This is a genomic window from Streptomyces sp. Ag109_O5-10, from assembly GCF_900105755.1.
Lineage (GTDB): Bacteria > Actinomycetota > Actinomycetes > Streptomycetales > Streptomycetaceae > Streptomyces.
This window is the reverse complement of record NZ_FNTQ01000001.1, coordinates 8,102,491-8,217,833: the sequence shown is the minus strand read 5'-3', so window position 1 is coordinate 8,217,833 and position 115,343 is coordinate 8,102,491. Positions and strand designations below refer to the sequence as shown.

General features: G+C 72.4%; 93 protein-coding genes, 1 tRNA gene, 2 pseudogenes and 1 riboswitch (2 of these 97 only partly in view). Of the genes and pseudogenes, 34 read left to right on the top strand and 62 right to left on the bottom strand.

Annotated elements, in window-relative coordinates; translation table 11 throughout:
* The 3 genes in view from BLW82_RS37410 to BLW82_RS37400 are tightly spaced (each overlapping or abutting the next) and all read right to left on the bottom strand, a layout consistent with a single transcriptional unit that may run on beyond the window.
* On the bottom strand, positions 1-457 hold the 5' end (the start) of the coding sequence (locus BLW82_RS37410) for an ABC transporter permease (protein WP_093506109.1). Its footprint begins 569 nt before the window's first position; only the first 457 of its 1,026 coding nucleotides appear in the window; it begins with the start codon at positions 455-457; its stop codon lies off the left edge, out of view.
* Entirely contained in the window at positions 450-1,964 is a 1,515-nt protein-coding gene (locus BLW82_RS37405) for a sugar ABC transporter ATP-binding protein (protein ID WP_093506107.1), read from the bottom strand. Before BLW82_RS37405 ends, BLW82_RS37410 begins: the two co-directional genes overlap by 8 nt.
* Entirely contained in the window at positions 1,961-3,031 is a 1,071-nt protein-coding gene (locus BLW82_RS37400; protein ID WP_093506105.1) for a sugar ABC transporter substrate-binding protein, read from the bottom strand. The genes BLW82_RS37405 and BLW82_RS37400 overlap by 4 nt, the downstream gene beginning before the upstream one ends.
* A gap of 175 nt (positions 3,032-3,206) precedes the next feature.
* Between BLW82_RS37400 and BLW82_RS37395 the strand changes: the two genes are divergently transcribed.
* Complete coding sequence (locus BLW82_RS37395; RefSeq protein ID WP_093506104.1) at positions 3,207-3,908, top strand: FadR/GntR family transcriptional regulator; 702 nt, start codon at positions 3,207-3,209, stop codon at positions 3,906-3,908.
* Between the two features lie 83 nt (positions 3,909-3,991).
* Here the strand turns inward: BLW82_RS37395 and BLW82_RS37390 are convergent, their stop codons facing one another.
* From BLW82_RS37390 to BLW82_RS37365, 6 genes are read right to left on the bottom strand one after another with little or no spacing between them, the layout of a single operon-like run.
* Positions 3,992-7,000, bottom strand: a complete 3,009-nt coding sequence (locus tag BLW82_RS37390) for an alpha-mannosidase (protein ID WP_093506102.1) — start codon at positions 6,998-7,000, stop codon at positions 3,992-3,994.
* A gap of 28 nt (positions 7,001-7,028) precedes the next feature.
* Complete coding sequence (locus BLW82_RS37385; protein ID WP_093506100.1) at positions 7,029-9,038, bottom strand: endo-beta-N-acetylglucosaminidase; 2,010 nt, start codon at positions 9,036-9,038, stop codon at positions 7,029-7,031.
* Positions 9,035-10,282 carry a glycoside hydrolase 5 family protein gene (locus BLW82_RS37380; RefSeq protein WP_093506099.1) on the bottom strand — a complete coding sequence of 416 codons (1,248 nt, stop codon included), beginning with the start codon at positions 10,280-10,282 and terminating at the stop codon, positions 9,035-9,037. Before BLW82_RS37380 ends, BLW82_RS37385 begins: the two co-directional genes overlap by 4 nt.
* 29 nt (positions 10,283-10,311) lie before the next feature.
* Positions 10,312-11,211, bottom strand: coding sequence for a carbohydrate ABC transporter permease (locus BLW82_RS37375; protein WP_093506097.1), 900 nt, complete (start codon positions 11,209-11,211; stop codon positions 10,312-10,314).
* Positions 11,208-12,095, bottom strand: coding sequence for a carbohydrate ABC transporter permease (locus BLW82_RS37370; protein WP_093506095.1), 888 nt, complete (start codon positions 12,093-12,095; stop codon positions 11,208-11,210). Before BLW82_RS37370 ends, BLW82_RS37375 begins: the two co-directional genes overlap by 4 nt.
* A 7-nt stretch (positions 12,096-12,102) precedes the next feature.
* Complete coding sequence (locus BLW82_RS37365; protein ID WP_093506093.1) at positions 12,103-13,395, bottom strand: ABC transporter substrate-binding protein; 1,293 nt, start codon at positions 13,393-13,395, stop codon at positions 12,103-12,105.
* Between the two features lie 263 nt (positions 13,396-13,658).
* Here BLW82_RS37365 and BLW82_RS37360 point away from each other — a divergent pair, with 263 nt between their 5' ends.
* Positions 13,659-14,666, top strand: coding sequence for a LacI family DNA-binding transcriptional regulator (locus tag BLW82_RS37360; RefSeq protein ID WP_093506091.1), 1,008 nt, complete (start codon positions 13,659-13,661; stop codon positions 14,664-14,666).
* Positions 14,667-14,694: 28 nt separating this feature from the next.
* On the opposite strand, the gene BLW82_RS37355 is transcribed toward BLW82_RS37360, so the two are convergent.
* A complete protein-coding gene (locus BLW82_RS37355) occupies positions 14,695-17,058 on the bottom strand; it encodes an alpha-L-fucosidase (protein ID WP_093508475.1) in 2,364 nt (787 codons plus the stop codon).
* 257 nt (positions 17,059-17,315) lie between these two features.
* Here BLW82_RS37355 and BLW82_RS37350 point away from each other — a divergent pair, with 257 nt between their 5' ends.
* A complete protein-coding gene (locus BLW82_RS37350; protein ID WP_093506089.1) occupies positions 17,316-18,659 on the top strand; it encodes an amidase in 1,344 nt (447 codons plus the stop codon).
* 108 nt (positions 18,660-18,767) lie between these two features.
* Here BLW82_RS37350 and BLW82_RS37345 read toward each other — a convergent pair whose 3' ends face one another.
* Positions 18,768-19,349, bottom strand: coding sequence for a TetR/AcrR family transcriptional regulator (locus BLW82_RS37345; RefSeq protein WP_093508474.1), 582 nt, complete (start codon positions 19,347-19,349; stop codon positions 18,768-18,770).
* Positions 19,350-19,573: 224 nt separating this feature from the next.
* On the opposite strand from BLW82_RS37345, the pseudogene BLW82_RS37340 reads away from it, so the two are divergent.
* Together BLW82_RS37340 and BLW82_RS37335 are read left to right on the top strand one after the other, a co-directional pair.
* Positions 19,574-19,876 (top strand): annotated as a pseudogene (locus tag BLW82_RS37340) (aldo/keto reductase); the annotation flags it as partial.
* 62 nt (positions 19,877-19,938) lie between these two features.
* Positions 19,939-20,892 carry an SDR family NAD(P)-dependent oxidoreductase gene (locus BLW82_RS37335; RefSeq protein ID WP_093506087.1) on the top strand — a complete coding sequence of 318 codons (954 nt, stop codon included), beginning with the start codon at positions 19,939-19,941 and terminating at the stop codon, positions 20,890-20,892.
* 211 nt (positions 20,893-21,103) lie between these two features.
* Here the strand turns inward: BLW82_RS37335 and BLW82_RS37330 are convergent, their stop codons facing one another.
* Together BLW82_RS37330 and BLW82_RS43615 are read right to left on the bottom strand one after the other, a co-directional pair.
* Positions 21,104-21,586: a GNAT family N-acetyltransferase gene (locus tag BLW82_RS37330; RefSeq protein ID WP_093506085.1), complete on the bottom strand. Its 483-nt coding sequence runs from the start codon at positions 21,584-21,586 to the stop codon at positions 21,104-21,106.
* 58 nt (positions 21,587-21,644) lie between these two features.
* Complete coding sequence (locus tag BLW82_RS43615; protein ID WP_107408591.1) at positions 21,645-21,818, bottom strand: hypothetical protein; 174 nt, start codon at positions 21,816-21,818, stop codon at positions 21,645-21,647.
* A gap of 510 nt (positions 21,819-22,328) precedes the next feature.
* Here BLW82_RS43615 and BLW82_RS37325 point away from each other — a divergent pair.
* Both BLW82_RS37325 and BLW82_RS37320 read left to right on the top strand, forming a co-directional pair.
* Positions 22,329-22,706, top strand: coding sequence for a hypothetical protein (locus BLW82_RS37325; protein ID WP_093506083.1), 378 nt, complete (start codon positions 22,329-22,331; stop codon positions 22,704-22,706).
* A 25-nt stretch (positions 22,707-22,731) separates the two neighbouring features.
* Positions 22,732-23,502 carry an SDR family oxidoreductase gene (locus BLW82_RS37320; protein ID WP_093506081.1) on the top strand — a complete coding sequence of 257 codons (771 nt, stop codon included), beginning with the start codon at positions 22,732-22,734 and terminating at the stop codon, positions 23,500-23,502.
* A 63-nt stretch (positions 23,503-23,565) separates the two neighbouring features.
* Here BLW82_RS37320 and BLW82_RS37315 read toward each other — a convergent pair whose 3' ends face one another.
* From BLW82_RS37315 to BLW82_RS37290, 6 genes are all read right to left on the bottom strand, one after another.
* Entirely contained in the window at positions 23,566-25,092 is a 1,527-nt protein-coding gene (locus BLW82_RS37315; RefSeq protein WP_093506079.1) for an SDR family NAD(P)-dependent oxidoreductase, read from the bottom strand.
* A gap of 103 nt (positions 25,093-25,195) precedes the next feature.
* Positions 25,196-26,527, bottom strand: coding sequence for a wax ester/triacylglycerol synthase family O-acyltransferase (locus tag BLW82_RS37310; RefSeq protein WP_093506077.1), 1,332 nt, complete (start codon positions 26,525-26,527; stop codon positions 25,196-25,198).
* A 149-nt stretch (positions 26,528-26,676) separates the two neighbouring features.
* Positions 26,677-29,010, bottom strand: a complete 2,334-nt coding sequence (locus BLW82_RS37305) for a GH92 family glycosyl hydrolase (protein WP_093506075.1) — start codon at positions 29,008-29,010, stop codon at positions 26,677-26,679.
* Between the two features lie 150 nt (positions 29,011-29,160).
* A complete protein-coding gene (glgC, locus tag BLW82_RS37300; RefSeq protein ID WP_093506073.1) occupies positions 29,161-30,381 on the bottom strand; it encodes a glucose-1-phosphate adenylyltransferase in 1,221 nt (406 codons plus the stop codon).
* 103 nt (positions 30,382-30,484) lie between these two features.
* Entirely contained in the window at positions 30,485-31,636 is a 1,152-nt protein-coding gene (gene glgA, locus BLW82_RS37295; protein WP_093508473.1) for a glycogen synthase, read from the bottom strand.
* Between the two features lie 38 nt (positions 31,637-31,674).
* The gene (locus BLW82_RS37290) at positions 31,675-32,484 is read right to left on the bottom strand and encodes a (2Fe-2S)-binding protein (protein WP_256216253.1); all 810 of its coding nucleotides are present in this window, start codon (positions 32,482-32,484) and stop codon (positions 31,675-31,677) included.
* Between the two features lie 211 nt (positions 32,485-32,695).
* On the opposite strand from BLW82_RS37290, the gene BLW82_RS37285 reads away from it, so the two are divergent.
* Positions 32,696-33,820, top strand: a complete 1,125-nt coding sequence (locus BLW82_RS37285; RefSeq protein WP_093506069.1) for a DMT family transporter — start codon at positions 32,696-32,698, stop codon at positions 33,818-33,820.
* Here BLW82_RS37285 and BLW82_RS37280 read toward each other — a convergent pair.
* Positions 33,810-35,009, bottom strand: coding sequence for a transglycosylase family protein (locus BLW82_RS37280; RefSeq protein WP_093506067.1), 1,200 nt, complete (start codon positions 35,007-35,009; stop codon positions 33,810-33,812). The two genes, BLW82_RS37285 and BLW82_RS37280, sit on opposite strands and share 11 nt — an antisense overlap.
* Positions 35,010-35,362: 353 nt before the next feature.
* Between BLW82_RS37280 and gndA the strand changes: the two genes are divergently transcribed.
* Positions 35,363-36,802 (top strand): NADP-dependent phosphogluconate dehydrogenase, encoded by a 1,440-nt coding sequence (gene gndA, locus BLW82_RS37275; RefSeq protein WP_093506065.1) that lies wholly within the window; start codon positions 35,363-35,365, stop codon positions 36,800-36,802.
* Positions 36,803-37,414: 612 nt separating this feature from the next.
* On the opposite strand, the gene BLW82_RS37270 is transcribed toward gndA, so the two are convergent.
* The 5 genes from BLW82_RS37270 to BLW82_RS37250 all read right to left on the bottom strand — a co-directional run bounded on the left by BLW82_RS37270 (position 37,415) and on the right by BLW82_RS37250 (position 40,265).
* A complete protein-coding gene (locus tag BLW82_RS37270) occupies positions 37,415-38,062 on the bottom strand; it encodes an aspartate/glutamate racemase family protein (protein WP_093506063.1) in 648 nt (215 codons plus the stop codon).
* 15 nt (positions 38,063-38,077) lie between these two features.
* Complete coding sequence (locus BLW82_RS37265; RefSeq protein ID WP_093506061.1) at positions 38,078-38,422, bottom strand: GNAT family N-acetyltransferase; 345 nt, start codon at positions 38,420-38,422, stop codon at positions 38,078-38,080.
* A gap of 21 nt (positions 38,423-38,443) precedes the next feature.
* Positions 38,444-38,863 carry an aspartate 1-decarboxylase gene (panD, locus tag BLW82_RS37260; RefSeq protein WP_093506059.1) on the bottom strand — a complete coding sequence of 140 codons (420 nt, stop codon included), beginning with the start codon at positions 38,861-38,863 and terminating at the stop codon, positions 38,444-38,446.
* A gap of 84 nt (positions 38,864-38,947) precedes the next feature.
* Positions 38,948-39,307 (bottom strand): STAS domain-containing protein, encoded by a 360-nt coding sequence (locus BLW82_RS37255; protein WP_093506057.1) that lies wholly within the window; start codon positions 39,305-39,307, stop codon positions 38,948-38,950.
* 523 nt (positions 39,308-39,830) lie between these two features.
* A complete protein-coding gene (locus tag BLW82_RS37250) occupies positions 39,831-40,265 on the bottom strand; it encodes a MarR family transcriptional regulator (RefSeq protein WP_093506055.1) in 435 nt (144 codons plus the stop codon).
* Between the two features lie 200 nt (positions 40,266-40,465).
* Here BLW82_RS37250 and BLW82_RS37245 point away from each other — a divergent pair, with 200 nt between their 5' ends.
* Complete coding sequence (locus BLW82_RS37245) at positions 40,466-41,638, top strand: PP2C family protein-serine/threonine phosphatase (RefSeq protein WP_093506053.1); 1,173 nt, start codon at positions 40,466-40,468, stop codon at positions 41,636-41,638.
* 99 nt (positions 41,639-41,737) lie between these two features.
* Here BLW82_RS37245 and BLW82_RS37240 read toward each other — a convergent pair whose 3' ends face one another.
* The 3 genes from BLW82_RS37240 to BLW82_RS37230 all read right to left on the bottom strand — a co-directional run bounded on the left by BLW82_RS37240 (position 41,738) and on the right by BLW82_RS37230 (position 43,219).
* Positions 41,738-42,226 (bottom strand): MarR family winged helix-turn-helix transcriptional regulator, encoded by a 489-nt coding sequence (locus tag BLW82_RS37240; protein WP_093506051.1) that lies wholly within the window; start codon positions 42,224-42,226, stop codon positions 41,738-41,740.
* Between the two features lie 159 nt (positions 42,227-42,385).
* Positions 42,386-42,613, bottom strand: a complete 228-nt coding sequence (locus BLW82_RS37235; protein WP_093506049.1) for a DUF5133 domain-containing protein — start codon at positions 42,611-42,613, stop codon at positions 42,386-42,388.
* 138 nt (positions 42,614-42,751) lie between these two features.
* On the bottom strand, positions 42,752-43,219 hold the full coding sequence (locus tag BLW82_RS37230) for an ATP-binding protein (protein ID WP_256216078.1): 468 nt from the start codon (positions 43,217-43,219) through the stop codon (positions 42,752-42,754).
* Positions 43,220-43,427: 208 nt separating this feature from the next.
* Between BLW82_RS37230 and BLW82_RS37225 the strand changes: the two genes are divergently transcribed.
* From BLW82_RS37225 to BLW82_RS37200, 7 genes are all read left to right on the top strand, one after another.
* Positions 43,428-43,793: an STAS domain-containing protein gene (locus tag BLW82_RS37225; RefSeq protein WP_256216077.1), complete on the top strand. Its 366-nt coding sequence runs from the start codon at positions 43,428-43,430 to the stop codon at positions 43,791-43,793.
* A gap of 327 nt (positions 43,794-44,120) precedes the next feature.
* Positions 44,121-48,386, top strand: a complete 4,266-nt coding sequence (locus tag BLW82_RS37220; RefSeq protein WP_371131520.1) for a HAMP domain-containing protein — start codon at positions 44,121-44,123, stop codon at positions 48,384-48,386.
* Positions 48,387-48,526: 140 nt separating this feature from the next.
* On the top strand, positions 48,527-51,094 hold the full coding sequence (locus BLW82_RS37215) for a SpoIIE family protein phosphatase (RefSeq protein WP_256216076.1): 2,568 nt from the start codon (positions 48,527-48,529) through the stop codon (positions 51,092-51,094).
* A 43-nt stretch (positions 51,095-51,137) separates the two neighbouring features.
* The gene (locus tag BLW82_RS37210; RefSeq protein ID WP_093506041.1) at positions 51,138-51,494 is read left to right on the top strand and encodes a PRC-barrel domain-containing protein; all 357 of its coding nucleotides are present in this window, start codon (positions 51,138-51,140) and stop codon (positions 51,492-51,494) included.
* Between the two features lie 25 nt (positions 51,495-51,519).
* Positions 51,520-51,693 carry a hypothetical protein gene (locus BLW82_RS44720; protein WP_177233189.1) on the top strand — a complete coding sequence of 58 codons (174 nt, stop codon included), beginning with the start codon at positions 51,520-51,522 and terminating at the stop codon, positions 51,691-51,693.
* Between the two features lie 61 nt (positions 51,694-51,754).
* Complete coding sequence (locus tag BLW82_RS37205) at positions 51,755-52,222, top strand: MarR family winged helix-turn-helix transcriptional regulator (protein ID WP_177233188.1); 468 nt, start codon at positions 51,755-51,757, stop codon at positions 52,220-52,222.
* 116 nt (positions 52,223-52,338) lie between these two features.
* The gene (locus tag BLW82_RS37200; protein WP_371131519.1) at positions 52,339-53,976 is read left to right on the top strand and encodes an MFS transporter; all 1,638 of its coding nucleotides are present in this window, start codon (positions 52,339-52,341) and stop codon (positions 53,974-53,976) included.
* Here BLW82_RS37200 and BLW82_RS37195 read toward each other — a convergent pair.
* The 6 genes from BLW82_RS37195 to BLW82_RS37170 all read right to left on the bottom strand — a co-directional run bounded on the left by BLW82_RS37195 (position 53,954) and on the right by BLW82_RS37170 (position 63,389).
* A complete protein-coding gene (locus BLW82_RS37195) occupies positions 53,954-56,041 on the bottom strand; it encodes a xanthine dehydrogenase family protein molybdopterin-binding subunit (RefSeq protein WP_093506039.1) in 2,088 nt (695 codons plus the stop codon). The genes BLW82_RS37200 and BLW82_RS37195 overlap by 23 nt on opposite strands.
* Positions 56,042-56,076: 35 nt before the next feature.
* On the bottom strand, positions 56,077-57,072 hold the full coding sequence (locus BLW82_RS37190; protein WP_093506037.1) for an FAD binding domain-containing protein: 996 nt from the start codon (positions 57,070-57,072) through the stop codon (positions 56,077-56,079).
* Entirely contained in the window at positions 57,069-57,599 is a 531-nt protein-coding gene (locus BLW82_RS37185; RefSeq protein WP_177233348.1) for a (2Fe-2S)-binding protein, read from the bottom strand. Before BLW82_RS37185 ends, BLW82_RS37190 begins: the two co-directional genes overlap by 4 nt.
* A gap of 146 nt (positions 57,600-57,745) precedes the next feature.
* Positions 57,746-59,932, bottom strand: coding sequence for an RICIN domain-containing protein (locus tag BLW82_RS37180; protein WP_093506033.1), 2,187 nt, complete (start codon positions 59,930-59,932; stop codon positions 57,746-57,748).
* Positions 59,933-59,964: 32 nt separating this feature from the next.
* A complete protein-coding gene (locus BLW82_RS37175) occupies positions 59,965-61,329 on the bottom strand; it encodes a chitinase (RefSeq protein ID WP_093506031.1) in 1,365 nt (454 codons plus the stop codon).
* Positions 61,330-61,523: 194 nt separating this feature from the next.
* Entirely contained in the window at positions 61,524-63,389 is a 1,866-nt protein-coding gene (locus tag BLW82_RS37170) for an ABC transporter ATP-binding protein (protein ID WP_093506029.1), read from the bottom strand.
* A 225-nt stretch (positions 63,390-63,614) separates the two neighbouring features.
* On the opposite strand from BLW82_RS37170, the gene BLW82_RS37165 reads away from it, so the two are divergent.
* On the top strand, positions 63,615-64,598 hold the full coding sequence (locus BLW82_RS37165; protein WP_256216074.1) for a lysylphosphatidylglycerol synthase transmembrane domain-containing protein: 984 nt from the start codon (positions 63,615-63,617) through the stop codon (positions 64,596-64,598).
* A gap of 22 nt (positions 64,599-64,620) precedes the next feature.
* On the top strand, positions 64,621-65,385 hold the full coding sequence (locus BLW82_RS37160) for a crotonase/enoyl-CoA hydratase family protein (RefSeq protein WP_093506025.1): 765 nt from the start codon (positions 64,621-64,623) through the stop codon (positions 65,383-65,385).
* Positions 65,386-65,568: 183 nt separating this feature from the next.
* Here the strand turns inward: BLW82_RS37160 and BLW82_RS46100 are convergent, their stop codons facing one another.
* Positions 65,569-65,694: a hypothetical protein gene (locus tag BLW82_RS46100; protein ID WP_305729062.1), complete on the bottom strand. Its 126-nt coding sequence runs from the start codon at positions 65,692-65,694 to the stop codon at positions 65,569-65,571.
* 317 nt (positions 65,695-66,011) lie between these two features.
* Here BLW82_RS46100 and BLW82_RS37150 point away from each other — a divergent pair, with 317 nt between their 5' ends.
* The gene (locus BLW82_RS37150; protein ID WP_093506023.1) at positions 66,012-67,088 is read left to right on the top strand and encodes a mechanosensitive ion channel family protein; all 1,077 of its coding nucleotides are present in this window, start codon (positions 66,012-66,014) and stop codon (positions 67,086-67,088) included.
* A gap of 234 nt (positions 67,089-67,322) precedes the next feature.
* Here the strand turns inward: BLW82_RS37150 and BLW82_RS37145 are convergent, their stop codons facing one another.
* Positions 67,323-68,906 carry a M1 family metallopeptidase gene (locus BLW82_RS37145; RefSeq protein WP_093506021.1) on the bottom strand — a complete coding sequence of 528 codons (1,584 nt, stop codon included), beginning with the start codon at positions 68,904-68,906 and terminating at the stop codon, positions 67,323-67,325.
* A gap of 214 nt (positions 68,907-69,120) precedes the next feature.
* Here BLW82_RS37145 and BLW82_RS37140 point away from each other — a divergent pair, with 214 nt between their 5' ends.
* On the top strand, positions 69,121-71,337 hold the full coding sequence (locus BLW82_RS37140; RefSeq protein WP_093506019.1) for an NADP-dependent isocitrate dehydrogenase: 2,217 nt from the start codon (positions 69,121-69,123) through the stop codon (positions 71,335-71,337).
* Positions 71,338-71,363: 26 nt separating this feature from the next.
* Here the strand turns inward: BLW82_RS37140 and BLW82_RS44060 are convergent, their stop codons facing one another.
* A complete protein-coding gene (locus tag BLW82_RS44060) occupies positions 71,364-71,669 on the bottom strand; it encodes a hypothetical protein (protein ID WP_143063734.1) in 306 nt (101 codons plus the stop codon).
* Between the two features lie 103 nt (positions 71,670-71,772).
* On the opposite strand from BLW82_RS44060, the gene BLW82_RS37130 reads away from it, so the two are divergent.
* Both BLW82_RS37130 and BLW82_RS37125 read left to right on the top strand, forming a co-directional pair.
* The gene (locus tag BLW82_RS37130; RefSeq protein ID WP_093506015.1) at positions 71,773-72,627 is read left to right on the top strand and encodes an N-formylglutamate amidohydrolase; all 855 of its coding nucleotides are present in this window, start codon (positions 71,773-71,775) and stop codon (positions 72,625-72,627) included.
* The gene (locus BLW82_RS37125; protein ID WP_093506013.1) at positions 72,624-73,901 is read left to right on the top strand and encodes a cytochrome P450; all 1,278 of its coding nucleotides are present in this window, start codon (positions 72,624-72,626) and stop codon (positions 73,899-73,901) included. The genes BLW82_RS37130 and BLW82_RS37125 overlap by 4 nt, the downstream gene beginning before the upstream one ends.
* Before the next feature lie 4 nt (positions 73,902-73,905).
* Here the strand turns inward: BLW82_RS37125 and BLW82_RS37120 are convergent, their stop codons facing one another.
* The 3 genes from BLW82_RS37120 to BLW82_RS37110 are packed head-to-tail and all read right to left on the bottom strand — an operon-like array spanning position 73,906 to position 76,471.
* Positions 73,906-74,397 (bottom strand): hypothetical protein, encoded by a 492-nt coding sequence (locus tag BLW82_RS37120; protein ID WP_093506011.1) that lies wholly within the window; start codon positions 74,395-74,397, stop codon positions 73,906-73,908.
* Complete coding sequence (locus BLW82_RS37115) at positions 74,394-74,993, bottom strand: RNA polymerase sigma factor (RefSeq protein ID WP_371131443.1); 600 nt, start codon at positions 74,991-74,993, stop codon at positions 74,394-74,396. Before BLW82_RS37115 ends, BLW82_RS37120 begins: the two co-directional genes overlap by 4 nt.
* A 35-nt stretch (positions 74,994-75,028) precedes the next feature.
* Positions 75,029-76,471, bottom strand: a complete 1,443-nt coding sequence (locus BLW82_RS37110) for a S8/S53 family peptidase (protein WP_093506009.1) — start codon at positions 76,469-76,471, stop codon at positions 75,029-75,031.
* Between the two features lie 112 nt (positions 76,472-76,583).
* On the opposite strand from BLW82_RS37110, the gene BLW82_RS37105 reads away from it, so the two are divergent.
* Together BLW82_RS37105 and BLW82_RS45840 are read left to right on the top strand one after the other, a co-directional pair.
* Complete coding sequence (locus BLW82_RS37105) at positions 76,584-79,187, top strand: CHAT domain-containing protein (protein ID WP_093506007.1); 2,604 nt, start codon at positions 76,584-76,586, stop codon at positions 79,185-79,187.
* A 2-nt stretch (positions 79,188-79,189) separates the two neighbouring features.
* Positions 79,190-79,503: pseudogene (locus tag BLW82_RS45840) on the top strand (MFS transporter); the annotation flags it as partial.
* A 123-nt stretch (positions 79,504-79,626) separates the two neighbouring features.
* Here the strand turns inward: BLW82_RS45840 and BLW82_RS37095 are convergent.
* Complete coding sequence (locus tag BLW82_RS37095) at positions 79,627-81,363, bottom strand: LuxR family transcriptional regulator AbsR2 (RefSeq protein ID WP_093506005.1); 1,737 nt, start codon at positions 81,361-81,363, stop codon at positions 79,627-79,629.
* Between the two features lie 94 nt (positions 81,364-81,457).
* Between BLW82_RS37095 and BLW82_RS37090 the strand changes: the two genes are divergently transcribed.
* Positions 81,458-82,537, top strand: a complete 1,080-nt coding sequence (locus tag BLW82_RS37090) for a beta-glucuronidase AbsR1 (protein ID WP_093506003.1) — start codon at positions 81,458-81,460, stop codon at positions 82,535-82,537.
* A 467-nt stretch (positions 82,538-83,004) separates the two neighbouring features.
* On the opposite strand, the gene BLW82_RS37080 is transcribed toward BLW82_RS37090, so the two are convergent.
* The 11 genes from BLW82_RS37080 to BLW82_RS45835 all read right to left on the bottom strand — a co-directional run bounded on the left by BLW82_RS37080 (position 83,005) and on the right by BLW82_RS45835 (position 93,394).
* Positions 83,005-84,129, bottom strand: a complete 1,125-nt coding sequence (locus tag BLW82_RS37080) for an LLM class flavin-dependent oxidoreductase (protein ID WP_093505999.1) — start codon at positions 84,127-84,129, stop codon at positions 83,005-83,007.
* Positions 84,122-85,204, bottom strand: a complete 1,083-nt coding sequence (locus BLW82_RS37075) for an LLM class flavin-dependent oxidoreductase (protein ID WP_093505997.1) — start codon at positions 85,202-85,204, stop codon at positions 84,122-84,124. Before BLW82_RS37075 ends, BLW82_RS37080 begins: the two co-directional genes overlap by 8 nt.
* Positions 85,201-86,574 (bottom strand): NtaA/DmoA family FMN-dependent monooxygenase, encoded by a 1,374-nt coding sequence (locus BLW82_RS37070; protein WP_093505995.1) that lies wholly within the window; start codon positions 86,572-86,574, stop codon positions 85,201-85,203. The genes BLW82_RS37075 and BLW82_RS37070 overlap by 4 nt, the downstream gene beginning before the upstream one ends.
* A gap of 22 nt (positions 86,575-86,596) precedes the next feature.
* Entirely contained in the window at positions 86,597-87,814 is a 1,218-nt protein-coding gene (locus BLW82_RS37065; RefSeq protein WP_093505993.1) for an LLM class flavin-dependent oxidoreductase, read from the bottom strand.
* Between the two features lie 66 nt (positions 87,815-87,880).
* Positions 87,881-87,976: a putative leader peptide gene (locus tag BLW82_RS46395; protein ID WP_350785419.1), complete on the bottom strand. Its 96-nt coding sequence runs from the start codon at positions 87,974-87,976 to the stop codon at positions 87,881-87,883.
* 43 nt (positions 87,977-88,019) lie between these two features.
* Positions 88,020-88,766: a GNAT family N-acetyltransferase gene (locus tag BLW82_RS37060; RefSeq protein WP_093505991.1), complete on the bottom strand. Its 747-nt coding sequence runs from the start codon at positions 88,764-88,766 to the stop codon at positions 88,020-88,022.
* Between the two features lie 48 nt (positions 88,767-88,814).
* On the bottom strand, positions 88,815-89,840 hold the full coding sequence (locus BLW82_RS37055) for an ABC transporter substrate-binding protein (RefSeq protein WP_093505989.1): 1,026 nt from the start codon (positions 89,838-89,840) through the stop codon (positions 88,815-88,817).
* A 63-nt stretch (positions 89,841-89,903) separates the two neighbouring features.
* Positions 89,904-90,692 (bottom strand): amino acid ABC transporter ATP-binding protein, encoded by a 789-nt coding sequence (locus BLW82_RS37050; RefSeq protein WP_093505987.1) that lies wholly within the window; start codon positions 90,690-90,692, stop codon positions 89,904-89,906.
* A complete protein-coding gene (locus BLW82_RS37045) occupies positions 90,689-91,672 on the bottom strand; it encodes an amino acid ABC transporter permease (protein WP_093505985.1) in 984 nt (327 codons plus the stop codon). The genes BLW82_RS37050 and BLW82_RS37045 overlap by 4 nt, the downstream gene beginning before the upstream one ends.
* A gap of 390 nt (positions 91,673-92,062) precedes the next feature.
* Positions 92,063-92,186: riboswitch (SAM riboswitch) on the bottom strand.
* 77 nt (positions 92,187-92,263) lie between these two features.
* Entirely contained in the window at positions 92,264-93,136 is an 873-nt protein-coding gene (locus BLW82_RS37040) for a glutathione S-transferase C-terminal domain-containing protein (RefSeq protein ID WP_093505983.1), read from the bottom strand.
* Between the two features lie 126 nt (positions 93,137-93,262).
* Positions 93,263-93,394, bottom strand: coding sequence for a hypothetical protein (locus tag BLW82_RS45835; protein ID WP_256216073.1), 132 nt, complete (start codon positions 93,392-93,394; stop codon positions 93,263-93,265).
* Between the two features lie 160 nt (positions 93,395-93,554).
* Between BLW82_RS45835 and BLW82_RS37035 the strand changes: the two genes are divergently transcribed.
* Both BLW82_RS37035 and BLW82_RS37030 read left to right on the top strand, forming a co-directional pair.
* A complete protein-coding gene (locus BLW82_RS37035) occupies positions 93,555-93,809 on the top strand; it encodes a hypothetical protein (protein WP_177233187.1) in 255 nt (84 codons plus the stop codon).
* Positions 93,810-93,967: 158 nt separating this feature from the next.
* Positions 93,968-94,777: a hypothetical protein gene (locus BLW82_RS37030; protein WP_093505981.1), complete on the top strand. Its 810-nt coding sequence runs from the start codon at positions 93,968-93,970 to the stop codon at positions 94,775-94,777.
* Positions 94,778-94,935: 158 nt separating this feature from the next.
* Here the strand turns inward: BLW82_RS37030 and BLW82_RS37025 are convergent, their stop codons facing one another.
* The 5 genes from BLW82_RS37025 to BLW82_RS37010 form a co-directional block, all read right to left on the bottom strand.
* On the bottom strand, positions 94,936-95,841 hold the full coding sequence (locus tag BLW82_RS37025) for a hypothetical protein (RefSeq protein ID WP_093505979.1): 906 nt from the start codon (positions 95,839-95,841) through the stop codon (positions 94,936-94,938).
* 74 nt (positions 95,842-95,915) lie between these two features.
* On the bottom strand, positions 95,916-96,053 hold the full coding sequence (locus tag BLW82_RS44715) for a hypothetical protein (RefSeq protein ID WP_177233186.1): 138 nt from the start codon (positions 96,051-96,053) through the stop codon (positions 95,916-95,918).
* Between the two features lie 255 nt (positions 96,054-96,308).
* Complete coding sequence (locus BLW82_RS37020; protein WP_093505977.1) at positions 96,309-97,574, bottom strand: SGNH/GDSL hydrolase family protein; 1,266 nt, start codon at positions 97,572-97,574, stop codon at positions 96,309-96,311.
* A gap of 71 nt (positions 97,575-97,645) precedes the next feature.
* On the bottom strand, positions 97,646-100,048 hold the full coding sequence (locus BLW82_RS37015; RefSeq protein WP_093505975.1) for a right-handed parallel beta-helix repeat-containing protein: 2,403 nt from the start codon (positions 100,046-100,048) through the stop codon (positions 97,646-97,648).
* 449 nt (positions 100,049-100,497) lie between these two features.
* The gene (locus BLW82_RS37010; RefSeq protein ID WP_256216072.1) at positions 100,498-104,259 is read right to left on the bottom strand and encodes a S8 family serine peptidase; all 3,762 of its coding nucleotides are present in this window, start codon (positions 104,257-104,259) and stop codon (positions 100,498-100,500) included.
* A gap of 244 nt (positions 104,260-104,503) precedes the next feature.
* On the opposite strand from BLW82_RS37010, the gene BLW82_RS37005 reads away from it, so the two are divergent.
* Positions 104,504-105,472, top strand: coding sequence for a helix-turn-helix domain-containing protein (locus tag BLW82_RS37005; RefSeq protein ID WP_093505973.1), 969 nt, complete (start codon positions 104,504-104,506; stop codon positions 105,470-105,472).
* Between the two features lie 205 nt (positions 105,473-105,677).
* On the opposite strand, the gene BLW82_RS45830 is transcribed toward BLW82_RS37005, so the two are convergent.
* Both BLW82_RS45830 and BLW82_RS45825 read right to left on the bottom strand, forming a co-directional pair.
* Positions 105,678-106,154: an enoyl-CoA hydratase/isomerase family protein gene (locus BLW82_RS45830; RefSeq protein WP_256216071.1), complete on the bottom strand. Its 477-nt coding sequence runs from the start codon at positions 106,152-106,154 to the stop codon at positions 105,678-105,680.
* A gap of 14 nt (positions 106,155-106,168) precedes the next feature.
* A complete protein-coding gene (locus tag BLW82_RS45825; RefSeq protein ID WP_256216070.1) occupies positions 106,169-106,516 on the bottom strand; it encodes a hypothetical protein in 348 nt (115 codons plus the stop codon).
* Between the two features lie 346 nt (positions 106,517-106,862).
* Here BLW82_RS45825 and BLW82_RS36995 point away from each other — a divergent pair, with 346 nt between their 5' ends.
* Positions 106,863-107,216 carry a hypothetical protein gene (locus BLW82_RS36995; protein ID WP_256216069.1) on the top strand — a complete coding sequence of 118 codons (354 nt, stop codon included), beginning with the start codon at positions 106,863-106,865 and terminating at the stop codon, positions 107,214-107,216.
* A gap of 107 nt (positions 107,217-107,323) precedes the next feature.
* On the opposite strand, the gene BLW82_RS36990 is transcribed toward BLW82_RS36995, so the two are convergent.
* Positions 107,324-107,397 (bottom strand) — tRNA-Pro (locus BLW82_RS36990).
* Positions 107,398-107,442: 45 nt separating this feature from the next.
* A complete protein-coding gene (locus BLW82_RS36985; protein ID WP_093508467.1) occupies positions 107,443-108,870 on the bottom strand; it encodes an MFS transporter in 1,428 nt (475 codons plus the stop codon).
* Between the two features lie 231 nt (positions 108,871-109,101).
* Between BLW82_RS36985 and BLW82_RS36980 the strand changes: the two genes are divergently transcribed.
* Positions 109,102-109,680, top strand: coding sequence for a TetR/AcrR family transcriptional regulator (locus tag BLW82_RS36980; RefSeq protein WP_093505971.1), 579 nt, complete (start codon positions 109,102-109,104; stop codon positions 109,678-109,680).
* Positions 109,681-109,712: 32 nt separating this feature from the next.
* Here the strand turns inward: BLW82_RS36980 and BLW82_RS36975 are convergent, their stop codons facing one another.
* The gene (locus BLW82_RS36975) at positions 109,713-110,963 is read right to left on the bottom strand and encodes a PP2C family protein-serine/threonine phosphatase (protein WP_093505969.1); all 1,251 of its coding nucleotides are present in this window, start codon (positions 110,961-110,963) and stop codon (positions 109,713-109,715) included.
* Positions 110,964-111,144: 181 nt separating this feature from the next.
* On the opposite strand from BLW82_RS36975, the gene BLW82_RS36970 reads away from it, so the two are divergent.
* The 3 genes from BLW82_RS36970 to BLW82_RS36960 form a co-directional block, all read left to right on the top strand.
* Entirely contained in the window at positions 111,145-112,113 is a 969-nt protein-coding gene (locus BLW82_RS36970; RefSeq protein WP_093505967.1) for a cyclase family protein, read from the top strand.
* A 138-nt stretch (positions 112,114-112,251) separates the two neighbouring features.
* The gene (locus tag BLW82_RS36965; protein WP_093505965.1) at positions 112,252-115,128 is read left to right on the top strand and encodes a SpoIIE family protein phosphatase; all 2,877 of its coding nucleotides are present in this window, start codon (positions 112,252-112,254) and stop codon (positions 115,126-115,128) included.
* A 101-nt stretch (positions 115,129-115,229) separates the two neighbouring features.
* On the top strand, positions 115,230-115,343 hold the 5' end (the start) of the coding sequence (locus tag BLW82_RS36960; RefSeq protein WP_093505963.1) for a sugar ABC transporter ATP-binding protein. 1,506 nt of this gene lie beyond the right edge of the window; the window shows 114 of its 1,620 coding nt (coding positions 1-114); the start codon lies at positions 115,230-115,232; its stop codon lies beyond the right edge, outside the window.

Below are 115,343 nucleotides of genomic sequence, written 5' to 3'. Positions count from 1 at the left end.
GCATCGCGAGCGTCACGATGAAGGCGTTGAGCTTGAACTTGACGACCAGGATGCCGTTGAAGGCGCCGACGGCCGCGCCGACGACCAGGATCGCGACCATGGCGAGGGCGGCTGGGAACTCCGTGCCCCAGCCGGACTCGGCCGACGGCAGCACCAGGAGGGCGCCGACGGCGGGCGCGATGCCGACGACCGACTCCAGGGAGAGGTCGAACTTCCCGGTGATCAGGACCAGCGACTCGGCGAGCACCACCATCGCGAGGGCGGCGGAGGCGCCGAGGATGGAGATCAGGTTGCGCTCGGTGAGGAACGAGTCGTTGACCACCGCGCCCAGCACCATGAGCAGCAACAGGGCCGGGACGAGGGCGAGTTCACGGGCCCGGCGCAGGATGACCGTGCGGGCCGCGCGCGGGTCGGGGGAGCGCACCGGGGTGAGCGGCGGGGCCTTGGTCTCAGCCATGGTCCACTCCTTCGGGCATGGAGTCCACTCCTTCTATGGAGGCGATCAGCTCGTGGTCGTGCCAGCCGGCCGGGTGTTCGGCGACGGTCCGGCCGTGGAAGAGGACGAGGACGCGGTCGCAGCGGCGCAGGTCGTCGAGTTCGTCGGAGACGACCAGCACGGCGGTGCCGTCCTCACGGGCGCTGTCCACGCGGGCCAGCAGCGACTCCTTCGACTTCACGTCGACGCCCGCGGTGGGGTTGACCAGGACCAGCAGCCGCGGCCGCGAGGCGAGGGCGCGGGCCATGACGACCTTCTGCGCGTTGCCGCCGGACAGGTCGGAGACGGGCTGGTCGGGGCCCTCGGCGTGGATGTCGAGGCGCTCGATCAGCCCGGCGGCGAAACTCCGTTTGCGGTCGGTGCCGACGAACCCGCCCCGGCCGAGCCGGTCGAGGACGGTCAGGGTGGCGTTGTCACCGATGCTCATGCCGGCCACGAGTCCCTGGTCGTGCCGGTCCCGGGGCACGAAGCCGACGCCCGCCCGGAGCGCGGCCCGCACGTCCCCGAACGGCAGCCCCCTGCCTTCCAGTTGCGCGGTCCCGGCGGTGGGGGTGCGCAGCCCGGCGATGGTCTCGGCGAGTTCGATCTTGCCGCTGCCGCTGGTGCCGGCCAGGCCGACGACCTCTCCGCTGCGGACGGCGAGGTCGATGCCGTCGTACGACTCCGACGTGAGCCCGCTGGTGCTGAGGACGACGGGTGCCTCGGCGGCCACCGCGTCCCGTGCCGTCTGCTCCTGCCGGGTCACGGCCTCCCCGGCCATCGCCTCCACCAGGGCGGCCCTGGGCAGGTCGGCGACAGGGGCGGTGACGATCCAGCGGGCGTCGCGGAGCACGGTGACGGTCTGGCAGACCTCGTAGACCTCCTGGAGGTGGTGCGAGATGAACAGGAAGGTCACGCCCGAGTCCTGGAGCGCCCGCATCCGGCTGAACAGCCGCTCGATCTCCCGGTTGTCGAGCTGGGCGGTCGGCTCGTCGAGGACGATGAACCGGGCGCCGAAGCTCAGCGCCCGGGCGATCTCGACCATCTGCCGGTCCTCGACCTTGAGGTCGGCGGTGCGCGCCTCGGGGTCGACGCGGACGTCCCAGGTGTCGAGGAGCGCGGCGGCTTCCCTGCGGAGCCGCCGCCAGCTGATGAAACCCCGGTGCAGGGGCTGCCGGTTGATGAAGAGGTTCTCGGCGACCGTCAGCTCCGGCACGACGGTCGGCTTCTGGTAGACGCAGGCCACCTTGCGCCGCCAGGCGTCCCGGTCGGCGAGCGCGGGCGCGGGTTCGCCGTCGAAGCGGACGGTGCCCTCGTCCGGAGCCTGGAGGCCGGTGAGGACGTTGACCAGGGTGGACTTGCCGGCGCCGTTGCGGCCGACGAGGGCGTGGGACTCGCCCGGCAGGACGGTGAGCCTGCCGTCGGCGAGGGCGACGGTGGGGCCGTACCGCTTGACGATGTCCCGGGCCTCAACGAGTGGCGTGATCATTTGACCGTGTTGCCCCACAGCTTCGGGTCGTCCACGTTGTCCTTCGTGACCAAGGGCGCCGGGAGCTGGTCCTCCAGGATCCCGCTGGGCAGCTTGACGATCGTGGAGTCGTGGTCGGTCGGGCCGGGCTTGAACGTCTTCCCCTCCATCGCCGCCTTGATGTAGTACATGCCGTACTTGGCGTAGGCGTCGGCGGGCTGGGAGACGGTCGCGTCGATCTCGCCCTTGCGGATGGCGTCGAACTCCTGCGGGATGCCGTCGTTGGAGACGATCACGATGTGCCCGCTCTGCCCGGCCGTCTTGAGCATGCCCTTGGACTTCAGGGTCTGCAGGGTCGGCGCCAGGTAGACGCCGCCGGCCTGCATGTAGATGCCCTTGATGTCGGGGTTGGCGTTGAGCAGCGTGCCCAGCTGGGAGGCGGCCGTGTCGGACTCCCACTTGGCGGGGATCTCCAGGACCTTGAGCTTCGGGTACTTCTTCTTCACGCAGGAGCGGAACGCCTCGGAGCGGTCCCGGCCGTTGACCGAGGCCAGGTCGCCCATGATCTGCACGACCTTGCCGCTGGTGACCTGCCGGCCGAGGTAGTCGCAGGCCTTCTCGCCGTAGGCGACGTTGTCGGCCCGGACCACCATGGCGACCTTGCCCTTGTCCGGCGCGACGTCCACGGCGACCACCGGCACGCCCTTGCGCTCGGCCTGGTCGAGTCCCGCCTCGATGGCGGCACTGTCCAGCGGGGCGACGACCAGCCCCTTCACGCCCTGGTTCAGCTCGTTGTTGATGTCGGTGATCTGCTGCGAGGGGTCACTGTTGGAGTTGACCGTCTTCAGCGCGTCCACGCCCTCGGACGTCGCCATCTTGGGCACGTAGTCGTTGTACGACTGCCAGAACGGCGAGGTCAGCAGGGGCAGGATCACCCCCACCTTGCCGGTGCCACCGCCTCCGGCGCTGCCGCTGCCGGTGTCCTTGGTGCTGCCGCAGGCGGCGAGCACGAGCGAGGCTCCGACGGCGACGGCCGTCGCGCCGATGATCCGGGACCTGTTCCGCTTCCTCAGTGTTCTGCCGGGCATCTTGGCAGCTCCTCATCGAGCGTGTTCGAGCAGATGCCCGCATACTTATCAGACCACTCGGCGGATTCAACACCCCGCGAACGCTTATTTTCCGTCGATGAGCCGTCGAACGAGCCGTAGTGGTCGGACCACCTCGCTGGTTAGACTTCGGCGCACCGGCGACGGGAGGAGCGGTGTGGACGAGACGACGCCACAGAAGGGCACGGTGACGCAGCGCGCCATCGAGCGGATCAAGGCGATGATCGCGGAGGGCCGCCTGGAGCCGGGCCAGCGGCTGCCGACGGAACGCGACCTCGCCGCCCAGCTGGGCATGTCGCGCAGCTCCATGCGCGAGGCGATCCGCGCGCTGACGGTCCTCGGCGTCCTCGATGCCCGGCACGGCTCCGGGATCTACGTCACCCAGCTGGAGGCGGGTGACCTGCTGGAGACGTTCGGTGTGGTCGCCGACCTGTCACGCGGGCCGCGGCTGGTGGAGCTGCTGGAGGTGCGGCGGGTCCTCGAATCGACGGCGACGGCGCTGGCCGCCGCGCGGATCACGGCCGACCAGTTGGCCGAGGTGGAGAAGCACCTCGCGGCGATGAACGCGACGGACGATCCCGAGGAGATCCTCGCGCACGACCTCGCCTTCCACCGGGTGATCGCGGGGGCCGCCGGGAACGACACGATGGCCGCGATCCTGGAGGGCCTGTCCTCGCGGACGTTCCGGGCTCGGGTGTGGCGGGGGTACGAGGAGGAGGGGGCGTTCGACCGGACGCGGCGGGAGCATGCGGCGATCCACCGCGCCCTCGTCGCCCGGGATCCGGAGGCGGCGAGGGCCGCGGCGGCTGCGCATGTCGGTGAGGTCGAGGAGTGGCTGCGCGCACAGCTCGGCACCTGAGCGGTCCCGGCGAAGTCCGCCGCGGTTCGGCAGCGGCCCGTCAGGGGCGCTGGGGGTACCCCCAGCGCCCCTGACGGGGCCGCTCAGGCTCGGCGGAGTCGCAAGGTCATCAACTCGAAGGGGCGCAGGCGCAGTCCGACGCTGTTGCCGACGTGCTCCGGTGCGTCGGGGAGCGGGCGCTCCAAGAGGTCGGTCGCCGTGACATCCGCGACCTCGAAGCCCGCGGTCAACGTAGCGCGGGCCCTGCCGCCGTGCGCCTCGTGGAAGCGGACCACCACGTCGCCGCTGCCGTCGTCGGCCAGTTTCACCGCCGTGATCACCACCGCCTCGTTGTCGACCGTGACCAGCGGAGCGACGTCGTTCGCTCCCGTCACCCGGCGCTCCGCCAGGTTGATCCGCCAGCCCTCGCGGACCGCGTCCGCGATGGCCGCGCCCGGCACCAGGGCGTGCCGGAAGCGGTGGATGCCCTGGTCGGTCTCGGGGTCGGGGAAGCGGGGGGCGCGCAGCAGTGAGGCGCGGACCGTGATCGTCGTTCCCTTGTCGCCGTCCGTGCGGACGCTGCGGGTCACGTCGTGGCCGTAGGTCGAGTCGTTGACGATCGCCACGCCCCAGCCCGGCTCCTCCAGGTGGACGAAGCGGTGGTTGCAGGCCTCGAACTTCGCCGCCTCCCACGAGGTGTTGGTGTGGGTCGGGCGGTGGAAGTGACCGAACTGGGTCTCCGACGCGTATCGTTCGGCGTGCATGTCCAGGGGAAAGGCCAGTTTCAGGAACTTCTCCGTCTCGTGCCAGTCGACCTCCGTGTCGATCAGCAGCCGACGCTCCCCCGGTGGCAGGGACAGCACCTGGGTGACCCGGGACGAGCCGAAGGACCGTACGATCCGGACGCCCTCCGCACCGGCCGTCAGCTCGTCGGTCTCGGTGAGGTCCGTGACCGCGTTGCGGTAGAAGGCGTCGACGTCCCAGGCGTCCCACATGTTCGGGAAGTCCGGGTGGAGCTGGAGCAGGTTGGCGGCCGTGCCGGGCGCGACGGTCTCGCGGTCGGCGTCGAGGTCGTACGCGGACACGACGAGGCCGCGGGCGTCGATCTCGACGCGCAGGAGGCCGTTGGCGAGGACGTGTCCGCCCCCGGGCCGGTCCGACACGGTCACCTCGCCGGACGGCTGCTCCCGCGCCGCACCGCCGGCGGGGACTCCGCCCCGGCTGTGCGGTGCCGCGTTGAACAGCAGCGGCCGGTCGCCCTGCCCCGCCAGGGACCGCTGGGCCGCGTCGATGATCGCGGTGAGTTCGGCCGTGAGCCGCTGGTAGGTCGCCCTCGCCTCCCGGTGCACCCAGGCGATCGAGGAACCCGGCAGGATGTCGTGGAACTGGTGCAGCAGGACCGTCTTCCAGATCCGGTCCAAGTCCGCGTAGGGGTAGGGGAATCCGGTGCGTACGGCCGCCGTCGCCGCCCACAGTTCGGCCTCCCGCAGGAGGTGCTCGCTGCGCCGGTTGCCCTGCTTGGTCTTCGCCTGGCTGGTGAGGGTGGCGCGGTGCAGTTCGAGGTAGAGCTCGCCGACCCAGACGGGCGCGTCGGGGTACTCGGTCTCGGCCTTGGCGAAGAACTGCTCCGGCGTCTCCCAGACGACCGTCGGTGAGCCCTCCAGGTTCCGTACCCGGGCCGACTTGGCGACCATCTCACGGGTCGTGCCGCCGCCTCCGTCGCCCCACCCGGTGGGTGCGAGGGAGTGCCGGGCGCGGCCCTTGTCCTTGAAGTTGCGTGCCGCGTGGGCGAGTTCACTGCCCTTCATGGAGCAGTTGTAGGTGTCGACGGGCGGGAAGTGGGTGAAGATCCGGGTGCCGTCGATGCCCTCCCAGTGGAAGGTGTGGTGCGGGAACTTGTTCGTCTGGGACCAGGAGATCTTCTGGGTGAGGAGGCGGGTCGAGCCCGCCGCCCTGATGATCTGCGGAAGTCCGGCGGCGAAGCCGAAGGTGTCGGGCAGCCACGCCTCGTCGTTCTCGATCCCGAACTCCTCGAGGAAGAACCGTTTGCCGTGCACGAACTGACGGGCCATCGCCTCCGAACCCGGCATGTTGGTGTCCGACTCCACCCACATCCCGCCGGCCGGCACGAACCGCCCCTCCGCGACCGCCTTCTTCACCCGCGCCCACACCTCGGGCCGGTGCTCCTTCACCCAGGCCCACTGCTGGGCCTGGGACATGGCGAACACGAAGTCGGGTTCGTCCTCGGCGAGGGCGGTCATGTTGGCGGTGGTGCGGGCGACCTTGCGGACGGTCTCGCGCAGCGGCCACAGCCACGCCGAGTCGATATGGGCGTGCCCGACCGCGCTGATCCGGTGCGCGGAGGGTACGGCGGGGGCGGCGAGGACCTCGGCGAGACGGGCACGGGCCTCGGCCGCCGTGCCGTTCACGTCCTGCAGGTCGACCGCGTCCAGCGCCCGCTCGACCGCGCGCAGGATCTCGTGGCGGCGCTGCCCGTCGGCCGGCAGCTCGGCCATCAGCTCGCCGAGCACCTCCAGGTCGATGACGAGCTGCCACACGGTCTCGTCGAAGACGGCGAGGTCCATCCGGGTGAGCGTGTACTGCGGTTCGTGTCCGGCGGTGTCCTTGTCGCCGAGCCAGGTGGGCCGGAACGGGTGGTAGTCGAGGATGACGGGATTGGAGGCGGCCTCGATGTGCAGCCTGACCTGTTCGCCGCCCTCGGCGGGGGCGCCGACGCGGACCCACTGGTTGCGCGGGTTGAGGCCCTTCACCGGGGTGCCGTCGGGGCGGTAGACCAGGCCCTCGCACTGGAAGCCGGGCATGTTCTCGTCGAAGCCGAGGTCGAGGAGGGCCTCCACGGTCCGGCCGGCCCACTCCTCGGGGACGGTTCCGGTCACCCGGAACCAGCTGGTGCCCCACGGAGCACCCCACCGGGTGCCCACCGCGATCGGCTCGGGCTCGGCCGCGAGCCCCTCGTCGACCGGTACGGGCTCGCCGGGCGCGTGCCACACCGCGACGTCGAGCGGCACGGACTCGGGATACACGGCGGGGCGGATGCGCTCGTCGAGGACCCGCCTCAGGCGGGCTTCGACCAGGCTGCGGTCGTCATGCATGCGGGGTGCTCCGTTTGTTGGTTACCGGTTACCAGGTGTGCGAGACGGTGACGGGATCCGACGAGGTGTACAGCTCCCCTACGGCACGCACTTCGAACCGTCCCGTCGTCTCTCCCTGCTCCGGCTGCAGGCCGGTCAGGAAACAGGCGCGCTGGCCGGTGGCGCCGAGGAAGCGCCGGGTGCCGTCGGGGAGAAGGCGGTGCAGGGTGTACTGCCGTACGGCGCCGGGTGCCGCGTCCCAGGCGAGGCGCAGGGTTCCGCCGTCGGCCGCGGTGATCCGCGGGTCGGCGGGAGCTGCCGGGGTGTCCGCTCCCTGCCGTACGGCGATTGCGCCGAGCCGCCACCGGACCGGACCTTCGGTCGCCGTGAGGCGGACGCCGAGGGCGTGGACGGTGCCGGAGAGTCCGGTGAGCGGGACGGTCGCGGTCGACCAGCCGTCGCCGGAGTCCACCGGCACATAGGTGTACGGCGGTGCCGTGCCGGCGCTGCCCGGCTCGGCGGTGGCGACGGCCAGTTCGACGTCCACGCTCCCAGCGTCGGTCCGGTACGTCAGCTCGACAACCGTCTGTGCCGTGATCGGCAGCCGGGTCGCGTAGAGGTCGAGGACGACGGGCCGGTCCAGGGCGCCGTCCACCAGCACGCTGCTGCCGCCCCGCCAGGCGGCCGCGAAGTCGAAGGTCACGGCCGGCCGGGTGCCGGACGTCCGGACCGCCCAGCGCCGGGACGGAAGCCGGTCCTGGAGGCCGAGGTGGTTCCAGGGCGTGTCCGAGGCGACCTCGCCGTCCTCGTACCAGCGCAGCCCGTGCCCGGTGTTGAAGACGCTCGCGAACGGCACCGCCGTCACCGTCGAACGGTCCGCCACCGACACGGCCGGCGCCCGCCAGGGGTCGGTGCCGTCCGGCCGGGACGGGTCCAGTGAGCGCCCGGTCCAGAACCGGTCGTCGGCGGCGTGGAAGTCGCCGGGGGTGCGGCTCGCGGGCAGGTGGTTGCGGGTCCACTCGGGCCGGTAGAAGCCGACGGACGTGATGTGCGCCGCACCGCTCGGGACCATCGCGTCCCAGTTCACGGAGGTGTTCGAGCCGTTGGACTCGACGTCGACCCCGGCCCACAGCTCGTAGCGGCTGCGACCGAGCCGGACCGCCTTCGTGCCCGAGGAGGCGAGGGTCGAGGCGCTCCACCGGAAGTCGACGAACATGTCGTCGGCGGCCTGGAAGAAGGCCTGGTTCTGGCCGTTCAGCGCGCCCTGCCAGCTGACCGTGCCGCCCACGGTCATCGCGTCGTACCAGGTGACTCGCTGGCCCTGGGCCGCGGCCAGGGACTTGAGTTCGGTGACGAAGCCGAGCATGGCGGTGCCGAGGGCGGTGTTCCCGCCGCCGGTCTCGGCGTTCACGAACCAGCCGTCGAAGCCGTAGGCGGCGGCCAGGGCGACGAGCTGAGCCGCCAGGGGGTAGTGCCCGGCGGCGTCGGTCTGGACCAGGTCGCGGGTCCACTGGAGCTGGCCGCCGTAGGCGGTGGGCGGCAGGAAGATGTTGCCGAGGACGGGCACGCCGTGCCGGTGGGCCGCGTCGACGATCGGCGCGTTCGGGGCGAGGATCAGCCCCTCTCCCGCCGAACCGCCCCAGAAGACCAGTTCGTCGAGGTAGGCCCAGTGGGTGAGGGCGTAGTAGTCGGCGGTGGCCGAGCCCTGGGAGGGGTTGCCGGAGGTCGGTCCGAAGGACACCAGTGACTGGATGCGGGCCTGGCCGGAGCGGGCGGTGGTGTTGGCGGGGGTCGGGGTGAAGCGGGTGGCGAGCGGCACGGAGGCCGCGTTGAAGGCGAGGTCGGGGTCGCCGGCCGCCGTCCAGGTCTTCAGGCTGCGCCAGGTGATGCCGGTGCCGGGGCTGCCGGAGGGGAAGGAGTCCGGGTAGAAGTAGGCGGCGTAGGGCGGGGTGGCCGTGGCGGTGGCCGGGGTGGCCTTCCGGGTGGCGGCCGTGGCGGGGGTGGGTAAGAAGGCGGCCGCGGTGGCGGCGATGAGGACGGTGCGTCTGCTGGGGTTCACGGGCGGGTGCCTCCTTGTGGGGTGGGGAGTACCTGGTCGGGTGTGACGACCTCGGTGATGCCGCGCGCGGTGAGATGGTCCAAGTCAGCCGCGCGGGTGTCGAGGACGGTGGTGGGGCGGGCGCCGTCGGCGGCGAGCCGGAACCAGGCGTCGAAGACGGGGCCGCCGGGGGCGTTGCGGGAGCGCAGGGCCGGGTCGGCGGGCACGACGAGCGCCGTGGAGCGCCGCCGTGCCGCCGCGGGCTCGGCCGCCGCGAGCACGTGGGCGATGTCCTTGGGCTTGCGGTCGTTGGTCAGCAGGCCGAGCCCGTACTCGAGTTCGGGGAAGTCGGCGAGGCCCCGGCTGACGTCGTGGGAGCACCACCAGGTGACGCCCCACAGGTCGGGGCAGTCCAGGACGGCGCTGATCGTCGCCTCGGCGAAGGCGGCGGCGTGTTCGGCGGGGATCAGCGGCGCGGGCGCGCCCACCTCCTGGAGCCAGACGGGCCGGTGCGCGTCCTCGGCCCAGGCCTTGCTCAACTCGACGAGATAGGCGCCGTGTTCCTCGGTCTGCCGGGCGGCGCGGCCGTACCGCTGGGCGGTGCCGTCGAACACCCAGGAGTGCACGGCGGTGACCGCGCCGAGGCGGGCCGAGTGGGCGGGGGTGAAGGGCTGGTCGTCCTGGTACCAGGCGGCGTCGTACGAGGCGTGCACGTGCAGCCCGCCGGGGGCGCCCTCGGCGCAGGCGGCCAGCAGCCGGACGAGCCACCTCTCCGCGTCGGCCGCGCCGATCCGGTCGGGATCGGGGTGCGGTGCGGCGGCGAACTGGTTGACCTCGTTGCCGACGGTCATCCCGATGAAGTTGGGCCGGTCCGCGAGGGCCGCGGCGAGGGTGCGCAGGTAGGCTGCCTCGCCCTCGACGACCTGCGGGTCGGTGAAGAGGTTGCGCCGGTGCCAGGTGCGGGTCCAGGCGGGCAGGAAGTCGAAGCTGCTCAGGTGCCCCTGCAGGCCGTCGACGTTGACGTCCAGGCCGCGCTCCGCCGCGGCGTCGGCGAGGGCGACGAGCTGTTCCACCGCACGGGGGCGGATCAGGGTGCGGTCGGGCTGGAAGTAGGGCCACAGGGGGAAGACCCGGATGTGGTCCAGCCCCAGCGCGGCGATCGAGTCGAGGTCGGCGCGCACCGAGTCCAGGTCGAAGTCGAGCCAGTGGTGGAACCAACCTTCGCTGGGGGTGTAGTTGACGCCGAAGCGCACGGCAGGAGGCATGCGTATCCCTTGCTGGCGATTGACGGGGGTCAGCCCTTGACGGCTCCCTCGCCCACGCCCCGGAAGAAGTACCGCTGGAGGCAGGCGAACAGGGCGATGAGCGGGGCGACGGCGATGACGGTGCCGGCGGCGACGAGGCGTTCGTCGTTGGCGAAGGTGCCGTGCAGGTAGTTGAGGCCGATCGTGAGCGTGAACCGGGAAGGGTCGCTGAGCACGATGAGGGGCCACAGGAAGTCGTCCCAGGCGCCCATGAAGGCGAAGATCGCGACGACGGCGACGGTGCCCCTGACCGACGGCAGGGCGATCCGCAGGAACCGCTGCCAGACGTTGGCGCCGTCCACGTAGGCCGCCTCCTCGATCTCGTAGGGCAGGTTGAGGAAGGCGTTGCGCATCAGCAGCACGTTCATGGCGCCGATCGAGCCGGGCAGCACGACACCGATCAGGGTGTTGTTGAGGCCGAGTTCACGCATGGTGGTGAACTGGGCGATGATGATGCCCTCCACCGGCACGAGCATCGCGAGGACGAACACCAGGGTGGCGATCCGGCGGCCCCGGTAGCGCAGCCGGGCCAGGGCGTACCCGGCGAGTGCCGAGCCCACGCAGTTGGTGACCACGCTCGCGCTCGCGACCTTCAGGGAGTTGAGGGCGTAGTCCCAGACGGGGATGGTGTCGGCGACCCGCCGGTAGTTGTGCAGCGTGGGGTGTTCCGGCACGAAGCCGGGCGGCGAGCTGAAGATGTCCTCGGTCGGGCCCTTGAGCGAGGTGGACAGCTGCCACAGGAACGGGCCGACGGTGACGGCCAGGACGAACAGCAGCAGGGCGTAGCGCAGGACGAGTTCGCCTACCCGGATGCGGCGGCCGTGTTCGTCGGTGACGCGCGCCTCCTTCGCCGCGGGCACGGTCCGCACGCGTTCCTCGGTGACGGTCATGTCCGCTCCCTCCGGTCGGCGCGCAGCACGAGGAGCATCAGCACCACCGTCACCACGAAGACGACGACGGAGAGCGCCGAGGCGTAGCCGACCCGGCCGGTCAGTCCGGTGCCGGTCCGCTGGACGAGCATCACGAGGGTGGTGTCCTCGCCGGCCGGGCCGCCGTCCGGGCCCGCCAGCAGGTAGACCTCGGAGAACGTCTTGAAGGCGGCGACCGAGGAGAGCGCCGCGACCAGCACCACGGTGGAGCGTACGGCGGGCACGGTGACGGTGAGGAAGCGGCGGACCGCTCCGGCGCCGTCCACGGACGCGGCCTCGTGCAGCTCGCGCGGCACGTTGGCGAGCGCCGCCAGGTAGATGATCATGTAGTAGCCGAGGCCCTTCCAGACCGTGACGGCCATGGCGCTCAGCAGGAGCAGCCACTGGTCGCTGAGGAAGCCGACCCGGCCGATCCCGACGCTCTCGAGCAGCGAGTTGACCAGGCCGCGTTCGTCGAGGAGCCACACCCAGATGAGCCCGACCACGACCACCGAGGCGACCACCGGGGTGTAGAAGGCGGACCGGAAGAAGGTGATGCCGGGGATGTTCTTCTGCACCAGCAGGGCGAGCAGCAGCGGCAGGACGACGAGGGCGGGCACCACCCCGACGATGTACAGGGTGCTGTTGCGCAGGCCGGTCCAGAACATGTCGTCGTGGATCAGCTCACGGAAGTTGGCCAGGCCGACGAAACGGCCCGGGATCAGCGTGCGGCGGTCCGTGAAGGAGTTGACCACCGTCGAGACGAACGGGTAGAGCACGAAGGCGCCGACGACCAGCAGCCCGGGGGCGGCGAACAGCCAAGGGCTGGTGGGAAGTTGGCGCCGCACGCGGGACACGTCGGCCATCGGGGTCTCAGCCCTCCTGCTGGAGCAGGCGGTCGCAGGCCTTGACAGCGTTGTCGAGAGCCGCCTTGGGGCTCTCCTTGCCCTGCAGCGTCCTGGCGACCTCGTTGCGCAGCGCGGTCTTCATCTGGTCGCTGAACAGCACCGGCGTGTAGTTGACCGCGCTCTTCAGCGACTTGGCGGCGGCGATGCGCACCCGGGTCTCGTCGGTGCCGTCCTCCTTGGTGAAGTACGGGTCGTCGAGGGAGCCTGCGGTGCTGGGGAAGATGGCGACCTTCTCGGCGAAGGACATCTGGTTCTGCGCGTCGGTCACGAAGTGCGCGAAGGCCACGGAGGCCGCCGTGTGCTTGGTCCGGGAGTTGACCATCACGCCCATCACGTACATGTTGACGTGCCCGGTGCTGGTGATCTGGTCGGTGATGCCGATGTTCTTGTACAGGTTCGGCGCCTGCTTCTTGAAGTTGTCGAGGTCGAGGGCGCTGCCGGGGTTCATGGCGACGGCCCCGGTGAGGAACTTCTTGCCGGTGGACTCGGGGGTCGCGGTCAGCGCCTGCGGGTCGAGCGCCTTGGCGTCGTACAGCTCCTTGTACTTGGTGAGCAGTTCGACGCCCTTCGCGTCGTTGAAGGCGAACCCGGTCCCGGCCTTGTTCATCAGCTGTGAGCCGTACCGCCCGAAGTCCTCGATCGTCGGCACGTTGGCGAGGGTGGCGACCTTGCCGCCGCTCTGCTGCGCCATCTTCAGCGCGTCGGCGAAGAGTTCGTCGTACGTCTTCGGCGGCTGGTCGGGGTCGAGTCCGGCCTGCCTGAACAGCGTCTTGTTGTAGAAGAGGGGGCCGGTGTTCAGGTACCAGGGGAAGGCGTACGTCCCGCTGGTCCCCGGTATCTGGTGGCTGGCCCAGGCGCCCGCCAGGTACTCGGACCTGTACTTGGCCGCCGCCTTGTCGAGGTCGAGGGCGAGGCCCGCCTTGGCGAGCGGGGCGACCAGGTCCGGGGAGACGTTGACCACGTCGGGGAGGGTGCCGCCGGCCGCGTCCGCGCTGATCTTGTCGGCGTAGCCCTCGGCCGGCTGGTCGATCCACTTCACGTGGGTGCCCGGGTACTTCTTCTCGAAGTCCGCGACCAGGCCGTCGAAGTACGACTTGAAGTTCGCGCGCAGGTTCCAGGTCTGGAAGGTGATGTCGCCCTCGACCTTGCCCGAGGCGTCGGTGGAGCCGCCGCCGTCCCCGCCGGAACCGCAGGCGCTCAGCGGCAGGGCGAGGACGGCGGCAGCGGCGAGGGCGAAGGCTCTGCGGGAGATGCGCATGGTCCGTTGCTCCTTTGCGGCGGGGGGTCCTTAGGTGCCGCGCCAGACCTTGCACGCCGTTTTGGCGCCACGTCAATGGATTCGGCGCAGCTAAAGTCATTAGTGACTCAAAACCCCTGCTCAGAAAGGTGTTACGGACGTATTGCCACGGATCGCTAATGCGCTTTAGGGTGTGGCGACTCAAGCGCATTAGCAGATCACGGTCCCGAGCCGAATGAGGAAGTGAGTTGGCGGAGAAACGCAGCCCCGCGCGCCGGCCGACGATGAAGGACGTCGCGCGCCGCGCCGGAGTCTCCGAGAGCGCGGTCTCCTTCGCGCTCAACGGCCGCCCCGGGGTCTCCGAGACGACCAGGGCCCGGGTCCAGCGGGTCGCCGAGCAGCTCGGCTGGCGCCCCAGCACGGCCGCCCGCGCCCTGTCCGGCGAGGGCGCGGCCACCGTCGGCTTCGTGCTCGCCCGCCCCGCGCACTCGCTGGGCGTGGACTCCTTCTTCCTGCAGCTGGTCTCGGGCATCCAGGAGGTGCTCGCCGAACGCCATCTCGGGCTGCTCTTCCAGATGGCGGAGGACGTGGCCGACGAGTGCGCGGTCTACCGCCGCTGGTGGGCCGAGCACCGCGTCGACGGCGTCCTGGTCGTCGACCCCCGCGCCGACGATCCCCGCCCCGACCTGCTCGACGAACTCGGCCTGCCCGCCGTGGTGATCGGCGGCGCGCCCGACGAACGTCACGCCGAACTGTCGACGGTCTGGGCCGACGACTCGGCCGCGATGGCCTCGGTGGTCGACGAGTTGACCCGGCTGGGCCACCGGCGCATCGTGCACATCGCGGGCCTGCCCGGCCTCGCGCACACCCAGCGCCGGATCCGCACCCTGCGCGCCGAGGCCGACCGGCGGGGCCTGTCCGAGGTCCACTCGGTCACCACCGACTACTCCGACGCCGAGGGCGCGGCCGTCACCCGCCGGGTCCTGCGCGCGACCCCGCCCCCGACGGCCCTGATCTACGACAACGACGTGATGGCGGTGGCCGGCGTCGCGGCGGCGGCCGAACTCGGCTGCTCCGTCCCCGCCGACGTCTCCGTCGTCTCCTGGGAGGACTCGGCCCTGTGCCGCATGGTCAAACCCTGGCTCTCCGCCCTCTCCCGCGACAGCACGGAGTTCGGCCGCACGGCGGCCCGGGAGCTGACGGCACTGCTGGACGGGGGTACGGCCCGGGCGGTACGGGTGCCGGTGCCGCATCTGACGATCCGGGGCAGCACGGCACCCGCCCGCTTCTAGAGCGAGCCGCTGCGGCCTCCCGCCGCGTTCACCTGCGCCAGTCGATCTTGAACACCCATGCGTGCCGTCCCGCGCGCCGGGCCGCCTCGGGCACGTCGATCACCACGGCGCCGTTGGAGAGCGTCCAGGTCAGGGGGCGGCCGTGGCCGAGCATGGTCACCTTGTCGCCGGGGCGGACCGGCACCGGTGCCTCGACGATGAGCCTGGTGCCCGGCCGGGCCAGGGAGTGGATGTAGAAGGCCTCGTCCGGGCGGACGGTGAACCGCAGGTCGTCGCCGAGCTGGGGCATGCGCGACCAGTACGTGGTGCCGTGGATCGCCTCACCGTTGACGGCGAGCCAGGCGCCCGTCTCGCGCAGCCGGGTCTGCATGACCTCCGGGATGGTGCCGTCGGCGCGGGGGCCGATGTCCAGGAGGAAGTTGCCGTTCTTGGAGACGATGTCGACCAGGCTGTGCACGACCTCCTCGGTGGTCATGTAGGCGTCGTCCGGGGTCTGCCGGTTGTAGCCGTAGCTGCGGGGGTCGAGGCCGCGGCTGGCCTCCCACTTGGCCACGACCGTGTCCGCGTAGGTCGTGTACTCGGGCGTGGTGAAGTCGTGGAAGCCGATCCCCGAGCGGTCGTTGACGGTCACGTCGACCGGACGGGCGCGGTTCTTGGCATGGTTGAAGTACTCGGCGAGGACGTCGACGCTGTCGTTGGCGCCGCCGATGTCGCACCAGATGATCTCCGGGTCGTAGCCGTGGATCAGTTCCAGCATCTGCGGGGCCTGGTAGTCCCGGACGAAGTCCTTGCCGGAGGTGTAGCCGGTGTACGGCAGCGGATCCAGGGTGTACGGGTTGCGCGGGGCGTGGCCCATCCAGGGGCTGTCGGGGTTGAACCACTCGGGCATGGAGAAGTAGAGGCCGCGGTGGAGTTCGGGCGTGTACCGCCGGGACGCGTCGAACAACTCCTTGACCAGGTCCCGTTTCGGGCCGAGCTTGACCGCGTTGCGGTCGGAGACCTTGGTGTCCCACAGGGCGAAGCCCTCGTGGTGCTTGGAGGTCAGCACGTGGTACTGGGCACCGGCGTCGCGGAACAGCTCCACCCAGGCACGCGGGTCGAACTTCTCGGCCGTGAAGCGCGGGATGAAGTCGTCGTAGGCGAAGTCCGCGCCGTAGGTGTCCCGGTGGTAGGCGTACGTCGGGTTGTCCGGGTCCTGCATCTGGTCCCAGTACCACTCGGCGTACTGCACCCCGACCGGCGCCCACGCGGGCACCGAGTAGACGCCCCAGTGGATGAAGATGCCGAACTTGGCGTCGTTGAACCAGTAGGGCGCCCGGTGGCCGGCCAGCGAGGTCTCGGTGGGCTGGTAGTCGGCGGTACCGAGCGTCAGGGTGCGCCGGTTCGCCGCGACCTGGGTACCGCGGCCGTGGACGGTGACCGTGCCGTCCTGCTCAGTGCCGGGTGCGGTGCCCGCGCGGTTGCGGATGCCGACGCGGACGCGTGCCTGTTCGCCGGGGTCGAGGCGGCGGATGCGGGCGGGTTCGACGGTGCGGGCGCCGGGGACGTCGACGCGCACGGACACCGCGTCGCCCGCCAGGATCGCGACGGTGCCCGCGTTGACGACGGTGGCCTCGACGCTCTGGGCGCCGCTGGTGTCGAGCAGGGAGCTGGTCGACCGGGTGTCCCGCAGGGCCAGCGCCCGCCCCTGGGCGACGGGTTGCAGGGAGAGCGCGAAGACGTGCAGGGCGGTCTTGCCGGCCTCCGCCGGGTTGGTGACCGGCAGGGTGAGGGCGACGGCCTCGCGCTGCGGGTCGATCCACACCTCGGAGGTGCCGATCCCGACGCTGTGCGCGTCCTTGCCGCCGTCCGGCTGGTAGCGGTACGGCGCCGACAGGGGCCCGCCCGCCGAGTACCAGTCGCCGCCGCTCAGGCCGGCGGTGCTGGTCGTGCCGTCGGCGTAGTGGACGGTTGCCGTGCCGGAGGCGTTGCCGTAGCTGCCGGCGGTGAGGAAGAGCGCCGAGAGGTAGCGGCCCTTGGGGAGGTCCAGGCGCTGGCCGAGCGCGACGACGTTGTTCCTGGCGCCCGCGGTGGCGGCCGGGAACTCGAAGGGGATGCCGTCGACCTCGACCCGGCCGGCCGGGAGCTCCTCGCCCGGGAACGTGTAGCCGGAGCCGTCGAAGTCACCGCCCCGGGCGGCGGCGGTGTCGATGCCATCGTTGTCATAGAGCGAGTCGAGCGGTACGGGAACAGGCTCCGGGACGGGAACCCAGGACGACCCGGCCTCCGCTTCGGCCGGGTCGTCGGCCGCCCCGGCGGCGTGCGCCTCGGCCGGTACGGCGAGAGGGAGGGCGACCGCCGCGGCGGCACCCGCCGCGACCCCCAGGACCTGACGTCTTGGACAAGGAGACATGCTCATTGCGCGGCTCCATTCATCGGATGTCTGATGATTGAGCGGGCGCAAAGGCCTGTCAATGGGGCCTGCACGAACAAGAGTTGACGCAGTGGTCGGATGACCCGCGAGGAGAATGCGGTCACCGACGGCTGCCCCGCGGCAGATCCGGTGCCTGGGGCCGGGAGCCGGGACTCTCGACGCGGAGACCCCCGACCGGGCAGAGTGCCCTTTCGTACCGACGAGTAAGCCGCCTTCCCGCACCCCGAGGAGCGCCCGTGACCGACTGGGCCGGACGGACCGCCGCCGAGATCGCCGCCGCCGTACGCGAGAGGCGGGCCACTCCCCGGGAGGTGGTCGCCGGGCACCTGGAGCGGATCGCCCGGCTGGACGGGCGGATCGGCGCGTTCCGCAAGGTCCGGACGGACGCGGCACTGGCCGAGGCCGACGAGGTCGCGGCCCGTGCCGACCTTCCCGAACTCCCCCTCGCCGGAGTGCCGTTGGCGGTCAAGGACAACCTGGCGGTGCGCGGCGAGGCACACCTGGACGGTTCGGCCGCGATGCCGGACACGCCCGCCGACACGGACCATGTCACCGTGGCGCGACTGCGGGCGGCGGGCGCCGTGGTCATCGGGCTGACCAACGTGCCCGAGCTGTGCGTCTTCGGTACCACCGAGGGGGCCCACGGCATCACCCGCAACCCGTGGGACACCCGGCTCAGCGCGGGTGGCTCCTCGGGCGGCAGCGCGGCCGCCGTCGCCGCCGGGCTGGCACCGATCGCCCTCGGCAACGACGGCATGGGCTCGCTGCGGATCCCGGCCGCCAACTGCGGTCTGGTCACCGTCAAACCGGGGTTCGGCGTGGTGCCGGCCGGGATCGGCAACGGTGACTGGTTCGGCATGTCGGAGAACGGGCCGCTGGCGACCACCGTGGCGGACGCCCGGCTGATGCTCTCGGTACTGGCGGAGAGGGAGTTCGAGGACGCCGGCGAAAGCGCCCCGCTGAGGATCGCCGTCTCGCTGCGCAGCCCGCTGGTCGGCGTGACCGTCAGCAGACCGTATACGAACGCGGTGACGGAGGCGGCCGGGCTGCTCGCCGGCACCGGACACGAGGTACGGCGCGCCGAGCCGCCGTACCCGGCGTCGATCGGCGTCACCGCGATCCGGCACTGGACCGCCGGGACGGCCGTGGACGCGGCCGGCCTGGACCCCGCCCTGCTGGCGCGGCGGACCCGGGTGCACGCGGCCATCGGGCGCCGCTTCCTGCGCGGGGTGCGGGCGGGCGGCGCCCGCGAGCGGCTGCGTGCCCGGCTCACCCCGTTCTTCGCCGAGCACGACGTGCTGCTCACCCCGGCCCTGGCCCGCCACGCCCCCGAGGCCGCCCCCTGGCACGAGCGCGGCTGGCTGCGCAACGCCCTGGCCGGAACCAACTACTCCCCCCTGACCCCGGCCTGGAACCTCACCGGCTGGCCGGCGATGTCGGTCCCGTTCGGCACGCTGCCCTCGGGCGCGCCCTGCGCCGTACAGCTGGTGGGCCGGCCGGGGGCGGAGGCGGTCCTGCTGGAGGTGGCCCGGCAGCTGGAGACGTTGCGTCCTTGGCAGCGGACGGCGCCGCTGGACTGATCGCGCTACGGCAGCGCCGCCGCGCTGGGGGAGGAACTGTGCGCGACCAGCCACGCAGCCGTGGTGTGCAGCCCGGCCTCCCAGGAGTCCCGCCCGGCTTGAGGAGCGCTACGCCCGCTTCGGCTCGGTCATCCGGCGGGCGGCCTCCACGACCGCCGCGCGGTGCTGGGTGAGCCGCTCCTCGTTCCAGGACTCGCCGATCTCCTTGGGGTCGACGCCCTCGGCGGCCCAGAACCAGGCCTGGGCCGCGGCGAGCACCAGGGTCAGGAGGTCGTCGGGGGCCATGACCGGGTCGAGGTCGCCGCGCTGCTGCGCCTCGGCGACCAGGGCCGCCTTGTTCCGGAAGGCGTCCTGTTCGAGTCCGGTGGCGGAGGGGCGCTCCAGCAGCTTCCACAGTCGCAGGCGCATCAGGTCCGGCCGGGCGACCAGGTGGTCGAAGATCGCGCCGGCGTAGCCGGGCAGGTCCTCGACGTCGAACGGCACGGACTCGGCGCCCGCCGTCATCGCCCGGGTCAGCACCTCGTCGAAGAGCTGTTCCTTGTTGCCGAAGTAGACGTAGATCAGGCGCTTGTTGGCCCCCGCGGCCTCGGCGATCCGGTCCACCCGGGCACCGGCGATGCCGTACGCGGCGAACTCGCTGAAGGCGGCGTCGAGCAGCCGGGCCTTGGTGGCGCTGGAATCCCGTGACATGACCATCACCCTACCAAGTAACTATCCAGTTATTGACATGGGGTCCAGGCGGGCTTACGGTCAGGTTATCTATCCAGTTAGTTATGGAATCGAGGAACCTCATGGAACAGCACGCTCTGGGCGGCCAGGGCCTGACGGTCGGCGTCCAGGGCCTCGGCCTCATGGGCATGAGCGCCTTCTACGGCGCCACCGACGAGACCGAGTAGCCGGCCACCGCCGACCGGGCGCTGGAGCTGGGCGTCACCCTGCTGGACACCGCCGAGAGCTACGGCCGCTTCGTCAACGAGCAGCTGCTCGGTACGGCGCCGACCGGGCGCCGGGAGTCCGCCCTGGTCGCGACCAAGACGGGCTTCGAGATCACCGACGACGGCCGGGCGGTCGGCCTGAACGGCACGCCGGAGTACGTGCGGCACGCCCTGGACCGATCGCTGCGCCACCTCGGCACCGACCACGTCGACCTCAACCACCTGCACCGCATCGACCCGAAGGTGCCGATCGACCACGACATCCCGCCGGCCTTCCGGTGACCGGGCCGCGGCACACCCCGGCCGCGTCGCCCCCACGCACACATCCACAGGAGACACCCCTCATGTCCGTATCCCAGACCCCCCGCACCTTCGGGGTCACCACCACCGCCGCCGAGGTCGTCGACGGCGTCGACCTGCACGGCCGCCGGGCCGTGGTGACCGGAGCCAGTTCCGGCATCGGCGTGGAGACGGCCCGCGCGCTCGCCTCGGCCGGCGCCGACGTCACCCTGGCCGTGCGGGACACCACGGCGGGCGACCGCGTGGCGGCCCGTCTCGCGGCCGGACTCCCGTCCGGGTCGGGCGAGTTGACCGTGCGGCGGCTCGACCTCGCCGACCGGTCGAGCGTCGCGGCCTTCGCGGCCGACTGGCAGGGCCCGCTGCACATCCTGGTCAACAACGCCGGAGTGATGGCCCCGGCCGAGGTCACCCGGACCCCCGACGGCCACGAGCAGCAGTTCGGCGTGAACCACCTGGGCCACTTCGCCCTCACCACCGGCCTGCACCGGGCCCTGGCGGCGGACGGCGCCCGGATCGTCTCGGTCAGCTCCACCGGCCACCTCTTCTCCCCCGTCGTCTTCGACGACCTGGACTACCGGTTCCGCCCCTACGACCCGTGGACCTCCTACGGCCAGTCGAAGACCGCCAACATCCTGTTCGCCGTCGCCGCGGCCGAACGCTGGGCCGACGACGGCATCACGGCCAACGCCCTGATGCCGGGCAACATCGCCGACACCAACCTGGCCCGGCACATGGACATGAAGCAGGTCGAGGAGTTCATCGCGTCGGGCGAACTCGCCCTGCCGCCGCAGAAGACGGTGGAGCAGGGCGCGGCGACCTCGGTGCTGCTGGCCGCGTCGCCGGCCGTGGCGGGCGTCAGCGGCCGCTACTTCGAGGACTGCGCGGAGGCCGGGCCGGTCACCGGGCGGGCCGGTGCCGTCGGCGGGGTCGCGCCGTACGCCCTGGACCGGGACAACGCGGGCCGGCTGTGGCGCGTGTCCGAGGCGCTGCTCGGCTAGTGCCGCAACAGGCAACGTTCGCCCCGTCACGACGCCCGGCACGCACTCTCGCCGCACCGGACGGAAGCCCAAGTACATCCAGTACGAGGACTTCCGGCCGGCACGCCGAGAGCACGCACCGGACGCCGCTCCTTGACGGGCAAACGTTGCCTGCCGCGGCACTAGGACGAGACGCTGCTCGGCCGCGACGCCGGAGCGCCGGCCGGCCGGGTCACAGGGCGCGGTACATGACGTGCAGGCCGACCGGTCCGTGCTTCGGGTGGTCGAAGGCCTGCGGGACCGTGCCGAGGATCGTGAAGCCGAGGGAGATCCACAGGGCCACGGCGGGATTGGTCTCGACGACGGCGTTGAAGACCATCGCCCGGTAGCCGTGCGCCCGGGCCTCGGCGAGGACGTGCTCGGCGAGGGCGCGTCCGATGCCCTGGCCGCCCCGGTCCGGGTCGACCATGAAGCCGGCGTTGGCGACGCGCGCGGCGGGCCCGCCGTAGTTGGGGGTCAGGTAGGCGGAGCCGACGACGGCTCCGGTGGGGTCCTCGGCGACGTAGACCCGTTTCGCCGGGCTCATCCACAGGGCGCGCGCCGCCTGCTCCGAGGTGTCGGGGTCCCAGCCGTAGGTCTCGGCGGCGGCGACGATCCGGTGCCAGAAGGGCCAGATCCGCGGCCAGTCGTCCGCGGTGGCTTCTCTGATCAGCATGGGCGTGAGTCTCGCACGCCCATGCGCGTCGGCGATCGCGACGGGACTGCCCGGCCGGTCAGTCCACGCTGGGCAGGATGTGGGGCTCGGCGAGATCCTCCTCGTAACCCGCGAGGCGGATCGGGGCGGACCGGGCCCACACGTCGAGGCTGCCGAGCTGTCCGGGCCTGGTGCCCGCGCGCTCCGTGCGTTCCTTGGGGCGCTGCTCGCGATTCGTCTTGTCAGGTGTCACCGCGCACTCCTTCTGTGTCGGTCACCCTCGGGGCGGTACCGGACAGTCTGCGTTCCGGTGCTCGGCGCCCGCTCGGGTCTGGGTCAAAGGCCGGTTCGGACGCGGTGGCGCCGGTAACTCACAAGAGAGCAGCCCGTTGTCGACCGGATTGTCCCCGGGACGGACCGTGGGTGTGGGTGGGACCCCTTGGTGCTGTCCGTCCCCTCTAGATTAACCAAATGAGCGGGGGGTCGCTCGATAGGGAGTGCAAACAAGGTGTAACTATCTCGAGTCGCTCCGCGATTCAGTGATCCCGAAATGCACCCGTTCGTAACATCATGCCCGGTTTACGGCCCGACCGCCCGCCTCCTTAATTCGAACATGCGCTCGCCTGAACCGGACGCGCCGATCCGCGGCCGCGGCGGGCCGAAGCCGCGACGGGCTGTGCGGTTCAGGTTGCGTTGGCCGGGTCGAAAACTCGGCATGATCCGATGGCGCAGGACAACGGCTGTCTCGCGGAGGGACTGACGCATGGAGCTGCGCGGCGTCGAGGAGCTGATGGATCTGCTGTACGCCTGCCGGCACCAACGCGCGCTGCGCGCCGCGGCACTGCTGCGCCGCAGCCGCCCCGCCGACAAGGAACTCCAGGTGGCAGGCCTGGTGCATGGCATCGAGGAACTGCGCGGCCCCGTCGACGGCGCCGCGCACGCGGTCCGCCACCTGCTCGGGGAACGCGTCTACCACCTCGTCCGCGGGGACCGCGCGGCCGCCGGCGACGACGTGCTGCGCCTGCGCCAGGCGGACGAGGAGAGCCGCACCGCGGGCTTCGACGCGGGCGTCCTGGAGGACTGGCGGACCGTCCTGGAACTGGTCGCCGCCCGCAACTCCCGCCTGGGGGCTGTCGACTGACATCTCGTCATGAGACGGTACGGCGATGACGTCATCGTACGGGCCGGCGTACGGGCTCCGGGGCCGGGCCGCCGTCGTCACCGGCGGCACCCGCGGGATCGGGCGCGCGGTCGCCGAGGCGCTCGCGGCGGCCGGTGCGCTGGTGTGCGTGAGCGCGCGGGATCCGGACGAGGTGCGGCGTACGGCGGCGGAGCTGGGCGGGGTCGGCCTGGCCGGCAGCGTCGGCGAACCGGAGCACGCCCGGGAGCTGACCCGGCTGGCGCTGACCGAGTTCGGGCGGCTGGACGTCCTCGTCAACAACGCGGCGACCAACCGCCCGTACGGCCCGCTCATGGACGCCGACCTGGGCCTGTGGCGGGAGGCGTTCACGATCAACGTGGAGGCACCGCTGCGGCTCACCCAGTGCGCGTGGCGCGGCTGGATGCGGGAGCACGGCGGGTCCGTGATCAACATCTGCACGGAAGGCGCGGCCCATGTCGGCCCCCACGTGGGCGCGTACGGCACCAGCAAGGCGGCGCTGCTCCACCTCACCCAGCAGCTGGCGGGCGAACTGGCACCCCGGGTACGCGTCAACTCGGTCTCACCGGGCCTGGTGCGCACCGAGATGGCCCGCTTCCTGTGGGAGCCGCGCGAGCGGGAGATCGCCGCCGGGCTGCCGCTGGGGAGGATAGGAGAGCCGGAGGACGTCGCGGCCGCGGTGCTGTGGCTGGCCTCGGACGCGGCGGAGTGGGTGACGGGAGCGGACCTGGTGGTGGACGGCGGCACGAGGGTACGAGCGGCGCGTATCCCTACCTGAAGGGGCGCGGGGAACTGCGCGACCGGCTCCCCGCACACCGGCACCCGCCCGACCAGGCCGGGCTCACCACCTGCCGGGCTCGTAGTCCTTCAAGAAGACCCCGTACACGTCGTCGCCCGCCTCGCCCCGGACGATCGGGTCGTAGACGCGGGCGGCCCCGTCGACCAGGTCGAGCGGCGCGTGGAAGCCGGCCTCGGCCAGGCGCAGCTTGTCGTAGTGCGGTCGCTCGTCGGTGATCCAGCCCGTGTCGACGGAGGTCATGAGGATGCCGTCGGTCTCGAACATCTCCGTCGCGCTGGTCCGCGTGACCATGTTCATGGCGGCCTTGGCGGCGTTGGTGTTGGGGTGCCCGGCGCCCTTGTAGCCGCGGCCGAAGACGCCCTCCATCGCCGACACGTTCACGACGTAGGACCGGCCGCGTGCCGCCTGCTTCGCGGCCGTGGCCATGGCCGGCCGGAGCGCGCTGATCAGGATGAACGGCGAGGTGTAGTTGCAGAGCTGGGTCTCCAGGAGCTCCACCGGGGAGATCTGGTCGATGGTCTGCACCCAGGTGTTGGTGTCGACGACGTCGGGCACGAGGCCGCCGGCGTCGATGGCGGTGCCGTCGAGGTGCCGGGCCACGCTGGCGTTGCCCGCGACGAGGGCGAGGTCGGCGACCTGCTGCGCGTCCAGGCCGCTGGTGCCGAGGGGCAGCGCGGCGAGGCCGTCGACCGCGCCCGAGTTGAAGGCGCCGATGACCTGGTGGGCGGGGAGCTCGCCGGCGGGCAGCGGGGCGCTCTCGCCCTCGACCAGGGCCGCGTACGCGGACGGCAGCCGGCGGACGGTCTGGGTCGCGTTGTTGATCAGGATGTCGAGCGGGCCGGCCGCACCGACCTGCTCGGCGAGGGCGACGGCCTGCGCGGGGTCACGCAGGTCGATGCCGACGACCTCCAGCCGGTGCAGCCAGTCCGCCGAGTCCTCCATCGCCTTGAACCGGCGGATGGCGTCCTTCGGGAAACGCGTGGTGATCGTCGTGTGGGCGCCGTCACGCAGCAGCCGCAGCGCGATGTACATGCCGATCTTGGCGCGGCCACCGGTGAGCAGGGCGCGCTTGCCGGTCAGGTCGGCGCGGGCGTCGCGCTTGGCGCGGTTCAGGTCGGCGCAGTCCGGACAGAGCTGGTGGTAGAAGTAGTCGACCTCGACGTAGCGGGTCTTGCAGGTGTAGCAGGAGCGCGGGCGCTGGAGTATGCCCGCGACCCTGCCCTCCTCGGTCCGGGAGGAGGGCAGCAGGCCCTCGGTCTCGTCGTCGATGCGCTGCGCCGAGCCGGTCGCGGTGGCCTCGGTGACCGCCTTGTCGTGGGCGGTCTTGGCGGCCCGGCGCTCCTGGCGGCGGCGCTGCTTGACCGTGCGGTAGATGCCGGCCGTGGCCCGGCGCACCGCGATGGCGTCCGGGTGGTCGACCTCCAGCTCGTCCAGTTCCGCGAGCACGCCGAGGCAGACCGCGAGCCGCTCGGGGTCGATGCCGGGGCCGTGGACCACGGCCCCGTCCACGGCCTCGTCCGCGGCCCGCACCGCTTCCTCGGCCGCCGGGCCGTCCTGTGTCACCGTCATCGCGCTGCCGTTTCCCTGATCCACCAGCGGCGCTCCGACTCGCGCCCGCCTTCGAACCCGGAATTTTACGGAGCGCCGGGCATTACCTCCAAACCCGTCCTGATCATGGATCGCAGACCGCGATCAGCGAGTCCACCTCGTCGGCGACCGCGCGGGCCAGCATGTCGAGGTCGGGGACGGCGCTCGCGTCGGCGACCAGGCCGTAGTGGACGCGGTTGCGGTAGGTGGAGATGGCGACCGCCAGGGACTGGCCGGGCGCGAGCGGGGCCAGCGGGTAGACCGCCGTGAGCGGGTGGCCGCCGAGGCACAGGCCGACGCCCGGCAGCGGCACGCTGGTGACCAGGATGTCGAACCAGAGCCGGGCGGCCTGGCCGACGAGTGGCCCGCCGAGCCGGTGCCCGAGCGCCGGCACGTGGTCGGCCAGCAGGGCGACGGCACCGGCGCCCCGGTTGGGGCCGGCGTCCTTGTTGCGGACCATCGCCGTGCGGACGCGGTCGAGGCGGGCGAGCGGGTCGGGGTTGTCGACCGGAAGCCGTATCAGGTACCCGGAGAGCCGGTTGCCCTGGGGGGACGCGGTGCGCGGACGGCGCCTGGAGACGGGGATCAGGGCGCGCGGGGCGACACCCTCGGTGCCGTCGCCGCGCTCGTCCAGCCAGCGGCGCAGGGCGCCGGCGACGACGGCGATCAGGACGTCGTTGACGGTGCCGCCGACGGCCTTGCGGACCCGGTGCACGTCGTCGATGTCGAGGTCGACCCCGGCGATGCTGCGGGTGCCGGTGGGCTCGGACCGCAACGCGGCCGACGAGCTCACCCCGAGCGCGGACAGGGCGACGGAGGCGCCGATGTCGAGGGCCCGGCCCACGTCGGAGAGGGCACCGCGCACCAGCTCGGGGAGCCTGCGGACGTCGGGCAGGGCCAGCATCGGGCGCGGCGGCTCGATCGAGCGGGGGGCGCGCGCCGGCAGGTCGAGCGGGTCCATGACGCCCGCCGCCAGCTTGAGGGCGCGCAGCCCGTCGGCGAGGGCGTGGTGGAACTTGAACAGCACCGCGAAGGACACCCCGTCCTCGCCGGGCAGCACGTGTGCCTCCCACGGCGGCCGGCCGCGCTCCAGCGGACGTTCCATCAGCCGGCCGGCGACGGCGTGGAAGTCGGCGGTCGGGGCGTGCAGCCGGACGTGGTTCAGGGGGTCGAAGTCCGGGTCGGTCTCGCGGGCGGCACCGCCGAACGCGAGCGGCTGCCAGACGTCTCTGATGCGCATCCGCAGTCCGGGTACCGCGGCGGCCCGGGCCGCGAGCAGGTCGGCGGCGTGCGCGCCGGCGGTCGGCGAGTGCGTCGAGAAGACGCCCAGCGCGCCGAGGTGCATCGGGTGCTGTTCGGACTCGATGTTCCAGAAGGCCAGATCGAGCGGGGCGAGCAGGTCAGCAGTCGCAGTCATCGAAAAGGGTGCCTCGCGTTGACGGAGGGTGGATCAGCAGTCAAACGTCGACTCGTGATTACGGTCAAGTACGATCAGGCTACGCTCAGTTAACAGCAGATTAAGTCCCGCCTCCTCCGAAAGGGGCGGGACTCCTGGGACACCTGAGGTCACTTCAGCGCCGGCGGTCCCGCCTCGGGTGACGTACCCCACTCTGACGGGCGCGGGCCGACCGTGAACGCCAGCGAGCGCAGGGAGCGCAGCGCCCCGGTCGTCAGATAGGTGCGGCCGTAGTCGGTGCCGTCGGTGCGGGCCCGCTGGATGTACCGCTGGCCGGCGGAGGTCCCCGGCGCGGTCACGGTGAACCCGCCGCTCGGCCAGAAGCGCCGGTCGAGGCGGACGTCGGCCCGGTCGAAGACGGGCGTGGACAGGCCCCAGGTGCCGTAGCCGGGCTGCACCGGGAAGAGGCCGAGGGACGACAGGACGTTCCAGGCGGACATGGTGCCGAGGTCGTCGTTGCCGGTCATCCCGGTCGGTTCGTCGGTGAACAGGGTCAGCGCCGCGTGCACCACGTCGGTGGTCTTCCAGGGCTGGCCGGTGGAGAGGTAGGTGTACGGGGCGATCAGGTCCGGCTCATTCATGGGGTTGTAGACGGCCGCGTTGTAGTAGGTGTACGCGTTGCCGTGCACCCACACGTCCCGCGCGGTCTTCACCGGGTCGGCGAGCAGCCTGTCGTAGGCGAAGAAGGAGTCGAGCCGTGCGTTGGTGGCGCGCTCGCCGCCGATCAGGGAGATCACGCCGGGCAGGTCCTGCGGGACGAGCCACTGGTACTGCCAGGCGGTGCCCTCGTGGAAGCCGATGCCGCGGGCCGGGTCCGGGTCGCCGGTGAAGGCGCCGGAGGCGTCGCGGGCGCGGAAGAAGCCGGTGGAGGGGTCGAAGACGTTGCGGAAGTTCTGCGCCCGGGTGGCGTAGCGGGCCGCGTCCTCGACATGGCCGAGGTCCCGGGCCATCTGCCCGAGCATCGCGTCGGACAGCGCGTACTCCAGGGTGACGGAGGCACCGTGGTCGTAGTCGGAGTCGCCCACCTTGGTGTGCGGGCGGCCCTTGAGGTACGGCGCGTAGCCGTCGGCGAGGTACTCGGCGTTGGCCTCGCGGCCGACCCCGGCGTTGGCGGCCGGCGGCACGCCGTCGGCGTTCCTCCGCAGCGCCCGGTAGGCCCGCTCCTCGTGGCCCTTGAGCAGGCCCAGCTGGTAGGCGGTGGTCAGGAACGGGGTGACCGGGTCGCCGGTCATGATGTTCGTCTCGACCGTGCCGTAGCCCCACTTGGGCAGCCAGCCGCCCTCCTCGGCGATCCGCAGCACCGACAGGGCCATGTCGCGGGCCTCGCGCGGGGCGAGCAGGGCGAGCGCCTGGGCCTGGGTGCGGTAGGTGTCCCAGAGCGACCAGTTCTGGTAGTAGGTGAACCCCTGGGCGCGGTGGATCCGGCGGTCCCAGCCGGTGTAGCGGCCGTCGGCGTCCTCCCCGACGTTGGGCGCGAGGAAGGTGCGGTACAGGGACGAGTAGAAGGTACGGCGCAGGGCCGGGGAGCCGCCCTGGACCCGGATGCCGGCGAGCCGCCGCTCCCAGGCGTCCCGGGCCGCCCGTCGTACCGTGTCGAACGAACGTCCGCCCTCGGCGCGCAGATTGGCCTCGGCGCCGCGCGCGTCGACGTACGACAGGGCGGTGGTCGCCTCGACCGTGCGGTCCCGGGTGGTGTCGAAGCGGACGTAGGCGCCGTCGGCCCCGGTACGGGCGCCCGGGGTGACCGCGGTGCCGTTCCAGGTGCCGTACGCGGTGAAGGGGCGGCTGAAGCGGGTGACCGTGTAGACGGTGTAGGGGGCGGTCTCGCGGCAGAAGCCGTGGCCGCTGATCCGGGTGCGGACGGTGTGGTCGTCGAGGATCTCGACCTCGCTGCCGGCCGGCTTGTGCAGCGCCTGGCGGGCGTTGAGCAGGACGTTGGCCTTGCCGGTGGCGGGGAAGGTGTAGCGCTGGACGCCGGTGCGGGCGGTCGCGGTCAGTTCCGCCGTCACGCCCGAGTCGAGGCCGACGCGGTAGTAGCCGGGGCTCGCCGCCTCGTCGGCGTGGTCGAACCCGGCGGCGTACTTCGCGTAGTCCGTCTGCGCGACGTCGCCGGTGGTGGGCAGCACGGGCAGGTCGCCGCCGATGGCGCAGCCGACGCCGGAGAGGTGGACCAGGGAGAAGCCGCGGATCCGGTGCTGGGCGTAGTCGTAGCCGGTGCTGTGCCCGGTGTCCGGGGAGAACTGCACCATGCCGAAGGGCACGGCCGCGCCGGGGAACGTGTTGCCGTCGTCCTGGCTGCCGATGAAGGGGTTCACCAGGTCGGCGAGGCTGCCGTCGGCCGGTTCGGCGGCCTCCGCGGCGGGGGCGGTGAGCAGCGCGGACGCTGTCAGCACGGCGGCGAGGCACAGCCGGGTGCCTCGGAGAGCCGCGGTGGTATGTGACATACCACTGGCCTCTCTCGTCCCTCTCATGTCGGATGACCTCCGAAGTTCGACATTGCTGTCTGCATCGTGAGGGGAGAGTGGCCCAAAGTCCGGCAAATGAGGGTTATTCACTCACAGCGCGTCGCGCGCGAGTTGGCGGGCGGGCGAGGGCTACGAGACGATCTGGCCCTTCCCGAGGGCGATGACCCCGCCCTTGGAGACGGTGTACAGCTCGGTGTCCCGGTCCGGGTTGACGCCTATCGTCGCGCCCGGCGGCACCTCGACGTTCTTGTCCAGGACCGCGCCGCGCACCACCGCGCCCCGGCCCACCACGACGTTGTCGTGCAGGATCGACCCCTGGACCACGGCACCCGGATCGACCCGCACCCCCGGGGACAGCACCGACCGGGTGACCTGGCCCCGGATCAGGCAGCCCGCGCTGATGATGGACTCGCTCGCCATGCCGCCGGCGTTGAAGCGGGCCGGGGAGAGCTGGTACGAGTGGGTGTAGATGGGCCAGCTGCGGTTGAAGAGGTTGAACGCGGGCCGCTCGGCGATCAGGTCCATGTGGGCGTCGTAGTACGCGTCGAGGGTGCCGACGTCCCGCCAGTAGCCGCGGTCGCTCCTGGTCTCGCCGGGCACGTGGTTGGTGCCGAAGTCGTAGAGCTGGGCCTCGCCGCGGGCGGTGAGCTGGGGCAGGATCGAGCCGCCCATGTCGTGTACCGAGTCGTCGTCCTCGGCGTCCCGGTGCAGCGCCTCCACCAGGGCCTTGGTGGTGAAGATGTAGTTGCCCATGGAGGCGAAGACGCAGTCCGGGGCGTCCGGCAGACCGGGCGGGTCGGCGGGCTTCTCCAGGAAGGTCTCTATCGTCTGTCCGTCCGAGCCCGGAGTGATCACCCCGAACGCCGAGGACTCCGCGCGCGGGATGCGGATGCCCGCGACCGTGACCCCGGCACCGCCCTCGATGTGCTGCTGGAGCATCTGCCGGGGGTCCATGCGGTAGACGTGGTCGGCACCGAACACCGCGACGTAGTCGGGCTGTTCGTCGTGGACCAGGTTGAGGGACTGCAGGATGGCGTCCGCGCTGCCCAGGTACCAGCGCGGGCCGAGCCGCTGCTGCGCCGGGACCGGGGTGACGTAGTTGCCGAGCAGGCTGGACATCCGCCAGGTGGTGGTGATGTGCCGGTCCAGCGAGTGCGACTTGTACTGGGTCAGCACGCAGATGCGCAGCACGTCGGCGTTGACCAGGTTGGACAGCACGAAGTCGACCAGGCGGTAGGTGCCGCCGAAGGTGACCGCTGGTTTCGCCCGGTCGGCGGTCAGCGGCATCAGGCGTTTGCCCTCCCCGCCGGCCAGCACGATCCCGAGTACCGAAGGTCCACCACGACGCATGGCCGCTCCCCTCACCCTGTGCTCCATGCCTGCCCTGGGAGCACTCCCGCTAAGCCTGCACCGTGATCGCGTCGAACAGGCGGCCTGTTCGTCACGCCTGCCGTTACGCCTGTTTGAGGATCTCCTCGTAGAGCCGGACCGTGCGCCGGGCCACCGCGTCCCAGCCGAACTCCCCGACGGCGCGCTCGCGTCCGGCCTCGCCCATGCGTTCCGCCGTCTCCCGGTCGCCGACGACGGCGTCCAGGGCCCGCGCCAGGCCCTCCTCGAAGTCGTCGTCCAGGTCGACCAGCAGGCCCGTCTTGCCGTCCTCGACGACCTCGGGAATCCCGCCGACCCGGGACGCCACCACGGGCGTGCCGCAGGCCATCGCCTCCAGATTGACGATGCCGAGCGGCTCGTAGACCGAGGGGCAGGCGAACACGGCGGCGTGGGTGAGGAGTTGGATGACGTCGGCGCGGGGCAGCATCTGCGGGATCCAGTGCACGCCCTCGCGGGCCCGGCTCAGCTCCGCGAACAGCTCGCGGAACTCCCGGTCGATCTCCGGCGTGTCGGGCGCGCCGGCACAGAGGACGACCTGCGCCGCCGGGTCGATGTCCCGTACGGCGCGCAGCAGATGGGGCACGCCCTTCTGGCGGGTGATCCGGCCCACGAACAGGACGTAGGGGCGGGCGGGGTCGATCCCGATGCGGGCGAGGACGTCGGTGGCGCGGTCCGGTCGGTAGAGGGCGGTGTCGATGCCGTTGTGCACGACGTGGACCTTCGCCGGGTCCAGGGCGGGGTAGCAGTCCAGGATGTCGGTGCGCATCGCCCCGGACACGGCGATCACGCCGTCGGCGGCCTCGACCGCACTGCGCTCGGCCCAGCTCGACAGGGCGTACCCGCCGCCGAGTTGCTCGGCCTTCCAGGGCCGCAGCGGCTCCAGGGAGTGGGCGGTCACCACGTGCGGGACGCCGTACAGCATCTTGGCGACGTGGCCGGCCAGGTTGGCGTACCAGGTGTGGGAGTGCACGAGGTCGCGGCCCTCCAGGCCCGCGGCCATGGCGAGGTCCACGGAGAAGGTGCGCAGCGCGTCGTTGGCGGTGTCCAGGGCGGTCCAGGGGCGGTGCCGGACGACGCCGACCCCGCGGCCCTCGCCCCAGCAGTGCACCTCCAGGTCGACCAGCGGCCGCAACTCCCTGGCGAGGAACTCCACATGAACGCCCGCGCCGCCGTAGACGTCCGGGGGGTACTCCCGGGTCAGCAGTCCGACTCGCACCCGCAACCCCTCGCTCTCCACGGCCGGTTGTTCCATGGTCACCCAGATGCGGCGCGCGGGGAAGAGCGCGGTGGTTGTGTGAAACAACAGTCACCGCAGACCCCGCCGCCCGGTACCCGGTAGTAGAGACAGCAGCTGCGGCGCCGGAAGGCCGGGCCGGTGCGGGTGCCGGTGGCGCTCAGCAGAGGGTGCGCGAAGAGGGCCTCGGCGAGGGCGCGGGTCCGGGCCGCCGTATCCGCGCAGTTGTTCGCACGTGCCCAGCGGTCCAGCTCCCGCGTGGTACCGGCCAGCGCGGAGCCGGCGTTGCCCCACAGCAGGCCGGCGGCGATGCCGTAGCGGTCCCGCAGGGCCGCCCCCAGGGGTTCGAGATGGCCGTGCACGACGACGCGTGCGACGGTGTCGGCGAGCGCGGCCTGCCCGGCGCCGCCGGGCAGGGCGCGCAGCTCGGTGAGCCGGAGGTCGTCGGGGGCGGTGGCGCCGGGATCCCACAGGAGCAGGCCGGGGCCGAGGTCGGGGAGGCGGCCGTAGCGGACGGCGCAGCCGAGGGCGACGGACCAGAGCCGGGCGGCCAGCGCCTGGTGGGCGATGGAGGCGGCGACCCGGGGCTCGTCGGCGCCCAGACGCCTCGAAACCGTGTCGACACGGAAAGTAAGGGCATCCCGGGAAACATCCGATGTGAGTTTTTTATAGGCCTTTGCCAGAGTTGTGGATTGGCCGGTCCGCGCCGGTCCTGGATCTCCTACCGCAGGCCGGACCGTGCGCAGGACGAAGAAGCCGCCGAGCGGGCGGAGCGCGGCGAGATCAGGGTCCAGGTCCTCGAACAGGTCCACGAACAGCAGTAGTACCAGGCCTCGCGGGATCCCGGGCGCACGCCCTCTCCACCCGGCGGCCCCCACCCTGGGGATGATCGGGATCCCGGCGTACTCCATCGGTAGTAGGACCCATTAGGTGCTCAGGTACGACGACGGGAAGCACGCGGACGGGCAGAGTGTTGCTCATGGAAGCCGACCGATCACCGCGCGGGGCCAACCGGCCGCGCCCGACGCAGAGGAGCCGAGCATGAGCGCCCTCGCGTTGTCCGTGTTGCTTTCCTTCGTCTCCGCCGTCGCCTACGCCGGCGGCGCGATCGTGCAGGAGCGGGTGGCGGTCTCCTCCCCCGACGAGCAGTACGCGCCGCTGCGCCGCCCGAGCTGGTGGGGGGCGATGGCGCTGAACGGCCTCGGCGGTCTGCTGCACGTCGTCGCGCTCGCCTACGGACCGCTGAGCCTGGTCCAGCCGCTGGGCGCGCTCACCATCGTGTTCGCGCTGCCCATGGCGGCCCTCTTCGTCGGCCGCCGGGCCGGGGCGACCGCCTGGCGGGGCGCGATCATGGCGACCGTCGGCCTGGCCGGTCTGCTCTCCCTGGTCGGCTCCTCCGACTCGCACACCCTGGACTCCGCCGGGCGGATCGGCGTCGCGCTGGTCACCGGCGGCGCGGTCGTCACGCTGATGATCGCCGGCCGGGCCGCCCACCGGCACCCGGCGGTGCGCAGCGTGCTGCTCGCCACCGCGTCCGGCGTGGCGTTCGGCATGTCCTCGGTGTTCACCAAGGTCGTGGCGATCGACTGGGACGGCGGGATCGCCACCGCCGACCTGCTCTGGCTGTCCGTGATCGGCGCCTACGCCGTCGCGGGCGTCCTGATCTCCCAGGCCGCCTACCGCGGCGGCGGCCTCGCCGCACCGCTGGCCACACTCACCGTGGTCAACCCGGTGCTGGCGGCGGCGGTCGGCATCACGATGTTCGGCGAGACGTTCCGCTACGGCACGACGGGCACCCTGCTGGCGCTGGGCTGCGGTGTGGTGGCGGTGGGCGGCCTGATCCTGCTGACGACCGAGCGCATCGAGGGCACCCCGCACCCGGCCCGGCCGGTACCGGAGCCCGCCCTGGCCGAGGTCTCGCCCGAACCGCTGGTCGAGGCGCTGGTGGAACTGGCCGAGGCCGGCCTGGTGCAGGCCGGTGCGGCGCGGACGGAGCCCGCGGACGTCAGGCCGGCGGAGGCCGCCTCACTGGTCGGGATGCCGCAGCAGCGGTCGGGGCCCGCGGCGCCGGACGTGGTCCCGGACGTGGCCGATGTGCTGCTGCCCGCCGCCGACTACGTGCACGGTCCGCTCCTGAACCGCCGCCGTACGCGGATCAGATCCTGACGCCGCCGGCCCGGAGATAGGCGACCGGGTCGATGTCCGTGCCGAAACCGGGCCCCGTCCGCACCTCGAAGTGCAGATGCGGGCCCGTGGCGTTTCCGGTGGAGCCCGAGCGGCCGATCCGCCGGCCCGTGGACACGCTCTGCCCGGCCCGCACGGAGATCGCCGACAGATGGCCGTACTGCGTGTAGCGGCCGTCGGCGTGCCGTATGACCACCTGGTAGCCGTAGGAGCCGCCCCAGCCCGCCGTGACGACCTGCCCGGCCTCGACCGCCTTCACGGAGCTGCCGGTGGGCGCGAGGAAGTCGACGCCGGTGTGGTAGCCCTTCGACCAGTGCGAGCCGGACACGTGGTAGCCGGTGCCGATCGGGGCGTCGACGGGGGCGACGAGGGTGTGGCCGGTGTGGGTGGCGGTCTTCGCCTTCTCGGACCTGGTCCTGGTCTTCGTCCTGGTATCGGCCTTCGGGTGGGCCTGGGAGTTGGCCTTGGGGGCGGTCGTCCTCGTCGCCCGGCCCGTCAGGCTCAGCCGTTGTCCCGGCAGGATCAGGTCGGGGTCGGGGCCGACCGTCGTGCGGTTGGCCGCGTACAGCCGGTGCCAGCCCCCGGCCACGTCGTGTTCCTCGGCGATCCCGGAGAGCGTGTCGCCGTGCACCACGGTGTACATCTCGGCCTGGCCGGCCCTGGACTGCGGCGTGGTCTGCGGTTGTACGTCCCGTACGGAACTCTTCGCCGTGCCCTTGGCCGGACTCTTCGCGGCGTGGTGCGTCGCCGGGTGGGTGGCGGCGCTCTCGGTGTGCACGTCGGGGGTGTCGCCGCCGCGGGTGAGCCCGGCCCGCACCGAGCAGACCGGCCAGGCGCCCGGCCCCTGTCCGTCGAGGACCTTCTCCGCCACCGCTATCTGCTGGTCCTTGGTGGCGAGGTCGGCGCGCGGCGCGTACCGCGTGCCCCCATAGGCCTCCCAGGTGGACTGGGTGAACTGGAGCCCGCCGTAGAACCCGTTGCCGCTGTCGATGCCCCAGTCGCCGCTGGACTCGCAGGCGGCGACCCGGTCCCAGGTGGACACGGAGGCCGCGTCGGCGCTCGAGGCGGCGGCGAGCGGGAGCGCGAGGCCGGCACCGCCCGCAGTGACGGTGAGCGAGGCGCGGTTGATCCTGTTCGGCTGGTACCGGCGGTGCCGGCCGCGTTCGGCCATGTCTGGAGTCCCCCTCGCCACGCGCGTCAGGAAGGCCAAAAGTAAGCGCCCCGAACAGGCCATGACAAGACGGCAATCAGCCGCCTCTCGCCCCTGCGGTCCCGGCCGCCACGCCCGAACGCGTGGGACGAGGAAAGGCGTTGACGCGCCGTCAGCCGTGCCGGTCCGGCGGGACCCCGCGGAGACGTTGCACGAGGTTACTGAGCCGTCGGGCCCCTGTGGTGCGTATCTGCAAGTGCGGCCGGTCGAACGGCGGGTCAGGATGGCCTTTGGGCAATACTGGCGGGCATGAGCGGCGGCAGCATCCCTTGCACGTTCTACGGGATCGACTTGATTCTTGAGGAGCAGGCGGTATGAGCACTTCGGCGCAGATCGGCGTCACGGGTCTCGCGGTCATGGGCCGCAACCTCGCCCGGAACTTCGCGCGCAACGGCTACACGGTGGCGTTGCACAACCGCACGGTGTCGAAGACACACGAGTTGGTGGAGAACTTCGGGGACGAGGGCGACTTCATCGCGGCCGAGACCGCCAAGGAGTTCGTGGCGGCGCTGGAGCGGCCGCGCCGGCTGGTCATCATGGTCAAGGCGGGCGGTCCGACGGACGCGGTGATCGAGGAGTTCGCACCGCTCCTGGAGCCCGGCGACATGATCATCGACGGCGGCAACGCGCACTTCGCGGACACCCGGCGCCGCGAGAAGGCGCTGCGCGAGCAGGGCATCCACTTCGTGGGCATGGGCGTGTCCGGCGGTGAGGAGGGCGCGCTGCACGGGCCGAGCATCATGCCGGGCGGGCCGAAGGAGTCGTACGACTCGCTGGGCCCGATGCTGGAGAAGATCTCGGCGAAGGCGGCGGACGGCGCGCCCTGCGTCACGCACATCGGCCCCGACGGCGCCGGGCACTTCGTGAAGATGGTGCACAACGGCATCGAGTACGCCGACATGCAGCTGATCGGCGAGGCGTACCAGCTGCTGCGGGACGTCGCCGGGTACTCCCCCGCGCAGATCGCGGACATCTTCCGCACCTGGAACACGGGCCGGCTGGACTCGTACCTCATCGAGATCACGGCGGAGGTGCTGGCGCACGTGGACGCCGCGACCGGCAAGCCGTTCGTGGACGTGGTGGTGGACCAGGCGGAGCAGAAGGGTACCGGCCGCTGGACGGTCCAGATCGCGCTGGACCTGGGCGTGCCGGTGTCGGGTATCGCCGAGGCGGTCTTCGCGCGCTCGCTGTCCGGTCACGCCGACCTGCGGGCCGCGTCGCGGGACCTGGCCGGCCCGAAGCCGAAGGCGCTGTCCGAGGCGGAGGCGGCGGCGTTCGCGGACCGGGTGGAGCAGGCGCTGTACGCGTCGAAGATCGTGTCGTACACGCAGGGCTTCCACGAGATCCAGGCGGGCAGCGACGAGTACGACTGGGACATCGACCTCGGCGCGGTGGCCTCGATCTGGCGGGGCGGCTGCATCATCCGGGCGGCGTTCCTGGACCGGATCCGGGCGGCGTACGACGCGCGGGCGGACCTGCCGAGCCTGCTGTCGGACGAGACGTTCGCGCGGGAGATCGCCCAGGCGCAGGACGACTGGCGCGAGGTGATCATCGCGGCGACGCGGGAAGGGGTGGCCGTGCCGGGCTTCTCGGCGGCGCTGGCGTACTACGACGCGCTGCGGGCGGAGCGGTTGCCTGCGGCGCTCACGCAGGGGCAGCGGGACTTCTTCGGGGCGCACACGTATCGGAGGGTGGACCGGGAGGGGTCGTTCCACACGCTGTGGGGCGGCGACCGGTCGGAGGTCACCGCGTAGCACCGGGCGTTCGCGGGGTGCGGGCGGGCTGCGGTTTTCGCGCAGTTCCCCGCGCCCCTGGGGAGGTGACGGGCGGGGTCGTCCGTCGAGTGCGGGAGCGTGGGGGTTTTGCGCAGTTCCCCGCGCCCCTATCGGGGTGACGGTCAAGGCCGTCCGTCGGGTGCGGGCGGGCTGCGGTTTTCGCGCAGTTCCCCGCGCCCCTGGGGAGGTGACGGGCGGGGTCGTCCGTCGGGTGCGGGAGCGTGGGGGTTTTGCGCAGTTCCCCGCGCCCCTATCGGGGTGACGGTCAAGGCCGTCCGTCGGGTGCGGGAGCGTTCGGGTTTCGCGCAGTTCCCCGCGCCCCTATCGGGGTGACGGTCGGGGTCGTCCGTCAGGTGCGGGGGCGTTGGGGGTGGTCCGGGGTTCAGGTGAGGGGTGGGCCCGGGTCTGGGGTGGGGGTGGGGTCTGGGTCCGGGGGATGGGGACGGGTTGGGGGGTGGAGGTGGCGGTGTGGGGGTCGGGGGCTGGGGGGCGGGGGGTGGTTGGGGGGTGGGGACGGGGCTGGGGTAGGGGTCCGGCGGATGTGGGGTGGTCATGGTGTCCTCCGGCCGGTGTCTGGGTCTACTGGGCCACCTACCCGAGCGGCGCTCGCGCACTCCTCGCTGCCGCCGCCAGGCCCGGGCGCGGGCTGGAGAGCAACGGGACCGCGGTGGTCGTGAACCTCGCGGCCGAGGCCATGGAGGCCTGGGCCAGGACGATCACGTCGGCGTCGGTCACGGCGTCCGCCGCGGCTGCCACCAGACGGGCGCAGCCCTCGATGTCGCCGGCCGCGAAGCGGGTCCAGGCGTCCGGTACGACCCGGGCGCGGGCGCGGATCGGGCGGTCCGCGCGCCGGGCCTCGTCGTCGAGCAGGGCCAGGGTCGGCGGCAGGGTGCTCTCGACCGTCGCCAGGACGGCGACACGGCGCCCCGCCGTCACCGCCTCGGCCGCCATCGGACGGTCGCCGCGGACGACCGGTACGCCGATCTCGCCGGCGGCGCGCTCCGCCACCTCACCGATCGTCGAGCAGGTGCAGAGCACGGCCCTTGCGCCGCCGTCCGCCACCGACCGGCGGAGGGCCGCGGTGACGTCCCCGGACACCGCCTCGGGGCCGTCCCGGCGAGCCCTGGCCAGCAGGTCCGGGGCCACGGAGTGGCTCAGCTCCAGGCCCGGGTGGTGCTCGTCGCGCAGGGCGTCGAAGACGGGGACATGGAGCGGTGAGGTGTGCAGGAGGGCGAGCATCCGAGGCCGCGTCGCTCAGAAGCGGCCGGGGTGGGCGACCAGCCACTCCTTCGCCGCGCGGAGCAGCTCGGGGTCCGGTGCCGGCGCCACGTCGGGGTGGCGCTCGGCCCACCTGACGACGTACGGGCACAGCGGGGCCACCGGGATCTCCTCGCGCTCGGAGATCGCGTACAACTCGCGGGCGAGGGAGCCCGCGATGCCCTTCCCCTCGTGCTCGGGCTGCACGATGGTGTGGACGGGCACGAGGGCCCGGGAGGGCGACTCCAGGACGAAGTACTCGATGTGGCCGACGACTTCGTCGCCGGCGACCGCCTCCAGACGTCCGGCCGCCCGGTCGTCGCGGATCTCGATGTCGCTCATGTCGCCCTCCTGGTCCTTCGGTCAGGCCGACACGGCCTGCGGGCTGCGCTCCTGGTCCGAGCCCGGTACCGGCTCGGACGGGTCGGCGCCGAGGGCCACGACCCGGTTGCCGTGGTCGACGTGCACGACCCGCGGCCGAAGCGTACGCGCCTCGGCGTCGGTGACCTGAGCGTAGCTGATGATGATCACCAGGTCTCCGGGGTGCACGAGATGGGCGGCCGCCCCGTTGATCCCGACGACCCCGGAGCCCCGCTCGCCCTCGATGACATAGGTCTCCAGCCTGGCGCCGTTGGTGATGTCGACGATGTGGACCAGCTCGCCCGGCAGCAGGTCGGCGGCGTCGAGGAGGTCGGCGTCGATGGTCACGGATCCCACGTAGTGCAGGTCGGCCTGGGTGACGGTGGCGCGGTGGATCTTGGACTTGAACATGGTACGAAGCACGAGGAACTCCCGATTCGTCTGCTCCCTGCCTGCTTCCGCAGGTCAAGGGCGGTCACTGGAGGCTACCTCGGTTCGCGCGTGCGGTCAGCCGCCGTCCGTCCCGGTGTATCCGGGACGGACGTCCGTGACGGTGAACAGCTCCGCGGTGCCGCTGATCTCCAGGAGCCGGCTGACGGCGGCCCGCAGGGGTCCCACCAGCACGAGGGTCCTGCCGTCGGCCCGGTGGCGGTGGCGGGCCCGGACGAGCGCGTTGAGCAGCATGCTGTCGGCGAAGGTGACCCCGGCGAGGTCGACCGCCGTGACGGGCATCCCCGCCCGGTCGGCCGCCTCCCAGGCGCGCTCGAAGTCGGCGACGTCGTCGTAGTCGACCTCGCCCCGCACGGTGACCACGACGACCTGTGCACGGCGGTCGACGCGCACGCTCAGTTCGGGGGCCGGGTGCATGGCGCCATCCTCCCGTCGCCGGTCCTCGTGGGGCCGCCGGGGCCTGTGGGGGCGGACCGGACGGCCGGGCCGCTCCCCGTGGGCGCCGTCACAGCCTGGGCGACGAACGTCATGCGGTCCCTCTCGGGGGGTACACGGATGGCTGTCGGGTTCGCGAACGGGCGGACGCGACCGCACGACGGCGGTGCGTGGAGGGCCGGTGCGGCCACCACGGAGACACGGCCGTCGCGAGCGCACCGCGCCCGGGTCGCGGACCGGGAAGCGCTTCCGGTCACCCGTGCGCCTCCGGCGTCCGGGTCGTACCGCGCGGTCACCGCGGACCGCGTCGGCAAGAGGTCTCCGAAGGGAGTGAGGAGCACGCGAAGAACAGTTGCCGTTTGACAACAATAGCCATGAGGCAACAGAGTAGCCGCGTCGGACGTACACGGGGAAGGACCTGGAATGATCCGGTGGACGGAGACCGCTCCGGGCACCGCCCGCCATCGCCGTGAAGCGGTGGTGGCACCGGCGCCGTGAGGGCTCTTCAGGCGGTCCGGCTGTCGGAGTCCGGAGCCTCGTCGTGTATCTGCGTGGCCGCGGTGGCACAGAACGCCTCCAGGCCCTCCAGCAGGGCAACGCGCTTGGCCGCGGGCATGTCGGCCAGCACCTTCTGCAACTCGTTCTCCCGGCGGGCGCGCAGATCGGCGAGGAAGAGGCGCCCCCGGGTGCTGAGATGGAGCCGCACCTCGCGCCGGTCCTCCGGACTCACCACGCGCTCGACGAAACCCGCGGCCTGCAGCCGGTCACACAGCCGGCTCGTCGACGGCGGGGTGGAGGCGAGGAACTCGGCGAGGGTCCGCAGGTTGATGCCCTCGTGGTGCTCGAGGATGTGCAGCACGCGCAGCTGGGAGGCGGAGGTGGGCGCGGTCGATGCCCGGCCCCAGACGACCTCCAGCAGCTCGACGGCCCGCGTGGTCACGCGTGCGACCTCTTCGGGCTCAGGACGACGGCGGAAGGCAGTCACGGTCACACTCTCGCAGGCACTGGGGTGCCTCTCAGCGTACTAGCCGCCGCCACCGGCCATGGACACCTCGGGACGACAGACGCGGCTCCGCACGGAGCCCGGCGCCGCCGCCGGGCCCGCACGTTGTCAGGAGAAAGATTGGTGCATCCCCCATCGTGAACAGATTCGAAACCGCTGAACGCGCCCTGCGCGCAGCGGCTCCCCACGAACTGCTGGACGCCGTCCGCCTCGTGCTGGCCGAGCGGTACGACGCGACGGACGCCGAGCTGTTCATGGCCGACTACAGCCTGACGGTGCTCCAGCCGGTGTCGGTGGCGCCGCACAACCTGGCGCCGGTACCGGTGCACGGCAGCCCGGCCGGCCGGGCCTTCGGCTCCCAGGAGCCCTACTGCGAGGAAGGCCGGGGCCGGCCGGCCCGGGTCCATCTGCCGGTGAGCGTGCGCGGCGACCGGCTCGGCGTGCTCACCGTGACGCTGAACGGCAGCGAGGCGGCCGCCGACCGCGTCGCGGAACTCGCCGAGATCGCCGACGCGCTGGCGCACGAGGTGATCGTGGCCGAGCGCGACACGGACCTGTACCTCCAGGCCCGGCGCAAGGACCGGCTCACCCTGGCCGCGGAGATGCAGTGGCACCTGCTGCCCGGCCGCTCCTGTTCCCGGCCGGAGTACGACCTGGCCTGCCAGCTGGAGCCGGCCTACGCCGTCTTCGGGGACAACTTCGACTGGTCGGCCACGTCCGACCGGCTGATGCTGTACGTCACGAACGGCATGGGCGAGGGCATAGAGGCGGCCCTGCTGACCAACCTCGCCGTCAGCGCCCTGCGCAACGCGCGGCGCGCCGGAATCTCCCTCGAGGACCAGGCGGCCCTGGCCGACCAGGCCGTCTACGCCCACTACCGGGGCCGCCGCTACCTGTCCGTCCTGATGCTGGACCTCGAGCTGACGACGGGCCGGGCGAAAGTGGTGGACGCCGGCTCACCCCAGCTGCTGCGGCTGCGCGGCGGCACTGTCGATCGCGTGCCCTTCGAGGCGCAGCTGCCGCTGGGCATGTTCGAGGAGACGGACTACGTGGCGCAGGACTTCGCCGTCGAGCCCGGGGACCGGCTCGTCTTCGTCAGCGACGGCGTGCACGCGGTGCGCTCCCCCAAGGGCGAGACGTACGGCGAGCGGGCGCTGGCCCGGGCCATCCAGTCCACTCGCCTGCTGCCGGCCGCCGAGGTGCCGCGCGCCGTTCTGCGCGAGCTGGCGGGTCATCGCGGCGACGCCGTCGCGGCGGACGACGACGCGCTGGTCGTGTGCCTCGACTGGCGGGGGCGGACGCGGTCGTGACGCCGTGACGTGAGGCGGCGTCCGCGTTCCCGGACGCCCGGCTGCCGACCGCCGGGCCCGGAAACGGTCTCGTGCTCGCTCTGTACGTCCGCACGTACGTCAGGCGGTTCCGTCCTCGTCTCCCGTCCCGGCGTCCAGTGCGGCCAGAAACCCGCGGAGCCCTCGCCCGAGGGCCTCGGCATCGGCCGGCTCCATGGCACCGAGGGCGACGGCGAGCCGCCGCGCCCTGCGGGAGGCCACCTCGTCGAGCGCCTGCCGGCCCTGCCTCGTCACATGCAGTCGCACCACGCGCCGGTTACGCGGATGCAGCTCCCGCTCCAGCAGGGCGGCCGCCTCCAGCCGGTCGCAGAGCCGGCTGGCGGCGGGCAGCCCGATGTCCATCCGCACGGCCAGGGCGGTGAGGTTGATCCCCGGTTGCCCGTCCATGACGCGCAGGGCGCGCAGCTGGTGCGACGACAGCCGCACGCTCGCGCCCTGCGCGGCGACCGACCACAGGTTCGTGAGGCACTCGACGGCGTCGGCCATCGACACGGCCAGCGCGGTGAGGCCGTCCGACGGGCCGTCCCCGGCACCACTGAGACCAGTCACGAGGTTTCGCTTTCCGACATCGCCTGTCCATGCAGGTACCACCTTGTTCTCTCGCGGTACCCGACCGGCGGCCGGTCACGCCCCGCCGCCTTGCCGCCGCCTCGGCCTCCACAGCATCTGCACGAGTCGCGGTGCGGGGCGGGCCACGGTCCTCCGCGGTCAGGCGGAGAGCAGGGAGTCGTCCTCGACGCGGGCACCGGGCAGGCGGTACCGGGCCACGACCAGGGCGGCGTCGATGTCACTGGTGCCGGTCGCCACACACAGTGTGTAGGCGATGTCCGCCATCCGGCGGCGTACGACCTCGTCGCCCTCGTCCGCGTGCAGGGTGCGCAGTGTCTCGTACTGCTCCATCAGGTCCGTCAGTACGGCGGGGTGTGCCAAGAGCATCGGGGGCCTCCTGCGTGTCGACCGTTCGCGTGGATCATGCAGCGGCCCGTCTGCCCCGGCCGTCGCGGTTCAATCCCCGAGGGTGCCGAGCGCCCTCAGGTCGCCGCGGGCCCCTCGCCTCTCCGCCTCCGGCGGCTCCTACCGGCCACCCGTCCGGCCACCGTCACCGGCCGGCCGCCCGAGTCCCAGCAGCGGGTCGTCGAAGAGCGCGAGCCTGACGGTGACACACTTGCCCACGGGCTCACGGCGTGCCTCGAAGCCCTGCACCACCGCCAGCACGATCTCCAGTCCGTGCTGGCCCACCCGTCCGGCGTCGGCGGCCCGCGCCAGCGGCAGCGTGGGATCGGTGTCCCAGACCTCGATCTCCACCACGCCGTCGACGACGCGCAGGTGCAGCAGCACCGGTCCCGGCGCGTACTTCAGCGCGTTGGTGACCAGTTCGCTGACCACCAGCTGTGCCGCGCCCATCGTGCGCGAGGTGACCGGCAGTCCGTGCTCGGACTGAGCCCTGGTCAGGAACTCCGACGTCCGGTCCCGCGCGCCGGCGATACAGCCGTCCGCCCCGTCCAGGGCGATGGTGACCTCGGCAGGTGCGGCTTCCGGCATCCGGGAACACTCCTCGGGCGGGACAGGCCGCTCCCTGCCACTGACATGCGATACCCCGTTCATGAGCGCGCGTCTACCCGGCCTTCCCGGCGGTATTCCCGTACTCCGGGAAGTTGTCCGGGACCACGGGTGCATCACCGCCGGGATCCTGGGCAGCGTTGGCTACAGGAAGGGGGCTCGACCCGTACCGAGGGCGCAGAGGACGGACGTGGCAGACGACCAGGAAACTGTGGGACGCGGCGAGTTGGCCGTGGTCCGCGCGGATGTCGACGGCATCGCCGTGCTCGGCGTCCGCGGTGAGATCGACTACCAGAGCGTGGGCGTGCTGACGCGGGCGATGCCCCCGGCCGACCCCACCACCGGCCCCCGGGTCGTCGTCGACCTCAGCGAGGTCACCTTCATGGATTCCAGCGGCGTCAACGCACTCGTCGCCGCCCACCACGCCACCCGGGCCGTGCGGGGATGGCTGCGCCTGGCGGGCGCCCACGGGCCGGTACTGCGCACCGTGCAGCTGGTGGGCCTCGACGCCGTCGCACCCTGTCACCCGACCGTCGCGGAGGCCATCGCGGCCTGACGGCCGGGACCGCGTCACCGGCGGCGACCGCGACCACGCGAGCGGCGGCGGGGACCGGTTCCGCCGACGGCCAAAACCGGTTCAGGTACCCCTGGACGGCCTTGCCATGCCTCTTGTTTCCGCTGTTCTTCGGTGCGCCGCGGACTTCACGCCGACCTTTTGTTGCTGCACGACAACTGAGTTAGTCTGCGATCGATTTCCCGTCGGCCGGAGCCGTCGAGCGCGGCGTCGCCACTGGTGGTGGGGGTGCGTGGCGCCGGCCTGGTTCCGGGTCCTCGGGGTGGGATCCTGCGAAGCGGAACGAGGGTGGGCATGGCCGGCACGTCGATGGACGCCCAGGTACGGGGCCCGGGCGAGCAGGAGCTGCGGCAGCTGCTCGCCGGACTGACAGCGGTACGCGACGGCGACTTCGGCACCCGCCTGCCGTCCGACGGCACGGGTCTGCTCGGCGACATCGCCACGGTGTTCAACGGCATGGTGGACCAGTTGTCCCTGTTCACCTCGGAGGTGACGCGGGTCGCCCGCGAGGTGGGCACCGAGGGCACGCTGGGCGGGCAGGCCGAGGTGCCCGGGGTCTCCGGCACCTGGGCGGACCTGACCGAGTCGGTCAACGCCATGGCGGGCAACCTCACCACCCAGGTCCGCGACATCGCCCAGGTGGCGACGGCGGTGGCCAAGGGCGACCTGTCCCAGAAGATCGACGTGCCCGCGCGCGGCGAGATCCTGCAGCTGAAGGAGACCGTCAACACGATGGTCGACCAGCTGTCCTCGTTCGCCGCCGAGGTCACCCGCGTCGCCCGCGAGGTCGGCAGCGAGGGGCGGCTCGGCGGTCAGGCGCAGGTGCCCGGGGTGGGCGGGGTCTGGCGCGACCTCACGGATTCGGTCAATTTCATGGCCGGGAACCTCACCTCCCAGGTCCGCAACGTCGCCCAGGTGACGACCGCGGTGGCGCAGGGCGACCTCTCCCAGAAGATCACCGTCGACGCCCGCGGCGAGATCCTCGAACTCAAGAACACCATCAACACCATGGTCGACCAGCTCTCCGCCTTCGCCGACGAGGTCACCCGCGTCGCCCGCGAGGTCGGCACCGAGGGGCGCCTGGGCGGGCAGGCCGACGTCAAGGGCGTCAAGGGCACCTGGCGCGACCTGACGGACTCCGTGAACTTCATGGCGGGCAACCTCACCGCGCAGGTCCGCAACGTCGCCCAGGTGGCCACCGCGGTGGCGCAGGGCGACCTCTCCCAGAAGATCACCGTCGACGCCCGCGGCGAGATCCTCGAACTCAAGAACACCATCAACACCATGGTCGACCAGCTCTCCGCCTTCGCCGACGAGGTCACCCGCGTCGCCCGCGAGGTCGGCACCGAGGGCAATCTCGGCGGTCAGGCGATCGCCCGCGGTGTCTCGGGGACCTGGAAGGACCTCACGGACAACGTCAACGTGATGGCGTCCAACCTGACCGGGCAGGTCCGCTCCATCGCCCAGGTCGCCACGGCGGTGGCGCGCGGCGACCTCTCCCAGAAGATCACCGTGGAGGCCAAGGGCGAGGTCGCCGCGCTGGCCGATGTCATCAACACCATGGTCGACACCCTGTCGGCGTTCGCCGACGAGGTGACCCGGGTCGCCCGCGAGGTCGGCACCGAGGGCCGGCTCGGCGGTCAGGCGCACGTGCCGAACGTGGCCGGCACCTGGAAGGACCTGACGGACAACGTCAACTCGATGGCCAACAACCTCACCGGGCAGGTGCGCAACATCGCCCTGGTGACGACCGCGGTGGCGGGCGGCGACCTGTCGAAGAAGATCGACGTGGACGCCCGCGGCGAGATCCTGGAGCTGAAGACCACCATCAACACGATGGTCGACCAGCTGTCCTCGTTCGCCGCCGAGGTCACCCGCGTCGCCCGCGAGGTCGGCAGCGAGGGCCGGCTCGGCGGCCAGGCCGAGGTGGAGGGCGTCGAGGGCACCTGGAAGCGGCTGACGGAGAACGTCAACGAGCTGGCCGGGAACCTCACCCGGCAGGTCCGCGCGATCGCCGAGGTCGCCAGCGCCGTCGCCGAAGGGGACCTGACCCGCTCGATCACCGTGGAGGCCTCCGGCGAGGTCGCCGAGCTCAAGGACAACATCAACGCGATGGTGGGGTCCCTGCGCGAGACCACCCGGGCCAACCAGGAGCAGGACTGGCTCAAGACCAACCTCGCCCGTATCTCCGGCCTGATGCAGGGCCACCGCGAGCTGCCCGTCGTGGCCGAGCTGATCATGGACGAGCTGACCCCGCTGGTGTCGGCCCAGTACGGCGCGTTCTACCTGGCGGAGGACACCGCGCGCGGTCCCGAGCTGCGCCTGGTCGGCTCGTACGGGGCTCCGGACGACCCGGACCGGCCCACCAGGATCCCGGTCGGCCGCTCCCTGGTCGGACAGGCGGCGCGCAACCGGCGCCCCGTCACCGTGGACGAGCTTCCGGAGGGCTACGTCACCATCTCCTCCGGCCTCGGGCAGGCGCTGCCCCGCGCCCTCGTGGTGCTGCCCATCGTGGTCGAGGAGCAGGTCCTGGGCGTCATCGAGCTGGCCTCGCTGACCCGCTTCACGCAGATCCACCAGGACTTCCTGGCGCAGCTGATGCCGACCATCGGCGTCAACCTCAACACCATCGTGGCCAATGCCCGCACCGACGAGCTGCTGGAGGAGTCCCAGCGCCTGACCGCCGAACTGCAGTCGCGGTCGGAGGAGTTGCAGGTGCAGCAGGAGGAACTGCAGCGCTCCAACGCGGAGCTGGAGGAGAAGGCGTCCCTGCTGGTCGACCAGAACCGCGACATCGAGGCCAAGAACCTGCAGATCGAGCAGGCCCGGCAGGAGCTGGAGACCCGGGCGCAGCAGCTGGCGCTGGCCTCGAAGTACAAGTCGGAGTTCCTGGCCAACATGAGCCACGAGCTGCGCACCCCGCTCAACAGCCTGCTGATCCTCGCCCAGTTGCTGGCGCAGAACCCGTCGCGCAACCTCACGCCCAAGCAGGTCGAGTACGCGGGCATCATCCACTCGGCAGGGTCGGACCTGCTGCAGCTGATCAACGACATCCTCGACCTGTCCAAGGTGGAGGCCGGCAAGATGGACGTCGCTCCCGAGCGGGTCCCGCTGCGCCAGTTGCTGGACTACGTCGAGGCGACGTTCCGGCCGATGACCTCGCAGAAGAGCCTGGACTTCGCGGTGGCCACCGCTCCGGGAACCCCCGCCGACCTGCTCACCGACGACTCCCGGCTGCGCCAGATCCTGCGCAACCTGCTGTCCAACGCGGTGAAGTTCACCGAGGAGGGCGGGGTCCGGCTGCGGATCGAACCGGCCGCCGACGAGGAGGTGCCGCCGGGGGTGCACCGCGGCGGCCCGGTGGTGGCCTTCCGGGTCGTCGACACCGGCATCGGCATCCCCCAGCAGCAACTGGAGACGATCTTCGGCGCGTTCCAGCAGGCCGACGGGACCACCAGCCGCAAGTACGGCGGCACCGGCCTGGGTCTGTCCATCACCCGGGAGATCGCGCACCTGCTCGGAGGTGCCGTCACGGTCGACAGCACGCCGGGGCAGGGCAGCACGTTCACGCTCTACCTGCCCGTCGCCCGCGACGACTTCGAGGAAGTCCTGGAGGCCGGGGGCCGGCCGGTGGAACACCACCACGAGCAGGCCGACGGTTGCGTGGAGCCGTCGGCGCCCCGCGCTCTGCCCGCTCCGGCGGCCGCCGAGCCGCGCAGGCGACGGCTGCTGGTGATCGAGGAGCGGCCGCGCGGGCTGCTCACGCTGGTCGCCGAGCGGGCCGTGGCGGACATCGCGCAGCGCCCGGACGACCCGCACGGGGACATCGACATCATCACCGCGGTCGGGGCGCAGGAGGCGGCGAGCACCCTGGCCACGCAGGCCTGCCACTGTGTCGTGCTGGAGCTCGGCATGCCCGGCCAGGAGGGCGCGAGCTTCCTGGAGGCCATGCGCGGTGACTCGGCGCTGGCCAGCGTGCCGGTGCTGGTGCACACCGGGCACCGGGTGGACCTGGCCCAGGAACAGGGGCTGCGGGCCCTGGCCGGCGGCCGGCCGCTGGACTTCCTGGCCAGCCTGGACGAGCTGCGCGAGCGCATCACGCTGCACCTGGCGGCCGAACAGCCCGGCGACGTGCTGTCGCTCGTGCGCGCCGAGGACTCGCACCCGCCGGCCGCGCAGGTCATCGACGACGCCTTCCAGGGCCGGACGGTCCTGGTGGTCGACGACGACGCCCGCAACCTCTTCGCCCTGAGCGGGGTGCTGGAGCTGCACGGCTTCCAGGTCCTGCACGCCGACAACGGCCGCAAGGGCATCGAGATGCTGCTCGCGCACCCCGACGTCTGCCTGGTCCTGATGGACGTGATGATGCCGGAGATGGACGGCTACGCCGCCACCGCGGAGATCCGCGCCATGCCCCAGTACACGGAGCTGCCCATCATCGCCGTGACCGCCAAGGCCATGCCGGGCGACCAGGAGAAGAGCCTCGCCTCGGGGGCCAACGACTACGTCACCAAACCCGTCGACACCGGGGACCTCATCGGCCGTGTCCGGCGCTGGCTGTCCGGGCCCGGGTGAGCACGCGGCACGGCCGCACCGTCCACCAGCCGACCGCGTGACGCCCTACGGCGTCCCAGCCGAGGAACATACTGACCGTGAGCGACCTCCATCGACCGCCCGATCCCCATGCCCCGCGGCTCCCGGCGGGCGCTCGGCCCATGCCGGACGAGACCGGGCCGGCGGGCATCACACCGGCCGACGCCGGCGCCGACAGAGCGCATGCGGCCGCCGACGTGAGCCACGCCACCGTCGGTACGACCGAGGCCACCGGCGGTACGACCGACGTGACCGCCGGGACCGCGGCCGGGACCGCCGGGGCCGCGGCCGGTGCCGTCGGGACCGCGGCCGGTGCCGTCGGCGGCCCGGCCGAGCCCGGCGGACCGTCGCCCGTCGGCCGGCTCACCGCGACCGTGGAGCGGCTGCGCCGGGAGGTGCGGGCGGCGCAGGCGGAGGCCGACGGGCGTGCCCTGATCGAACTGGCCAAGGGCATCCTGGTCGAACGGCTGCGCTGCGGCCCGGCACAGGCGGCGCGGCAGCTGGCCGAGCTGGCCGGTCAGGCGGGCGTGACACCCCTCGAGTTCGCGGTCGACGTCATCAACCAGGCGGCCCGCGACCGGCTCTCGGAGGTGACCGCGGCCTTCCTCGCGGCCACCGCGGACGAAGCCCGGCCCGCGGAGCCGGCGGAGGGCCGCTCCTCGGCCGTACGGCTGCGGGCCGCCGAGAGCGGCGCGCTGGCCGCCCACGACACCCAGGCCGTGGCCGACTCCCTGCTGGAACACGCCCTGACACCGCTCGGTGCCGAGGCGGTGGCCATCTGGGCCCTGGGCACCGACGGCTCGCTCGCCCTCGCGGGCTCCGCGGGGTTCCCGGCCGCCGAGGCCGGGCGGTGGCGGCACGTGCCGCCGGGGGTGACGACCGTGGCCCGCCGGGGGCTGGCGCGGCGCGCGGGCCACTGGATCCGCAGCCTGGCCGAGACGGGGGTGCCGTCCATCGGCCAGCACCAGCATCCGGAGGGCGGCCGGGTCGCCGTGCCGGCCGGGACCGGCGGACGGATCCACGGTGTCCTGGAGATCGCCTGGCCCACCCCGCTGGACCCCCCTCCCCCGCCCGTCGTCCGTCAGATCGAGGCACTGGCCGAGCTGTGCGCGCACACCCTGGAGACCTACGCCCGGCATGACCCGGACGGCGCCTACGGCCCGCGCGTGCTGCCCGACGTGTCGGAGCTGGTGGACCTGGCCGACGGGCTCCACGACCCGGCCCTGGTGCTCGTTCCGGTGCTGGACGTCGACGGGGACCTCACCGACTTCCGCATCCACCACGTCAACAGCCGCTTCCTGGATCCGGCGGGCCGCCCCCGGGGCGTCGTCAACGGGGCGCTGCTGCTGGAGACGTACCCGGTGGCCGCCGGTCACAGCGAGCTCTTCGAACGGATCGAGCGCGTCCACGCCACCGGCGAGCCCTACCGTGCCCACCGCATGCGGCTGACCGCCCTGGTCGACGAGGTGCCGCTCGCGGCGGTCGCCGACATCAACATCAGTCGGCACGGGAACTGCGTGCTGCTCGTCTGGCGCATCGAGGACGAGACGGCCCGGCTCGCCAGCCTGCTCCAGCACGCCCAGCGCCTGGGCCGCATCGGCGGCTTCGAGGAGAACCTGCTCACCGCGGAGATCACCTGGAACGGGCAGCTGTACGAGCTCTTCGGCAGACCCGCCTCCAGTGTCCCGGTGGCGCTGGAGGAGCTGCCCGCGCACGCCCATCCGGACGACGCCGTGGCCATCGGACGGTTCCTGCGCACCCTGTTCCACCACCGCCGGGCGGCGTCCACCGCGTTCCGCCTGCAGCGGCCGGACGGGGTCACCCGGCACATCCGGGTCGTGGCCGAACCGGTCCTCGACTCCGACGGCCAGCTGTACGTCGTACGCGGCGCCTACCAGGACATCTCCGCCCAGCACTGGACCGAGGTCGCCCTCGCCGCCACCCGGGACCAGCTCGCCCACACCGAGCAGCAGGCCAGCGAGCGCAACCGGCTCACCCTCCAGCTGCAGCACGCCATCATGCCGCCCGAGCAGATTCCGCTGGCGGTTCCCGGGCTGGACCTGACCGTGCGCTACCGGCCGGCGGAGACCCAGCACCTGGTCGGCGGCGACTGGTACGACGCGGTCGTGCTGCCGTCCGGACGGGTGCTGCTGTGCGTGGGGGACGTCGCCGGGCACGGCATCGACGCGGCCACCAGCATGGTCGTCCTGCGCAACGCGCTGCGCGGACTCGCCGTGACCGGCGCCGGGCCGGGGCAGTTGCTGTCCTGGCTCAACATGGTGACCCACCACCTCACCGGCGCGGTCACCGCCACCGCGGTGTGCGGCCTCTACGACCCCGACCGCCACACCCTGCGCTGGGCCCGGGCCGGCCACCTGCCGCCGGTCCTGCTGCGCGCCGGCGAGGCGGAGCCGCTGCCCCTGGTGCGGGGCATACTGCTGGGTGCCCTGCCGGAGGCCGAGTACCAGGAGCACGAGGTGCAACTCGCGGTCGACGACACCCTGCTGATGTACACGGACGGCCTGGTCGAACGCCGTGACCGGTCCGTGGAGGAGTCCCTCGCGCAGCTGCTGAAGGCCGCCCGCACGGTGCCCCCGGCCCTGGACCAGCAGGTGGACCGGCTGCTGGCGCACAGCCGGTCCGACACCGACGACGACACGTGTGTGGTGGGCATCCGCGTGGCTCCATGACTGCCGGGGTCCGCACCGGGTACCTGCAGGATGGAGGTGCCCGATGTTCGAAGCAACCGACATCCGAGAGTGGCGCGGCCATGACGTCGTCGACGTCGCCGGGCACAGGATCGGCGTGCTGGAGTCGGTCTACGTGGACACCACGACCGACAGGCCCCGCTTCGTGACCGTGACGGTCGGGCTGCCCACCCGCCGCCGCCTGGTGTTCGTCCCGGTCGCCGAGGCGACCGTCGGCCCGGCCTACCTGAAGGTCGCGTACCGCAAGGACGTGGTCAAGAAGGCCCCGTCGATCGACACCGACGGCGAGCTGCCGGCGGCCGCGGAGCCGGCGGTGTTCGCGCACTACGAACTCGATTACGTCCCGGGTGCGGGCGGCGAGCGCCGCCTGGCCCGCCGCTGACCACCGAGCCCGTCCGGGAGAGCCGATGAGTCTGTTCCTGCTCCTGATCCTCGTGGCCCTCGTCCTCGGCATCATCGGATTCGCCGTCCACGGGCTGTTCTATCTGCTCGTCATCGGTGCCGCCGTGTTCCTCGCCGACCTCGGCTACGCCGCGTTCCGGCTGCGGCGCGGCGGCCGGCGCCACCGCCTGGCCCGCTGATCGCGGTATTTACTAACGGTAGGTTGAGCAGTTCGGACTGTTCAACCTAGTGTTAGTACACGTGAAGGCAGACACAACCGCCGATGGCGGCGGTATACGCGACCTGAGCGACGCCGGCCGGCTCGCCTCCGACCTCCGGCTCGCGGTGGGCCGGGTGACGCGGCGGCTGCGGCAGGCGCACGCCGTGGGGGACGTGTCCCTGTCGGGCGTGTCCGTCCTTGCGCGGCTCGCGGGCGAGGGTCCGGACTCCCCGAGCGCCCTCGCCGAGACGGAACGGGTGCGGCCGCAGGCCATGGCGAGCACCCTCGCCCAGCTCGAACAGCGCGGCCTGGTCCGTCGTACCCCGGACGCCGCGGACGGGCGGCGGAGCATCGTGGCGGCCACCGACGAGGGGCGGGCGGTGCTCGCCGAGCGGCGCTCCGAGTCGGTCCAGCGGCTCGCGGCCGTACTCGACACGTTCTCCGAGCAGGAGCGCGCGACGCTCGGGGCCGCCCTGCCGCTCCTCGACCGGCTGGCGGAGCGGCTGTGAGCGGGCACGGGTGGTCCGCCGCCCTGCGCTCCGCCCGCCGCAAGGACACCCCCGCCGGGCCCGGTTACAAGTGGGTCGCGCTGTCGAACACCACGCTCGGCGTGCTGATCGCCACGATGGACGCGTCGATCGTGATCATCTCGCTGCCGGCGATCTTCCGCGGCATCGGGCTCGACCCGCTCGCGCCGGGCAACATCGGCTATCTGCTCTGGATGATCCTCGGCTACCTGCTGGTGTCCGCCGTGCTGGTGGTCGTGCTCGGGCGGCTCGGCGACATGTTCGGCCGGGTGAGGATCTACAACCTGGGCTTCCTGATCTTCGCGTGCGCGTCGGTGGCGCTGTCGCTCGATCCGTTCCGCGCGGGGGCGGGCGCCCTGTGGCTGATCCTGTGGCGGATCGTGCAGGCCTTCGGCGGGTCGATGCTCACGGCCAACTCGGCCGCCATCCTGACCGACGCGTTCCCGGCCCGGCAGCGCGGCATGGCCCTCGGCGTCAACCAGATCACCGCGCTGGCCGGGCAGTTCCTCGGTCTGCTGGCGGGCGGTCTGCTCGCCGTCGTCGACTGGCGTGCGGTGTTCTGGGTGAGCGTCCCGGTCAGCATCACCGGCACGATCTGGTCGTACCTGAGCCTGCGCGAGACCTCGACGGGCCGCCCCGGCCGGGTCGACTGGCTCGGCAACCTCACCTTCGCGGCCGGCGCCGGCATCCTGCTGGCCGGGATCACCTACGGGATCCAGCCCTACGGCGACAGCGCCACCGGCTGGGGGAACCCGTGGGTACTGACCGGCCTGATCGGCGGCGTGGCCCTGCTGCTGGCCTTCTGCGTCATCGAGACGCGGGTCGCCGAGCCCATGTTCAACCTGGCGCTGTTCCGGAACCGGGCGTTCGCGGCGGGCAACGTGGCCGCGCTGCTGACCTCGATCGCGCGCGGCGGCCTGCAGTTCATGCTCATCATCTGGCTGCAGGGCATCTGGCTGCCGCTGCACGGCTACGACTTCGAGGACACCCCGCTGTGGGCCGGCATCTTCATGCTCCCGCTGACGCTGGGCTTCCTGATCGCGGGGCCGGTGTCCGGGTACCTGTCGGACCGGTTCGGCGCCCGGTTCTTCTCCACCGCGGGTCTGCTCGTCGTCACCGCGTCCTTCCTGGGGCTGCTCGCCCTGCCCGTCGACTTCGACTACGGGCTGTTCGCGGCGCTGCTGCTGCTCAACGGCCTCGGCCAGGGCATGTTCTCGGCGCCCAACACCTCGTCGATCATGGGCAGTGTGCCGGCCGCGTACCGGGGCGTCGCCTCGGGCATGCGGTCCACCTTCCAGAACTCCGGCACGGCGCTGTCCATCGGCGTCTTCTTCTCACTGATGGTGTCCGGGCTCGCCTCCTCGCTCCCGTCGACGCTGAAGAGCGGCCTGGTGGCGCACGGCGTGCCGGCCGCCTCCGCCGCACACGCCGCGTCGCTGCCGCCGGTGAGCACGCTGTTCGCGACGTTCCTCGGCAACAACCCGGTCCAGCACCTGCTCGCCTCGGAGGGTGTCCTGGACCATGTCAGCAAGGCCCAGCGGGCCGTCCTGACCGGCCACACCTTCTTCCCGCAGCTGGTCTCGGGCCCCTTCCACCACGGCCTGGCCATCGTCTTCGGCGTGGCCGCCGGCATGGCCCTGGTCTCCGCGGTGGCCTCCGCCCTGCGCGGCGGCCACCGGCCCGCCGAAGGGCAGCAGGCCCCGGTCACGAAGGTCACCGTGCGTTCAAAGCGGTGAGGATCCGGTCCGGGGTCAGCGGCAGGGTGCGGAAGCGGATGCCCGTGGCGTGGTGGACGGCGTTGCCGACGGCGGCGGGGGTGCCCACCATGCCGATCTCGCCGACGCCCTTGGCGCCCATGGGGTTGAGGTGCGGGTCGTCCTCGTCGATCCAGTACGCCTCGATGTCGGGGACGTCGGCGTGCGCGGGGATGTGGTAGGCGGCCAGGTCGGCCTCCGCGAAGTCGCCGTGGGCCGCGTCCACCGTGCTGCCCTCGGTCAGGGCCATGCCCAGGCCCATCGTCATGCCGCCGACGAACTGGGAGCGCGCGGTACGGGAGTTGAGGATGTGCCCGGCCGCGTAGACGCCGAGCAGCCGGCGCACCCGGACCTCGCCGGTGACGGTGTCGACGGCGACTTCCGCGAAGTGGGCGCCGAACGCGTGGCGGGCGTAGGGGCTGTCGGCGTCGGCGCGCCCGCTGGTGTCGGCGCGCACCCCGATCCCCCGCTCGGGCAGCGGCCCGGTGTGGTCCGCGAGCCGGGTCAGCAGCCGGGCGCAGGCCTCGTACACCGCCCAGCCCCAGGAGGCGGTTCCGGAGGAGCCGCCCGCCACCGGTGCCGGGGGCAGGTCGCTGTCGCCGATCTCGGTACGGACCCGGTGCAGGGGTACGCCGAGCGCGTCGGCGGCGATCTGGGCGAGGACGGTACGGGCGCCGGTGCCGATGTCGGCGGCGTTCACGCGGATCCGGTAGCCGCCGTCCGGGCAGGCCTCGGCGGTCGCCGTGCACGGGTAGGCCAGCACCGGGTAGGTGGCGGCGGCCACCCCGGTGCCGATCAGCAGCGGGCCCTCGGCGCGGCGCACCCGGCGGTTCCAGCCGAACCGGCGGGCGCCCTCGCGCAGGCACTCGACGAGGTGCCTGCTGCTGAAGGGCAGGCCGCCGGCCGGTTCACGGTCGGGTTCGTTGCGGATCCGCAGCTCGACGGGGTCCGTGCCGAGCGCGTCGGCCAGTTCGTCCATCGCCGACTCCAGGGCGTACATGCCGGTGGCCTCGCCGGGTGCGCGCATCCAGGAGGGGCTGGGCACGTCCAGCGGGACGACGTGGTGCACGTAGTACAGGTTCGAGGTGGCGTACATGACCCCGGAGGTCGTGCCCGCCATCTCCACGAAGGACCGGACGGGCGAGGTGTGGGTGGTCACGTCGTGCAGGAGGGCGGTGAGCCGGCCGTCCCGGGTCGCGCCCAGCCGCATCCGGTTGAGGGTGGGGGCGCGGTGGCCGACGACCGTGGGCAGGTGGCGGCGCGGGTAGACCAGGGTGACCGGCCGGCCGGTGTGCCGGGCGGCCATGGCGGCGAGGACCACGTCCGGGCGCGCGGAGCCCTTGGACCCGAAGCCGCCGCCGACGTGCTCGGCCCGCACCGTGATCCGGTCGACGGGCAGGGCGAACAGCCCGGCGAGCACGCTGCGGACGTCGCTCGTGCCCTGGCTGGAGGTGTACACCGTGAGCCGGCCGCGGTCCCAGTACGCGGTGCTCGCGTGGGGCTCCATCGGGTGGTTGTGCAGCGGCGGGGTGCGGTAGGTGACGTCCAGGCGGACGGGGGCCTCGGCAAAGGCGGCCTCCGGATCGCCGCGCCGGCAGCGGGCGGGCTGGCCGCCGTTGGCCTCCTCCGGTTCGCGGGCGCCCGGGTGGCCGGGGGTGAAGACGACGTCATGGCCGACGGTGTCGTAGGTGATCCGTACGGCGGCGGCTCCGGCGCGGGCCGCTTCCAGGGTCTCGGCGACCACCAGGGCGACGCACCAGCCCCGGTGCGGTACGTCGGGGCTCTGGAGCAGGGCGAGGGTGGCGTCCTCGGGTTCGGCGAGGTGCGGGGCGTTCTCGTGGGTGAGGACGGTGAGGACGCCGGGGACGGCGCGGGCCGGGCCGGTGTCGATGCCGGTGATCCGGCCGCGGGCCACCGTGGCGGGGACGGCGCGGGCGTGCACGCGGCCGGGCAGCGGGTGCTCGGCGGCGTAGCGGGCGGCGCCGGTGACCTTTGCGAGCCCTTCCCGGCGCTCGACCGGACTGCCGAGGGCGGCGGTGCGGGCCATGGGGACCTCCGGGGTCGGAGTGGAACGCTCCGTGGTCAGAGCGGGACGGCCGCGGGGGCGAGCCGGGCCAGGACGTCCAGGGCGAGGTTGCGGGCGAGGGGCACTTTGTAGGCGTTGTCCGGCAGCGGGCGGGCGGCGGCGAGTTCCAGGTCGACGGCGCTGGCGAAGACCGCCGGGGTGGCCGCCTCGCCCAGCAGGGCCGCCTCCGCGACCCGGGCCCGCCAGGGCCGGTGGGCGAGGCCGCCGAAGGCCAGGCCCACCTGGGTGACCAGCTCGCCTGCGACGCGCAGGACGACGGCGACGGAGGCGAGGGCGAAGGCGTACGACGCCCGGTCGCGGGCCTTGCGGTAGGCGGAGGGCGCGCCGGCCGTGGCCGCGGGCAGCAGCACCCCGGTGATCAGCTCGCCGGGGCGGAGTTCGGTGTCCCGCTCGGGGTGGTCCTCGGGCAGCCGGTGGAAGTCGGTCAGGTCCAGGGTGCGGGCGCCCTCGGGGCCGTAGAGCTCGACGCGGGCGTCGAGGGCGGCGAGGGCCACGGCCATGTCGGAGGGGTTGGTGGCGATGCAGTGCGGGGAGTGGCCGAGGACCGCGTGGTCGCGGTGGACGCCGTCGAGTGCGCCGCAGCCGCTGCCCGGCTCGCGTTTGTTGCAGGGCTTGCCGGGGTCCTGGAAGTAGCCGCAGCGGGTGCGCTGGAGAAGGTTGCCGCCGGTCGTCGCGACGTTGCGCAGCTGGCCGGAGGCGCCGGCGAGCAGGGCCTGGGACAGCACCGGGTAGCGGTCGCGGACGAGCGGGTGGGCGGCGAGGTCGCTGTTGCGGACGGTGGCGCCGATGCGCAGGGCGCCGTCCGGCAGCTGTTCCAGCCGGTCCAGCGGGAGGCGGCTGACGTCGATCAGCGCGGTGGGCTGTTCGACGCCGAGCTTCATGAGGTCGACGAGGTTGGTGCCGCCGGCCAGGTAGTGGGCGCCGGGGCGGGCGGCGAAGGCCTCGACGGCCTCCTCGGGGGTGCGGACGCGGACGTAGTCGAAGGACCTCACGGGATCACGTCCTCGACCGCCTCGACGATGCGCGGGTAGGCCCCGCACCGGCACAGGTTGCCGCTGAGCCGCTCGCGGATCTCGGGCCGGTCCAGCGGGACGGGCCGGCCGGAGGGCGCGGCGGGGTCGGTGACCTGCGACGGGTGTCCGGCGGCGGCCTCGGCGAGCATGCCGACGGCGGAGCAGATCTGGCCGGGTGTGCAGTAGCCGCACTGGAAGGCGTCCCGGTCGAGGAAGGCACGTTGCAGCGGGTGGGGGCCCTCGCCGTCGGCGGGCAGGCCCTCGATCGTGGTGATCTCGCTGCCGTCGAGGGCGACGGCGAGCAGCAGGCAGCTGTTCACCCGGCGGCCGGCGGCCAGCACGGTGCAGGCACCGCACTGGCCGTGGTCGCAGCCCTTCTTGGCGCCGGTCAGGCCGAGGTCCTCGCGGAGCACGTCCAGGAGGACGCGCCGGTGGTCGAGGAGCAGGGTGTGCGGTTTGCCGTTGACCCGGAGGGTGGTTTCGGAGCGCTGGATCTCACTGCCCATGGCGTGCCTGACTTCCGGACTGGCCGTGCTGCCGTTCGGTCCGGGTATCCAGGTCACGCCGTTTCCACACGCGCCGTCCGCGGGACGACCGTGGGTGACCCGGCAGAGACACCGGGTCACCCACCGTCCGGCTCAGGTACCGACGGTCACGGGTACGAGGTCAGGTTCGCCACGTTGGTCGACGAGTTCGACGGGCCTCCGCTGTTGTCGATGACGTGGGTGATGGTGCCGGTACCGCCGAGGGAGACCGTGACCATGCTGGTGAACTTGACGTTCGAGTTGGTCGGCGCCTCGATCGCGTGGTCGGCGACGACGCCCGGGTTGGTGCTGAAGTAGCAGTAGCTGCCGAGGCCGTACGCCTGGTGGCTGGTGACCGAGTCGGCGACCTTGTAGGCCGCATAGCCCTTGGTCGAGCCGTTCATCCAGGCCGACTGGTTCGGCGGGTCGTACGGCATCTCGTTCTGGTAGAAGTACGTCTTGCCGCCGTTGCCGTTCCAGATGGTCTGGTACTTCTGGAAGTGCTCGACGAACAGGCCGTACATGGTCACGTTGTTGCCGTTGACGATCAGTCCGGTGTCGGCGGTGTTGGTGGTCCAGCCGACGCCGGAGCCGTGGTCGGCGCGCCAGATCCACATGTGGTCGCCGATGACGTTGCTGCTGTTGACGACCAGGCTGGTGGTGGCCTTGCCGACGCCCGCGCCGCCGACGCGGAAGTACACGTCGTGCAGCGAGGTCGGGTCGGACGCGTGCGAGGCCGAGGAGCCGCTCGGGCCGACCTCCACCAGGGTGGCGGAGTTGGTGGTGCCGGCGTCGAAGAGCAGGCCCGCGATGTTGACGCCGTCCACGTCGGCGACCTTCATGGCGGTGACGCCGTTGTCCGGGACGAAGGTGGCGAGGCCGAGGCCCAGGACGACGGTGTCGGCGCGGTTGATCTGCAGGGTCTGGTCGAGGTGGTAGACACCCGGGGTGACCAGGAGGTTCTTGCCCGCCGTCAGGGCCGCGTTGATCTGGGAGGCGGTGGCGCCCGGCTTCACGACGTAGAAGCTGTCGAGGGAGAGGGACGTACCGGCCGCCGAGCCCGAGGTCCAGCTGGTGCCGGAGGAGTTGGTGCGGGTGGACGGGACGAACACCTGGTAGTTGCCGGAGCCGTCGACGTACAGGAACGGCTTCTCACGCGAGGCCGGGCTCTGCGCGACCGTGGTGTCCGGCGGGCTGGGGAAGGTGGTGGAGGGCACGCCCGTGCTGCCGACGAAGACCATGTTCCAGTTGGAGCCGGTCCAGCTGCCGAGCTGTGAGTTGCGGGTCAGCCACTGCTGCTGGCTGCCGGAGTTGACCTGCCCGTTGATCTGGCTGTCGGCGATCAGGCCGCCGCTGGACCAGCCGCCGTCGTCCAGGGCCAGGTTGCCGCGCAGGTGGACCCGCCGGTAGGCGGACGCCTGCGAGACCGCCCAGCGGTCGCTGCCGCCGGCCGGGTTGACGGAGAGGTTCTCGGCGCCGCGCCAGAAGTTCTGGGTGGCGTTGCCCTGGAACCAGTCGGCCTCCGCGTGCACCGCGCCGTTGATGGAGACCGCGTCGGGCGACAGGCCCAGGCCGAGCACCTGCGTGTAGAAGCCGACGTTGACGTCCGCGTTGTAGGCGCCGGGCTTGAACATCACCGCGTAGCGCTGGGAGCCGAACTGGTTGGTCTCCTGCTGCTGGAAGATGGAGTTCAGCTTGCTCTGGATGGTCGACGCGGACATCGACGGGTCGAAGACGACCACATTGGAGCCGAGGTCCGGGTTGCTCGACTGGGTGACCGGGACGACCTGGAACCGCTGGGCCTGCGTGCCGTTGCAGGTGTACTGGACGAACTGCACGCTGTCCGCGGTCGAGGCGCCGGGGTCGTCGAGGCACTTGCCGCTGTTGCGGTTGACGAAGTGGTAGGCGCCGCCGCCGTCGTCGACGGGCAGCCACTGCTGGTTGTTGCCGCCGCCGTAGGTCCACATCTGCACGGCCGCGTTGTCGGCCGTGGAGACGTCGGTGACGTCCAGGACCTCGTTGGTGTTGTTCGCGTTGCTGATGCGGACGTAGCCGCCACTGGTGGCGGTGAAACTCCACTGCTGGGCGGTGGTGTTGTTGCAGGTGTACTGCTGGACGACGGTGCCGTCGGCGGTGGCGGCGGCCTTGGCGTCCACGCACTTGCCGCTGGCCGCGTTGAGCAGGGTGGTGTTGCCGCTGGGGAGCGTGGCGGCGGACGCGGGCGAGGCGGCGCCCGCCGCGGTGAGCAGGGAGGCGGCGACAACGGCCACCGCTGCGGCGGCCGTTGCTCTGCGGCCCCGGGGAAGGGAAGGCACTGGTTCTCCTTGGAGGCGGCGTGCGGAGGGGGTCAGCCGGTGTATCCGGCGAAGACGCGCGTGTAGTCCCAGTTCGACTGGCTCACGCCGGAGCAGCTGTCGGCGGAGCCGCCGGTGCAGGGCCGGTCGCGGTTGGCGGACCAGAAGGTGAGCCGGGCCAGGTGGTGCTGCTGGGCGTAGGCGAGGATGGTCCGGAAGTCGTTGACGGTCACCGTCTCGTTGTTGTCGGTGATGCCGTTCATGGACGAGATGCCCATGTCCCGGTAGGCCTGGTCGTCGCTGTAGTGGTACGCGTTCTTCAGCGCGTTCTTGAGCCCCTCGGCCGCCTGGGTGGTGAGGTTGCCCATGTTCTGGCCCGCGCCGCCGAAGTCGAATGGCATGATGGCCCAGGCGTCGACGGTCAGCCCGGAGGACGCGGCCCGGTTGATCAGGCTGGTGTCCGGACCGCTCTGGCCGGTGCCGATGGTGATGTAGACCTTCAGGCCGGAGTTGTTGGCCTTCACCGTCTTCAGCGCGTCCACGACCCGCTGCTGCACGGTCCCGCTGCTGTAGGCGTCGGCTTCGAGGTCGATGTCGATGGCCTTGAGCCCGCCGTAGGCGTTGATGACCTTCTGGTAGGCCGCCGCCAGCTCGCTCGCGCTGGAGCAGGAGCTCTCCAGCTTGTTGCCGCTGTAGCCGCCGAAGGACGGGATGACGTCACCGCCGTTGGCCCGCACGGTGTTGATGGTGCTCTGGTCGACGCCGCCGGTCAGCGCCCGGCTGCCGTCCCACTGCGGGTTGCAGTAGCCGTTGCTGAGGACGAACGCGAGCGTGTAGTACTTCACGCCGGTCGCGTTGGTGATGGTGGTCGGGCTCGGCGGGTCGCCCCAGCCGTTGTAGAGGTAGGGGGCCACGGCCATCGGCGACGACGGGGTGGTGCCGCCGCCGTCGGCCGCGGGGGCCGTCCACTTCTGGTTGGCGGTGCCCGCGCAGGTCCAGATCTGTATCCGGGTGCCGTTGGCGGAGTTGTTGTCGGTGACGTCCATGCACTTGTTCGCCTGCGGGTTGACGATGTCGTTGGCGGACGACACGGTCCACTGCTGGTTCGCGCCGCCAGTACAGGTCCACAGTTGCAGCTTGGCGCCGTCGGCGGTCGAGTTGCCGGTCACGTCGAGACACTTGCCGAGGGCCCGGAGGGTGCCGTCGCTGCCGCGGGTCCACTGCTGGGCGGCGGTCCCGTTGCAGTCGTAGAGCTGTACGGCGGTGCCGTCGGCGGAATTGGCGCCGGCGACGTCGAGGCACTTGCCGGCGAGGCCGGTGATGGCGCCGGTGGCGGCCTGTGCCGGGGAGGCGGCGAGCAGGCCTGCGGAGAGCGAAAGGGCGGCGAGGGCGACAGCCGTGGGAAGGGGTCTGGCCATTGCGGAGGTTGGCCTTTCACGCGGGGGGCGGCAGCACGGAGTGCGCCCAACGCGCGTGGGGTCACTGGGCGTTGGGCACATCCGTGAGGCTTTGTTTAAGGCGTGAAGCTAAAGGTCCGGACCACGGCCGTCAAGTGGGGGAGCGCTCCCCTTGGCCACTCACAGGAAAATATGACGGCGGTGTGAACGCTCCGTCAGGGCGTGGTCACCTCCGCGAACTGGGTGCGGTGCAGTTCGGCGTACCGGCCGTCCGCCAGCAGGAGTTCCTCGTGGGTGCCGCGCTCCACGATTTCTCCCGCTTCGACCACCAGGATCTGGTCGGCGGCCCGGATCGTCGACAGCCGGTGCGCGATGACGACCGCGGTACGCCCCTCCAGCGCCTCGGCCAGGGCCTCCTGGACGGCCGCCTCCGAGGTGTTGTCGAGGTGGGCTGTGGCCTCGTCGAGGATGACCACGCGCTGGCGGGCCAGCAGCAGCCGGGCGATGGTCATCCGCTGCCGCTCGCCGCCGGAGAGCCGGTAGCCCCGCTCGCCGACCACCGTGTCCAGGCCGTCGGGCAGCGACCGGACCACCTCGCCGAGCCGGGCGCGGTCCAGCGCGTCCCACAACTCCTCGTCCGTGGCGGCGGGTTGTGCGAGCAGCAGGTTGGCGCGGACGGTGTCGTGGAAGAGGTGGCCGTCCTGGGTGACCATGCCGAGGGTGGCGCGCAGCGAGCCGGCGGTCAGGTCGCGGACGTCGGTGCCACCGATGCGGACGGTGCCCTCGTCGACGTCGTACAGGCGCGGCAGCAGCTGGGCGATGGTGGACTTGCCGGCGCCGGAGGAGCCGACGAGGGCGATCGTCTGGCCGGGTTCGGCGCGGAAGGAGATGCCGTGCAGGACCTCGCTGCCGCCGCGCGAGTCGAGGACCGCGACCTCTTCCAGGGAGGCGAGGGAGACCTGGTCGGCGGCCGGGTAGGCGAAGCGGACGTCCTCGAACTCGACGGCGACCGGGCCCTCGGGGACCTCGCGGGCGTCCGGTTTCTCCTCGATCAGGGGCTTCAGGTCGAGCACTTCGAAGACCCGCTCGAAGCTGACCAGCGCGCTCATCACCTCGACACGGGCCCCGGCCAGGGAGGTCAGCGGGGCGTAGAGGCGGGTCAGCAGCAGGGCCAGGGAGACCACCGCGCCCGGCTCCAGGGTGCCGCGCAGGGCGAACCAGCCGCCGAGGCCGTAGACCAGGGCGAGGGCGAGGGAGGAGACCAGGGTCAGGGCGGTCATGAACACCGACTGGGCGGTGGCGGTGCGTACGCCGATGTCCCGGACCCGGGCGGCGCGCGCGGCGAACTCCGCCGACTCCTCCTCGGGGCGGCCGAAGAGCTTGATCAGGGTGGCGCCGGGCGCGGAGAACCGCTCCGTCATCCGGGTGCCCATGGCCGCGTTGAGCGCGGCGGCCTCCCGCTGCATCCGCGCCATCCGGCCGCCCATCCGGCGCGCGGGCACCACGAACAGCGGCAGCAGCACCAGCGCGAGCAGGGTGATCTGCCAGGACAGGGTGAGCATCACCACGAGCGTGAGCAGCAGCGTGACCAGGTTGCTGACGACGCCGGAGAGGGTGTTGGCGAAGGCCCGCTGGGCGCCGATCACGTCGTTGTTGAGACGACTGACCAGCGCTCCCGTACGGGTACGCGTGAAGAACGCGACGGGCATCCGCTGCACATGATCGAACACAGCCGTGCGCAGGTCGAGGATGAGGCCCTCCCCGAGCGCCGCCGAGAGCCGCCGCCCGAGCACCCCGAGCGCCGCCTCCGTGACCGCGACCAGCGCGATCAGCAGCGACAGCCGTACGACCGTGCCGGTGTCGTGGCCCGACACGATCGCGTCGACGACATGGCCGGCGAGCACCGGGGTGGCGACGGCGAGCAGGGCGGTCAGCACACCGAGGAGGACGAAACGGACTATGCCGCCCCGGTGCGGGCGGGCGAAGGCGGCGATACGGCGCAGCGTGGCCCGGTCGAACGGGCGCCGCTCCTGCTGGGCGGTCATGACGCTGTGCAGCTGCGTCCAGGCGGTGGTTTCCATACTCATGAGGGAGAACGTAGGACCTCAAGCATCGTTGAGGTCAATGTCCGCTCGCCGTCCCCCCGTACGAAGGACCCGATGAGCCCTGCGCAGCCCCCGCTCAGCGCCACGAAGCCGCAGGTGGGCTTCCCGGTGGACCTCCCCCCTCACCCGCTTCCCGGCCGTCATCCGGTGTCTCCTCTTCCGCCACCCGCAGTTGGGGCGGCGCGGAAAACCTCTCCCGGTGTGACAGCGGTACGCATCCCCGGCTTCCGTGAGAGCCGTCTCCCCCGGCTCGCCCGCCGTGTTCCCTGGCGGCACGTCCTCACGCTCATTCCGCTCGTGCTGGTCGCGGTCATCGCGGTGCAGCACTGGCCGGTCCTCGTCGAGGGCTTCGGCCACCTGCGCGACGCCTCCTGGCCCTGGCTGCTCGCGGCCGGCGGTGCCACCTGCCTGAGCTGGGTGGCCGCGGCCTTCACCCGGCAGGGTGCGGTCGTCCAGCCGCTGCCCCGCTGGCGGCTGCTGGCCACCCAGCTCGCGGCGGGCTCGGCCAACCACCTGCTGCCCACGGGTCTCGGCTCGGGCGCGGTCAACCTGCGGTTCATGACCGTGTGCGGGGTGCCGCTCGCCACCTCCTCCGCCGCGCTCGCCCTCTATCTGCTCGCCGAGTCGATCGCCCGCGTGGGCCTGACGGCCGTGTTCTTCGTCGCCTTTCCCGACGCCCTGCGGCTCGACGGTCTGCTCCCCGACGGGGGCGTCGGACCGGTCCTGGCCGTCGCCGGCGCCCTGGTCGTCGTGGCGCCGGCCGCGCTGCTCCTGGTCCGGCGGGTGCGCGAGCCGCTGTTCCGCTTCGTGCGCAGCGCCCTGGGCGAGGCCCGCTCGGTGCACACGCGGCCGTCCCGGGCGCTGGCGCTGTGGGGCGGCTCGCTGGCCTTCCCCGCGCTCCAGGCGGGCGGTCTGGTGGCGGTGGGGCGGGCCCTGGGCCTCGACGTGCCGCCCGCGCACGTGGCGCTGGCGTACCTGGCGGCCACGGTCGCCGTCGCCCTGATCCCCACGCCGGGCGGCCTGGGTTCGGTGGAGGCGGCGCTGATCGTGGCGCTGGTGGCGGCCGGCGGCCCGGTGGCGGTGGCCACGGCCGTCGTCCTCGCGTACCGGATCATCACCGTGTGGGTGCCGTTGCTGCCGGGAGCCCTGACACTGGGAGCGCTGGTGCGACTGAAGGTCATCTGAGAGCTCGCCGCGGAGGAAACGCATGCCGGTCCGTCTGGAACGCAAGGGTCCCGTCACCACGGTCGTCCTCTCCCGGCCCGGGGTGCGCAACGCGGTCGACGGGCCGACGGCGGCCGAACTGGCTGACGCCTTCCGGGAGTTCGAGGCGGACGACGAGGCGCGGGTGGCGGTGCTGTGGGGTGAGGGCGGCACGTTCTGCGCGGGTGCCGACCTCAAGGCGATGGGCGCCGGGCACGGCAACCGGGTCGCGCCGGACGGCGACGGCCCGATGGGCCCGACCCGGCTGCGCCTCTCCAAGCCCGTGATCGCGGCGATCGCCGGGCACGCCGTTGCCGGGGGCCTGGAGCTGGCTCTCTGGTGCGACCTGCGCGTCGCCGAGGAGGACGCGGTGTTCGGCGTCTTCTGCCGCCGCTGGGGCGTGCCGCTGATCGACGGCGGCACGGTACGGCTCCCCCGGCTGATCGGCACCAGCCGGGCGCTGGACCTGATCCTCACCGGCCGCCCGGTCCCGGCCCGCGAGGCCTACGAGATGGGCCTGGCCAACCGGCTGGTCCCGCCCGGCGGTTCCCGCGAGGCGGCCGAGGAGCTGGCCGCCTCCGTCGCGGCCTTCCCCCAGGCCTGCCTGCGCAGCGACCGCGCCTCGGTGCTGGACCAGGAGGGGCTGGCCGAGCCGGTGGCGATGGACGCCGAAATCCGTTACGGCATGGGCGTGCTGGCGGAGGGCCTGGAGGGCGCGGCCCGGTTCGCGGCGGGGGCGGGCCGGCACGGCTCCTTCACGGGTGACTGACCAGCCACTCCAGCGCCGCCCCGCCCGCCTCGGCGCCCGCCCGGGCCGCCGCCCGGACGTCCGGTCCCGGCCGCCGGACCGCCGGCGGCGAAGCCCCCCGGGCGCCCTGACGATCACTGCGCGACAGCCCGCCGCCGAGCGGCAGGCTGCGTCAACCGAGCGTCGTCAGGAGGGTGCCGAGGGTCAGGTGCGGACCACCTCCTGGCCCTGCTCCGTCGCCGGTCCGGTCCGGGCCCCGGCGGTGTCCCTCCGGGCGGGCCAGGAGAGGACGGGGGCGGTCATCACCGTGGTCACCAGGGCCACGGGCACCGGTGCGGAGAACAGGGCGTCGCCGACGACTCCGGCCCGCGAGGCCGACGTTCAGGGCGATGAGCCGCATGAGCCCGCGGGCGTTCATGAGCGTGCCCACGCGGACCGCGACCGCCGGCGGCTCGCCCCTGAGCCGGGCCGCCGCCCAGCAGCCGCCGAACTCGCCGGCCACGGCCGGCACCACGGCCGCCGTGCCGAGGAGCCGGGTGTCGTCGCGCAGTCCGGGCCGGTGCACGGTCAGGGCCGGCAGCGGGCGCCCGAACCTCCGTGCGGATACGGCAGGATGGGCGGTTGCACTACCGAAGGGGAGGTAACCGGTGAACCGAGCGCTCACCGTTGATGACCTGGTCCTGGCCGGAATCGCCCTCGCGGCGGGCCTGCTGGCGGCCTTTCTGTCGCGCGGGCTGCTGCGCTGGCTGGCCAGGCACGCGAAGCGGACCCGCTGGAGCGGTGACGACGTCATCGTGGACGCGCTGCGCACGGTGGTCCCGTGGGCGGCGCTCGCGGGCGGGGCGGCGTCCGCGGCCGCGGTGCTGCCGCTGACCAGGACGGTCCAGCACCACACGAACCAGTGCCTCCAGGCGCTGCTGATCTTCGCGGTCACGGTGTCGGCGGCGCGGGTGATCGCCGGGCTCGTGCAGTCGGTCACCCAGTCCCGCTCCGGGGTGGCCGGTTCGGCCACGATCTTCGTGAACATCACCCGGGTGCTGGTCCTCGCGATCGGCCTCCTGGTGATGCTCCAGACACTGGGCATCTCCATAGCGCCCCTGCTCACCGCGCTGGGCGTGGGCGGCCTTGCGGTCGCGCTCGCCCTCCAGGACACCCTCGCCAACCTCTTCGCGGGCATCCACATCCTCGCCTCCAAGACCGTCCAGCCGGGCGACTACATCCAGCTGAGCAGTGGCGAGGAGGGCTATGTCGTGGACATCAACTGGCGCCAGACGACCGTCCGGCAGCTCTCCAACAACCTGGTGGTCGTCCCCAACGGCCAGCTGGCCAAGACGAACATGACCAACTACACGCGCCCCGAGCAGCAGTTGACGATCCTGGTGCAGGTGGGTGTCGCCTACGACAGCGATCTGGACCACGTCGAGCGGGTCACGCACGAGGTCATCGCCGAGACCATGACCGGGATCACCGGCGCGGTCCCGGACCACGAACCCGCCATCCGCTTCCACACGTTCGGCGACTCGCGGATCGGTTTCACGGTGATCCTCGGCGTCGGCGAGTTCAGCGACCAGTTCCGCATCAAGCACGAGTTCATCAAGCGCCTGCACCGCCGCTACCGCGAGGAGGGCATCCGCATACCGGCGCCGGCCCGCACGGTGGCGCTCCAGCAGGGGGCCGTGGTGATCCCGCACCAGCGCACCCGGGAGGAGACGCCGGCCGAGTAGCCCGGTGCGTCCGGGGACCACCATGCCGCGGACCGGCGACTTCGGTTCGGTGCCGTCCGGCGGACGGGCAGCGCGGCCCCGGTGCTGGTGCGCAACGGCGGCCGGGCCGAACTCCACCTGCTGGTGGAGCCCGCCGGACAGGACCGCCGGCTGCGGCCCGGGGAGGCCGTGTGCGTCACGTCGTAGGCGCCGAGTTCCCCCCGGGCCGCCCCGAGCCCGCCCGGACACCGCTGGTCACAGCGTGGCCGAGTTGTCGTGGTGGTGGCCGCCGCGCAGGCTGTGCGGGGTGGCCGGGGACGGGGTCACCGGGGTGACGGTCCAGTCGGGGTGGCCGGGCATGCGGGGGGTCGTGGTGCCGTAGAGCCAGTCGCGGAGGAAGCCCGACCGGTCCTGGCCGGTGACCTCGCCGGCCACCGCGATGTAGTCCTCGGTCGAGGCCGAGCGGCGCCGGAAGCGCTCCAGGAAGGTGCGCTCGACGGCGTGGAAGGCGTCCTCGCCGACCAGCTCGCGGAAGGCGTACAGGACCAGGACGCCGCCGAGGTAGCGCTGGCTGTCGAAGAGGTCGGCCTCGTTCGGGGCGGCCACCGGGCCGGAGTCGTGGCGCCACTGGTCGCCGCGGGCGTAGGTGTCCTTCATCCGGGCCTCCATGGTGGTCATGCCCAGGGAGTCCGGCCAGCCGCGCTCGTAGCGGTAGAGCAGCCCGTAGAAGTCGGCGTGGCCCTCGTTCAGCCAGAGGTCGGCCCAGGTGGCGGGCGAGACCAGGTTGCCGAAGTAGGAGTGGACCAGCTCGTGCATCATGTGCGAGCCGATCTTCGCCTCCTCCTGGAGCAGGAAGCCCGGCTTGTAGAGGGTGAGGGTCTGGGTCTCCAGGCCCGTGAAGTCGAAGGCGTCGGGGTCGTCGGAGTTGCAGGGCAGCAGGCCGTACGTCTCGAACGGGAAGGCGGCGCCGAGCCGGTCCTCCAGCCAGGCCACCTGGCCCGGGGTGAGGGCGAGCGCCGGTTCCAGGGCGGCGGCGCGGGCCGTGGGGACGACGTCCCGCAGCGGCAGGCCGTGCGGGCCCGGCCGCTCCCTGACCACGTAGTCGCCGACGGTGATCTGCACGAGTTCGGTGGCGAGCGGCGAGCGGGAGCGGTACGCGTACGCGGTCCGGTCGCCCGGCAGGTTCTCGACGCAGGTGAGCAGGCCGTTCGCGACGCCGCGCAGGCCGCTCGGGACGGTGATGCGGAAGGTGAAGTCGGCCTTGTCCGAAGGGTGGTCGTTGCACGGGAAGACGGTGTGCGCGGAGTTCGGCTGCGGGCAGATCGCGAAGCCGTCGGGGGTGGGCACCCAGGCGGTGTGCGGGAGGGGGCGGCGCGGGTCGGCCGCGTAGGTCACGCACACGGTGGCGTCGGCCCGCTCGCGCAGCGGCCGGGCGGGGGTGATCCGCAGTTTCTCGTCCGCCTGCGCGAAGGCTGCGGCCCGGCCGTCGACCCGGACGGCGGTCACGTCGAGGCCCAGGGCGTCCAGGGAGAGGCGGGACAGGTCCTGGGTGGCGCGGATGCGCAGGGTCGCGGTGGCGTCGACCAGGCGGGTCGTGGCGTCGTAGGCGAGGTCGAGGTCGTAGGCGTGGACCCGGTAGCCGTCGTTGCCGAGGGCCGGGTAGACGGGGTCGCCGAGGGTCTCGGAACCCGGAGCGGGTGTGCTGCCCCCGGTCCTCGCGTCGCCGCTTGTCTCCCCCGCGGAGAAGGGACGCGCGAGGGCCGGGGCCCCCGTGGCCAGGACGGTCGCCGTGCCGAGCAGGGCGGCCGCCGGGGCCGTGACTCTGGTGCGATATCTCATGGTCCGCTTTCGCTCGGGCGGGCCGGGTGGTCGGTCCGGCCCACCGGGTCGGTGGTGGCTCGTTTGTCATGACCACCCTTGTGACCGATCCGGTTGCCCGTCGTATGACAACCGGACAACCGGATCTTCCGAGTCGCGGACCCCTGTCGAGCACGGGTCGATCAGGAGATATCTTGATGTCGAGCAATGTTGCAGACGTGGAGCGGAGCACCCGGTGACTGACTCGACCATCATCTACACCTACACAGACGAGGCCCCGGCCCTCGCGACGCACTCGTTCCTGCCGGTGATCCAGGCGTACGCCTCGCAGGCCGGTGTCGCCGTGGACACCCGCGACATCTCGCTGGCCGGGCGCATCATCGCCGTCTTCCCGGAGTACCTGAACGAGGACCAGCGCATCCCGGACGCGCTCGCCGAGCTGGGCGAGCTGGCCAAGACGCCCGAGGCCAACATCGTCAAGCTGCCGAACATCTCGGCGTCGATCCCGCAGCTGAAGGCGGCCGTCGCCGAGCTCCAGGGCAAGGGCTACGCGCTGCCGGACTACCCGGACGACCCGAAGACCGACGAGGAGCGCGACATCCGCGCCCGCTACGACAAGGTCAAGGGTTCCGCCGTGAACCCGGTCCTGCGTGAGGGCAACTCGGACCGCCGCGCCCCCGCCTCGGTGAAGAACTACGCCAAGACCCACCCGCACCGCATGGGCGCCTGGACCTCCGAGTCCCGGACGAACGTCGCGACCATGGGCGAGAACGACTTCCGCTCCACCGAGAAGTCCGCGGTGATCTCCGAGGCCGGCAAGCTGAGGATCGAGCTGGTCGCCGAGGACGGCACCACCACGGTCCTCAAGGAGTCCGTACCGGTCCTCGCGGGCGAGGTCGTCGACGCCTCCGTGCTGCACGTCGCGCAGCTCAACGACTTCCTGGCCGCGCAGGTCGCGCGCGCCAAGCAGGAGGGCGTCCTGTTCTCCGTGCACCTCAAGGCCACGATGATGAAGGTCTCCGACCCGATCATCTTCGGCCACGTGGTGCGCGTCTTCTTCCCGAAGACGTTCGCGAAGTACGGCGAGACGCTCAAGGCGGCCGGCCTCTCCCCCAACGACGGTCTGGGCGGCATCCTCAAGGGCCTGGAGAACCTGCCCGAGGGCGCCGAGATCAAGGCCTCCTTCGACGCCGAGATCGCCGAGGGCCCGGCCCTGGCGATGGTCGACTCGGACAAGGGCATCACCAACCTGCACGTGCCCTCCGACGTCATCATCGACGCCTCGATGCCGGCCATGATCCGCACCTCCGGTCACATGTGGGGCCCGGACGGCCAGGAGGCCGACACCCTCGCGGTGATCCCGGACTCCTCCTACGCCGGTGTCTACCAGGCCGTGATCGAGGACTGCCGGGCGAACGGCGCCTACGACCCGTCCACCATGGGCTCGGTCCCGAACGTGGGCCTGATGGCGCAGAAGGCCGAGGAGTACGGCTCCCACGACAAGACCTTCGAGATCGCCACCGCCGGCACGGTCCGCCTGGTCGACGCGGCCGGCAACGTCGTGATCGAGCAGCCGGTCGCCGCCGGTGACATCTTCCGCGCCTGCCAGACCAAGGACGCGCCAATCAAGGACTGGGTGAAGCTGGCCGTCACCCGCGCCCGCGCCACCGGCGACCCGGCCGTCTTCTGGCTGGACGAGGACCGCGCCCACGACGCGCAGCTGATCGCCAAGGTCCGGCAGTACCTGCCGGAGCACGACACGGAGGGCCTGGACATCCGGATCCTCTCCCCCGTCGAGGCCACCAAGCTGTCGGTGGAGCGCATCCGCCGCGGCGAGAACACCATCTCCGTCACCGGCAACGTGCTCCGTGACTACCTGACCGACCTGTTCCCGATCCTGGAGCTGGGCACCAGCGCCAAGATGCTGTCGGTCGTCCCGCTGATGGCGGGCGGCGGCCTGTTCGAGACGGGTGCCGGCGGCTCCGCGCCGAAGCACGTCCAGCAGCTGGTCAAGGAGAACTACCTGCGCTGGGACTCCCTCGGCGAGTTCTTCGCCCTGGTGCCGTCCTTCGAGCAGTACGCCGACTTCACCGGCAACGCCCGCGCCAAGGTGCTCGCCGACACCCTTGACCGGGCCACGGCGACCTTCCTCAACGAGGACAAGTCCCCGACCCGTCGCGTCGGCGGCATCGACAACCGCGGCAGCCACTTCTACCTGTCCCTGTACTGGGCTCAGGAGCTGGCGAAGCAGACCGACGACGCCGAGCTCGCGAAGGCGTTCGCGTCGTTCGCCGAGACGCTCACCGCGAACGAGCAGCAGATCATCGACGAGCTGCTCGCCGTCCAGGGTTCCCCGGCCGACATCGGCGGCTACTACCAGCCCGAGAAGGCCAAGGCGGACGCGGTCATGCGTCCGTCGGCCACCTGGAACGCGGCCCTCGCGGCTCTCTAGCCCGCCTGGCCCTCCGGGCCGCCCCGTCACCGTCTCCGCCCCGGCAGCCACCCGGCCCGCCGGGGCGGAGCCGTGTCCGGCCCCGTACGCCCCTCGGCCCGGCCCGGTCGGTGGCCGGTGGGGCCGTCCCCGCGGAACGCCCCGCCACCACGGGGAACCGGCCGCCGCTCGGTCCGCTCGGCGGGCGTCGCGGCCGGCTCGGCGGGCATCGCGGCCGGCTCGGCGGGCATCGCGGCCGGCTCGGCGCCGACGGGGGCCGGCGCGAGCCGGTTCGGCAGCCCGGCCGCGCACAGCGTGAGCGCGGACTTCGACTGGATCTCGGCGGTGAACAAGCGCTGACCCGCCGATACGCACGCGCCGACGGCGCCGGCCCGTCGGTGTGACACCGTGGTCCCGTCCTGCACGCCACCACGGACAGAGCACCCGGAGCCGCCCGTGTCCCAGCCCTCGTACGCCCTCCTGCCCGGCGCCGACGAGTCGCCCGTGATCCTGCACGTTCCGCATTCCGCGCGGGCGGTCCCGGCCGGTGTCCGGGCGGACATCGTGCTCGACGACGCCGCCCTGGAGCGGGAGCTGGACCACATCACGGACGCGCACACGGCCGAGATCGCGGCGGCCGCGGCCGGGCTGGCCGCGGTGCCGCCCTGGCGGTTCGTCAACGGCCTGTCGCGGTTGGTGGTGGATCCGGAACGGTTCCCGGACGAGCGGGAGGAGATGCTCGCCGCCGGGATGGGGGCCGTGTACACGCGGACCACGCACCGGGGGGTGCTCCGGGAGGAGCCGTACGACCCGGGGCCGCTGGTCGAGCGGTACTTCCGGCCGTACGCGCGGGCGATGACGGAGGCCGTGGCCGGGCGGCTGGCCGCGACCGGGCGGGCCGTGGTCATCGACGTGCACTCCTATCCGAGCCGACCGCTGCCCTACGAGCTGCACGGTGCCGGGCCACGGCCACCGGTGTGCCTCGGCACGGACGCCTTCCACACGCCGGCCCAGCTGACGGAGGCGGCCCGCAGGGCCTTCGCGGAGTGCGGGGAGACGGGACTGGACAGCCCGTTCGCCGGCACCTACGTACCGCTGGAGTTCTACGGGACGGACGCGCGGGTCACGGCACTGATGGTCGAGATCAGGCGCGACCTCTACATGACCGAGCCCGGCGGCCCGGCGGGCCCGGGAGCGGACCGGCTCGCCGCCGCCCTCGCCGCCCTCGTGGACGCCGCCGGACGCCGGCCCTCCGGCTGGAGCACTCCGGCAGGACACGGGGACGAGGACCGTACGACCGTGGAGACATGACCTCGGAGAGCACCGCGCCCACCTCGCCCACGGAGCCGGCCGGATCCGGGACGGCGGGGCCGCTGCCGCCCGGGTTCGAGGCCGCGCCGCCGGTGCGGGACTGGCCCGCGCTCGAACTGGCGGGGACGGACTTCGACCCGGTCCTCGCGGCTCTGATGGCGGAAGGGCCGGTGACCCGGATCCGGCTGCCGTACGGCGAGGGCTGGGCGTGGCTCGCGACCCGCTACGAGGATGTCAGGACCGTCACCAACGACCCGCGGTTCAGCCGCGCCGAGGTCACCCGGGGTCAGGTGACCCGGCTGGCCCCGCACTTCAAGCCCCGCCCCGGCTCGCTGGCCTGGGCCGACCAGCCCGACCACAACCGGCTGCGCAAGCCGCTCGCGGGTGCCTTCACGGTCGGCGCGATGAAGCGGCTGCGGCCCCGCGCGCAGGAGATCCTCGACGGGCTGGTCGACGGGGTCCTGCGGGACGGGCCGCCCGCCGATCTCGTCGAGCGGGTGCTGGAGCCGTTCCCGATCACCGTGGTCAGCGAGGTGATGGGGGTGCCGGAGGCGGACCGGGAACGGGTGCACGCCTGGACCCGGCGGATCATCTCCACCTCGGGCGGGGCCGAGGCCGCCGAAACGGCCAAGCAGGGGCTGTACGGGTGGATCACCGAGACGGTGCGCGCGCGGGCGGGCAGCAGGGGCGAGGACGTGTACTCGTTGCTGGGGGCCGCCGTGGCCCGCGGCGAGATCGGCGAGCAGGAGGCCGTGGGACTGGCCGGCCCGCTGCAGATCGGCGGCGAGGCGGTCACCCACAACTGCGGGCAGATGCTGTTCCTGATGCTGACCCGGCCGGAGCTGAGCGCGCGGATGCGGGAGCGCCCCGCGGAGCGCGGGCCGGTCCTCGACGAGCTGCTGCGCTGGATCCCGCACCGCAGCACGGTCGGGCTGGCCCGGATCGCCCTGGAGGACGTCGAACTGAGCGACGGCACCCTGGTCGCGGCGGGCGATCCGGTCTACGTCTCCTACCTCGCCGGCAACCGGGACCCGGCCGTCTTCCCGGACCCGGACCGCATCCTGCCGGACCGCGATCCCAACCCCCACCTCGCCTTCGGCCACGGCACGCACTACTGCACGGGCGCGGTCCTGGCCCGGCTGCAGACCGAGCTTCTGGTCGACACCCTCCTCGACCGGCTGCCGGCGCTGCGGCTCGCGGTGCCTGCCGAGGGGGTGGAGTGGCGGCGCAGGACGATGATCCGCGGGCCGCGGACGCTGCCTGTCACCTGGTGACGCCTCACGCCCGCAGCCACTCCGTCACGATCACGTCCCCGCCCGTGCGCAGCCGGAGCGCGAACGGGCCGGTGGGCGGGGTGTCGTGGGTGAAGCGGCCCAGGGCGTCGACCGTGAGCGGATGCGCCGCCGCCGGACCGCCGAGCACCTCGATGCGTGCGGACTGCGGGGGCAGCAGCTGGCCGAGCAGCCCGTCCTCGGTGACCTCGACGTCCACGGTCAGCTCGCCCGCCTGGAAGGTCAGCATGCGGGGCGGGTCCTCGACCCCCCGCACCGGGATCGCGTCGACCAGGGAATCGAAGGTCAGCTCGGCGACCCGGGCGTCCAGGTCATGCAACAGGTAGGCGTCCATGGCCAGTTGAAGCAGCCCGGAAGGGAGCGGGTCGAGGACGGCGGCCGCGCCGCGCAGCTCCTCCTCCAGCAGGTCCGCGTCGAAGCCTGCGTCACCCGGAACCCCGTCGAGGGCCTCGTCCGCCGGGAACTCGTCGTCGCTCATACCGCACCCCTCGCGTCGAGCCGGGCCCGCAGCCGGCGCAGACAGCGCTGGCGCAGCGGGCCGATGCTGCCCACGGCGATGCCCAGCGCGACGGACACCTCGACATAGCTGGGCGGCGGCGAGGCCATCAGGACCCGCAGCAACTGCCTGCAGCGGTCACCGAGTTCCTCGAACTCCTGCCACAGCAGCCGGATCCGCTCGGCCTCGTCCGCCTCGTCCTCCGCGTCGATCAGGGACTGTTCGGGCGTACGGTCCTCGCTGACCCGGTCCAGGACCTGCGGATCGTCGGTCGGCAGCAGCCGGGTCAATCCGCGGATCACCTTCAGGCACTCGTTGCGTGCCGTGCTGGCCAGCCAGGAGCCCGCCTTGTCGGGCTCCCGGATGCGGCCCAGGTGCTGGGCGAACCGGAACCACACGGTCTGGTACACCTCGTGCCCGTCGGCGTCGGAGAGCCGGTGCGCGCGCACCACCGACCACACCAGGGGGCTCAGCCCCTCCACGAGCGCCTTCCAGGCCGCCGCGTCGCCGTCGACGGCGGCCCGGACCAGCGCGCCGGCCTCTGCTCGGTCCACGGTCCCACCCCTCGTGTACGGCAAGTCATGGTACGCCGTGGAGGGGAGTGTTCCGGAACTCAGGCCGTGGCCGCCGGCATCACGACCGGCACCGGCTGCCAGCCGGCCGGGCGGAGCGCCGGTACGTGGGCTCCGCGCACCTCCGCGTACTCCGTGATGCCCTCCAGGAGTTGAGCGCGCGCCGCGCGCGGGTCGGACTCCTTGAGCGTGGTCATCCGGTCGGCGACGAGGCCGGCCACGATGGGGGTGGCGAACGATGTTCCACTCCACTGTGCGAACCCTTCGAACATCACTTGGTCCGGTTTGCCGGGACCGGTCGTCCCGGTGTCGGTCAACACGCCGGTGTGGCGCGGGTACTGGCAGGTGCAGGCGTAGCTGAAGCCGAACCGGCAGGCGTCGTAAGTGGTGTGCTGGTACACGTACGGCACGGGCGCGTCGAAGCCGGCCATGGCGCCGATGAGCTGCTCGCCGGGGGCGAAGACCTTGACCCAGCCGCCGTGGTTGGTGAAGCAGGCGCCGTACTCGCCGTCACTGCGCAGCGCGCCGACCGAGAGGACGGTGTCCTCGTAGCCGGGCAGGTCGGCGCAGGCGGCGGGCCAGAAGCGGCTGGCGCTGCCGTTGTTGCCGGCGGCTGCGACGAGCAGGGTGGACTGCTCGCGCAGGGCGTCCATGAAGGCCTCGACGGCGAGCAGTCCGTCGGCGCTGCCGTTCGGGGTGCCGGCGGAGAGGCTGATGATGTCGGGCCAGCCGTGCTGGTCGATCGCCTCGAAGAGCCTGGCGCCGAACTCGGACTCCAGGATGGCGCCCGCGTCGTTGAGGGTGTTGGTGACCGTGATGTCGGTGTTGGGGGCGAGGGCGGCGATGAGTCCGGCGATGAACGTGCCGTGGCCGACGTACTGCTGCAGGACGCCGTCGGCGTCGGTCTCGTTGAGCTGCGGGTCGCCCTGGACGCGGGCGAGGAGCGGATAGGTGCGGTAGTCGTGCACCAGGCCGGTGTCCATCACGAGGACGCTGACGGCGGTGTCCGGGTCGTAACCGCCCTCCACAGGCGCCGGGTTGGGGGCCTGGGTGAGCAGGGCGGGGAGCGGTTCGCAGGGGTTGCAGGAGTTGGCGTTCGGAGTGGTGGACACCACGTGGTTGCGGCTGACCAGGCGGCGGCCGGCGCGGCCCTCGGTCTCCCGCAGGGCGCGCAGCGCGTGGCCGACGGCGGGGTCGGCGGTGCGGTCGCGGTGGTTCGGGTCGCCGACCCGGATACGGGTGACCCCGGTGCGGTTGGTCTCCGGTCCGGTCCTGCCCACGTGGTCGGCGACGAGGCCGGCGGTGGCGGTGAAGTGGGCGCGCACGGTGTCCTCGACGACCCGGGCCTCCTCGCCATCGCGGGCGAGGACCACCCCCTTCTCGTACAGGAACTCCGCCGCGTCGTCGGGCCCCATCGCCAGTGGAACGTCCGGCATGGAGCGCTGGATCTGCTCGAACTGCTCATGGAATCGCTGAGGTGCCATGGCCTGTCTCCTCCCCCAGAAACGGCGTTCTTCAGTCAGACTCGCGAAGCCGCCGCTTGATACAGCGTCAAACCTGTGGGGCATGTATGCCCAGGCCACTACCATCCGAGGGGTGAGTGCGGGAAGCGATTCGGTTACGGAACTCCTGCCGATGGTGTTCGCCGCCCCCGGCGAGGCCCTGGCGCGGGCGGAGGGTGTCCTGCGGGCCGATCCGTCGCCGCTGGACGCGTCCGTCGCGCACCAGGTCATCGGCATCTGGCAGCGGGACTTCGGGGATCTGGCGGTCGCCCTCGACCATCTGCGGCAGGCCCGGGACTGGGCGGCGCGAGCGGACTCGGCGGAGCGGGAGGCGGACGTCCTCGGCACCCTCGGGGTCGCCCTGGTGCACGCGGGGCGTACGCGGCAGGGGCTGGCCGTGCTGGACCGCGGGGTGGCCCGGGGCAACGGGCACACCCGGGCGCGGGTGCTGTACCGGCGGGCGTACGCCGGGTGGGTGCTCGGCCGGCACAAGGAGTCCCTGGAGGACCTGCGGCGGGCGATACCGGTGCTGCGGCAGGCCGACGACGTCATCTGGACCGCGCGGGCGCTGAGCGTGCGGGCCACGGTGCATCTGGCGATGGGCGCGGTGGAGCGGGCCGACGCGGACTTCACGGCGGCGGAGCTGCTCTGGGAGACGACGGGCCAGGAGCACGACAAGGCCGTCGCCGTGGAGAACCGGGGCCTGGCCGCGTACCGCTCCGGCGACATCCCGGCGGCACTGCGGCTGCTGGCCGAGGCCAAGGAGCGGTACGACGAGCTGGGTACGCCCTCGTTCATGCTGTACATCGCGCGCTGCGAGGTGCTGATGGCGGCCGGTCTCGCCCCGGAGGCGCTGGCCGAGGCGGACGCGGCGATCGCAACCCTGGACCGGATCGGCGGGCAGTCCACCCGCAAGGCCGAACTGCTGCTGACCGCCGCCCGGTCGGCGCTGTCGACCGGGGACGCGCAGACCGCGGTCGCCCGTGCCGCGGTCGCCGTACGCCTCTTCTCGGGGCAGCGGCGGAGCTGGTGGGAGACGCATGCGCGGCTGGTGCTGATCGAGGCGCGGGTGGCGGGCGGGGCCGCGTCGGGGCGGCTGGTGCAGGACACGGCGGCGGTCGCCGACCGGCTGGCGTCCTTCGGTGCGCCGGCCGCGCCGGAGGCCTCGCTGCTCGCCGGGCGGATCGCGCTGGCGCTGGGCTGGACGGCGGACGCGGAGCGGCATCTGGCGGTGGCCGCGCGCAGCCGGCACGTCGGGCCGCCGCTGGCCCGGATGACCGGCTGGGCCGCACAGGCGCTCCGGGCGCGGGCGGCCGGTTCGGGCCGCGGCGTCCTGGAGGCGTGCCGGCGCGGCCTCGACGTCCTGGACGACCACCGGATGACCCTGGGCGCCTCGGAGTTGCGGGCCCGGGCGACCGCCCAGGGCGCCGAGCTGGCGGCGCTGGCCCAGCAGGTGAGCCTCGCGCACGGCGGCCCGCGCCGGCTCCTGGAGTGGAGCGAGCGCTGGCGGGCCACGGTGCTGTCGACGCCGCCGACCCGGCCGCCGGCGGATCCGGCCCTGCTCGCGTCGCTGACCGCGTTCCGGGAGATCGCCTCCCGTGCGGAGGAGGCCCGCCGGGAGCGCCGTCCGGTGCCCGCCCTGGAGCGTGAACAGCGGCGTCTGGAACGGGAGATCCGCGCCCGCACACACCACACCCGGGGCGACGCCCCCGGCGGCGGCGACCGTTTCGCAACGGCCCGGCTGCTGGAGCGGCTCGGCGACGCCCGGCTGGTCGAACTCGCGGTCCTGGACGGGCGGGTGCACGTCCTGCTGTGCGGTCAGGGCCGGGTGCGGCGCTTCGCGGGCGGTCTGCTGGCGGAGGCGGTCGCCGAGGCGGAGCACGTCCAGGCGGGACTGCGGCGGCTCGCGCACCCGGGTGCGGAGGGGCGGCTGCCGGTGGTGGAGGCCGCCGGGAAACGGCTGGAGGAGCTGCTCCTCGGCGCGGCGGCGGACCACCTCGGCTCGGGCCCAGTGGTGATCGTCCCGCCGGGGGCGCTGCACCGGGTGCCGTGGGCTCTGCTGCCTTCCCTCCGGGAACGGGTGCTCAGCGTGTCACCGTCGGCGTCGAGCTGGCTGCGGGCCCGGGAGACCGAGCCGCCGCCGGGCGGCCGCCATGTGCTGGTCCGGGGGCCGGGGCTGGCGACCGGCGGCGCGGAGGTGCCCGAAGTGGCGGGCCGGTACGCGGCGGCGCGGATCCTGGAGCACGACGAGGCGCAGGTTCCGCGGGTCCTGGAGGAGTTGGACGGTGCGGCGCTCGCCCACATCGCGGCGCACGGCACGTTCCGCGCGGACAGCCCGCTGTTCTCCTCGCTGCGGATGGCGGACGGCCCGCTGATCGTGCACGACTTCGAGCGCCTCGCCCGCAGCCCCTACCGGATCATCCTCTCCAGCTGCGACACGGCCCGTCTCGCGTCGGTCGGCGCCGACGAACTCCTCGGTCTGGTCACGGCGTTGCTGCCGTTGGGCACGGCCGGAGTGGTGGCGAGCAGCGCACCGGTCAACGACGCGGCCGTGGTTCCGCTGATGCTGGCCCTGCACAAGGGGCTGGGTGCCGGGCTGTCGCTGGCGGAGGCGCTGCGCGACGCCCGGGCCGCCCTGCCGGGCGATGCCCTGCACCAGGCCACGGGATGGGCGTTCGCCGCGTTCGGGGCGGCCTGAGCCTCAACGTCACCGACGACGCGCTCCCTCTCGTCCTGGTGACTCGGTGGCACGCGTCCCCGACGTGGCCGGCAGCCGTCTTCGTGACGAGCACGGTGCTGGTGGTCACCCTGCAGGCGCCGGTCACCGTCCTGTTGTCCCGTTTCTCCCGGCGGACCGCGCCGGCTGTCGCCGGTGTGGTGGTCGCCGCGTCCTGCCTCGGCTTCCTCGCGGCCACCTCGCCGGGACCGACTGGAGTGCCCCGGCCGTCGCGGCGGTGTCCGTGGTCTGCACCCTCGGCGCGATCGTCTGCGCCCGCAGCGCCACGGAGCTCGTCATGCACCCTCACCGCCGCGACGCTGCTGTCCGCGACCGGCGTCGCCACCGAGCAGGACCGCAGAACGCGGCTGAGCGAGCGCCCGCGCCGGGCGCGGACGGGCTCCTCGGCTTCCCGGTCCTGCTAGGCCGACTGCCGGTCCGGCTGGTCCACCAGCCAGGGCAGTGCCGCCCGGTCGTTCGCGCCGAGGCGGGTGTAGGCGCTGTAGAGATGGTTGCCCACCGTGCGTACGGACAGGGTCAGTTGCTCGGCGATCTGCCGGTTGCTGAGACCCGCGGCGGCGAGGGTGACGATCTGCCGCTGGCGGGCGGTGAGTTCGCCGAGCACCAGGCCGGACAGGGCCGGGGTGCGGGCGCCCTGGCAGCGGCGGACGAGGGCGAGCGCGCGGGTGCGGGACATCCGGGCGGCGCGCGGGTCGCGGTGGGCGCGGACCGCCTGGGCGTGCGCCTCGGCCGCGAACAGCAGCAGACCGCGGGCCGCCAGCGCCTCGGCCGCCCGGTCCAGGGCGGGTCCGGCGCCGCGGGCCACCGCCTCCGCGTGCCGGCCGAGCACGCCGTCCAGCCGCGCCGCGGCCGCCGCGGCCCCCTCGGGGTCCCCGAGCCGTACGGCGCCGTAGTGCGCGAGACCCCCGTCCCCGCGCACTACGGCGTCCTCCCCCCGTTCGGCGGCGGCACGGGCGAGTTCGGTACGGCAGGCAGCGTCGCCCGGCGCCGCCCGCAGTCCCTCCCTCGCCCACGCCGCCGCCTCTCGCAGCTCCCCCCGAAGCCACGAGTACCGGGCACGCACGGCCGCGTACCCGGGCGGTACGGGCAGGTCTGCCGCCGCCAGCCACTCCCCCACCGGGGCCGGCACCTCCCGTACGTCCAACTGCTCGATGCACTGTTCCAGTTGTGCCTGTTCGGCCTTCAGGGCGGCCGCGCACTGCGCGGGGGTGCGGGCCAGCCGGCGGGCCCGGAGCCGGCCCGCCGAGGCGCGCAGTGCCGGGCCGTGCAGGGGATGGGCGAGGCGGACGGCGCCCCGGTCGTCGACGTGGACGAGGCCGTCGGTCTCCAGCCGCTCGAGGGCGGCCAGGTCGGGGGCGTCGTCGAGGTGGAGCGGCAACGGCTCGGCGAAGGCGAGGCGTTCGAGCGTGTCGCGCTCGCCGGGCCCCTGCCCGTCCAGCAGGGTGGCGATCCGGTCCCGTACGGCCGCGGTGCGGGGCAGCGGGCCGCGCCAGGCCCATTCGCCGGTGTCCGGGACCCGGGTCAGCGGGCCGGACCCGCGCAGCGCACCGGCCAGGTCGCGCAGCAGCCGCAGGTCGCCCCGGCACACCCGGTGCAGGCGGCGCACGGTCAGCGGCTCCAGGCCAGTGCCTTCGAGCAGCGCGGCCGTCTCGTCGTACGGCAGCGGCGCCAGGGCGAGGTGGGTGAGGAGCTCCCCGGTCCACAGCCGGGAGACCGCGCCGGGGACGGGTGCCGTGCCGGTGGCGGCCACCACGAGGCGGGTGCGGCCGTGCGCGGCGAGCTGGTGGACGAGGGCGGCCGAGGCCTCGTCCAGGAGGTGGGCGTCGTCGACGACCAGGAGCCGTACCCCGGACAGGTGCCGGACCGCGCCGGGCAGCGAGACGCGGTCGGAGAGCAGGTGCGCGAACGCGGCGAACGGCAGGGCGCCGGTCTCGGGGGTGCCCGTCACCCGGACGCAGTCGGTGCCGTGGACGGCCTCGGTGATCAGCCGGGTCTTGCCGACACCGGCCGGGCCGGTCACCACGACACCCTGGCGGCCGGCCACCGACGCCCGCCTGACCAGCTCCAGTTCGTCCTCCCGGCCGGTGAACGGCCAGGGCAGTTCGAGGGTTCGCGCATCCCGTCCGTAAGTCGTCACGTGAGTATGAGCCGCGTTACTCAGCTCTGATACAGGGGGACTTGAGTAGCTTCCGACTCAGGCGTGCGGCGGGGTCGAACGGCAGTCTGGGCGCATGACCCGACGCTACTGCTCGCTTCCGCAGCAGCCTGCCCCGGCGTTCGCGCCGGGACTGGCCGCCGAGCGGCTCGGCGCGCTCGTGAGCGGACGGCGGATGTGGGTCAACGGGACGGTGCTGCACTACTACTTCTTCGACGCCGACACGGACGCCTCGGTGATCCCGGTCCCGGGGACCGGGGAGACCCGCCGGGTGCCGTGGGCGGGTGCGAAGGAGCAGCGGGACGTGGTGCGCGAGTGCTTCCGGGAGTGGCAGGACCTCGGCATCGGGGTGACGTTCGCCGAGGTCTTCGACCGGTGCGAGGCGGAGCTGCGGATCGGCTTCCAGCCGGGGGACGGGTCCTGGTCGGCGGTGGGGCGGGACGCGCTCTCGGTGGGGGCGGGCGAGCGCACCATGAACCTGGGCTGGGACCTGACCGAGCCCGGCGGACGGTGGACGGCGCTGCACGAGATCGGGCACGCGCTCGGGATGCGGCACGAGCACCAGAACCCGTTCGCGGGCGTCCACTGGGACGACGAGGCGGTCTACGCCGACCTCGCCGGTCCGCCGCATCACTGGAGCCGGGACCGGACCCACTTCAACATCCTGCGCACGCTGGATCCGTCCGAGGCCAACGGCTCGGTGTGGGACCCGCAGTCCGTGATGCAGTTCCCCTTCGGTCCGGGGCTGGTCCTGGAGCCTGAGCAGTACCACGGCGGCCTGTACCCGCCGGGGTCGCTGTCCCCGGCCGACAAGGAGTTCGTGCTCCGCTGGTACCCGCCGGCCGAGCCGCCGGCCGAGCTGGTGCCGTTCCGCTCGGCGCCGCTGTGCCTGGGGCCCGGCGGCCAGGCGGACTTCGCCGTGGAGCCGCCGGAGACCCGCGTCTACAGCGTGGGCACCTTCGGTGAGAGCGACTCCGTCGTCGTGGTCTTCGAGGAGCGCGACGGGGAACCGCGCTACCTCGCCGGCCACGACGACGGAGGCACCTCGCACAACACGAGGATCAGGGTCAGGCTCGTCAAGGGCCGCCGCTATGCCGTCCGCGTCCGTCTCCACTCCACGTGGGGGTCGGGGGAGACAGCGGTCATGTGCTGGTGAGAGCACGGACCGCGGCGCGGAGGTCGGACCACTGTCCGGCGCCGGGGGAAGTGGCCGCGGCACGTAACCTTCGGGGGAGGGATACGTGCCGCGGCCACACCGCGTCTTGCCGGAGACCGTGCGGACACCTGTCCAGGGGCGCGAGGAACCGCCTCCGGGGCGAGGGCAGCAGTGCGGTGGCGTCGAGAACGGCCGGCCGGGGGTCGTCCAGGTGGGTCGCGCGCGGGGCGCCGTCGACCAGGGGGCCGGGCAGCAGGGTGGTCAGGGCGGGCGGTCGTACGTCCGTGACCTGGATGTCTCATGTCCACGCCGAGTTCGCCCTGTCCGAGCCAGACTCCTTCCACGGCGTCACCCGGTGACCGGCGAACGCGCGGCCGGCGTACGAGTACTACGCCGGCCATGGCGAGGGGTTCTCGGGAGCGTCCGGCCACCGGCTCCTCGAGCCGGTGGCCGGACAGGTGTGGGCCTCAGCGGCGGCGCCACTCCGCCGCGAGGAGTTCGTACGAGCGGACCCGGTCGGCCTGGTCGTGGGTGATCGTGGTGATGAGCAACTCGTCGGCTCCGGTGGCCTGCTGGAGCTGTTCCAGACGGTCGGCGACGTGCCGCGGGCTTCCCACGAACTGGGTGTCGAGGCGGTCTTGGACCAGTTCGCGGTCCTCGTCGGTCCAGACGTGGGCGCGGGCCTCCTCGGGGGTGGGGAAGGGGATGGCCCCCTCGGCGGTGCGGATGCTGCGGACCCAGGGCCCGTAGCCGGTGGCGAGCTCCCGGGCGGTGGCGTCGTCCTCGGCGACCACGACGTCCGCGGAGACGCTGACGTACGGCTTGTCGAGGACGTCCGACGGCTGGAAGTGCGCGCGGTAGCCGTCCACCGCCTCCAGGACCGTGGCCGGGCTGACGTGGTAGTTGGCGGCGAAGCGCAGGCCCCGCTCGCCCGCGACCTGCGCGCTCTCGCCGCCGCTGCTGCCCAGGATCCACACCTCGACGTCGGCGCCCTCGCCGGGTACGACGTGGGCCTCGACGCCGTCCTCCGTGCGGTAGGTCCCGGCGAGCAGGGCGAGGATGTCGTCGATCTGTGCGGCGTACTCCTGGGACTCGGCGTTCGGGAGCAGGAGCAGCCTGCGGTGGAGTGCGAACCGGGGCGAGCGCAGGAGATGGGCGAAGGAGAAGCGGGCCGGGACGACCAGGCCGTTGGGGGCTCTGCTGTCGACCACCGGGGTCGCCGTCGGCGCCGCGGCCTTCTCCGCGGGCGGACGCCCGCCCGACCGGCCCAGGCCCAGGTCGAGGCGGCCCGGGTGCACGGCGTCGAGGAGGCCGAACTCCTCGACCGTGGACAGGGCGGTGCGGTGGCCGAGTTGTACGGCACCGGAGCCCAGCCGGATCGTGGAGGTGGCGGCGGCGGTCAGTGCCAGGACGACCGCGGGTGAGGTGCCGGCCACACCCGGGTTGAGGTGGTGCTCGGCGAACCAGTAGCGGGCGTAGCCGAACTCCTCGGTGCGCTGGGCGAGTTCGACGGAGTTGCGCAGGGCTTCGGCGGCGGTGGCACCGCTCGGTATCGGCACCAGGTCGAGGACGCCGAGCGGGATGTCAGACATGGGCGGGCTCCTCGGCGGCCGGGTGCACGGGTGCCCAGGGGAAGGGCGGGTCGGGGATGTCCTTGCGCAGTGCCGGCGCCACCGCCGACTGGAAGAGCTCCAGCGAGTCGCGGTGTTGAGTGTCCGTCAGTCCCCCGGCGTCGGCGTGCAGATGCAGGACGGTGTGCCCGAACTGCTCGTGGTAGCGGTGCACTTTGTCGATGACCTGCTGCGGACTGCCGATCAGCGCCGAGCTGCGGGCCACGAAGTCCTCCAGGGTCTCGAAGACGACCGGCAGCCCGGCACGACGGAAGAAGGCCAGGTTCGCCTCGAACACCGGGCGGTACGCGGCCAGCGCCTGCTGGCTGGTGGGCGCCACCAGCAGGCCCGCCGTACCGGCGCCGACGGCGATGCCCGCCGGGTCGTGGCCGTAGTGCCGCCAGCGTTCCCGGTAGTAGCGAATCAACTCGGCATACGGCTCAATGGGGTTGGTGACGTTCGCGGAGAACAGCGGGTCGCCGTAGCGGGCGGCGAGGTCGACGGACTCCTTGCTGGTGGCGCTGCCGTGCCAGACCCGGACCGGCCGCTGGTAGGGGCGCGGCCAGACCTCGGCGTCCGTCAGCTCCGGCCGGAACCGGGTCCTCGCCGTCACCTTGTCCTGCCGCCACAGCCGCCGGAACACCTCGTAGCTCTCGGCGTTGCGCTCCCACTGGTCCTCGGGCGTGACGTGGAACAGCTCGCGCTGGGCGGAGCCGTTGCCCTTGCCGATGATCAGGTCGAGGCGGCCCTCGGAGAGGTGATCGAGGGTCGCGTAGTCCTCGTAGGCCCGGACGGGGTCCAGCAGGCTCAGGGTGGTCACCGCGGTGAAGAGCCGGATGCGCCGGGTGAGGGCGGCGACATGGCTGAGCACCACGGTCGGCGAGGAGGAGATGAACGGGCGCTCGTGCCGCTCCCCCACCCCGAAGCCGTCGAAGCCCAGTTCCTCGGCGAGCACGGCGTTGTCGAGGACCTCGCGGAACCGGTCGTGGGTGGACTTCAACCTCCCCGTGACCGGATCCGGGCGGTGCACGATCAGGGTGATCGCCAGGAACCTCACGACGCCACCCGCTCGCTCCGCTTCTCGTCCGGGTGGGCGAGGCCGAGGTGGTCGCGCAGGGTGGTGCCCTCGTACTCGGTGCGGAAGACGCCCTGCTCCTGGAGGAGCGGTACGACCGTGTCGGCGAAGGTGTCGAGGCCGCCGGGGGTGATGTGCGGGACCAGGATGAAGCCGTCGGAGACGTCGGCCTGCACGAAGTCGTTGATGGTGCGGGCGACGGTGGCCGGGGAGCCGACGAAGGTCTGCCGGTTCCCGGTGTTGATCACGAGGTCGCGGATGGACCACTTGTTGGCCTCGGCGAGCTCGCGCCACTCGCGGGCGACGGCGAGCGGGTCGCGGTACATCCGGACCTGGGCGCGGCCGCGGGAGATGTGCTCCTCGCCGACGAGCGGGTCGACGTCGGGCAGCGGTCCCTCCGGGTCGTACGACGACAGGTCCCGGTTCCAGACGAACTCCAGGTGCCTGAGGGCGGTCGCGCCGCTGACCTGCTGGCGGCGCACCTGGTGGGCGATCTCCTCGGCCTCCGCGTCGGTGTCGCCGAGGACGAAGCTGGCGGCGGGCAGGATCAGCAGGTCCTCGGGGCGGCGGCCGTACTTGGCGAGGCGGGACTTCACGTCGGTGTAGAAGGCCTGCCCGGCGTCGAGGGTGGCGTACCGGCTGAAGATCGCGTCGGCGCTGGACGCGGCGAACTCGCGGCCCTCGTCGGACTCGCCCGCCTGGAAGATCACCGGGCGGCCCTGCGGGGAGCGCGGCACGTTGAACTGGCCGTGGATGTCGAACTGCGGGCCCTTGTGCACGAACGAGCCGGCCCTGGCGTCGCTCAGGAAGGTGCCGGTGGTCTGGTCGGCGAGGATCTCGTCGCCGTGCCAGGAGTCGAAGAGCTCGTTCGCGGTGGCGAGGAACTCCTGGGCACGGGAGTAGCGCTCGTCCTGCGGCAGGAAGCCGCCGCGCCGGAAGTTCTCGCCGGTGAAGGCGTCCCAGGAGGTGACCACGTTCCACGCGGCCCGGCCGCCGGAGAGGTGGTCCAGGCTGGCGAACTGGCGGGCCACCTCGTAGGGCTCGTTGAAGGTGGAGTTGATGGTGCCGGTCAGCCCGAGGTGGTCGGTGACGGCGGCCAGGGCGGCGAGGACGGTGAAGGTGTCGGGACGGCCGACCACGTCGAGGTCGTATATCTTCCCGCCCTGTTCGCGGAGCCGTAGGCCCTCGGCGAGGAACAGGAAGTCGAACTTGGCGCGTTCGGCGGTCTTCGCGAAGTGGGTGAAGGAGCTGAACTCGATGTGGCTGCCGGCGGCCGGGTCGCTCCACACGGTCGTGTTGTTGACGCCTGGGAAGTGTGCGGCCAGGTGGATCTGCTTCAGCGGCTTGCTCATGTCGGTGCGGGGTCCTTCCGGCTCAGGCGGTGGCAGCGGCGACGTAGCGGTTGGCGGGGCGGGCGAGCCCGAGCAGGCCGCGCAGGGTGTCCGCCTCGTAGGCGGTGCGGAAGCGGTTGCGGCGCTGGAGTTCGGGGACCAGGTCCGCGGTGATGCGCGGCAGGTCGTGGCCGAGGACGGCGGGGCGCAGGCGGAAGCCGGTGAGTCCCTGGGCGGCGAACTCCTCCAGCAGATCGGTGAGTTGAGTCGCCGTGCCGGTGAAGACACGGGCGTCGCTGGTGTATTCGGCGCCGTCGAGGGCGTCCAGCCGCTCCTTGCGGGCGACGGCCGCGGCCTGGTCGTCGTCGAGGAAGACCACGAGGTCGCCGAAGACGTGCACGGTGTCGCCGGCCCGCCCGGCGGCCTCCTGCTCGGCGCGGATCTCGGCGACGATCGCGCGGGCGTCGGCGGCGTCCCGCGGGGTGACGTAGCCGACGTCGGCCTGGCGGGCGATCAGCCGGTAGGGCACGGTCTGGTGGCCGAGCGCGGTGACGAGCGGCTGGCCCTGCGGCGGGCGCGGGGTGATGGAGGGGCCCTTGACGCTGAAGTGCCGGCCCTCGAAGTCGATGTAGTGCAGCTTGTTGCGGTCGATGAAGCGGCCGGTGGCGGCGTCCCGGATCTCGGCGTCGTCCTCCCAGCTGTCCCAGAGCCTGCGCACCACCTCGACATGGTCGGCGGCCTCGTCGAAGTGCTCGGTGAGCCGCTGCTGCCCGGCGGGGGACCGCAGTTCGGTCAGGTCGATCGGCGGGAAGGTACGCCGGCCGAAGTGGTCCGCCTCGTGGGGGCGGGCGGAGATCTGCACCCGCAGTCCGGCGCGGCCGGTGCTGACGTAGTCCAGGGTGGCGATCGCCTTGGAGACGTGGAACGGCTCGGTGTGGGTGGCGATCACCGTCGGCACCAGACCGATGTGGCTCGACAGCGGCGCGATCCGGGACGCGATCAGGACGGCGTCCAGACGGCCGCGGACCTGGTCGGTACGGCCGTCGAGCTCGCCGTAGTGCGACGACTGCAGGCCGAGGCCGTCCTCGATGGTGACGAAGTCGATCAGACCTCGCTCGGCCTCGGCGACCAGGTCGGCCCAGTAGCCGGCGGTGAACAGCTCACGGGGGCGGGCGACCGGCTCGCGCCAGGACGCCGGATGCCAGCCGGTGCCGTCCAGGGCGACGGCGAGGTGCAGGTGGGACGCGGGAGATGAGGACACAGTGGTGCCTTCCTGAAGGTCCGTACGGAGGCGCGCCGGAGAGAGGGGCGCGGCGGGGACGACTGGTCAGGAACAACAGAGCGCGCCGGCCACGCGCTGCAGGTCGATGTGCGGCCGGGAGTGCAGGACGGTACGGCGGCTGGGGCTGAGGACACGTGTCACGTCCCGCACCTCCCGGCCTGCTCCGCATGCACTTCGTCCTGAGTCACAACAGACCGGCGTTCGTGGTTGTTCCCGGGCTGCGCAACAGCAGGGTGCGGCCGCGCAGCCGCTCGGTGAAGCCGATCGACTCGTAGAGCCGGATCGCGTTCGCGTTGCCCGGCGCCGCGTGCAGGAACGGGGTGTCGCCGCGCTCCCTGATCCCGGCGGCGACCGCGCGGACCAGGCGGGTGGCCAGGCCCCGGCCCCGGTGGTCCGGGTCGGTGCAGACCGCGCTGATCTCCGTCCAGCCGGGCAGCCGCAGCCGCTCCCCCGCCATGGCGATCAGCCGCCCGCGGTGCCGGATACCGAGATAGCTGCCCATCTCGACGGTCCGGGTGCGGAACGGGCCGGGTGCGGTGCGGGCGACCAGGTCCAGCATCTCGGGCACGTCGTCCGGCCCGAGCCTGACCGCCTCGGAGACCGGCTCGGCCCGCAGTGCCGTGTCCACGAACTGGACGCCGGTTCCGCCGCCGACCACCTCCCAGTCCGGCGGTGCCGCCTCGGCCGACTTGATCTTCACCGTCGCTCCCGGGCCGACGAGCGTGCGCAGGTCGGCCCAGGCCGCCGGGTCGGTGGGGTCCGCGAGCGCCGCGTAGGCGTAGACGTCGTCGGGATACCGGGCCGCCCGGCCGATCCGCTCCCCGAGGTGGGCGTGCGGGCCGGTGAGGGCCGCCCAGACGGCGTTGTCGAGCGGGGACGTGCCGGGTGCGAGCGGGGCCCCGCCTCCGTGGAGGTCGGTCTGGAGGGTCACGGAGGCGCGGTCCTTTCTCGTCTTGCGGCGGTGCTGTTCGACGGATGGTCAGGAGTTGTCGAGGGGCAGTCCGGGCGGGTTGACCTCGGACTTCGCGACGGCCTCGTTGGAGAGGTTGTACGCCTTGAGCCACTGGGCGTACTGACCGTTGTCGATCAGGTGGTTGATGGCGTCCGCGAGGGGCTTGGCGAGGCCGCTGTCCTTCTTGGCGGTGGCCGCGATCAGGCCCTGGAGGCTGGCGCCCGCGCCGGAGTAGGTGCCCGCGGTGCGGGTGGCGTTGGGCGTGTTCGCGGTCTGCCTGTTGTGGTACGCGATGCCGGGGTTGGGGCCGAGGTAGGCGTCGATCTTGCCGCTGGACAGGGCCAGGTAGACGCTGTTGCTGTCCTGGAAGTACTTGACGGTGAGCTTCTTGCCCTCGCTCTCCAGCTTCTTCTTCCACTCCAGGAGGATCTTCTCCTGGTTGGTGCCTGCGCTCACGGAGACCGTCCTGCCGGCGAGGTTCTCGTAGTTGCCGTCGAAGTTCCAGGTGCTCTTCTTGGGCACGGTGAAGGCGAGGTTGTCCTGACGGTAGGAGGCGAACTCGTACTTCTTCTTGCGCTCCTCGGTGTCGGTGACGTTGGAGAAGGCCACGTCGACCTTGCCGCTGTCGATGCCGACGAACATGTTCTCCCAGGTGGCGTTCTGGATCTCGGGCTTGAGGCCGAGGACCGCGGCGACCAGGCGGCCGAGGTCGGGCTCGGAGCCGGTGAGGGTCTTCTGGTCGCTGCCCACGAAGGCCAGCGGCGGGAACCCGGCGGGCAGGGCGCCCTCGCCGATGACCAGCTTGCCGCTCTTCCTGACGGAGGCGGGCAGTTCGGCGCTGATGGACTTGACCTCGGAGACCTTGATCGCGGTCTGGGTGGCGGCGCCGTTGGAGACCTGGCCGATGACGACCTCGCCGGTCTTCGCGGCGGAGGTGGTGGTGGCCGCGTCGCTGTCGCCCCCGCAGGCGGCGAGCCCGGTGGCGAGGGAGGCGGCGACGGTCGCCGCGGAGATGCCTCTGATCAGGCTGCGTCGGTTGAAGTGGGCAGGCATGGTCGTCCTTTGTGACGGGGTGAGATGAGAGAGGCGTGGGGGGAGATCTGGGGGTGCGGCGGTTCAGAGGACCTTGCTGAGGAAGTCCCTGGTCCGCTCGTGCTGCGGGTTGTCGAGGACCTCGGAGGGCGGCCCCTGCTCGACGATCCGGCCGCCGTCGATGAAGACGACGCGGTCGGCGATCTCGCGGGCGAAGCCGATCTCGTGGGTGACGATGACGAGGGTGGTGCCGCTGGTCGCCAGGTCCTTGATGACGGCGAGGACCTCACCGACGAGTTCGGGGTCCAGAGCGGAGGTCGGCTCGTCGAAGAGGATCACCCCGGGGCGCAGGGCGAGGGCGCGGGCGATGGCGACGCGCTGCTGCTGGCCGCCGGAGAGCTGGCGGGGGTAGGCGCCGATGCGCTCGCCGAGGCCGACCCGTTCCAGGAGCTCCTTGGCCAGGGCCTGGGCCTCGGGCTTGCCGAGTTTTCCGGTGGCGACCGGGGCGGCGGCCACGTTGTCCAGCACGGTCAGGTGCGGGAAGAGGTTGAAGTTCTGGAAGACGAAGCCGATCCGGCCGCGCTGGGCCAGGATGGCGCGCTCGCTCAGCTCCTTGAGCCGGTCGCCGTGCCGCTTCACACCGATCGGCTCGCCGTTGATGCTGACGTGCCCGCGCTCGGGCTTCTCCAGGTGGTTGACGACCCTGAGGAGGGTGGACTTGCCGGAGCCGGACGGGCCGAGGACGACGGTGACCTCGCCGGGGCGGATGGTCAGGTCGATGCCGTCCAGGACACGGTGGGTGCCGTACCACTTGTGGACGCCGTTGATCTCCAGGGCGGCGGGGGCCGTCTCCACGCTGTCGGTGATGGTCATACCGCGGCCTCCCGGCGGATGCGGGCGCGCAGGTCGGTAAGGCCGGTGCGCAGCTTCTGGAGGGGAGTCGGGGGCAGCGTGCGGGTGGCGCCGCGGGCGTAGTACCGCTCGACGTAGAACTGGATCACGGAGACGACGCTGGTCAGGATCAGGTACCAGACGGTCACCACCAGGAGGAGCGGCACGATGTCGCCGGGGTAGGTGGAGCCCATGCTCTGCGCGGAGCCGAACAGGTCGAGCAGCGAGACGTAGAAGACCAGCGAGGTGCTCTTGATCAGGCCGATCAGCTGGTTGACGTAGTTCGGGGTGATGGACCTGAGCGCCTGCGGGAACACGATCTTCCGGAACTGGTAGCCCTTGGGCAGGCCGAGCGCGGCGGCGGCCTCGTGCTGGCCCTGGTCCACGGAGAGGATGCCGCCGCGGACCACCTCGGCCGCGTAGGCGGCCTCGTTGAGGCTCAGGCCGATGACGGCGACCACCATGTCGGTGGCGAGCTTCGACTCGTCGAAGGAGAAGAAGGCGGGCCCGAAGGGGACGCCGACGCTCAACGTCTTGTACAGGGCGCTGAAGTTGTAGAGGAAGAGCAGGACAACGATGAGCGGTATGGAGCGCAGCGCCCATACGTAGGTCCAGCTGACCGCGCGCAGCACGGGGCTCTTCGAGAGCCGGGCCAGGGCGAGCAGGATGCCCCCGAGCAGACCCAGCACCGCGCTGTAGGCGGTGACTTCGAGGGTGATGACCAGTCCGTCGAGGATGGTCGGCCGCAGGAACCAGTAGCTCCAGCGGTCCCACTGGTAGAAGGGGTTGGTCACCAGTCCGTGCACGAACTGGGCGGCCAGGACCAGGACGACGGCGGTGGCGATCCACCGTCCCGGCCTGCGCAGCGGCTGAACGCGCTGTGCGGTGAGGGATGGTGACGGTTCGTCGGCGGCGGGCGGTGCCTCGGGGGCGGCGATCGTGGCGCCTGGGGGTTCACTCATGGCGGGCTCCGGCGGAGTCGGACACCCACGTGTCCCGCGGCGGGGGCCGCGCACCGGTCCGTGTTCGGGCACGGCGCGGTGCGCGGGGGCGCGCGGGGCACGGGGCTGGGCGGACGGCGGCACACCGGACGGCCGGTGTTTCGACGGGGACGCTGGGGTGCGAGGCTGCGGGGAACCGGGGGAAAAGCCTGGTCAGACCCGACAGCGGGCACAGCCCGGTGCGGTACACGCGCTACACAGGGCGCTGTTGACACGGAGCAGGTCGACGGCTCGGTCGGCGACGAGCGGGCTCGGGTACGGGCGTACGCAGCCCTCGGCGCGGCGCTGGGCCGTCCTGGGGGCTGCGTACATGTCCGTCACCTGTCACTGTGTCGTGCCGGCCCCGAAGGGCACTCGCGCTTACCGAATCGTCGCTTGCCGAAACGTCGTCGGTCCGGTCGTCACCTGGGGCACCCCACCGCGGTGCGAGGGTTGCCGGTCAGCAAGCCAGGGCTTGACGCTGACGCTCATGACCGTTCTGGTCCGCAAGTAACGCAGTTGCCCGAACGATTGTCAACGCCTGTCCGACTGGCGAAACGGTTCGGGCGGCTCTCACCTGCGCGGACCGCGGGGTGCGTCGGCCGCGTGGCCCGCCCAGTCCAGGATCTGGACGGCCGCGCCGGCGGCTTCCAGGCCCTGGCAACGGCCGTGGTGGCGGCGGGCGATGCCGTCGAGGTCGAGGTGGCCGCCGAAGGCCGGATGGGCGGCCAGCCGGCGGGCGTAGGCCCACAGCACCGGGTGGCCGGCGACGGCGTGCACCGCGGCGGCGTCCAGGTGGTTGCGGTGCACGGTGTCGAGTTGCACCAGGGTGACCCACAACTCGATGTCGGCGGCCGTGAGTCGGCCGCCGACCAGGAACTCCACCCCGGTCAGCCTGCGCTCCAGTTCGTCCAGGGCCGAGAGCAGCACCTCCAATGCCTCCGGGTCGCCGCCCGCGCGCCCGGCCCGCTGTGCGGCCTGCTCGATGTCCTCGGTGCACAGCCGCTCGACGGCCTCGATCTCGGCCTCGGCTCCGCACGGGTAGAGCCGGGCGACGCCGTCACCGAAGTGCTGGTCCAGGTCGCGCAGGATGTCCCGGCTGTGGGTGCTGACGATCCTGCCGGACCAGCCGTCGCTGAACACCGGCGCGAGGGCCGGTCCCGAGTAGCGGTGCGCGCTGGCCTCGTACAGCGGGCGCAGCACCGCGTGGCTGCCGTCGGGACAGTCCGGGACGGCGGGCAGGAAGGTGACCGGACAACAGTCGTCCAGGGCCAGCAGGCTGTGTCCGACGGCGATCCGCAGGCCGTCGGGGCAGGCCGTGGACAGGTGGAGCCGGTAGCGGCGTGGCACGGCGTAGTGGCCGCTGCGCGCGTCGCGGCCGATGCGGCCTCGGAAGGCGGGGGCGGTACGGACGGACGGCAGGGCGGCGAGTGGAGTGATGGACATGCGTCTCCCCGGGGCGGGCGGGCGCGCGGACGTACGCGCGGCCGAAGCGTTCGTCGGTGGGTTCTCGGCGGGATCCGGTGCGTCCTGGCGGACGGGCGCCCGCCTCGTACGACCGGGATCGGGCGCTCAGTCTCTGCGGCCGGTGGCGCCGCACATCCGCAGCAGGTCGAGGTGGCGGCGGGAGGTGAGCAGGGGGGCCGTCCAGGGCGCGGGGCTCTCGCGGCGCTGTCTGCCGGTGAGCGTGCGCAGGCGACCCATCTTTCCCTACCTTTTCACTAGGATTTCCATCTGGAGTGTCGATCGGCCTCCGCCCCGCGTCAAGGGGGCGTCCACGCCTGGGACACCCGGCCCCGACTTGCCGCCGGGCGGGCGGGGCGGTGCGCTGGTGGCGGAGGCCGAGTGACAGGAGCCGGAGCCGATGACCGAGCCCCCGCCGGGTCCCGGGCCGGTGCCGGGCGCCGTGCCCGAGACCTTCGCGTTCCGCTGCGGGCGGTGCGGCCACGGCTGGGAGGCCGTCTTCCAGGCGGTGTTCTTCACCGACCCGGTCGCCGATCCGGAGCTGCAGAGCACCTTGGAGTACGTCGACGAGGCCGGCCGGGCCGTGCCGTCCCCGCTCACGGACGCGGTGTGCCCGCGCTGCGGCAGCCGGCGGGTGCGGGTCACGGCGGCCTGATCACGACGCTCACCCGAATGGCACGTGCGGGTGGTCGGCGCTCGCGGCCGGTGGTGGCGTGGAGGGACGCAGCGACGTCGTCCGGCGTCGTCCGGCGGAAGGGGCCGCACCGGCGCCGCCGCCCAGTGACGTACCGCGTCCCCGAGGAGGCAGTCGCGATGACCCGTCCGTCCCGACCCGCGCGTGTGCTCGCCACGGCCCTGGCGGCGGGGACCCTGCTCGCCACGGCGGCCTGCTCGGACGGCAGCGGCTCCCCCGAGGCCGCGGCCGTCTCGCCGGCCGCCGAGCGCTCCCCGGCCCCGTCGCGCACCCCCACCCTCACCGGCCCCGGGGCGCAGGCCGCGCTGATCACGCCGGCCGACATCGAGGACGACTGGCAACTGGCCAACGACGCGGCCACCTGGCGCAACCAGATGCTGGTCGGGAAGGTCGACGTCGCCCAGTTCCTCAACGCCAAGTCGGACGCCGCCGACTGCCAGCGGCTGCTGGACAGCCTCTACTCCGACACCCTGCTGGGCCGCGCCACCGGCGCCTCCGGGCTGCGCGGCTTCACCTCGGACGACTCCCGGCTGCTGTACCAGGTCGGCGACTACGGCCGGCCGGCCATGGACGCGACCATCAAGTGGCTGAAGAAACTCCCCAGCGAGTGCAACCAGTTCTCGGCCACCGCCTCGGACGGCAGCAAGCGGACCGTCCAGGTCGTCGAGTACAAGGAACCGCCCAAGGCGGGCGACGACCTGGCGGCGCTCACGGTCACCGTCCAGGGCACCTCGAACGGGCAGCCCACCACCACCACTCTCGACGTCGTGGCGCTGCGCGTCGCCGCCTCCGGGGCCGCGGTCACCAACGGCGGCCTCTCGGGCGTCGACCACGACAGCACCGCCCTGGCCGTGCGGAACGGCGCCAAGCGCCTCGAGGAAGTACTGTCCGGCAAGACCCCGGCACCGCTGCCGAGCCAGTTCGACTAGGCCGGCGGTCCCGTGGGTCCCCAAGGTCGCGCCGGCGTCGGCCGTGCACCGGGCCACGTGCCCTGCGGCTCGCCCCGCCCGCCGGCGGCGACCGGGCCCGCGCCGCGATCGGTGCCGTCTACCGGGGAGCAGATCCCGGGCTTCCTCGAAGCGCTGTCCTAGGGCCGTCCCCACTCGGCTCCGAAGGGCCCGTCACCGGTGCGGCCCACGTCAGGTCTGCCGACCGGCGCGTACCAGGCCATGTCCTCGGCCACCGCGGGCAGGCGCCCGCTGCGGTCCGCCAGTGGCACGGCGGGCCGGTCGTCGGTGTTCGCGGCGAGCACGAGCCGGGCCGCCGTCCGCCAGCGCTGGTACGTCTCGGGCGCGGCGGTGGCCAGCCGGTGCACGTCGGTCACCCGGAGCCGGCCGCCCAGGCCCCCCGCGCCGGGCGGGCGCAGCCACCGCAGCTCCGCACCCGCGAGCGGTTCCGCCGCCCGGTCCGGCACCACCTGCTCGACGCGGGCCAGGTCCGCCGCGGCGGCGGTCGCGTAGAGGGCCAGCGCGACGAGTACGACGGCCATGTGCGCGTCGAGCGCGTTGCCTCCGGCGGGCGGGTAGAGCCGCTCGTAGAGCTCGCCGTCGCTCGGCAGGGCCCAGGCGCACAGCCGCCGTGCCCAGTGCAGGCAGTCGGTCAGCGGCGGGGTGCCGGTCGCGGTCAGGACGCGGCCCTCCCAGCGCAGCAGGCGCCCGGGCACGTCCGGCGACGGCGGGTACAGCGTCCGGTCCTCGGAGATCCGCGGCAGCATGTCGATCCTGACCGCCGCGCCCGGGAACCGGGGCGGAGCACCCTGCGCGCTCAGGTGCAGCAGCTGCCGCACCCCGCACGCGGCCACCTCGGGGTCGGTCCAGACGTGGCCCTCCACGCACTCCAGGTGCGCCTCGCGCCCGTCGGCCACCAGCGTCAGCCCTGCCGTGCGGCCGCAACGGGGACAGAACAACGGCACGTCCAGCACGTCGTCGATCAGATCGCCGTACTTCGCCACGACGATCTCCCCTGCGACCAGCACCCGGACCAGTCCCTGCACGCGCATTCCCTCCGAGCGGACCGACGGTCACTGTCGTAACCGATGGTCACACACCCGCGCCGCACCGACCCGACTCAACGGCTGCCGTCGAGCAGCACGACGTGGACCAGGTAGGGAAGCACCTCGTTGACGCGGGGGTCCTGGTCCAGGAGTACCGCGACCGGGGTGCGGCCCTGGGCGCGCAGGGCGTCGAGGCGCCGGGACCAGTGCACGGGGGCGGACAGTCCGGCTCCGGGCGACGGGAGTTCCCGGTCCGGGCCGATCGCGGGCAGCGGGTGCGGGCCGCGGCCCGCGGCGGCGGCCAGGGCGCGCCGCGGGTCAGGGCGTCGAAGGCCAGCGCGTCAAGACCGACTGGTCAGCGGGGGGCATCCACCGATTCCTCGGCCGCGTCCTCGCATGGCGTCCCGGGCCGCCGCTCCCCCGGTTCTCCGGGATGTCTGGAACGGATCGCCGCCGCGCGGCAGCTCTCACGTCAGCAGGGAGAGGTCGACCGCGTTCGCCAGTGCCTGCATGCCGGCTTCGTTGGGGTGGATGTGGTCGCCGGAGTCGTAGGCCGGGTCGAGGGCGGTGGGGTCGGCCGGGTCGGCGACGGCCTTGTCGAAGTCGACCACACCGTCGAAGGCCCCGCTGGTGCGGATCCACCGGTTGGCCGCCTGGCGGATCGCCTCCGCGGAGTCGGAGTAGTAGCCGTTGCCCTTGTCGGGCAGCATGGTGCCGCCGATGATCCGGACTCCTGCGGCGTGCGCCTGCCGGATCAGGTCACGGTAGCCGTCGATCAGGTCCTGCGTGGTCAGTGGGGCGCCCCCGGGACCGCTGTTGTTGCCGATGTCGTTGATTCCCTCCAGGAGGATCACGTCCCGTACTCCTGGCCGGCCGAGCGCGTCATGGGCGAAGCGCTTCTTCGCGCTGACGCCCTGCCAGATGTTGGGGACGTCCGTCAGGACGCGGTTGCCGCCTATGCCGGCGTCGACGACGGCCATCGGGCTTGGGTCGGCCAGGCGCCGGGCCAGGTCGTCGGGCCAGCGGTGGTAGGCCCCCGCCGGGGTGTTGTAGCCGTCGGTTATCGAGTCGCCGAAGGCCACCACGGTTCCGTGGGCACGCGTCGGGACGACGTCGATCCCGGACAGGTAGTACCAGGAGGTCCGCGCCGCGACGAAGGACGCGTCGGACGCCTCGGCGGTGTGGTCGCCGGGCCCCGACAGGTAGCTGGTGTCGAAGGCGTCGGAGTGCCACGTGGCCGAACTGGTCGCATGGGGCAGGTAGATGCTGACCAGGACGCTCTGGTCGGCCTTGACGTGCATCGGCACCGGGTCGCTGACCACTTCTCCGCCGGTGGGGACGGTCACGGACCTCCGGTGGTCGAAGGTGACCGGGAGCAGCGACCGTGCCACGGCGGTCGCCCGGTCGGCCTGCGCGCCGACGGTGACGTGTGCCACCGTCAGCGGGATGGTGCTGCGCAGGTTGGACAGGTGGATGCGCAGCGCGTCGCCGTCGACGGTGGAGTGCGCGACCATCCGGATGGTCTGGTCGTTGAAGTTCGGACCGCCGGCCGTCATGCTCGGCGACCAGGCCGCGACCCGGCCCTGCGGTGTCCGGGCGTGCGGCGCGGTGGAGTCGGCTGCCGGGGAGGCCGCCGTCCGGCCTGCGGCGAGGTGCGCGCCGGTGAGCAGCGCGACGACCGCGGCGGGTGCCGTCAGCACGGCGAGCAGTTTGCGTCTGGGTGCGGAGAGCATGGGGTGTTTCCTTTCTCCCGGCGCACGGCCGGCCCCGATGGCGATGAGGTGCCTGTGGTCGCGGTCCGCGGTCAGTTCAGGGCGAAGCCGTCCACCAGGAGGTAGTCGCCGCCGGCCTTGGTGAGAGTCAGGGTGTGGGTGCCGGCGGGCAGGTTCGAGACCGTGTACACGCTCTGCTGGGCGTGCCGTTGCGGGGTGTTGGCGCTGACGGTCTTCTGGGCGGCGCCGTCGAGCGAGACGGCGATGTCGCCTTCGTCGGAGTTCGTCTCGGTGAGGAAGCTGATCCCGGTGCCGGTGAAGGTGATCGTCGCGGCGGCGCCGTCGTGCTGGGCGTAGTGGACGCCGTCGTCGAGGTCGCCGTAGCCGCGGGAACCGCTGGAGGACCAGCTGCCGGTGTAGGAGATCCGCAGGTCGTCGTCGTCGACGGTCCGGCCGGGGAGGGTGCCGGGGCCCGCGGCCTTGATGATGTCCTGGGCCGCCTGCGGCCAGTTCCCGTCGGTCACCACGGTGGCCTGCTGGAACGTGATGTCGGTGCCGTTGTTGTTGTAGGAGGCGGTGTCGCTGTAGTTGTCGTGGATCGTGTCGTCGTGGATGCTCGGCGTCCACAGGTTCGTCCAGAGCGACCCGTTGGCGAAGCGCACGACGTTGTCGTGGGTGTTCCACAGCGAGCTGCCCTCGTCGTGGTAGATCATGTTGCAGCCGTCGATGCACTCCGAGAGCACGTTGCCGGCGAACTCCGAGGGTGCGGACTGGCCGCCGAGGGTGTAGATCGGACCGCCGTCGAAGAGCGCGCCCATGACGCTGTGCACGTGGTTGCCGAGGATCTTGTTGCCGCCGGCGTACGTGGTGCCGTGCAGGCAGGGGTCGGGCAGGCCTTGCTTGGCCTGCAGTGTGCAGCTCGACGCCCATCCCCAGCCCCATCCGACGGACATGCCGGAGTACGGGGTGTAGCCGATGTCGTTGTGGGAGACGGTCGTCGCCCTGGTGTGGCCGACCCAGACGCCGACCGCGTCCTGGTACTCCTGGCCGGGGAACTGCACGGTGTTGCCGGAGACGGTGTTGCCGCTCGTCATGAGGGCGGGGTCGGTCTGGTAGTAGTCGTCCACCTCGCCGACCGAGACGCCGGTGCCGGAGGTGTCGGTGACGGCGCTGTCCTCGACCGTGGAGTTCTGTGTCTGGTCGGCGAGGTCGATGCCACTGGTGCCGGTGTGCTGGACCACGTCGTGGGAGAAGGAGATCCGCGTGCCCCGGTGCACCTGGACCGCCGCGGGGATGCGGATGGGTGTGCGGGTGGCGGGGTCCCAGATCACTCCGGCCTGGTTGTCCACGTAGCCCTCGGCGGACGGGGCGTTCCACGTGGTGTAGGCGAAGGTGAGTCCGGAGAGGACGAGGTCGTGCACGGGTGCCACGACGTCGGGGATCACGGTGAACCCGTCGACGAGCAGGTAGGTGCCGCCGGTCTTGACCAGACGCAGGGTGTGCTTGCCCCTGGCCAGTCCGGTGACGGAGACCATGGCCTGCTGGGCGAGGCGCTCCGGGCCGTTTCCGGAGACCGTCGAGACCTTCTTGCCGTCGACGTACACGTCCGCGGTGCCCTCGTCGGAGTTGGTCTCGGACAGCACCTGGATCCCGGTGCCGGTGAAGGCGTAGGAGACCGCGTCACCGTCGTGGGAGGTGTAGTGCACGTCCGCGTTCAGGTCGCCGAGGTGCCGGCCGCCGGAGTATCCCCAGCTGCCGGTGTAGTCCGCCCGCCAGTCGGTGTCGTTGACGGGGGCCAGGTGTCCCGGGGTGCCCGAGGCGTCGACGAGTTCGGGCGCCACCGGCAGTTCGACGTCCGCCGTGGCCAGGTTCTCGCCCGCGCGCGGCACGTAGTAGAGGTACCCGGCGGCCTCGTCGAGGTAGAACTGGCCCGGCGTGCCCAGGAGTTGGTAGGCGTTCTCCAGCCAGCCGACGCCGTCCATCGTCGGCAGCCCGGCGCCGTTGAAGGGGAAGCTCGGGTTGGGCACCGCGTTGTGGTTGTTGTTCCAGCAGCCGGGATCGACGGTGAGGTCCGAACCGCCCGACGCGGAACGGGTGATGGACGCCAGCGGGCAGCGCATCTGCTTCCAGCCGCTGTTGCGGACGACCTCGACCTGGGCGGGGTTCGTCCACGTGGTGTACGAGGCGTCGGCGGTGGTGAAGCCGGTGGCGGTCACGGAGAAGCCCGCCGGGTCACGCGGCCCGCGGGCCCGGTCGGCGCGTGTTCCGTCGACGAACAGCTCCCGGCCGGCGGTGCCTGCGGGCACCCGGGCCCGGTAGATGTTCTTCGCGGCGTCGACCCGCGTGAAGCCGGTGATCCGTATCGCGCCGCTGAGCACCGGCGTCTGCCCCGCGGCCGCCCGGTACACCACCGGGTGGCCGGGCCGGCCGGAGTCCTGGACGCCGAGCCGGAAGGGCGCGGTGAGCCGGTAGGTCCCGCCCTCCAGTTCGACCACGACGTCGCCGGCGGCGTCCGGGACGAGAGATCTCGCGCGGTCGCGAGCGGTTTCGAGACCGCATGGATTTCGGTCACTGCACGCCGAACCGCGCCCGTCGGGCGCGACGTGCAAGGTGTCCGCCGCGTGCGCGGACGCGTCGGCGGCGACGGCTTCTGATGGGCCGCCGGTGAAACCGAGACAAGCCACGGCGGCAGCAAGGCATGCGGCGACAACGGTACGCATGGTCGATCTCCCACAGGACGAGCGATGGGCCCAGACGTCCGATGAATGTACGGAACCTTGGGGCCAAGTCCTAGATCTGGGACGAAAATTATCTGTCGCCATCCGATCTCTCTGGAAAGGAGTGCGGCAGTTTCGTCGCCGACGGGGTCGTCCGAACGGTCCGGCCGGGGGCGTGTGCCCCCGGCCGGACCGCTCTCGCCTCGCGTGCGATCCGTGGCGGTGCGTCAGCGCAGGCCGAACGCCCGGATCACCGTCTGGTGCACCGCGTTGCCCGCCGAGTCCCGGGCGCTCGCCCTGAGTGAGACGTAGGACGCCTTCTTCGGCGCGTCCAGGCGGAACCGCCCGGCGTGGTCACCGGTGACCCGGTGCCACGTCGTGCCGTCGTCGTAGGACATCTCCAGGGTGACCGCGCCGAGCCGGCCGGCGCCGACGGCACCCGGTAGCTGAGCGGCGGTGGCGGACAGGGAGTCGTGCCGTCCGGCCCGCCCGGCCGGGTCGGTGCCGACCTCGTAGTCGATCTGCACCAGCGGCAGCACCGCCGCGGAACCGTCCGCCGGCGCCTTCGAGGTGAAGTCCCACTCGGTGCGCGTACGGGAGGAGTACGGGGTGAACGCCACGTCGCGCTTGCTGGTGACGACCATCCGGTACGGGAGTCTTCCGGCGCCGGGTGCGTCGCCCGAGACGTTCGTGAAGGTTCCCGTGCCCAGCTGCGTGGTGCCCTGGTAGAGGGTCTGGCGCTGCTCGGTCACCGGGTCCATCTGGCTCATGCCCACGTGGTCGTGGCTGCCCCAGGCCGGGGCGTCGATGTAGAGGTGGTCACCCGTGCGGGTGGGCAGACTGTAGACGTCGTTCAGGTAGGGCCGCTCGATCGGCTTGAACCACTCCTCCGACTGGGTACTGCCGGCCCGGTAGGACGTCTTGGGGCCGGCTTCGAAGACCAGGCCGTCCGCGTACGCGCTCTGGCTCCAGCTGTTGAAGCCCCCGGTGGAGACCCAGTCGGTGCGCTTGCCTCGTACCGGCTCCGGCATCATCTCGCCGATGGCCCAGTCGTTGTAGGCGGGCCAGTCGTATCGAAACTCGCCGCCGGTGCTGCCCGGCGCGGGGCTGTCGAAGGTCTCGTCGATCCTGGCGAGGTTCTTGGCGCTGCCCTGCACCACCAGGTGGGCGGGGATCTCGTTGTGCCAGGTCCGGTCGAGGTCGTAGACGTACGGGCTCACGGGCGCGGATCCGACCGTGACCGTGGCGCCCCGGGTCCGGGCCTGCTGTACGAGCTTCTCGCCCTCGTCGGTGCTGAGCAGGCCCACGTCGAGCCGGACGGGCGTCGAGCTGAACGGTGCGTTGTAGGAGCGGAAGCCGCGGCCGTCCACGTTGTTGACGACCAGCATGAGCTTGGCGCCCGCGGCTATCGCGGCGGCCGCCTGGTTCCTGTCGGACACGTCGTCGTTACGGCGTACCACCACGGCCTTGCCGTGTGCGTCGAGGTGGGCGTAGTCGGCGGTCGCGCCCTCCCCGGCGAAGACCAGCGGGAGCTTGACGGTGCCCTTGGGCAGGGGGGTGACGCCGTTCTGGCGCAGCACGTCGGTGAAGTCGGTCGTCCTGGTGGAGACGGACAGCGCGGGCTGCTCCTTGCGCCAGCGGGCCGCCAGGTAGAAGTCGCCGTGGGTGACCTTGTGGGTGGTCGGCTGGGCCCAGAGGCTGTCGTAGTTGGTCTGGGTCTCCATGTAGTCGCGCCAGGCCTGGCCGCCCATCAGGCGGGTGTAGTCCAGCCGCTGGTAGGTCGTCTCGGTCCGCTGCGGGGTCGTCATGTCGACGCGTTCGATCTTGGACGCGTCGAGTGTGACGGTGGTGTCGCGGTCCATGCGGACGTCGGGGTCGCCGAGCAGGGCCATGCCCCAGGAGTGGGGTCCGTGCACGCCCTGAACCGTCTTGAAGGACAGCACCGAGTACACGTCGTTCGGCAGGTACATCTGGCCCGTGCCGGAGCCGTCGATCTCGACGAACATCGGGGAGTTCTCACCGGACCTGAGGAGTTCGACCACGCCTGGCATCGGCCGCCCCTGGGCGTCCTTGAACCGCATGGTCAGCTTGTGCTCGACGTCCCCGAGGGAGACGGCGGTGTGCGCCGCGACCTCGCCGGCCGGGGTCTTCGCGACGACCTGGCCGGTGTACCGGCCGCCCGTGGTGACGCCCGATCCGTCGATGGTCACGGTGACACCGGCGGTGCCGCGTGCCGGCACGGTCACCTGGGAGGCGGAGAGCCGGAACACCCCGCCGGGGGCATGTGCCGCCTCGACGCTCAGCGCGAGGGTGACGGGCTTGTCCGTGGTGTTGGTGTACGTCACCGGGCGCTGCACGCCGCCGGCGGGACTCTGCGGAACCTGCGCGGCGTACGCCGTCGCGGTGGCGAAGACTCCGGCGTGCGAGGCCGCGGCGACGTCGAGACGGCCGCTGCCCGCCTGGAAGGCGTCGTACTGCGGGGTCTGCCGGGAGCTGCTGGCCAGCAGGTCCTTCAGCTGGCTTCCGGTGAGGTCCGGGTGGGCGGCGGCCATCAGCGCGGCGGCGCCCGCCACGTGGGGCGTGGCCATGGAGGTGCCGCTCATGGTCTGGTAGGCGCCCTCGCCGTTGCCGTCGAACTGGGAGTTGGCCGCGAGGATGTCGACGCCGGGGGCGGTGAGCTCCGGCTTCAGCGCGCCGTCCACGCGGGGGCCCTGGCTGGAGAACTCGGCCACCGAGTCGCCGGAGTCGACGGCCCCCACGGTCAGCGCGTCGCTCGCCGCGCCCGGTGCGCCGATGGTGTCGGGCGCCCCGGAGTTGCCCGCGGCGACGACGAACAGCGCACCGGTCTCGGCGCTGAGCGTGTCGACGGCCTGGCTGAGCGGGTCGGTCCCGTCGGACGGCTGATCGTCGCCGAGGCTCATGTTGATGATCTTGGCGTGCTGGTCGACGGCGGCCCATTCCATGCCGGCCAGGACCCAGGAGGTCTGACCGGACCCGGTGTCGTCCAGCACCTTGCCGATGTCGAGGCGGGCGCCGGGGGCGACACCCTTCTCCTTGCCGTCGGAGGCCGCGCCGGTACCGGCGATGATGGACGCCACGTGCGTGCCGTGGCCGACGTGGTCGTCCGTGTTCTCGTCCGGTACGAAGCTCTGACGGTCCGCGACGCGGTCCGCGAGGTCGGGGTGCCCGGCGTCGACGCCGGTGTCCAGGACGGCCACGTCCACACCCTGTCCGGTGTTGCCGTTCGCCCAGACCTGGGGGGCGCCGATCTGCGCCGTGCTGTCGGCGAGGTCGGCGTGGACCAGGCCGTCCAGCCAGATGTGCGCGATCCCGTCGGCGAAGGCCGGTGCGGCGGACTGCTTGCGGACCCCGTCGGCCGGCGGCGTCGCGGTCACGGACTTCCAGAAGTCCGCGGCGTGCGCGCGGTCCGCGGCGAGGGCGGCGCCGTCGATGCCGCCGAGGGTACGGACCCGGGTCGCCCCGTCGGGCAGGGCGGCGGCCTTGCCGCGGGCGTCGGCGGCGTGCGTGTAGGAGACGATGAGCGGCAGCCGGTCGCGGTGCGCGTCGTCGTACCTGTCGGCGATCATGGCCGTGATGTTGAACAGCTGCCGGTCCAGGATGCCCTTGGCGACGAACGGCAGCGCCGACTCGGGGAACACGTACAGGTCGTCGCCCGACGTCAGGATGTGGGTCTGCACCGGGCGTCCGTCGGCACCGCGGACGCTGACGACGCCTCCGGCCCCGTTGCCGGTGCCCGGGCTCCGCCGGGTGGTGACCACGTCTCCGGTGATCAGCGTCACGGAGTGGTCGCCCGCGGGCACCCGGTCGGACGTGGCCGCCGTCGACAGGGATGCGGTGGGCAGGTGCTCGGCGGCGGGACGGGCCGCCGAGGACGCGAAGGCCGTCGCGTCGTAGGGGCCGGACAGCGCCAACGCCAGGGCGCCGGCGGCAACCGGCGCACTCCAGCGTCTGCGGTGATGCGCTTTCACAGGGTCTCTCCCCGCTCGCGGTCGGGCAGAGCACGATCGCCCTCTGCCCTCCAAGTGGCGCCGCCTGACCGGTCGTAGGCGCCGAGGGTGCCCGGAACCCGTCCACAGGTGGCGTGAACGTTCAGAGTGAAAGCTTGTGAACGGCGAATGTCTAGATCAAACTCCTGTCGTACATCGCCAGCTGGCGATTCGCGCCACGGCCGTCCCGACTGCTTGACGGGCGGCGATCGCTGGGAGGCAACCGGTGCTGAGCACCCTGGGGATCAGCGAGTTCGACGAACAGGTCTACCGCGCCTACCTCACCACGTCGGACCGGACGGCGGCCGAGATCGCCGAGACCCTGGGCACCACGCCCAGCCGGATCAGGCGCGCCGTCTCCCGGTTGGTGGAACTGGGCATGCTGCGAAGGGAAGGACCCGGCCAGTACCGACCGGTCAGCCCGCACACCGCGCTGAGGGCACTGCTCGCCAGACGCCGGGCCGAGACCGAGGCGGCGTTCACCGCCGTGTGGGGCACCGTCGACGATCTGGCGGACGACTACCGCGCCCATCGGCTGCAGGAGGATCCGACCGGACTGGTGGAGGTGATCACCGGCGAGGCGGAGATCACGCTGCGCGTCGCCGAACTGATGCAGTCGGTCCGCACCCATTTCTGGGTGCTCGACCGGCCTCCCTATCTCGGCCCCTACAGCACCGAGCTGGAGGAGGCCCTGACGATGGACCTGCTGGGCCGCGGCGTCGACATACGGTCGGTCTACACCCAGGAGGCGCTGGCACAGCCGGGCCGGTTCGAACTGATCACCCACCTCGCCCAGATCGGCGAGCAGGCCCGCATCCTGCCGGCCCTGCCCTTCCGGCTGCGCATCATGGACCGGCGCGTCGCGCTGGTCGCGCTGGTCCCGGGTCGCTACGACAGGATCGCCGTCGTCCACCAGTCGGGCCTGCTCGATGCGCTCCTCGAATTGTTCGACTCCTACTGGCAACGTGCGCAATCCCTCGTCGCGACCGCTCCGGCGGCGCCCGACGGGCCGAGCCCGCAGGACCTCCTGCTCTTGAAGATGATGCACGCGGGTTACAAGGACCACGCGATCGCACGGCAGTTGGGGACGAGCGCGCGCACGGTGACCCGCCGGATCGGGGCGATCGCGTCCGGCCTCGGCCTCGAAACCCGCTTCCAGGTGGGAGTCGAGGCGGCCAAGAGAGGCTGGATCTAGGACCACGGCATCGGTGACCTCCCGGGCCCCGGGCGCAGGGCCCACGGACGGGGCGTCGTCGGCCGGCCCGGTTCGATGCCGGTGCTCTCAGGAAGGAGGGGGTGACCTCCTGCTCGGCCCAGACCGCCTTGCCCACGGGCGAGTTGCGGGTGCCCCGCCGGCCGGCGAGCTGTGCGACGACCCCTGCCGACCGCTCGGAACCTGATCACCGCAGGTGGGTGTCGTCCGCCGGCTGGCGTCCGAGGTGGTAGCCCAGACGCAATTCGTAGTCGCCCGGCTGATTGCGTCCTGCGGCGGTGGCAGCCGGTAGCCTGCGCTGGGAACCCGGCCAGCCGAAGGAGTCCATGTAGAGGTCGTAGGAGGACTGCAGATCCTCCGCGGACGGCAGCGTGGACCGGTTGACCTGCTGCTTGACGGCGGCGATCGATTCCTTGTCGAAGGAGGCGATCCGGCGGGCCAGGGTGTCGACGAACGCGTCGAGTTCGCTGTCGGGGACCGTACGGTTGACCCAGCCGTACCGCTCGGCCAGCTCACCCGAGTAGTCGTCACTGGACAGGGCCACCTCCAGTGCCCGGGCACGGCCGAGCAGCCGGGGCAGATGTTCAAGGCCACCGCCGCCAGGCAGGTTGCCGTTGGCGGTCTCGGGCTGGCAGAACAGCGCCCGCTCACTGGCGAAGCGCATGTCCATCGCCAGGATCAGCTCACTGCCGACCCCCGGACGCGGCCCCTGACCTTGGCGACCGAGACGACCGGCAGACGTGACAGGCGGGTGCTGGCGTCAATCAGGAGCGGGTGGCCGCCGGCTCCCAGTTCCTTGGGAGTCTCAGCCACCCTGGAGGTGTCGTAGTGGTTCAGGAAGTAGTCGCAGTTCGCCGACTCGAACACGGCCACCCTCAGTTCCGAAGCAGCCTCCATCTGATCGACCAGTCTCGGAAGCTCGACGAGCATCTCCGGGGACACCAGGTTGATCGGCGGGCTGTCGAACGTGACCCTCCACAGACGCCTGGTCTCGGCGGTCACAGAGAAATGCGTCCATTTCTTCACGGATTCGTCTCCTTGGCCTGCGGCTCCATACCTCTGGCCAGACAGTCGGCAACCCGCAGCCTCCCCGTCCGCGGCGTCGACGGCCACCGTCGCCGTGCCGGCCGCCGGTGGCCGTTCTCGGGCTGATTCGCCCGATTATCGGCGCGACAGGGTGATGCGGCCCAGGTCCACGACGGCGCGGCGGACGGATCACGGACACCGGTTCAGCCGATCGGCGCAGTTCAGAAGAGTGCGGCAGGCGACACCGCGAACTGTGCCGTCCGTCTCCGGACTCTTCCGCGGATCCGTCTGGTGTTCCGTACTCCCCCGGAAATAGCCGCACTTGCCCGATGAACCAATGGCAACCATGGCCAACGCCGAACCGCATCGCGGGAAGGAGACCACAGCGAACCCTGCGCGGGCTGACCGACAAGGGCACCAAGGGCACGCCCGCAAGGTTCCCGTCGTCGAGGAGATCCGCCCCCTCGTCGCCCGGCGCGTCCTGCCCGCCGGCCTTGATCCCGATGCCCGCCTGTTCACCGGCCCGCGCGGCGGACGTGTCTCCACCGCCGTCCTGCGCGACGCCGGCCACGGCTCCCTGACCACCACTCAGCGATACCTGCACCCCGGCGTACACAAGATCACGGCCGCCGGGGCGGCGCTCCCGTACACCTCGGCGTGCTGCGCGCACCACGCTCACCGCCGGGCCCGATCGTCGTGACCCGCCGACCCCGGTCAAGGGCGCCGGTCCCCCACTGGTCCCCAAGAATGATCAAGGGCCGGTTTCGGATACCTCCGAAACCGGCCCTGACCTGCGACTGTCTCCAGTCGGGACGACAGGATTTGAACCTGCGACCCCTTGACCCCCAGTCAAGTGCGCTACCAAGCTGCGCCACGTCCCGCTGCGGAGTCACGCGGCCGCTGCCGCGTGATCACGCAGGTCAACATTACCGTACGCGTACGGGTGCTGCCGCCGGCTGCTCCACCACCGGACCGGTGACGCGGCTCGCGCGGCGGACCGGGACGAGGAGGGCGGCCCCGGCCGCGGTCAGGCAGAACAGGGCGAGCAGGGTCCAGGCGTGGGTGTAGCCGGAGGCGTACGGCAGCCCGGAGGGCTGGAGCCGCCCGGTGACCAGGACGCTGGTGAGCGCGGCGCCGACGGAGCCGCCGATGGTGCGGATGTTGGCGTTCATGCCGGTCGCGGCACCGGTCTGCTCGGGCGGCACGCTGCCGACGATGAGGTTGGCCATCGAGGCGAAGGCCAGCCCGATGCCGAGGCCGAACAGTCCCGCGACGACGCCGATCTGCCACTCCTTGTCGTGCCAGAGGGCGAGGAAGGCGCAGGCCAGGGCCCCGAGCGCGGCCCCCGCGGTGAGCTGCGCCTTGGCGCCGACACGGTGTTCGAGGCGGCCGCCGAGGACACCCGAGAGGAACATGGCGATGAGCATCGGCAGCATGAGCAGGCCGGACTCGGTGACGGTGGCGCCGAAGCCGTAGCCGGCCGAGGCGGGGGTCTGGACGAAGCCGGGCAGGAAGGACCAGATCGCGTACATGCCGGCACCGAAGAGGAGGGCGGCCGTATTGGTGGTCCAGACGGCGGGCAGCCGCATCACGCGCAGGTCGATGAGCGGGTTGGCGGAGCGGGACTCGGTGAGCAGCCAGACGGCGCACAGGACGACGGCCGTACCGAAGAGGCCGAGGACCTTGGCCGAGCCCCAGCCCCACTGCCCGGCCTGGCTCAGCGGCAGCAGCAGTGCCACCAGCCAGGCGGAGAGCAGCCCGGCGCCGAGCCAGCTGACGCTGCCCTCGGCCCGCTTGGGCGACTCGGGAACGTAGCGGGCGGCGATCAGGACGGTGGCCGCGACCACGCCGACCGGGATCCAGAACAGCCAGCGGTAGTCGAGCGCCGAGACGATCGGTCCGGCGGCCACGATGCCGACGCCGCCACCGGCCGCGATCACCGCGGACAGGTTGCTGATGCTGCCGCTGACCTCGGCCGGGGTGAACTCGTCGCGGATGATGCCGAAGGAGAGCGGGAACAGGGCACCGCCGACGCCCTGGACGACCCGGGCGATGATCAGGACGCCGATGTTCGGCGCGAGGGCGGCGACCAGACAGCCGGCCAGGACGGCCAGCAGGACGGCGACCAGGGTGCGCTTCTTGCCGATCAGGTCGCCGACCCGGCCGAGTATCGGGGTGAAGACCGAGGCGGACAGCAGATAGGCCGTCATCACCCAGGTCGCGGTGGACTGGGAGGTGTGCAGGGCGTGCTGGACGGTCGGCAGGGCCGGGGCGACCAGCGACTGGAGCATGGAGAACACGCCGGCACCGGTCGCGAGGACCGCGAAGGTGAGGCGGGTGGACTTCCGGGGCATGAAGAGCCTCTCCGACATCGGAACGGAGGGAATGACGAGGAAAGAGAAGGGAACTGCGAGCGGGACTTCCGTGAGCGTGCGGGAAGGGAACACCGGGCCGCGTCCGGCCATGGCGGTACCGCTCCGCACTGCTAAAGTGGAGGTACCCCTCCACTCTACTGGAGGCAACCCTCCGCTTCAACCGAAGTCGAGGAAACCCTCCGGTTTACCCCTGTCGCGCGGGAGGCAGCAGTGACGGACAGCCCGTTCCCCGTAAGCGAGATCGTCGCGTCCCGCAGACCGCACCGTAAGGACGCGGCCCGCAACTACGACGCACTGGTCACGGCAGCCCGCCAGGCGTTCGCGGAGCGGGGCGCCGATGTCTCCCTGGAGGACGTCGCCCGCCGCGCGGGGGTCGGGATCGGCACCCTGTACCGGAACTTCCCCACCCGTCGCGACCTCTTCGAGAGCGTCTACGCGGACGAGGTCAACGCGCTGTGCCGGGCCGCCGTGGAGCTGGCCGACCTGGAGCCGTGGGAGGCCCTGACGGCCTGGCTGGAGCGCTTCACCGGCTACATGGTCACCAAGCGGGCGGTGCGCGAGGCCCTGAACGACGAGTCGGAGATCTTCCAGGCCTGCCGCGACTCGATGTACGCGGCCGGCGGCCCGCTCCTCGAACGGGCCCAGAAGGCGGGTGTGGCCCGGACCGACATGGAGATCGGCGACCTGCTCCGCATGGTCTCCGGCATCACGGCGACGGCCTTCGACGACGACGTCCAGCGCGACCGCGTCCTCGGCATCGCCCTGGACGGGGTACGCGCCGGCCGTTAGCGGGCACCGCTCCCCCGCCGGGCCGCCCCGGCTCAGAGCCGTACGACGACGAGCGCGATGTCGTCCCGGCCGCCACTGGCGACGCCCAGGCGGGCCAGTACGGTGTCGGCGAGCTGTTCGGTGCCCAGATCGGCGAACTCGCCCAGGACGTCGGCCAGTTGCCCGAGACCGACGTCGATGTCCTGGTTCCGCCGCTCGATGAGGCCGTCGGTGTACAGGACGAGGGTGTCGCCCGGCCGGTACGGCAGGCTCGCCTGCGGGCGGGGCACGTGCTGGGGGCGGGCGCCGAGCGGCGGGTCGGTGGCCTGGTCCAGCAGATCGCAGCTGCCGTCGGGGTGGATGAGCATCGGCGGCGGATGGCCCGCGCTGCTGTAGGTGATCAGGCGGCTGGCCGCGTCCACGACAGCCTTGACGGCGGTGGTGCCCAGCGCCCCCTCCACGGACCTGGCGTACAGGCCGAGCACCTCCAGGGCCTGGGCGGGGCGCTCCAGGGCCCGGATGGCGGCGGACAGGGCGCTGCGCAGCATGCCCATGACGGCAGCCGCCTCCAGGCCGTGCCCGATGACGTCGCCCACCGCGACGGCGAGCCGGTCCGGCGGGATGTCGACGACGTCGTACCAGTCGCCGCAGACGTTGAGGGAGCCGGTGGCGGGAAGGTAGCGCACCGCGATGTCGCGGTGGTGGGCCAGGTCGGGGACGTGCAGCATGGCTTCCTGGAGGATGACGGCGACCTCGCGTTCGCGGGTGTGGGCCTGCCGAAGTTCCTCGTTCAGCCGCTGCAACTCCCGCGCCCTGGCGTACAGTTCCGCCTCCAGAGCCTGCGTCTCCTTCAGCCGTTGCCCCTCCAGGACGCAGTCGGGGTGGGTGGCCCGGTATTCCGTGACGAACGCGGTGACGTCCTCCACCCGGTGGATGATGTACGCCACCTCCCCTTCCGGGCCGAGCACGGGGGTGTTCACCGGGGACCACCAGCGTTCCTCGAAGACCCCGGGACGGCTGACGACGGGGATGTCGTACTTCTGCAGCGCCATCGTGTCGGGCCGGCCGGTGGCGAGGACCCGGCGCAGGGATGCGCCGAGATTGCGGACCCCGTCGGCGTCCGGGTCGGCCGGGTTGTCCGGGAACGCGCTGAAGATGTGCCGCCCGAGCAGGTCCTCCCGGGTGCGTCCGGTGGCCGCCAGATAGGCCCGGTTCACATCGACGATGACCAGGTCGGGACCGAGCACCAGATACGGGCTCGGTGTCGCGGCGAACAGCGCCGTGTGATCAACCCGCGATGCCACCGCTGACGCTCCTTCCCGCCTCAACGGCTTCCTCCTCAATCTACGGTCCGAACAGCGCCTCTGCCCGCCGTGCGGACCCGCGGACCGGCTCGGCCCCCGCCCCGGACGCGTGCACCCGGCGCGCCGGTCCGGGCCGTGCCAGGCTGGACATCCGGGCCGACAGGGACGGCGGTGAGTACCGATGAGCGCGAGCCCTGTGGAGGGGCCGGACCCCGGTCCTCGCGGCGCCCGGAACGGGCCCGCCGTCTCCCGCCGCGATTTCGACGCGCTCTTCGCGGCGGTCCGCACCTGGGGCCGCTGGACCCCGGCCGACCGCGGCGCCTGGAACCAGGTGACCGCGGAGCGGGTACGACGGGCCACGGCCGCCGTGCGGTCCGGCAGCGTGGTACCGCTGGCGCTGCCCTGGAACACCGTGCCCGGCCCCGACAACCCCAGGCCCGCCCTGCACCACATGACCGATCTCGGCGACGTGGAGAGCCCGGAGCCGGCCACCCACAAGGACTTCATCGCCGCCGACTACCACGGCAAGTCCGTCACCCATCTCGACGCCCTGTGCCACGTCTCCTACCGGGGGCAGGTGTACGACGGCCGGGCGGCGAGGGACGTCGTCGGCGCGGCGGGCGCCCGGTTCGGCGCGGTGTCGGCGCTCGGCCCGCTCGTGACCCGGGGCGTCCTGCTCGATCTCCCCGCCGTGCTCGGGGTGCGCTGGCTGGAGCCGGGGCTGGCGGTGCACGCGGAGGACGTCCTCGCCGCGGAGCGGGCGCACGGCGTGCGGATCGGTGCGGGCGACGCGGTGCTCGTGCGCTCCGGGCGGACCCGCCGTCGCGCGGAACTCGGCGCCTGGGATCCGGGCACGGCCTGCGCGGGCCTGCACGTGGACGCCGTACCGCTGCTGGCCGAGCGCGGCATCGCACTGCTCGGCGGCGACGGCGACAACGACGTCCGGCCCTCGCCGGTGGCCGGTGTGCACTCGCCCGTCCACACCCTCGCCGTGGCGGCGATGGGCGTGCCACTGCTGGACAACCTCGACCTGGAGGCCCTGTCGGCCGCGACCACCGAGGCCGGGCGGTACGAGTTCCTGCTCGTGGTGGCGCCGCTGGACATCCCGGGCGGTACGGGTTCGCCGGTCAACCCGGTCGCCGTCCTGTGAGGCCGGGTACGCAATGTCCGCAATCTCACATATACCCTATTGTTGTAATAAAACTTGGCAGCACAGGGTGCTGGTGAGGTGTCGGCGAGACGGACTCTGCGAACGCGAGTGAGGCGAAGCGTGGTTCGGGGCAGCGGGATGGCGGCAGCGACGGACGGCAAGGGTCCCGCCCGCTCGCGTGAGCGCTTCCTCCAGGGCGAGGCGGTCGAGGCCGGCGTACGCACCCCCATCTCGCACTCGTGGCAGCGCTGCCGGGCCCTGGGGCTCTCCCCCGACCAGCCGGGTCTGCCCTTCCGGGACGACTTCGACCGTGATGCCCGGATCATCCGGGCGGCCGCGCCAGTGCTCGACCGGCTGGAGGCCTGGTTCGCCGGCACCAGGATGAACATCTCCGTCGCGGACCCGAACGGAACCGTCCTGCTGCGCCGCTTCGGGGAGGCGTCGCTGGCCAGAAGCCTCCCGGCGTTCCAGCGCGTCCCCGGGTTCGTGTTCGCCGAGCGGTACGCCGGCACCAACGGGATCGGGCTCGCACTCGCGGAGCGGCAGCTCGTCCAGGTCTACGGCGCCGAGCACTTCGCCGAGCGCGCACAGGGCAACGCCTGCCGGGCGCTGCCCGTCCGCGACCCGATCAGCGGCCGTATCGAGGGCGTCCTGTGCCTCGGCTACCCGCGCGGCGCCGAGGACCCGGCGCTGGCCACCGTGATACGCCGGGCGGCCCACGCCATCGAGAGGCGGCTGCTCGGGCAGAGTTCCGAACGCGAGCGGGCCCTGCTGCGGGCGTACCTGGACACCGGAGCCGAGACCGCCGCCGGACCCCACCAGCGCCTGGGGCTCGGCGAGCCGGCCCTCGGGGTGCGCCCCTGCGACCGGGCGCTCCTCATGGAGAAGGCCGCCGAGCTGATCTCGTGGGCGCAGCGGGCCGCCGTCCACGTGGCCCTGGCCGGCGGTCGCCGGGTCACGCTGGTCAGCCGTCCGACCACGACCGCCACCGGCGTGCAGGGCTTCGTCGTCGAGGCGGTCCTGCCCGGCCCCGCACCGAACGGGCCGCTCCTCGTCCCGCGGCCGGCCGCGCAATCCCCGCGCCTCATCCTCGTCCCCACCGACTTCGCCCGCGCCGGCACCGTGCCCGCCGCCGGGGTGCGGGCGACGCCGGCCGTCCCGCCGGCCGCGGCCGTCCCCACGGCCGCGCCACCCGGCTCCCCAGGAACCGTGCCCGGCATCGCCGCGTCCGGCCTCGCACCTCTCCGGGCCGTGACGCCCGGCACCGCCCCGCCGCCCCCCTCACCGCAGTCCCCGGCCGAGTCCCCGGCCAGAGGACTCGTGCTGGTGGGAGAGCCGCACGTGGGGCGGTACGCGCTCGCCGCCCGCCGCCGCCTGGAGCTGCTGACCGACGCCAGCACGCGCATCGGGACCACCCTGGACGTGCGGCGCACCGCGGAGGAACTCGCCGAGACGGCCGTGCCACGGCTGGCCGACTACGTCACGATCGACCTCCCGGAGGCCGTGCTGCGCGGCGAGGAGGCCGCCGACCCCTCCTCCGACCTGTACCGCACGGTGGTCCACGGCATCGCCGACGACTGTCCGTTCCACCCCGTCGGCAAGCGCGTCGACTACGGCCCGGCCACTCCGCACCTGCGCTGCCTCAGCGGCGGGCAGGCCGTGCTGGAACCGGACCTGAGGACCGCCATGGGCTGGCTCTCCCACGACCCGCCGCGCACCGAGGTGATGCTGGCCCACGTCCACTCGCTCATCACCGTGCCCCTGGTCGCTCGCGGCGTCGTGCTCGGCGTGGCCGCGTTCTACCGTGGGCGGCAGCCCGCGCCCTTCGACGACGACGACCGCTCGCTCGTCCAGGAACTCGCCGGCCGTGCCGCCCTGTCGATCGACAACGCCCGCCGCTACACGCGGGAGCGCACCATGGTCCTGACCCTGCAGCGCAGCCTGCTGCCGCAGGGGCTGCCCGACCAGGACGCCGTCGAGGTGGCGCACCGCTACCTGCCCGCGGAGTCGGACGTGGGCGGGGACTGGTACGACGTCATCCCCCTCTCCGGCACCCGGGTCGGCCTCCTGGTCGGTGACGTCGTGGGCCACGGCATGCTCTCGGCCGCCACCATGGGACGGCTGCGCACCGCCGCCCGCAGCTTCGCCGAACTCGACTTCTCCCCGGACGAGGTCCTCACCCACCTCGACAACCTGGTGGGGCGCCTGGACCGGGAGGCCCCCGCCGCGGGCGAGACGGGCATCTTCGGCGCGACCTGCCTGTACGCCGTCTACGACCCGACCACGCAGCAGTGCACCATGGCCCGCGCCGGGCACCCGCCGCCCGCGCTCGTCCGCCCCGACGGCACGGTCTCCTTCCCGGACCTGCCCGCCGGGCCCCCGCTCGGTCTGGGCGGCCTGCCCTTCGAGGCCGTCGACATCGACCTCCCCGAGGACAGCCGGCTGGTCCTCTACACCGACGGGCTCATCGAGGGCCGCGACCGCGACGTGGACCTGGTCCTGGACCGGCTGCGCGGCGCCCTCGCCACCCCGGACCGCACCCCCGAGGAGATCTGCGAGACGCTGCTGGACACGGTGGCCCCGGTCCACCCCCAAGACGACATCGCCCTGCTCGTCGCCCGAACCCGGGCGCTGGCCCCGCACCGGATCGCCACCTGGGACCTGCCGGCCGACCCCTCCTTCGTCCGCGAGGTCCGCTCCTCGGCGCTGTCCCGGCTGGCCGACTGGGGACTCGAGGAGCTGGGGTTCGCCGCGGAGCTGGTGCTGAGCGAGCTGGTCACCAACGCCATCCGGCACGGCCGCGGCCCCGTCCGGGTACGTCTGCTGCACGGCCGGACCCTGATCTGCGAGGTCTCCGACGGCAGCAACACCGCCCCGCACCTGCGCCGGGCGGCCACCACCGACGAGGGCGGCCGCGGCCTGTTCCTGGTGGCCCAGCTGGCGCGCAGCTGGGGCACCCGCTACATCCGGCAGGGCAAGGTCATCTGGGCCGAGTGCGGGACCGAAGCCGCCTGAGGCCGCGGAGACCCGGACCGCTGAGGCGAACGGCCCCTCGGTGACGCGGCGGGCGGCGTCCGATCCGGCACCGAAGACGGCACGAGGGCATCAAATCCGGAATGCCACGACTCGGCCCACTAGGATCACCGGCGAGAGTCGGGAAGAAGAGAACGTCAGGCCGACCCCCGGAGCTGTCCGTGCACGAGCCTCCCGACCCCCTGGTCCGGATCCGC

Bases quoted from the DNA above. Each gene is read 5' to 3' on its own strand.
- BLW82_RS37405 (WP_093506107.1), bottom strand. From the start codon at position 1,964: ATGATCACGCCACTCGTTGAGGCCCGGGACATCGTCAAGCGGTACGGC.
- BLW82_RS37400 (WP_093506105.1), bottom strand. From the start codon at position 3,031: ATGCCCGGCAGAACACTGAGGAAGCGGAACAGGTCCCGGATCATCGGC.
- BLW82_RS37390 (WP_093506102.1), bottom strand. From the start codon at position 7,000: ATGCATGACGACCGCAGCCTGGTCGAAGCCCGCCTGAGGCGGGTCCTC.
- BLW82_RS37380 (WP_093506099.1), bottom strand. From the start codon at position 10,282: ATGCCTCCTGCCGTGCGCTTCGGCGTCAACTACACCCCCAGCGAAGGT.
- BLW82_RS37375 (WP_093506097.1), bottom strand. From the start codon at position 11,211: ATGACCGTCACCGAGGAACGCGTGCGGACCGTGCCCGCGGCGAAGGAG.
- BLW82_RS37370 (WP_093506095.1), bottom strand. From the start codon at position 12,095: ATGGCCGACGTGTCCCGCGTGCGGCGCCAACTTCCCACCAGCCCTTGG.
- BLW82_RS37365 (WP_093506093.1), bottom strand. From the start codon at position 13,395: ATGCGCATCTCCCGCAGAGCCTTCGCCCTCGCCGCTGCCGCCGTCCTC.
- BLW82_RS37360 (WP_093506091.1), top strand. From the start codon at position 13,659: ATGAAGGACGTCGCGCGCCGCGCCGGAGTCTCCGAGAGCGCGGTCTCC.
- BLW82_RS37355 (WP_093508475.1), bottom strand. From the start codon at position 17,058: ATGTCTCCTTGTCCAAGACGTCAGGTCCTGGGGGTCGCGGCGGGTGCC.
- BLW82_RS37345 (WP_093508474.1), bottom strand. From the start codon at position 19,349: ATGTCACGGGATTCCAGCGCCACCAAGGCCCGGCTGCTCGACGCCGCC.
- BLW82_RS37335 (WP_093506087.1), top strand. From the start codon at position 19,939: ATGTCCGTATCCCAGACCCCCCGCACCTTCGGGGTCACCACCACCGCC.
- BLW82_RS37330 (WP_093506085.1), bottom strand. From the start codon at position 21,586: ATGCTGATCAGAGAAGCCACCGCGGACGACTGGCCGCGGATCTGGCCC.
- BLW82_RS37325 (WP_093506083.1), top strand. From the start codon at position 22,329: ATGGAGCTGCGCGGCGTCGAGGAGCTGATGGATCTGCTGTACGCCTGC.
- BLW82_RS37320 (WP_093506081.1), top strand. From the start codon at position 22,732: ATGACGTCATCGTACGGGCCGGCGTACGGGCTCCGGGGCCGGGCCGCC.
- BLW82_RS37315 (WP_093506079.1), bottom strand. From the start codon at position 25,092: ATGACGGTGACACAGGACGGCCCGGCGGCCGAGGAAGCGGTGCGGGCC.
- BLW82_RS37310 (WP_093506077.1), bottom strand. From the start codon at position 26,527: ATGACTGCGACTGCTGACCTGCTCGCCCCGCTCGATCTGGCCTTCTGG.
- BLW82_RS37305 (WP_093506075.1), bottom strand. From the start codon at position 29,010: ATGTCACATACCACCGCGGCTCTCCGAGGCACCCGGCTGTGCCTCGCC.
- glgC (WP_093506073.1), bottom strand. From the start codon at position 30,381: ATGCGTCGTGGTGGACCTTCGGTACTCGGGATCGTGCTGGCCGGCGGG.
- BLW82_RS37285 (WP_093506069.1), top strand. From the start codon at position 32,696: ATGAGCGCCCTCGCGTTGTCCGTGTTGCTTTCCTTCGTCTCCGCCGTC.
- BLW82_RS37280 (WP_093506067.1), bottom strand. From the start codon at position 35,009: ATGGCCGAACGCGGCCGGCACCGCCGGTACCAGCCGAACAGGATCAAC.
- gndA (WP_093506065.1), top strand. From the start codon at position 35,363: ATGAGCACTTCGGCGCAGATCGGCGTCACGGGTCTCGCGGTCATGGGC.
- BLW82_RS37270 (WP_093506063.1), bottom strand. From the start codon at position 38,062: ATGCTCGCCCTCCTGCACACCTCACCGCTCCATGTCCCCGTCTTCGAC.
- BLW82_RS37265 (WP_093506061.1), bottom strand. From the start codon at position 38,422: ATGAGCGACATCGAGATCCGCGACGACCGGGCGGCCGGACGTCTGGAG.
- BLW82_RS37255 (WP_093506057.1), bottom strand. From the start codon at position 39,307: ATGCACCCGGCCCCCGAACTGAGCGTGCGCGTCGACCGCCGTGCACAG.
- BLW82_RS37235 (WP_093506049.1), bottom strand. From the start codon at position 42,613: ATGCTCTTGGCACACCCCGCCGTACTGACGGACCTGATGGAGCAGTAC.
- BLW82_RS37230 (WP_256216078.1), bottom strand. From the start codon at position 43,219: ATGCCGGAAGCCGCACCTGCCGAGGTCACCATCGCCCTGGACGGGGCG.
- BLW82_RS37220 (WP_371131520.1), top strand. From the start codon at position 44,121: ATGGACGCCCAGGTACGGGGCCCGGGCGAGCAGGAGCTGCGGCAGCTG.
- BLW82_RS37215 (WP_256216076.1), top strand. From the start codon at position 48,527: ATGCCGGACGAGACCGGGCCGGCGGGCATCACACCGGCCGACGCCGGC.
- BLW82_RS37210 (WP_093506041.1), top strand. From the start codon at position 51,138: ATGTTCGAAGCAACCGACATCCGAGAGTGGCGCGGCCATGACGTCGTC.
- BLW82_RS44720 (WP_177233189.1), top strand. From the start codon at position 51,520: ATGAGTCTGTTCCTGCTCCTGATCCTCGTGGCCCTCGTCCTCGGCATC.
- BLW82_RS37200 (WP_371131519.1), top strand. From the start codon at position 52,339: ATGGACGCGTCGATCGTGATCATCTCGCTGCCGGCGATCTTCCGCGGC.
- BLW82_RS37195 (WP_093506039.1), bottom strand. From the start codon at position 56,041: ATGGCCCGCACCGCCGCCCTCGGCAGTCCGGTCGAGCGCCGGGAAGGG.
- BLW82_RS37185 (WP_177233348.1), bottom strand. From the start codon at position 57,599: ATGGGCAGTGAGATCCAGCGCTCCGAAACCACCCTCCGGGTCAACGGC.
- BLW82_RS37175 (WP_093506031.1), bottom strand. From the start codon at position 61,329: ATGGCCAGACCCCTTCCCACGGCTGTCGCCCTCGCCGCCCTTTCGCTC.
- BLW82_RS37170 (WP_093506029.1), bottom strand. From the start codon at position 63,389: ATGGAAACCACCGCCTGGACGCAGCTGCACAGCGTCATGACCGCCCAG.
- BLW82_RS37160 (WP_093506025.1), top strand. From the start codon at position 64,621: ATGCCGGTCCGTCTGGAACGCAAGGGTCCCGTCACCACGGTCGTCCTC.
- BLW82_RS37145 (WP_093506021.1), bottom strand. From the start codon at position 68,906: ATGAGATATCGCACCAGAGTCACGGCCCCGGCGGCCGCCCTGCTCGGC.
- BLW82_RS37125 (WP_093506013.1), top strand. From the start codon at position 72,624: ATGACCTCGGAGAGCACCGCGCCCACCTCGCCCACGGAGCCGGCCGGA.
- BLW82_RS37120 (WP_093506011.1), bottom strand. From the start codon at position 74,397: ATGAGCGACGACGAGTTCCCGGCGGACGAGGCCCTCGACGGGGTTCCG.
- BLW82_RS37110 (WP_093506009.1), bottom strand. From the start codon at position 76,471: ATGGCACCTCAGCGATTCCATGAGCAGTTCGAGCAGATCCAGCGCTCC.
- BLW82_RS37090 (WP_093506003.1), top strand. From the start codon at position 81,458: ATGACCCGACGCTACTGCTCGCTTCCGCAGCAGCCTGCCCCGGCGTTC.
- BLW82_RS37080 (WP_093505999.1), bottom strand. From the start codon at position 84,129: ATGTCTGACATCCCGCTCGGCGTCCTCGACCTGGTGCCGATACCGAGC.
- BLW82_RS37070 (WP_093505995.1), bottom strand. From the start codon at position 86,574: ATGAGCAAGCCGCTGAAGCAGATCCACCTGGCCGCACACTTCCCAGGC.
- BLW82_RS37055 (WP_093505989.1), bottom strand. From the start codon at position 89,840: ATGCCTGCCCACTTCAACCGACGCAGCCTGATCAGAGGCATCTCCGCG.
- BLW82_RS37050 (WP_093505987.1), bottom strand. From the start codon at position 90,692: ATGACCATCACCGACAGCGTGGAGACGGCCCCCGCCGCCCTGGAGATC.
- BLW82_RS37045 (WP_093505985.1), bottom strand. From the start codon at position 91,672: ATGAGTGAACCCCCAGGCGCCACGATCGCCGCCCCCGAGGCACCGCCC.
- BLW82_RS37040 (WP_093505983.1), bottom strand. From the start codon at position 93,136: ATGTCCATCACTCCACTCGCCGCCCTGCCGTCCGTCCGTACCGCCCCC.
- BLW82_RS45835 (WP_256216073.1), bottom strand. From the start codon at position 93,394: ATGGGTCGCCTGCGCACGCTCACCGGCAGACAGCGCCGCGAGAGCCCC.
- BLW82_RS37035 (WP_177233187.1), top strand. From the start codon at position 93,555: ATGACCGAGCCCCCGCCGGGTCCCGGGCCGGTGCCGGGCGCCGTGCCC.
- BLW82_RS37030 (WP_093505981.1), top strand. From the start codon at position 93,968: ATGACCCGTCCGTCCCGACCCGCGCGTGTGCTCGCCACGGCCCTGGCG.
- BLW82_RS37020 (WP_093505977.1), bottom strand. From the start codon at position 97,574: ATGCTCTCCGCACCCAGACGCAAACTGCTCGCCGTGCTGACGGCACCC.
- BLW82_RS45830 (WP_256216071.1), bottom strand. From the start codon at position 106,154: ATGCGCTTCGCCAGTGAGCGGGCGCTGTTCTGCCAGCCCGAGACCGCC.
- BLW82_RS36995 (WP_256216069.1), top strand. From the start codon at position 106,863: ATGGCCAACGCCGAACCGCATCGCGGGAAGGAGACCACAGCGAACCCT.
- BLW82_RS36985 (WP_093508467.1), bottom strand. From the start codon at position 108,870: ATGCCCCGGAAGTCCACCCGCCTCACCTTCGCGGTCCTCGCGACCGGT.
- BLW82_RS36970 (WP_093505967.1), top strand. From the start codon at position 111,145: ATGAGCGCGAGCCCTGTGGAGGGGCCGGACCCCGGTCCTCGCGGCGCC.
- BLW82_RS36965 (WP_093505965.1), top strand. From the start codon at position 112,252: ATGGCGGCAGCGACGGACGGCAAGGGTCCCGCCCGCTCGCGTGAGCGC.